The sequence below is a fragment of the Nonomuraea recticatena genome, from assembly GCF_039533245.1.
GTDB classification, from domain to species: Bacteria; Actinomycetota; Actinomycetes; order Streptosporangiales; family Streptosporangiaceae; genus Nonomuraea; species Nonomuraea roseola.
In genome coordinates this window covers 112267-226110 of the sequence record NZ_BAAATE010000004.1, presented here as the reverse complement: position 1 = coordinate 226110, position 113844 = coordinate 112267, and the positions used below count along the sequence as shown (strand labels likewise).

At 70.6% G+C, this 113844-nt stretch carries 99 protein-coding genes (2 of these 99 cut by a window edge); 53 read left to right on the top strand and 46 right to left on the bottom strand.

Annotation, left to right across the window (positions count from 1 at the left end; translation table 11 throughout):
• Positions 1-1564, top strand: the 3' portion of a protein-coding gene (locus tag ABFX50_RS09960) for a glycosyltransferase family 2 protein (protein WP_346145233.1). 425 nt of this gene lie to the left of the window's left edge; 1564 of the gene's 1989 nt are visible here — the last part of the coding sequence; its start codon lies off the left edge, out of view; the stop codon is at positions 1562-1564.
• Here the strand turns inward: ABFX50_RS09960 and ABFX50_RS09955 are convergent.
• The 8 genes from ABFX50_RS09955 to ABFX50_RS09920 form a co-directional block, all read right to left on the bottom strand.
• On the bottom strand, positions 1549-2547 hold the full coding sequence (locus ABFX50_RS09955) for an alpha/beta fold hydrolase (protein ID WP_346145231.1): 999 nt from the start codon (positions 2545-2547) through the stop codon (positions 1549-1551). The two genes, ABFX50_RS09960 and ABFX50_RS09955, sit on opposite strands and share 16 nt — an antisense overlap.
• Positions 2544-3815 carry an MFS transporter gene (locus ABFX50_RS09950; protein WP_346129027.1) on the bottom strand — a complete coding sequence of 424 codons (1272 nt, stop codon included), beginning with the start codon at positions 3813-3815 and terminating at the stop codon, positions 2544-2546. The genes ABFX50_RS09955 and ABFX50_RS09950 overlap by 4 nt, the downstream gene beginning before the upstream one ends.
• Positions 3816-3868: 53 nt before the next feature.
• Positions 3869-5710, bottom strand: a complete 1842-nt coding sequence (locus ABFX50_RS09945) for a helix-turn-helix domain-containing protein (RefSeq protein ID WP_346145228.1) — start codon at positions 5708-5710, stop codon at positions 3869-3871.
• Positions 5695-6447, bottom strand: coding sequence for a 3-hydroxybutyrate dehydrogenase (locus ABFX50_RS09940; protein WP_346145226.1), 753 nt, complete (start codon positions 6445-6447; stop codon positions 5695-5697). Before ABFX50_RS09940 ends, ABFX50_RS09945 begins: the two co-directional genes overlap by 16 nt.
• A 75-nt stretch (positions 6448-6522) precedes the next feature.
• Entirely contained in the window at positions 6523-6909 is a 387-nt protein-coding gene (locus tag ABFX50_RS09935) for a hypothetical protein (protein ID WP_183655349.1), read from the bottom strand.
• A gap of 482 nt (positions 6910-7391) precedes the next feature.
• Complete coding sequence (locus ABFX50_RS09930; protein WP_346145224.1) at positions 7392-8783, bottom strand: class II fumarate hydratase; 1392 nt, start codon at positions 8781-8783, stop codon at positions 7392-7394.
• 43 nt (positions 8784-8826) lie between these two features.
• The gene (locus ABFX50_RS09925; RefSeq protein ID WP_346145222.1) at positions 8827-10599 is read right to left on the bottom strand and encodes a serine/threonine-protein kinase; all 1773 of its coding nucleotides are present in this window, start codon (positions 10597-10599) and stop codon (positions 8827-8829) included.
• A 35-nt stretch (positions 10600-10634) separates the two neighbouring features.
• Positions 10635-11726 (bottom strand): serine/threonine-protein kinase, encoded by a 1092-nt coding sequence (locus ABFX50_RS09920; RefSeq protein ID WP_183655357.1) that lies wholly within the window; start codon positions 11724-11726, stop codon positions 10635-10637.
• Positions 11727-12338: 612 nt separating this feature from the next.
• Between ABFX50_RS09920 and ABFX50_RS09915 the strand changes: the two genes are divergently transcribed.
• Positions 12339-12527: a DUF5999 family protein gene (locus ABFX50_RS09915; RefSeq protein WP_183655360.1), complete on the top strand. Its 189-nt coding sequence runs from the start codon at positions 12339-12341 to the stop codon at positions 12525-12527.
• Positions 12528-13111: 584 nt separating this feature from the next.
• On the opposite strand, the gene ABFX50_RS09910 is transcribed toward ABFX50_RS09915, so the two are convergent.
• Positions 13112-14764 carry a fumarate hydratase gene (locus ABFX50_RS09910; RefSeq protein WP_346145220.1) on the bottom strand — a complete coding sequence of 551 codons (1653 nt, stop codon included), beginning with the start codon at positions 14762-14764 and terminating at the stop codon, positions 13112-13114.
• A 63-nt stretch (positions 14765-14827) separates the two neighbouring features.
• Positions 14828-15709 carry a DMT family transporter gene (locus tag ABFX50_RS09905; RefSeq protein WP_346145218.1) on the bottom strand — a complete coding sequence of 294 codons (882 nt, stop codon included), beginning with the start codon at positions 15707-15709 and terminating at the stop codon, positions 14828-14830.
• Between the two features lie 67 nt (positions 15710-15776).
• On the opposite strand from ABFX50_RS09905, the gene pdxR reads away from it, so the two are divergent.
• From pdxR to ABFX50_RS09865, 8 genes are all read left to right on the top strand, one after another.
• A complete protein-coding gene (gene pdxR / locus ABFX50_RS09900; protein ID WP_346145216.1) occupies positions 15777-17117 on the top strand; it encodes a MocR-like pyridoxine biosynthesis transcription factor PdxR in 1341 nt (446 codons plus the stop codon).
• A 38-nt stretch (positions 17118-17155) separates the two neighbouring features.
• Positions 17156-18094 carry a Gfo/Idh/MocA family protein gene (locus ABFX50_RS09895; RefSeq protein WP_346145214.1) on the top strand — a complete coding sequence of 313 codons (939 nt, stop codon included), beginning with the start codon at positions 17156-17158 and terminating at the stop codon, positions 18092-18094.
• Entirely contained in the window at positions 18091-18942 is an 852-nt protein-coding gene (locus ABFX50_RS09890) for a TIM barrel protein (protein ID WP_346145212.1), read from the top strand. The genes ABFX50_RS09895 and ABFX50_RS09890 overlap by 4 nt, the downstream gene beginning before the upstream one ends.
• Positions 18939-19865 carry a 5-dehydro-2-deoxygluconokinase gene (gene iolC / locus ABFX50_RS09885; protein WP_346145211.1) on the top strand — a complete coding sequence of 309 codons (927 nt, stop codon included), beginning with the start codon at positions 18939-18941 and terminating at the stop codon, positions 19863-19865. Before ABFX50_RS09890 ends, iolC begins: the two co-directional genes overlap by 4 nt.
• On the top strand, positions 19858-20721 hold the full coding sequence (locus tag ABFX50_RS09880; protein WP_346129043.1) for a Cgl0159 family (beta/alpha)8-fold protein: 864 nt from the start codon (positions 19858-19860) through the stop codon (positions 20719-20721). The genes iolC and ABFX50_RS09880 overlap by 8 nt, the downstream gene beginning before the upstream one ends.
• The gene (iolB, locus tag ABFX50_RS09875; RefSeq protein ID WP_183655384.1) at positions 20718-21533 is read left to right on the top strand and encodes a 5-deoxy-glucuronate isomerase; all 816 of its coding nucleotides are present in this window, start codon (positions 20718-20720) and stop codon (positions 21531-21533) included. The genes ABFX50_RS09880 and iolB overlap by 4 nt, the downstream gene beginning before the upstream one ends.
• Positions 21533-23350 carry a 3D-(3,5/4)-trihydroxycyclohexane-1,2-dione acylhydrolase (decyclizing) gene (gene iolD, locus ABFX50_RS09870; protein ID WP_346145208.1) on the top strand — a complete coding sequence of 606 codons (1818 nt, stop codon included), beginning with the start codon at positions 21533-21535 and terminating at the stop codon, positions 23348-23350. Before iolB ends, iolD begins: the two co-directional genes overlap by 1 nt.
• Positions 23351-23443: 93 nt before the next feature.
• Complete coding sequence (locus ABFX50_RS09865) at positions 23444-23683, top strand: hypothetical protein (protein WP_346145206.1); 240 nt, start codon at positions 23444-23446, stop codon at positions 23681-23683.
• Between the two features lie 9 nt (positions 23684-23692).
• Here the strand turns inward: ABFX50_RS09865 and ABFX50_RS09860 are convergent, their stop codons facing one another.
• Positions 23693-24853, bottom strand: coding sequence for an MFS transporter (locus tag ABFX50_RS09860; RefSeq protein WP_346145204.1), 1161 nt, complete (start codon positions 24851-24853; stop codon positions 23693-23695).
• A 92-nt stretch (positions 24854-24945) separates the two neighbouring features.
• On the opposite strand from ABFX50_RS09860, the gene ABFX50_RS09855 reads away from it, so the two are divergent.
• Entirely contained in the window at positions 24946-25539 is a 594-nt protein-coding gene (locus ABFX50_RS09855) for a TetR/AcrR family transcriptional regulator (protein WP_346145203.1), read from the top strand.
• Positions 25540-25543: 4 nt separating this feature from the next.
• Here the strand turns inward: ABFX50_RS09855 and ABFX50_RS09850 are convergent, their stop codons facing one another.
• Positions 25544-26218, bottom strand: coding sequence for a DUF998 domain-containing protein (locus ABFX50_RS09850; RefSeq protein WP_346145201.1), 675 nt, complete (start codon positions 26216-26218; stop codon positions 25544-25546).
• Positions 26219-26337: 119 nt separating this feature from the next.
• Between ABFX50_RS09850 and ABFX50_RS09845 the strand changes: the two genes are divergently transcribed.
• Positions 26338-27165: an aldo/keto reductase gene (locus tag ABFX50_RS09845; protein WP_346145199.1), complete on the top strand. Its 828-nt coding sequence runs from the start codon at positions 26338-26340 to the stop codon at positions 27163-27165.
• Between the two features lie 333 nt (positions 27166-27498).
• Here the strand turns inward: ABFX50_RS09845 and ABFX50_RS09840 are convergent, their stop codons facing one another.
• Together ABFX50_RS09840 and ABFX50_RS09835 are read right to left on the bottom strand one after the other, a co-directional pair.
• Positions 27499-28260, bottom strand: a complete 762-nt coding sequence (locus ABFX50_RS09840) for an ABC transporter permease (RefSeq protein WP_346145197.1) — start codon at positions 28258-28260, stop codon at positions 27499-27501.
• The gene (locus tag ABFX50_RS09835; RefSeq protein ID WP_346145195.1) at positions 28257-29162 is read right to left on the bottom strand and encodes an ABC transporter ATP-binding protein; all 906 of its coding nucleotides are present in this window, start codon (positions 29160-29162) and stop codon (positions 28257-28259) included. Before ABFX50_RS09835 ends, ABFX50_RS09840 begins: the two co-directional genes overlap by 4 nt.
• Before the next feature lie 55 nt (positions 29163-29217).
• Between ABFX50_RS09835 and ABFX50_RS09830 the strand changes: the two genes are divergently transcribed.
• Positions 29218-29853, top strand: a complete 636-nt coding sequence (locus tag ABFX50_RS09830) for a DUF1707 SHOCT-like domain-containing protein (RefSeq protein ID WP_346129060.1) — start codon at positions 29218-29220, stop codon at positions 29851-29853.
• 67 nt (positions 29854-29920) lie between these two features.
• Here ABFX50_RS09830 and glpX read toward each other — a convergent pair whose 3' ends face one another.
• A complete protein-coding gene (glpX, locus tag ABFX50_RS09825; RefSeq protein ID WP_183655405.1) occupies positions 29921-30952 on the bottom strand; it encodes a class II fructose-bisphosphatase in 1032 nt (343 codons plus the stop codon).
• Positions 30953-31034: 82 nt separating this feature from the next.
• Between glpX and ABFX50_RS09820 the strand changes: the two genes are divergently transcribed.
• The gene (locus tag ABFX50_RS09820; RefSeq protein ID WP_183655408.1) at positions 31035-31643 is read left to right on the top strand and encodes a TetR/AcrR family transcriptional regulator; all 609 of its coding nucleotides are present in this window, start codon (positions 31035-31037) and stop codon (positions 31641-31643) included.
• A gap of 11 nt (positions 31644-31654) precedes the next feature.
• Complete coding sequence (locus ABFX50_RS09815) at positions 31655-32209, top strand: DUF4245 domain-containing protein (protein WP_183655410.1); 555 nt, start codon at positions 31655-31657, stop codon at positions 32207-32209.
• 52 nt (positions 32210-32261) lie between these two features.
• On the opposite strand, the gene ABFX50_RS09810 is transcribed toward ABFX50_RS09815, so the two are convergent.
• Positions 32262-32711, bottom strand: a complete 450-nt coding sequence (locus tag ABFX50_RS09810; RefSeq protein WP_346145192.1) for a DUF6463 family protein — start codon at positions 32709-32711, stop codon at positions 32262-32264.
• A gap of 329 nt (positions 32712-33040) precedes the next feature.
• Between ABFX50_RS09810 and ABFX50_RS09805 the strand changes: the two genes are divergently transcribed.
• Positions 33041-33589, top strand: a complete 549-nt coding sequence (locus tag ABFX50_RS09805) for a TetR/AcrR family transcriptional regulator (protein WP_346145190.1) — start codon at positions 33041-33043, stop codon at positions 33587-33589.
• 141 nt (positions 33590-33730) lie between these two features.
• On the opposite strand, the gene ABFX50_RS09800 is transcribed toward ABFX50_RS09805, so the two are convergent.
• Entirely contained in the window at positions 33731-34318 is a 588-nt protein-coding gene (locus tag ABFX50_RS09800) for a TetR/AcrR family transcriptional regulator (RefSeq protein WP_346145188.1), read from the bottom strand.
• A gap of 84 nt (positions 34319-34402) precedes the next feature.
• Here ABFX50_RS09800 and ABFX50_RS09795 point away from each other — a divergent pair, with 84 nt between their 5' ends.
• On the top strand, positions 34403-34813 hold the full coding sequence (locus ABFX50_RS09795) for a nitroreductase family deazaflavin-dependent oxidoreductase (RefSeq protein ID WP_346145187.1): 411 nt from the start codon (positions 34403-34405) through the stop codon (positions 34811-34813).
• On the opposite strand, the gene ABFX50_RS09790 is transcribed toward ABFX50_RS09795, so the two are convergent.
• The 3 genes from ABFX50_RS09790 to ABFX50_RS09780 all read right to left on the bottom strand — a co-directional run bounded on the left by ABFX50_RS09790 (position 34810) and on the right by ABFX50_RS09780 (position 38158).
• Positions 34810-35043 carry an exodeoxyribonuclease VII small subunit gene (locus ABFX50_RS09790; RefSeq protein ID WP_183655422.1) on the bottom strand — a complete coding sequence of 78 codons (234 nt, stop codon included), beginning with the start codon at positions 35041-35043 and terminating at the stop codon, positions 34810-34812. The genes ABFX50_RS09795 and ABFX50_RS09790 overlap by 4 nt on opposite strands.
• 457 nt (positions 35044-35500) lie before the next feature.
• The gene (xseA, locus tag ABFX50_RS09785) at positions 35501-36721 is read right to left on the bottom strand and encodes an exodeoxyribonuclease VII large subunit (RefSeq protein ID WP_346145184.1); all 1221 of its coding nucleotides are present in this window, start codon (positions 36719-36721) and stop codon (positions 35501-35503) included.
• A gap of 27 nt (positions 36722-36748) precedes the next feature.
• A complete protein-coding gene (locus ABFX50_RS09780; RefSeq protein WP_346145182.1) occupies positions 36749-38158 on the bottom strand; it encodes a hypothetical protein in 1410 nt (469 codons plus the stop codon).
• Positions 38159-38259: 101 nt separating this feature from the next.
• Here ABFX50_RS09780 and ABFX50_RS09775 point away from each other — a divergent pair, with 101 nt between their 5' ends.
• Entirely contained in the window at positions 38260-39219 is a 960-nt protein-coding gene (locus tag ABFX50_RS09775; RefSeq protein ID WP_346145180.1) for a 4-hydroxy-3-methylbut-2-enyl diphosphate reductase, read from the top strand.
• Positions 39220-39294: 75 nt separating this feature from the next.
• Here ABFX50_RS09775 and ABFX50_RS09770 read toward each other — a convergent pair whose 3' ends face one another.
• Together ABFX50_RS09770 and ABFX50_RS09765 are read right to left on the bottom strand one after the other, a co-directional pair.
• A complete protein-coding gene (locus ABFX50_RS09770; RefSeq protein ID WP_183655430.1) occupies positions 39295-39819 on the bottom strand; it encodes a DUF6542 domain-containing protein in 525 nt (174 codons plus the stop codon).
• Between the two features lie 40 nt (positions 39820-39859).
• On the bottom strand, positions 39860-41116 hold the full coding sequence (locus tag ABFX50_RS09765) for a DNA recombination protein RmuC (RefSeq protein WP_183655432.1): 1257 nt from the start codon (positions 41114-41116) through the stop codon (positions 39860-39862).
• 96 nt (positions 41117-41212) lie between these two features.
• Between ABFX50_RS09765 and ABFX50_RS09760 the strand changes: the two genes are divergently transcribed.
• The 13 genes from ABFX50_RS09760 (at position 41213) to ABFX50_RS09700 (ending at position 60371) form a co-directional block, all read left to right on the top strand.
• Positions 41213-41944, top strand: a complete 732-nt coding sequence (locus ABFX50_RS09760; protein WP_346145178.1) for a hypothetical protein — start codon at positions 41213-41215, stop codon at positions 41942-41944.
• Between the two features lie 11 nt (positions 41945-41955).
• Positions 41956-43032 carry a redox-regulated ATPase YchF gene (ychF, locus tag ABFX50_RS09755; RefSeq protein WP_183655436.1) on the top strand — a complete coding sequence of 359 codons (1077 nt, stop codon included), beginning with the start codon at positions 41956-41958 and terminating at the stop codon, positions 43030-43032.
• A 153-nt stretch (positions 43033-43185) separates the two neighbouring features.
• A complete protein-coding gene (locus ABFX50_RS09750) occupies positions 43186-43488 on the top strand; it encodes a hypothetical protein (protein ID WP_346145175.1) in 303 nt (100 codons plus the stop codon).
• Between the two features lie 588 nt (positions 43489-44076).
• Positions 44077-44826 (top strand): conjugal transfer protein, encoded by a 750-nt coding sequence (locus tag ABFX50_RS09745; protein ID WP_346145173.1) that lies wholly within the window; start codon positions 44077-44079, stop codon positions 44824-44826.
• Between the two features lie 64 nt (positions 44827-44890).
• The gene (locus ABFX50_RS09740; RefSeq protein ID WP_183655442.1) at positions 44891-45148 is read left to right on the top strand and encodes a hypothetical protein; all 258 of its coding nucleotides are present in this window, start codon (positions 44891-44893) and stop codon (positions 45146-45148) included.
• Positions 45149-45249: 101 nt separating this feature from the next.
• The gene (locus ABFX50_RS09735; protein WP_346145171.1) at positions 45250-48378 is read left to right on the top strand and encodes a TcpE family conjugal transfer membrane protein; all 3129 of its coding nucleotides are present in this window, start codon (positions 45250-45252) and stop codon (positions 48376-48378) included.
• 132 nt (positions 48379-48510) lie between these two features.
• Entirely contained in the window at positions 48511-50985 is a 2475-nt protein-coding gene (locus ABFX50_RS09730; RefSeq protein WP_183655446.1) for an ATP-binding protein, read from the top strand.
• Entirely contained in the window at positions 50982-53255 is a 2274-nt protein-coding gene (locus tag ABFX50_RS09725) for a type IV secretion system protein (RefSeq protein WP_346145169.1), read from the top strand. Before ABFX50_RS09730 ends, ABFX50_RS09725 begins: the two co-directional genes overlap by 4 nt.
• Before the next feature lie 2 nt (positions 53256-53257).
• Positions 53258-53902, top strand: a complete 645-nt coding sequence (locus tag ABFX50_RS09720; protein ID WP_346145167.1) for a hypothetical protein — start codon at positions 53258-53260, stop codon at positions 53900-53902.
• Positions 53899-54990, top strand: coding sequence for a C40 family peptidase (locus ABFX50_RS09715; RefSeq protein WP_346129088.1), 1092 nt, complete (start codon positions 53899-53901; stop codon positions 54988-54990). The genes ABFX50_RS09720 and ABFX50_RS09715 overlap by 4 nt, the downstream gene beginning before the upstream one ends.
• Before the next feature lie 31 nt (positions 54991-55021).
• A complete protein-coding gene (locus tag ABFX50_RS09710; RefSeq protein WP_346145165.1) occupies positions 55022-55411 on the top strand; it encodes a (deoxy)nucleoside triphosphate pyrophosphohydrolase in 390 nt (129 codons plus the stop codon).
• A gap of 290 nt (positions 55412-55701) precedes the next feature.
• On the top strand, positions 55702-58524 hold the full coding sequence (locus ABFX50_RS09705) for a hypothetical protein (protein ID WP_346145163.1): 2823 nt from the start codon (positions 55702-55704) through the stop codon (positions 58522-58524).
• Between the two features lie 98 nt (positions 58525-58622).
• Positions 58623-60371, top strand: coding sequence for a hypothetical protein (locus ABFX50_RS09700; RefSeq protein ID WP_346145161.1), 1749 nt, complete (start codon positions 58623-58625; stop codon positions 60369-60371).
• A 324-nt stretch (positions 60372-60695) separates the two neighbouring features.
• On the opposite strand, the gene ABFX50_RS09695 is transcribed toward ABFX50_RS09700, so the two are convergent.
• From ABFX50_RS09695 to ABFX50_RS09665, 7 genes are all read right to left on the bottom strand, one after another.
• The gene (locus ABFX50_RS09695; protein WP_346145159.1) at positions 60696-61451 is read right to left on the bottom strand and encodes a succinate dehydrogenase/fumarate reductase iron-sulfur subunit; all 756 of its coding nucleotides are present in this window, start codon (positions 61449-61451) and stop codon (positions 60696-60698) included.
• On the bottom strand, positions 61448-63316 hold the full coding sequence (locus tag ABFX50_RS09690; RefSeq protein WP_346145157.1) for a fumarate reductase/succinate dehydrogenase flavoprotein subunit: 1869 nt from the start codon (positions 63314-63316) through the stop codon (positions 61448-61450). The genes ABFX50_RS09695 and ABFX50_RS09690 overlap by 4 nt, the downstream gene beginning before the upstream one ends.
• A gap of 12 nt (positions 63317-63328) precedes the next feature.
• Entirely contained in the window at positions 63329-64117 is a 789-nt protein-coding gene (locus ABFX50_RS09685; protein WP_183655466.1) for a hypothetical protein, read from the bottom strand.
• Between the two features lie 161 nt (positions 64118-64278).
• Complete coding sequence (locus ABFX50_RS09680) at positions 64279-64728, bottom strand: response regulator (protein ID WP_183655468.1); 450 nt, start codon at positions 64726-64728, stop codon at positions 64279-64281.
• Positions 64725-66239, bottom strand: coding sequence for a sensor histidine kinase (locus ABFX50_RS09675; RefSeq protein ID WP_346145154.1), 1515 nt, complete (start codon positions 66237-66239; stop codon positions 64725-64727). The genes ABFX50_RS09680 and ABFX50_RS09675 overlap by 4 nt, the downstream gene beginning before the upstream one ends.
• 3 nt (positions 66240-66242) lie before the next feature.
• The gene (locus ABFX50_RS09670) at positions 66243-67394 is read right to left on the bottom strand and encodes a SpoIIE family protein phosphatase (protein ID WP_346129099.1); all 1152 of its coding nucleotides are present in this window, start codon (positions 67392-67394) and stop codon (positions 66243-66245) included.
• The gene (locus tag ABFX50_RS09665) at positions 67342-68325 is read right to left on the bottom strand and encodes a LysR family transcriptional regulator (protein ID WP_346145152.1); all 984 of its coding nucleotides are present in this window, start codon (positions 68323-68325) and stop codon (positions 67342-67344) included. The genes ABFX50_RS09670 and ABFX50_RS09665 overlap by 53 nt, the downstream gene beginning before the upstream one ends.
• Positions 68326-68467: 142 nt before the next feature.
• Between ABFX50_RS09665 and ABFX50_RS09660 the strand changes: the two genes are divergently transcribed.
• From ABFX50_RS09660 to ABFX50_RS09650, 3 genes are read left to right on the top strand one after another with little or no spacing between them, the layout of a single operon-like run.
• The gene (locus ABFX50_RS09660) at positions 68468-69223 is read left to right on the top strand and encodes a succinate dehydrogenase cytochrome b subunit (RefSeq protein ID WP_346129101.1); all 756 of its coding nucleotides are present in this window, start codon (positions 68468-68470) and stop codon (positions 69221-69223) included.
• The gene (locus ABFX50_RS09655; RefSeq protein ID WP_346145150.1) at positions 69220-71142 is read left to right on the top strand and encodes a fumarate reductase/succinate dehydrogenase flavoprotein subunit; all 1923 of its coding nucleotides are present in this window, start codon (positions 69220-69222) and stop codon (positions 71140-71142) included. Before ABFX50_RS09660 ends, ABFX50_RS09655 begins: the two co-directional genes overlap by 4 nt.
• Positions 71139-71879, top strand: coding sequence for a succinate dehydrogenase/fumarate reductase iron-sulfur subunit (locus tag ABFX50_RS09650; RefSeq protein WP_192777938.1), 741 nt, complete (start codon positions 71139-71141; stop codon positions 71877-71879). Before ABFX50_RS09655 ends, ABFX50_RS09650 begins: the two co-directional genes overlap by 4 nt.
• Before the next feature lie 59 nt (positions 71880-71938).
• Here ABFX50_RS09650 and ABFX50_RS09645 read toward each other — a convergent pair whose 3' ends face one another.
• Positions 71939-73348 carry an MFS transporter gene (locus ABFX50_RS09645; RefSeq protein ID WP_346145147.1) on the bottom strand — a complete coding sequence of 470 codons (1410 nt, stop codon included), beginning with the start codon at positions 73346-73348 and terminating at the stop codon, positions 71939-71941.
• Between the two features lie 70 nt (positions 73349-73418).
• On the opposite strand from ABFX50_RS09645, the gene ABFX50_RS09640 reads away from it, so the two are divergent.
• Entirely contained in the window at positions 73419-74027 is a 609-nt protein-coding gene (locus tag ABFX50_RS09640) for a TetR/AcrR family transcriptional regulator (protein WP_346145145.1), read from the top strand.
• Positions 74028-74231: 204 nt separating this feature from the next.
• Here ABFX50_RS09640 and ABFX50_RS09635 read toward each other — a convergent pair whose 3' ends face one another.
• Positions 74232-74681: a hypothetical protein gene (locus tag ABFX50_RS09635; protein WP_346145143.1), complete on the bottom strand. Its 450-nt coding sequence runs from the start codon at positions 74679-74681 to the stop codon at positions 74232-74234.
• A 100-nt stretch (positions 74682-74781) separates the two neighbouring features.
• Here ABFX50_RS09635 and ABFX50_RS09630 point away from each other — a divergent pair, with 100 nt between their 5' ends.
• Together ABFX50_RS09630 and ABFX50_RS09625 are read left to right on the top strand one after the other, a co-directional pair.
• Positions 74782-76470 (top strand): ABC transporter ATP-binding protein, encoded by a 1689-nt coding sequence (locus tag ABFX50_RS09630; protein ID WP_346145141.1) that lies wholly within the window; start codon positions 74782-74784, stop codon positions 76468-76470.
• A gap of 1 nt (position 76471) precedes the next feature.
• Positions 76472-78229, top strand: coding sequence for an ABC transporter ATP-binding protein (locus ABFX50_RS09625; protein WP_346145139.1), 1758 nt, complete (start codon positions 76472-76474; stop codon positions 78227-78229).
• Here ABFX50_RS09625 and ABFX50_RS09620 read toward each other — a convergent pair whose 3' ends face one another.
• Entirely contained in the window at positions 78230-79291 is a 1062-nt protein-coding gene (locus tag ABFX50_RS09620) for an alpha/beta hydrolase family protein (protein WP_346145137.1), read from the bottom strand.
• Between the two features lie 110 nt (positions 79292-79401).
• Here ABFX50_RS09620 and ABFX50_RS09615 point away from each other — a divergent pair, with 110 nt between their 5' ends.
• The 3 genes from ABFX50_RS09615 to ABFX50_RS09605 are packed head-to-tail and all read left to right on the top strand — an operon-like array spanning position 79402 to position 82667.
• Entirely contained in the window at positions 79402-80505 is a 1104-nt protein-coding gene (locus ABFX50_RS09615) for a sensor histidine kinase (RefSeq protein WP_346145135.1), read from the top strand.
• The gene (locus ABFX50_RS09610) at positions 80502-81149 is read left to right on the top strand and encodes a response regulator (protein WP_346145133.1); all 648 of its coding nucleotides are present in this window, start codon (positions 80502-80504) and stop codon (positions 81147-81149) included. Before ABFX50_RS09615 ends, ABFX50_RS09610 begins: the two co-directional genes overlap by 4 nt.
• 48 nt (positions 81150-81197) lie before the next feature.
• A complete protein-coding gene (locus ABFX50_RS09605; RefSeq protein WP_346145131.1) occupies positions 81198-82667 on the top strand; it encodes an AAA family ATPase in 1470 nt (489 codons plus the stop codon).
• 238 nt (positions 82668-82905) lie between these two features.
• Here the strand turns inward: ABFX50_RS09605 and ABFX50_RS09600 are convergent, their stop codons facing one another.
• The gene (locus ABFX50_RS09600; RefSeq protein ID WP_346145129.1) at positions 82906-84972 is read right to left on the bottom strand and encodes a S9 family peptidase; all 2067 of its coding nucleotides are present in this window, start codon (positions 84970-84972) and stop codon (positions 82906-82908) included.
• A 104-nt stretch (positions 84973-85076) separates the two neighbouring features.
• Between ABFX50_RS09600 and mshB the strand changes: the two genes are divergently transcribed.
• Positions 85077-85982 (top strand): N-acetyl-1-D-myo-inositol-2-amino-2-deoxy-alpha-D-glucopyranoside deacetylase, encoded by a 906-nt coding sequence (mshB, locus tag ABFX50_RS09595; protein ID WP_346145127.1) that lies wholly within the window; start codon positions 85077-85079, stop codon positions 85980-85982.
• Between the two features lie 11 nt (positions 85983-85993).
• A complete protein-coding gene (locus ABFX50_RS09590) occupies positions 85994-86422 on the top strand; it encodes a DUF6113 family protein (protein WP_346145125.1) in 429 nt (142 codons plus the stop codon).
• Between the two features lie 68 nt (positions 86423-86490).
• Here the strand turns inward: ABFX50_RS09590 and ABFX50_RS09585 are convergent, their stop codons facing one another.
• Entirely contained in the window at positions 86491-87414 is a 924-nt protein-coding gene (locus ABFX50_RS09585; protein ID WP_346145124.1) for a hypothetical protein, read from the bottom strand.
• A 75-nt stretch (positions 87415-87489) separates the two neighbouring features.
• Here ABFX50_RS09585 and ABFX50_RS09580 point away from each other — a divergent pair, with 75 nt between their 5' ends.
• Entirely contained in the window at positions 87490-87939 is a 450-nt protein-coding gene (locus tag ABFX50_RS09580; RefSeq protein ID WP_346145122.1) for a hypothetical protein, read from the top strand.
• A gap of 24 nt (positions 87940-87963) precedes the next feature.
• Positions 87964-88899: an MBL fold metallo-hydrolase gene (locus ABFX50_RS09575; protein ID WP_346145120.1), complete on the top strand. Its 936-nt coding sequence runs from the start codon at positions 87964-87966 to the stop codon at positions 88897-88899.
• Between the two features lie 17 nt (positions 88900-88916).
• Here ABFX50_RS09575 and ABFX50_RS09570 read toward each other — a convergent pair whose 3' ends face one another.
• The 8 genes from ABFX50_RS09570 to ABFX50_RS51295 form a co-directional block, all read right to left on the bottom strand.
• Entirely contained in the window at positions 88917-91433 is a 2517-nt protein-coding gene (locus ABFX50_RS09570) for a penicillin acylase family protein (protein WP_346145118.1), read from the bottom strand.
• Between the two features lie 119 nt (positions 91434-91552).
• On the bottom strand, positions 91553-92920 hold the full coding sequence (gene cysS, locus ABFX50_RS09565) for a cysteine--tRNA ligase (RefSeq protein WP_346145117.1): 1368 nt from the start codon (positions 92918-92920) through the stop codon (positions 91553-91555).
• A 39-nt stretch (positions 92921-92959) separates the two neighbouring features.
• A complete protein-coding gene (locus ABFX50_RS09560; protein WP_346145115.1) occupies positions 92960-94774 on the bottom strand; it encodes a sigma factor-like helix-turn-helix DNA-binding protein in 1815 nt (604 codons plus the stop codon).
• A gap of 51 nt (positions 94775-94825) precedes the next feature.
• Positions 94826-96631: a UvrD-helicase domain-containing protein gene (locus ABFX50_RS09555; protein WP_346145113.1), complete on the bottom strand. Its 1806-nt coding sequence runs from the start codon at positions 96629-96631 to the stop codon at positions 94826-94828.
• A gap of 4 nt (positions 96632-96635) precedes the next feature.
• Positions 96636-99146 (bottom strand): hypothetical protein, encoded by a 2511-nt coding sequence (locus tag ABFX50_RS09550; protein ID WP_346145111.1) that lies wholly within the window; start codon positions 99144-99146, stop codon positions 96636-96638.
• A gap of 225 nt (positions 99147-99371) precedes the next feature.
• On the bottom strand, positions 99372-100127 hold the full coding sequence (locus tag ABFX50_RS09545) for a class I SAM-dependent methyltransferase (RefSeq protein WP_183655536.1): 756 nt from the start codon (positions 100125-100127) through the stop codon (positions 99372-99374).
• 107 nt (positions 100128-100234) lie between these two features.
• Positions 100235-101281: an ABC transporter substrate-binding protein gene (locus ABFX50_RS09540; RefSeq protein WP_346145109.1), complete on the bottom strand. Its 1047-nt coding sequence runs from the start codon at positions 101279-101281 to the stop codon at positions 100235-100237.
• Between the two features lie 17 nt (positions 101282-101298).
• On the bottom strand, positions 101299-101520 hold the full coding sequence (locus ABFX50_RS51295; protein ID WP_425567862.1) for a putative acetyltransferase: 222 nt from the start codon (positions 101518-101520) through the stop codon (positions 101299-101301).
• An 84-nt stretch (positions 101521-101604) separates the two neighbouring features.
• Here ABFX50_RS51295 and fdxA point away from each other — a divergent pair, with 84 nt between their 5' ends.
• Genes fdxA through ABFX50_RS09525 form a run of 3 tightly spaced genes read left to right on the top strand, consistent with a single transcriptional unit; the run spans position 101605 to position 103643 of the window.
• Entirely contained in the window at positions 101605-101931 is a 327-nt protein-coding gene (fdxA, locus tag ABFX50_RS09535) for a ferredoxin (protein ID WP_068901325.1), read from the top strand.
• Between the two features lie 3 nt (positions 101932-101934).
• A complete protein-coding gene (gene dapC / locus ABFX50_RS09530; RefSeq protein WP_346145106.1) occupies positions 101935-103005 on the top strand; it encodes a succinyldiaminopimelate transaminase in 1071 nt (356 codons plus the stop codon).
• Positions 103006-103016: 11 nt separating this feature from the next.
• Positions 103017-103643 (top strand): DUF4178 domain-containing protein, encoded by a 627-nt coding sequence (locus ABFX50_RS09525; RefSeq protein ID WP_346145104.1) that lies wholly within the window; start codon positions 103017-103019, stop codon positions 103641-103643.
• A 134-nt stretch (positions 103644-103777) separates the two neighbouring features.
• Here ABFX50_RS09525 and ABFX50_RS09520 read toward each other — a convergent pair whose 3' ends face one another.
• Entirely contained in the window at positions 103778-104575 is a 798-nt protein-coding gene (locus tag ABFX50_RS09520; protein ID WP_346145102.1) for a hypothetical protein, read from the bottom strand.
• A gap of 37 nt (positions 104576-104612) precedes the next feature.
• Here ABFX50_RS09520 and ABFX50_RS09515 point away from each other — a divergent pair, with 37 nt between their 5' ends.
• The 4 genes from ABFX50_RS09515 to ABFX50_RS09500 all read left to right on the top strand — a co-directional run bounded on the left by ABFX50_RS09515 (position 104613) and on the right by ABFX50_RS09500 (position 108498).
• Entirely contained in the window at positions 104613-105446 is an 834-nt protein-coding gene (locus tag ABFX50_RS09515; protein WP_183655549.1) for a 2,3,4,5-tetrahydropyridine-2,6-dicarboxylate N-succinyltransferase, read from the top strand.
• 173 nt (positions 105447-105619) lie between these two features.
• Positions 105620-106684, top strand: coding sequence for a succinyl-diaminopimelate desuccinylase (gene dapE, locus ABFX50_RS09510; RefSeq protein WP_346145100.1), 1065 nt, complete (start codon positions 105620-105622; stop codon positions 106682-106684).
• 423 nt (positions 106685-107107) lie between these two features.
• Positions 107108-107902, top strand: coding sequence for an LOG family protein (locus ABFX50_RS09505; protein WP_183655555.1), 795 nt, complete (start codon positions 107108-107110; stop codon positions 107900-107902).
• Between the two features lie 11 nt (positions 107903-107913).
• Positions 107914-108498: an LOG family protein gene (locus ABFX50_RS09500; RefSeq protein ID WP_346145098.1), complete on the top strand. Its 585-nt coding sequence runs from the start codon at positions 107914-107916 to the stop codon at positions 108496-108498.
• A 573-nt stretch (positions 108499-109071) separates the two neighbouring features.
• Here ABFX50_RS09500 and ABFX50_RS09495 read toward each other — a convergent pair.
• On the bottom strand, positions 109072-109353 hold the full coding sequence (locus ABFX50_RS09495; protein ID WP_346145096.1) for a hypothetical protein: 282 nt from the start codon (positions 109351-109353) through the stop codon (positions 109072-109074).
• 28 nt (positions 109354-109381) lie between these two features.
• Between ABFX50_RS09495 and ABFX50_RS09490 the strand changes: the two genes are divergently transcribed.
• A complete protein-coding gene (locus ABFX50_RS09490; RefSeq protein ID WP_346145095.1) occupies positions 109382-110638 on the top strand; it encodes a hypothetical protein in 1257 nt (418 codons plus the stop codon).
• The gene (locus ABFX50_RS09485; protein ID WP_346145093.1) at positions 110635-111195 is read left to right on the top strand and encodes a DNA-3-methyladenine glycosylase I; all 561 of its coding nucleotides are present in this window, start codon (positions 110635-110637) and stop codon (positions 111193-111195) included. Before ABFX50_RS09490 ends, ABFX50_RS09485 begins: the two co-directional genes overlap by 4 nt.
• Before the next feature lie 169 nt (positions 111196-111364).
• Here ABFX50_RS09485 and ABFX50_RS09480 read toward each other — a convergent pair whose 3' ends face one another.
• Both ABFX50_RS09480 and ABFX50_RS09475 read right to left on the bottom strand, forming a co-directional pair.
• Positions 111365-113509, bottom strand: a complete 2145-nt coding sequence (locus tag ABFX50_RS09480) for a DUF2264 domain-containing protein (protein WP_346145091.1) — start codon at positions 113507-113509, stop codon at positions 111365-111367.
• A 2-nt stretch (positions 113510-113511) separates the two neighbouring features.
• Positions 113512-113844 carry the final stretch of a polysaccharide lyase 8 family protein gene (locus ABFX50_RS09475; RefSeq protein WP_346145089.1) on the bottom strand. 1944 nt of this gene lie beyond the right edge of the window, so 333 of the gene's 2277 nt are visible here — the last part of the coding sequence; its start codon lies beyond the right edge, outside the window; its stop codon occupies positions 113512-113514.

Below are 113844 nucleotides of genomic sequence, written 5' to 3'. Positions count from 1 at the left end.
CGACAAGCTGCTCACGCTGCTCACCCCGCACAAGCTCTGCAGGAAGGCCTTCCTCGAGGAGCACATGATCGGCTTCGCCGTCCCCGGTGGGAAGGTGGCCGAGCAGACCTTCTCGGTACGCGCCTACCTGGCCGCCAAGGTGGTCACGGTGCTGGCCGACGAGGTCTGCTGCCACCTGGGCGAGCCGGAGGAGAGGCCTGACGACGAGCCCTTGGTGGTGGCCGCCGAACTGCGCGCGCTGCTCGACGTCATCGACGCGGGCACGGAGGCCGGCCGCCAGCGCGACAAGATGTACGCCCATTGGTTCCGCTCGACCGTGCTGCGCCTGTTCAGGAGCGCCAGGTTCACCAGGTCCTCGGTGGACAGAGGGCTGTTCTTCACCACCTTCAGGAAACTGACGCTGGAGCGCTTCCCCGAGAGGCTCGACCGCTACCTGCCCGTCCATCTGCGCGCGATGGCCGTCCTGCTCAGGGCGGGCCGGCTGGACCAGCTCATCAGCTTCGGCGCCGACTCGCGCCGCAGCGCCCTCAGGACCGACCTGAGCGAGGTGAGCTGGGTGGGCGGTGTGCTGGAGCTCGGCCTGGCGGTGGAGGTCCACACGCACGCGGGTGAGCCCGCCCGCTTCCGCGAGGACGGCGACAGGCTCCACTGGCGGCCTCCTGGCTCGGTCGACCACACCCTGCTGCCCGACGAGGTCACCGACGTCACGGACGCCGTCGCGCGCGCCCGCATCGACGTCTACCTCAGGCACCAGGACACGGGAGACGTCTACTTCGTCCCCGTGACCAGCGAGGCCGTGCGCATCCACGAGCGCGGCAGGGTGCGCGTCCAGGTTCACGGCAGGGCGCGCGTCGACGTCGCCACCGGGGCCGTCGGCGAGCCGCTGCCCTCGGGACAGTGGGAGATCCACGTCAGGATGTACGGCGGAGCGCACCGGGCCTCCTCCAGGATCAGCAGGCCCGACGGCCCGCTCACCTGTCTGGGCGTGCTGGCCGAGCACCCGAGAAGGCGTCTGGTCGTGCCGTGCTGGAGCGACTCGGGCGAGCTGGGGCTGTGCGTCGAGCCCAGGAGCTTCTCCGAGTCGATCGCCCTCGTCTCGGCCGCCGCGACCGTCACCAAGCGCGAAGGACACGTCTTCGTGGTGGTGCCGGTGCCGTACGTGCCGCCGAGCGGAGGTCCCGCCCTGGAGCTGGTGCTGCGCGACACCTCACGCAGGGCGCGCGAGGTCAGCGTGCCCGCCCTGGTCGAGCCGGGACTGCCGGGCAAGACGGCAGGTCAGCTGGTCGCCAAGGTGCCCGTCAAGCGGTTCATGCCGGGCCCGGAGCACGTGGGGCCGGGCGCATGGCTGACCTCGCTGCGCGCGGAGGACAGCGAGACCGGCCTGCGCTTCGCCCTGGAGATGCGCCGAGGCAGGGTCGAGGTCAGGCCGGCCACCGCGGTCGACCCCGAGTACAACCCGCTGGGCCACGACACGGCGCTGCGCAGGCTGGCCCGGCGCGTGCCAGGAGCCCGGTACGCCGTACGGCTGGTACGGGCGAGCACGCACCGCTACCTGCGCGACTGAAGGTGCTCGACCAGCAGCCTGCGGAACTCCTCGGGGCGCTCGAGATGCGGGCTGTGCCCGCACGCGGCGAGCACGACCTCCCGGTAGTCGCCGTAGCGCTCCAGCACCGCCCTGGTCTGGGTGACCATGGGCTGGGCGGGGGTGCCGGGTGAGCCAGGCACGACGCCGAGCAGTCCGAGCTGGGCCAGGTCGAACGGCGAGGCGTCGGAGACGATCACGTCGTCGGCGCCCCTGATCCACAGGATCGGCGGGCGGGGCTCGACGCTGTGCAGGTCGTCCAGGCGGAAGTGGGTCGGGGCGAGGGCGTTGAGCACGCCCCTGGCACCGGGCCTGACGCCGGGCCACGCCTCGGAGGTGACGGCGTCGCCGGGGTAGTTGTCCTCACCGACCCTGGTGGTCAGCATCGAGGCGACGTAGAAGTCCTCGTCGGCGACGGGCCCCGCGACGTACGAGGTGCGGAAGACGGTGCGCGGCGAGGTGGGCGCCTCGTCCGACGTGTCACCCTTCGCCAGCCTGGCCACGAAGTCGGGGTTGGCGGCGCCCGCGCCCGCTCCGGTGCCGTCGGCGTGGGTGAGCAGGCCGTCGGGGCCCTCTGTTCCGCTGTAGCCGTACGGGGAGACGGGGTTGACCAGCGTGAGGGAGCGGACCATGGCGGGACGGTCGCGCAGGAGCTGCATCACGACGCCGCCGCCCATGCTCCAGCCGACCAGGTGGACGGGGCCGAGCTCCATGGCCTCGACGAGCTCGGCCAGGTCGTCGGAGAAGTCGCGAAGGCCGCGGGTGGCGTCCACGGGAGCGGGATCGCTCTCGCCGAAGCCGCGCAGGTCGGCCGCGAGCGCGCGGTAGCCCTCCGGCATGGCGGCGAGCGTGTCGCGCCAGAACGCGGCGGAGGAGACGTTGCCGTGGACGAACAGCACGGGCTCGCCCTCGGCGCTCGGCCCCTCCAGCACGTTCTGCGTCAGTCGCGAGGTGGCGACCTTCATACCTTGATCTTCTCCGCGAGGTCGCGGCCCTGGGTCTCGCGGGCCGCGTAGACCGCCACCAGGGTCAGCACGGCGGCGACGGCCAGGTAGACCGCGATCGGGACCCAGCTGCCGAACTGCTGCAGGAGCCTGACGGCGATGACGGGCGCGAGCGCTCCGGCCACGATCGCCGACAGCTGGGCGCCGATCGACACGCCCGTGTAGCGCATCCGCGTGCCGAACAGCTCGGAGAAGAAGGCGGCCTGCGGGCCGTACATCATGCCGTGGAAGAGCAGGCCCACGGTGATGGCCAGGGTGATCGCCAGGAAGCCGCCGGTGTTGATCAGCGGGAAGAAGGCGAAGATCCACACCCCGATGCCCGCTGCGCCCGCCAGGTAGACGGGGCGACGGCCGACCCGGTCGGACAGCGCGCCCCACAGCGGGATCGTGATGAAGTGGATCGCCGAGGCGATGAGGACGGCGTTAAGGATGGTCGCCTTGTCCAGCTTCACGACGGTCGTGCCGTAGGTGATGACGAAGACGGTGATCAGGTAGAAGGAGATGTTCTCGGCCATGCGGGCGCCGATCGCGACCAGCACGTCGCGCCAGTGGTGCCTGATCACGCCCGCGATCGGCGTCTTGTCCTCCAGCGGGGGAGCCTGCTGGAAGACCGGCGACTCGCTGATGGAGAGCCTGATCCACAGGCCGACCATCACGAGCACGCCCGACAGCAGGAACGGCACGCGCCAGCCCCACGACAGGAACGCCTCGTCGGACTGGAAGGCGGCCAACAGCGCCAGCACGCCGGTGGCCAGCAGGTTGCCGCCGGGGGCGCCGGCCTGCGGCCACGAGGCCCAGAAGCCGCGCCTGCCCGCGTCGCCGTGCTCGGAGACGATGAGCACCGCGCCGCCCCACTCGCCGCCCAGCGCGAAGCCCTGCACCAGGCGGAGCGCGGTCAGCAGCAGCGGAGCCGCGCCGCCGATGGCCGCGTGCGTGGGCAGGCAGCCGATGAGGAAGGTCGCCACGCCCATCATGAGCAGGCTGATGACCAGCAGCGTCTTGCGGCCGAGGCGGTCGCCGAAGTGGCCGAAGACCAGGCCGCCGAGCGGGCGGGCCACGAAGCCGACGGCGTAGGTGAGGAACGCGAGGAGCGTGCCGGTCAGCGGGTCGGAGTCGGGGAAGAACAGGACGTTGAAGACGAGCGCCGCCGCCGAGCCGTACAGGAAGAAGTCGTACCACTCGATGGTGGTGCCGATCAGGCTCGCGGCCACGATCTTTTTGATACTCATAGCTTCGCCTTTTCTGGGGGGTTTCGCCCACGGTAAAGAGTGACCGGCGTCACTTATATGGGCGTCGGCCCCACAGTCCCTGCCGTGGATATGTGGCGAAGACGGAGGGCGAGCTGGATCTCCAGCGCGCGCTCGGGCTCCTGCCAGCCGTCGCCGAGCAACCTGCCGACCCTGTCGAGGCGCTGCGTGACGGTGTTGACGTGGATGTGCATGACCTCGGCTGTGCGCGAGGGCGAGCCGCCCTGGGCGAAGTAGGCGGCGAGCGTGCTCAGCAGGGCCGTGCCCCTGCGCTCGTCGTAGTCGATGACCGGGCCGAGCGCGGCCGAGACGAAGGCGCCGACGTCGCGGCCCTCGCCGATCAGCAGGCCGACGAAGCCCAGCTCGGCCGCGCTGGCGCCGTCGCCCGCCCTGCCGAGGGCCATGAGCGACTCGGCGCAGCGCAGCGCCTCCCTGTGGGCTCTCGGGACGTGCGTGGGCTCGGTGATGGGTCCTGAGGCTCCGGCGGTCGCGGCCGAGCCCAGGGAGGCGCTCAGCTCGCTCGCGACCCGCTGGGCGGCGGCGCCGGGGTCGCTGCCCGGCACCAGGAGCACCACCTCCTGGCCGCGCGCGGCCGCCAGGCCTCTGGAGATCGCCGCATGGGAGGAGGCCCAGAACGCGGCCCGCTCGCGCTGACCGTCGTGTCTGGCCACGACCAGCACGTGCGGCGCCGACAGGTCGACGCCGAGCCTGCGGGCGCGGTCGGTGAGACCGCGCGGGTCGTCCGCGGCGCGGGAGATGAGGTCGTCGAGCAGCTCGCCGCGCACCCTGCCCTCCGCCTCCGCGACGCTTCTGCGGAACAGCAGCAACAGCGCGCAGACCAGCGCCGCCCGCTCCAGGATGCGCTCGTCGGCGTCGTCGCTCCTCAGGACCAGCGTGCACAGCGGCGCGCTGGCGCTGATCATGAGGTTGCCCCTCCTGACCGTGCGGCCGGGCACCGCCTGCTCCAGGACGCCGTCCTCCACCTCGCCGACCAGCGGCCGTCCCGTCTCGTCGAGGACGGCGAGCGTGCCGCCGAGCACCTCGGTGACCACGGCCGCCACGTCCTCGATGCCGCCGCCGCGCAGCACCAGCCCCGTCATCCTGTCGTGGGCCAGCGCGGCCCGCTCCACGGCGTCGCTGTGCTCCCTGGCGATCCTGTGCGCGTGGGAGAGCTCGTCGAGGGCGTTGCGCGTCTCCTGCAGCAGCCTCGCGTTGTCGATCGCGACTGCCGCGTGGGCGGCGAGGCTGGCCAGCAGCGAGACCTCCTCCTGCGCGAACGGCCTGGCGCTGCGGTTGGCGGCCATGAGCACGCCGATCACCCTGCGGCCCAGGCGCAGCGGCACGCCGAGGATGGCGACCAGGCCCTCCTCCTTGACCGCGTGGTCGATCTCGGCGGTGTGCCTGAAGCGGGCGTCGGCGAAGTAGTCGGCGGTGGAGTACGGCGTCGCCGTCTGGGCCACCAGGCCGCCGAGGCCCGCGCCCATCGCCAGTCTGAGCACGCGGAAGGCGGCCGAGATCGAGCCGTCGGTGACCCGCATGTAGGTGTCGCCCCTGTCGGGGTCGTGCAGCGTCATGTAGGCCGTGTCGGTGCCCAGCAGCTGCCTCGCCCTGTGGACGATGGCCTCGAGCACGGCGTCGAGGTCGCGCAGCCCCGCCAGGTCGCCCGCGGTGTCGTAGAGCGCGCTCAGCTCGGCCTCGCGCCTGGCCCTGCGCCGCAGCAGCGCGCGGACCTTGAGCGCCCTCAGCTTGGCCTCTTCGAGCTCCTCGAGCACCTGCGGGCTGGCGCCCTCGGCCCTGGCCTTGAGTATCGGGCCCTCGAACTCGACCGCCGAGGCCTCTCTGGCCAGCAGGTCGAGGAAGGCTAGCGAGCCGTCCATCCACCGTCCACGGGAAGGGAGACGCCGGTGATGAAGGAGCCGTTGGGGCCGCACAGGTAGGCGACCAGCTCGGCCACCTCCTCTGGCTCGATCAGCCGCTTGAGCGCGGCGGGCTGGAGCATGACCTGCTCGACGACCTCGCTCTCGGGGATGCCGTGCGAGACGGCCTGGGCGGCGATCTGCCTCTCGACCAGCTCGGTGCGCACGTAGCCGGGGTTCACGCACGTGGAGGTCACGCCCTTGGCGGCGCCTTCGAGTGCGATGACCTTCGACAGTCCCTCCAGGCCGTGCTTGGCCGTGACGTAGGCCGACTTGTACGGCGAGGCCCTGAGCCCGTGGACGGAGGAGATGTTGACCACGCGGCCCCAGCCCCTGGCGTACATCCCCGGTAGCAGGTGCCTGGCCAGCAGGAACGGCGCCTCCAGCATGACCTTGAGCATCGTGGCGAAGACCTCGGGAGGGAACTCCTCGATCGGCGCCACGTGCTGGAAGCCCGCGTTGTTCACCAGGATGTCGACGGGCTCGTGGGGCAGCTCGCCGAGGAAGCCTTCACGCGAGAGGTCGGCGGTGACCGCGACCCCTCCCGTCTCCTTCGCCACGCGCTCGGCGGCCTCGGCCGACCTGTCGACGACCAGCACCCTGGCGCCCGCCGAGGCCAGCCTGACGGCGCACGCCCTGCCGATGCCGCTTCCCGCCCCCGTCACCAGGGCGGTCCGCCCGGCCAGCTCCTCCGTCATGTCTCGGACCCTAGCCGCTTCTCCTCGCACGGCACATGGAGCCCGGCCACATACCTCTCCGGGCTCATGTGTGTCTCAGGACATCTTGATGAGGCCGCCCGCGAAGGCCTTCTGGCTCAGCGCGCCCAGCTTGACCACCGAGCTGGGATACACGCTGCCGCAGCTGGTGTCCTGGGCGACCAGATCGGGCCTGATCACCGCGGAGTCGATGACGCCCTGGCCGTACCCCATGAGGAAGGAGCGCAGCTCGACGGGGGTGGGATCGACGCCCTCCTCCTCGATCGACCTGTCGATCTCCGCGACCTCCTTGGCGATCGCGTCGGACAGCGCGCGGTCCTGGGCCGCCTGGGCCAGGATGTCGCGGCCGAACCGGGCGTAGATGTGTTCAAGGGGCGTGGCTGCCAGGTGCCGGGTCAGGTCCTTGGTCCTGGCGTTGCGCATGGCCTGGAACAGGCGAAGCATCAGGATCCTCATCTGGTACGTGACGCCCTGCCCGCCTCGGGGTGGCGGGGCGGCGTCACACCTCCTCTCGAAACTCCATGGGGATGTCTTCGACTCGCGAAACCTCATGGAGCCGGAGGCGGGCCGCGCTGCGCCGTCCTGTGCCGTCCTGTGCCGTCCGGGATGTCCACACCGTCTCCTTCGGGACCCCGCCTGAGCGCGGCCTGCCACACCGGCGCGCCGGTCGATCCACGGCCGATGAATACCCCGCCTGCCGACGGTGCCGACGCCTTCCGCGCGAACGCAATGCTGTTGTTGCCGGCCGAGGGAACCATTCGCACGCTATCGGTCACCCCTTCGTCAGACGGGATCGGCGGTTGCCGACGCCTTCCTCTGACGACCACTTTGCGCGATCGGATGACTACGTTGGCGAATCGTTATCGAACTTGGGGTAACCGATCCCGGCGAGACGGCGGGCGGGGATCGGTCACCCCGGGGAACGGCTACTGGGAGGGGCGTGTCATGGACAGGACGTCGAGGGCCGCGTCCAGCTCGCTCTCGGTGAGGGTGCCGTTGGCGACGTGACCGCGCTCGATCACCACCTGGCGGATGGTCTTGCGCTCGGCCAGCGCCTGCTTGGCGATCTTGGCGGCCTCCTCGTAGCCGACATGACGGTTGAGCGGCGTGACGATCGAGGGGGAGGACTCGGCGTACTCCCTCAGCCGCTCGGTGTTGGCGGTGATCCCCGAGACGCAGCGGTCGGCGAGCAGGCGGGAGACGTTGGCCAGCAGGCGGATCGACTCCAGGATGTTCCTGGCGATGACGGGGAGCATGACGTTCAGCTCGAAGGTGCCGGAGGCGCCCGCGAAGGTGATCGCGGCGTCGTTGCCGATGACCTGGGCCGCGACCATGGCCGTGGCCTCGGGGATCACCGGGTTGACCTTGCCAGGCATGATGGACGAGCCGGGCTGCAGGTCGGGCAGGTTGATCTCGCCGAGCCCTGCCCTGGGGCCCGAGCCCATCCACCGCAGATCGTTGGCGATCTTGTTGAGGGAGACCGCGACGACCTTGAGCTGACCCGACAGCTCGACGATCGCGTCCTGCGCGCTCTGGGCCTCGAAGTGGTCCTCGGCCTCGACGAACCTGATGCCCGTCGCCTCGCTGAGCTTCTCGATGGCCTTCGCGGCGAAGCCGGGAGGGGTGTTGATGCCGGTGCCCACGGCGGTGCCGCCCAGCGGGAGCTCGACGACGTGGCGAAGGGCCGAGTTGACGCGGTTGACGCCGTGCTCGACCTGCGAGGCGTAGCCGCCGAACTCCTGGCCGAGCGTCACGGGGGTGGCGTCCATGAGGTGGGTCCTGCCGGACTTCACCGTCTGCGCGAACTCCGTCGCCTTGACCCTCAGCGCGATGGCCAGGTGCTGGAGCGAGGGCACCAGGTGGAAGACGACCTCGGTGGCGGCCGCGACGTGGATGGAGGTGGGGAAGACGTCGTTGGACGACTGCGAGGCGTTGACGTGGTCGTTCGGGTGCACGGGACGGCCGAGCCGCTCCTGCGCGAGCGTGGCGACGACCTCGTTGACGTTCATGTTCGAGGAGGTGCCCGAGCCGGTCTGGAACACGTCGATGGGGAAGTGCTCGTCGTACTCGTTCTCCGCCACGTCGGCCGCCGCCTGGGCGATGGCCTCCGCCACGTCCTTGTCGAGCACGCCGAGCTCGGCGTTCACCTCGGCCGCGACCGCCTTGATCAGGCCGAGCGCGGCGATGTGGGCGGGCTCCAGGCGCCGTCCCGAGATGGGGAAGTTCTCCACGGCCCGCTGGGTCTGCGCGCGCCATCTGGCGTCCGCGGGGACGCGCACCTCGCCCATGGAGTCGTGCTCGATCCGAAACTCACTCATGTCCCAAGTCTGTGCGATCCGGATCGAGCGCGAGGCGTCGGGGTCAGCCCGAGACGGCGGAGATGACCAGAATCGCGATCACGGCAAGGGCGACGATGGCGACGCCGATGAGGATGAGGACTCCCGCGCGGTTGCCCTCCTTCTCCTGGGCGGACTGTCCCGCGATCGCGAACAGGTCGGTGCCGAGGCCTGGCTGCCTGTCGGGGTGGTCGCTCCCGTAGCCGCGCGGCGGAGCGGCGGGCACGGGGGTGCCGGGCCCGCCGGGCGCGCGGTGCGCCACGGTGTCGCCCGGGGCTCCAGGACCGCCGTTGTACGGGAGCGCTCCCTGAGGGCCCGCGTACCCGGAACGCCCGGCTCCCGGCTGACCGCCCGGACCGCCGTGTCCTGGACCGCCGTGCCCTGGACCGCCGTGCCCCGGCCCGCCGTGTCCCGGCCCGCCGGGGCCCGGGTGGCCGGTGGGCCCGCCATGGCCTGCCTGGGGACCAGGCTGGGGGCCATGCGGGGGAGCCGGCGGCGTGGGCGGCCCGGCCTGCCCGTGGGGGCCGCCAGGTCCGCCGGGACCAGGACGCTGGTCGGGGCCGGCCGGCCGCTGGTTGGAGCCGCTCGGGCGGGTGTCGGCGTTGGCGGGCCCCGAGAAGGCGCCTGGCCCGCCGGGGCCCGCGGGCGCTCCGAACGCGCCCGCGCCGCCCTGGGCGGGAGGGCCTGAGAAGGCTCCGGCGCCCGAAGGGGGACCTGCGAAGGCGCCTGACCCCTGGGGGCGCCCCGGCCCGCCAGGCGTTCCAGGACCGTCAGGCCGGCCAGGGCCGGCCGTACCGGGGCCGCTCGCGGCGGCGGGCGGCGGGTAGACGGGCTTGCCGGGCAGGCCCGTGGAGGGGATCGACAGTCGCGAGGTGACGATGGCGCTCTGATCGTCCTGCTCGGAGGGCTTGGGGCGCTGCACAGTCATCGTCCTGTCGGGGTCGAAGTCCTCCATGACCTTGGGGATGTCGCTGGTGGGCGTGTCGGCCACCATCCGCAACATGGTCTCGGTCGTGGCCGCGGTGAGCCGCTGGCGGTGGTCCTTGTGGAGCATGCCCTCCAGCACCGGACGGAGCGGCCCGGCCTGCGTGGGAGCGTCGACGTTCTCGGTCATGAGGGCGGCCAGCGTCTCGGCCACCGTCGCGCGCTCGTAGGCCGGCCTGCCCTCCACCGCGAAGTACAGCGTCGCGCCGAGCGACCAGATGTCGGACTCGGGGCCGGTGTACTCGCCGCGGGCCCGCTCGGGCGCGGTGTAGCCGGGGGAGCCGATCACCATGCCGGTCTTGGTGAGCCTGGTGTCGCCCTCCGCCTTGGCGATGCCGAAGTCGGTCAGGACGACCCTGCCGTTCTCGGTGATCAGCACGTTGCCCGGTTTGACGTCGCGGTGCGTGACGCCCTGCCCGTGGGCGGCGCGCAGCGCGCCCAGCAGGTCGACGCCGATCTCGGCGACGAGACGGGGCGGCAGCGGGCCCTCCTCCTCGATCACCTGCTCCATGGAGCGGGCCTCGACGAGCTCCATGATGATCCATGGACTGTTGTCCTGGATGAGCACGTCGTGGATCGAGGCCACGGAGGGATGGCTGATCCGCGCGGCGGTGCGGCCCTCACGGACCATGCGCTCGCGCAGTTCGGCACGCTGCTCCTCGGTGAGCCCGGGATCCTGGCGGATCTCCTTGATCGCGACCTCGCGGCCGAGGGCGCGGTCGTGGGCCCGCCAAACGGTCCCCATGGTCCCCCGGCCGATCGGTGTGATCAGCTCATAGCGCTCCGCGAGCAGGCGCTTCTGCTGTTCCGGCATGAGAAGAAGATATCTATTCTCGCTTGGATAACGCTTTACCCACGCTTGCGAAGTTCGCGGGGCCAAAAGCGCCTAGGAAGGAACAACTTTATCACTTTGGCTACAAACCGGGCGTAACCGGACGGTGCAGGGCGCTGCTCCATGACCTTCCGATGCACTCCCTCACCCGGCTTGCGGTGGGTGCGCGGCATGGGAACGACGGGGGTCGGCGCGGTGGTCTCCGCCCTGTGCAGACCGCGATGCGTGGGCCGGCGCGCGGGACCCGGGCGCGCGATCCTGCCCCTGGTCGTCAGCGGCTCCTCGGCCGAACCTCCGGCCGCGACCCTGGCCAGCATCAGCGAGGCTCGCACCGAGTCGAGGCGGGTGGCGGGGTCGATCCGCAGCAGCGCGTCGAGCACGGGGGCCAGCGGCCCCGCCTTGACCATGGGGATCGGCTCGCCGCTGGTGAGCGCGGCCAGCGCGGCCGCCGCCGTTCGCCTGCCGTGCAGGCCCCTGCCCTCGACGGCGGTGTAGAGGGTCGCGCCGAGCGACCACAGGTCGCCCGCGGGGCTGGCCTTCGAGCCGAGCACCCGCTCGGGGGCGATGTAGCCGGCCGAGCCGAGCACGATGCCCGCCTGCGTGATGGAGGCGTCGCCCTCCATGGCGGCCAGGCCGAAGTCGGTGAGGACGGCGCGGTCCTCGGTGACGAGCACGTTGCTGGGCTTGACGTCGCGATGCAGGATGCCCTTGGCGTGGACGGCGCGCAGCGCCCCCAGCACCTGCCTGCCGATCTCGGCGACCCTGCGCGGCGGCAGCGGGCCCTCGTCCTGGATGAGCTGCTCCAGCGACCTGGCCTGGAGCAGCTCCATCACGATCCAGGGCCGCTCGTCCTCGGTGACGACGTCGAAGACGGTGATCACCGAGGGGTGGGCGACCATCGCCGTGGCCCTGCCCTCTCGCTCGGTGCGGGCGCACAACTCCGCCCTGAGCTCCTCGTCGAGGACGGTCGGCAGCCGCACTTCCTTCACCGCAACGTGACGGTCCAGCAACTCGTCGTGCGCTCGCCAAACCGTGCCCATGCCGCCGCGGCCGACCGGCTCCATGAGCCGATAGCGCGCGGCAAGGAGGTAACCGGACGGCGCACGCATGGCAGGCAGCTTACCTATTTGCTGAAACCGACCAGTAGAGGTCGGGCCGATAAAAAGTTGCGAACTTCGGTCAACCAGCCTGACTCGTCACGTCAGCACATCGCTTGGCGACATCGTCCCAGTTCACAAGTGTCCAAAGCCTTTTCCGCAGCGTCCGGGCGGACGTCGCGGTAGCGCAGGTGGTAAGGATGTTCCCGGGCGTCGAACACCAGAAGCGGCGTGGTGGTCGTGGACCCGCTCCACCATCGCGCCCGCCCGGCGCCTCGTGGGCCGGCGCGCCCCCGCAGAGGCACGACTACGGCTGATCTCCGCTACGCGCCGCGTCAGCCGTTTGCAAGCCGTTCGTCAGAACCTCAAGGCATGCTGAAAACGTGAACCCCAGTGCCACAAAATGCATCGAAACTGTCGGCGCCTGTCGTCATGATGAAGGTAGAAGGTTCACAGGAACCAAGAGCGTCGCCAGTCTCGTTGGGATGGGAAAGAGATCCGCCGGCACGATCGGGCGGGGCCCAGCAGGCCGGCGCAGAGCGCGAGCCGGACCTCCGGACACCGTCAGGGCGAACGTAGCCCTACCAACAGAACAAACCAGGAGCAGCATCTGAGAGGTGCAAGATGTGCAGTCATCGACCCGCTTGTCCCACCGCGAACGCCGCGGACCGTGAGGCCTCGCACGTGATCGCGTCCCACCCCGACCAGGGCTGGAGCCTGCTGTGCAACGGCGTGGTCCTGTTCGAGGACACCGGCCTGCTGCTGCCCGACGGCTCCGTCGTGGCCCCGCACAGAGGTCTGGTCGCGGCCTGAGGCGCCCGCGAACCCCGAGCCGCCGCTGGATCCACACTCTCCGGCTCGCCACCGGAGCGGCGAGGCCCCAGCGCAGCACAGACCCCACGCACCGACGCGACCCGCGTCGCCGGCAGTCCCGCAGGACCACGGCGGAGAGTCCGATCCACCCCCACGTACGGGCGCCTGACGCAGGAGTCGCCGACAGACCGGCAGGGTTCCACCCCCTCGAAGGCCAGAGGCAGGGCCCGGGTCGTCAGCAGACCGGCAAGGCCCAGAGTCACCGTAGAAGGTGCGGTCGCCCGAGACCGACCACACCTCGGTGATCGGCCCTTCCGACACCCCTTGAACACCATCCACCCGCGTAGACGGCTGCCTTCACGCGGCCCGCTGTCGCCCCCCAGCCCGGCGAGCCTGACCCTCGGCTCCCTCTGTGCGGCCGGGCGACCCATGCGGCCGCCACGCGGAGATCGCGGCTCAGAGCGCCCTTCAGGGCGCGGGGAGCCCCTGTTCCACGCCGCTCCCACGGGGTGGGAGACAGTCGCCCTTCTGGGCGCGCTCGCTCTCCCGGCCGTTCGCACGGCCGGGGCGAGACGGCGAGCACGTCAGCGGCGGCCGATGGACAGGACGGGGCCCGTGGTGTCGGTGAAGAAGTCTTCGCCCTTGTCGTCGACCACGATGAACGCGGGGAAGTCCTCCACCTCGATCTTCCACACCGCCTCCATCCCCAGCTCGGGATACTCCAGGACCTCCACCTTCTTGATGCAGTCCTGGGCCAGGCGCGCCGCGGGCCCGCCGATCGAGCCGAGGTAGAACCCGCCGTACTGCCGGCAGGCCTCCGTGACCTGCTTGGACCTGTTGCCCTTGGCGAGCATCACCATGGACCCGCCCTCGGCCTGGAAGCGCTCGACATAGGAGTCCATGCGCCCCGCCGTCGTCGGCCCGAACGAGCCGGACGCGTACCCCGTCGGCGTCTTCGCCGGTCCTGCGTAGTAGACCGCGTGGTCCTTCAGGTAGGCGGGCATCTCGCCGCCGTTGTCGAGCAGCTCGGCGATCTTCGCGTGGGCGATGTCGCGGGCGACGACGAGCGGGCCGGTGAGCGAGAGGCGCGTCTTGACCGGGTACTTCGTCAGCTCGGCGAGGATGTCGGCCATCGGGCGGTTGAGGTCGATCTGCACCACGTCGTCGGACAGGTGCTCGTCCGTGGTCTCCGGCAGGAAGCGCGCGGGGTCGGTCTCCAGCTTCTCCAGGAACACGCCCTCAGGCGTGATCTTGGCCAGCGCCTGCCTGTCGGCCGAGCAGGAGACCGCGATGGCCACGGGGCAGGAGGCGCCGTGCCTGGGCAGGCGGATGACGCGCACGTCGTGGCAGAAGTACTTGCCGCCGAACTGCGCCCCGATGCCGAGCTTCTGGGTCAGCTCGAAGACCTTCTGCTCAAGCTCCAGGTCGCGGAAGCCGTGCCCGGACGGCGAGCCCTCGGTCGGGATCGAGTCGAGGTAGCGGGCCGAGGCGTACTTGGCGGTCTTCAGCGCGTACTCGGCGCTGGTGCCGCCGATCACCACCGCCAGGTGGTACGGCGGGCACGCCGCGGTGCCCAGCGAGCGGATCTTCTCCTCGAGGAAGGCCAGCATGCGCTTCTCGTTGAGCACCGCCTTGGTCTCCTGGTAGAGGAACGACTTGTTGGCCGACCCTCCGCCCTTGGCCATGAACAGCAGCTTGTACTCGTCGGGGTGGCCGTGGGGGTCCTCGGCGTACAGCTCGATCTGGGCGGGCAGGTTGTTGCCGGTGTTCTTCTCCTCCCACATGGTGAGCGGAGCCATCTGCGAATAGCGCAGGTTGAGCCTGGTGTAGGCGTCGTAGACGCCGCGCGAGATGTGCTCGGCGTCGGCGCCGTCGGTCAGCACGTGGCGTCCGCGCTTGCCCATGACGATGGCCGTGCCGGTGTCCTGGCACATGGGCAGCACGCCGCCCGCCGAGATCGAGGCGTTCTTGAGCAGGTCGAGCGCCACGAACCTGTCGTTGCCGCTCGACTCGGGGTCGTCGACGATCTTCCTGAGCTGCGCCAGGTGGGAGGCGCGGAGGTAGTGCGAGATGTCGTGGACGGCGGTCTCGGTGAGCAGTCGCAACGCCTCCGGGTCGACCTCCAGGAAGCTGCGTCCCGCAGCTTCGACCTTCCGCACCCCCTCGCTGGTGATCAGCCGATACTCGGTGTCGTCGGCGCCAAGCGGAAGCAGGTCGGTGTAGTCGAACTCGGGCATGTCCCTCGATCCTTTCGGTCCCCTAGAGGGTACGACGTGCCGTGCCTGCGCAGGACCGCACCGTCAGGAGCGGCCGGCGGCCGGTTCGGGAACGGCGATCGCGGCGCCGCGGTCGGCAGTGAGGCCGACGACGATGCCGAGGATGACCAGTCCTGCTCCGAGCAGGTCGGGCGCGGACGGCACCGCGATGCCCAGCGCCAGCCCCGTGACGATGGCGCCGACCGGGATCAGCCCCGCGAACAGGCCCGCCGTGCCGGGGCCGAGCTTGGGCAGCGAGGTGTACCAGAGGAAGAAGGCGATGACCGTCACGACCACGGTCAGGTAGAGGAAGCCGAGGCCCTCGGCGACGGTGGGCACGCGCAGCATGGCCGTGCCCTCCATGAAGAATCCGACGACGGCCAGCACGGGCACGGCCAGCGCCGTGGAGTAGGCCGACACGCGCAGCGCGCCCAGCTTGGGCAGCAACGGGATCGCCAGCAGGGAGAAGCTGACCTCACCGACCAGCCCGCCCAGCGACCACAGCAGCCCTGGCAGGTTGCCGCTGCCGAGCCCCGTGGCCAGCACCGCGCCCGCGACCACGATGCCGGCGCTGATCACCAGCCGGGGCGCGGGCCGCCCGCTGACCATGGCCAGCACGAGGGGGACCGTCCCGAGGATGGTGCCGGGCAGCGCGGGCCCCGACTCGCGGGTCGCCTCGATCACGCACACGTTGAAGATGACCAGGCCCAGGAGCGCGAGCGCGAGAAGCAGCAGCGTCTCGCGGGCCGTCAACCTGACGAAGCGCAGGCCCATCACGCGCGTGGCCGCCAGCAGGATGGCCGCCGCCGCGAGGTAGCGGACGGCCTGCCCGCCGTACACCGGATAGTTCTGGATCACTCCCGAGACCCCCGCGAGGGTGCCGACGAGGAACATGGCGGAGGCAGCTCCGATGACACCGTTTCTCATGTACGGCATGCTAGGAATGGAATGGTTCGCCCATACAGTCCAATGACGCGGCAAAAGTGAGGACCAATTGGCCGATCTCCATATCCCCATCGACAGGGGCAAGGGGGCGATCGCGGGGCAGGTGGCGACCGAGCTCAGGGAGGCCATCAGGCAGGGCAGGCTGGAGGCGGGGACGCGCCTGCCTGCCAGCCGCGAGCTGGCCAGGGATCTCAGCGTGTCCAGGGGCGTGGTCGTCGAGGCCTACGAGCAGCTGGTCGCCGAGGGCTTCCTCCTGGCCAGGGTCGGGGCGGGCACCGTGGTCGCCGCGACCGCCCGCAGGGAGCCCGCGCGGGTGCGGGAGCGGGCGCCCTACTACGGTCACCGTCCCACCTCGCCCGACCTCGGCGGCTTCCCCCGCGAGCGCTGGATGGCCGCGGTCAGGCACGTGCTGACCACGGTGCCGAGCGACGCCTTCGACTACGGCGACCCCGGGGGCGTGCCCGAGCTGCGCGAGGAGCTGGCGAGCTATCTCAAGCGGGTCCGCGCCGCCGACGTCAGCGCCGACAACCTGGTGATCGTCGGCGGTGTGGCCCAGGGGCTCAGCCTGATCCTGCACGCCCTGAGGAGCCCGAAGCTCGCGGTCGAGGACCCCACCAGTCACCGCCAGGTCCCGCTGCTCAGGCGCACGGGCGCTGAGCTGGTGCCGATCCCGGTGGACGAGGAGGGGCTGAGGGTCGAGCGCCTGCGCGGGGTCGGCGCGGTGCTCCTCACCCCCGCCCACCAGTACCCGACGGGCGTCGTGCTGTCGCCCGCGCGCAGGGCCGCGCTGATGGAGTGGGGCGGCGTGGTGGTGGAGGACGACTACGACGCCGAGTTCAGGTTCGACCGCGACCCCGTCGGCTGCCTGCAGGGCCTCGCGCCCGACAGGGTGATCCTGTCCGGCAGCGTCAGCAAGTCGCTGGCCCCCGGCCTCAGGCTCGGCTGGATCGCCGCCCCTCCCGACCTGGCCGAGGCCGTACGGCGGGCGCGCGGCGAGCTCGACCTCGGCTCGCCCGTCATCGAGCAGTACGCCCTGGCCCACCTCCTGCGCACCGGCGGGTACGACCGCAACCTGCGCAGGATGCGCAGGGAGTACAAGAAGCGCCGCGACGCCCTGGTGAGGGCGCTGGCCGAGCACCTGCCCGAGCTGGTCGTGCGCGGGATCGAGGCGGGCCTGCACATCTACCTCGACCTGCCGCAGGACTGGGACGAGAACGAGGTGGCCGCCGCCGCTCGGGCGGCGGGGCTGTCGGCCGAAGAAGTGGACCAGATGCGCTTCACCGAGGGGCCGCCCGCGATCGTCATGGGATTCGCCCGGGTGCCCGCCCATCACGCCGACGACGTGATCGCACGCATGAAGGTCAGTATGTCTGGACAAAGAAAGGGATAGAAGGTTAGAAAGGGATCCCCGACCCCCTTGGAGGCGTCATGCGTGTCGGTCTGCTCGGTCTGGGAAGGATCGGAGCGTTTCACGCCGAAACCCTGGCCGCGCACCCGCTGGTGGACGATCTGATCGTGTGGGACCCCGTGCGCAGCTCACCGCATGGCAGGCAGGGCGATCCCTTCGAGGCCGACGCCCTGGTCATCGCCACCCCCACCAGCACGCACGCCGACCTGTTGATGAAGGCCTGCCGCCGCGGGATCCCGGTCTTCTGCGAGAAGCCGGTCGCGCCGACGGTCGAAGAGACGTTCAAGGTGCTGAAGGCGAGCGAGGGCAACCGCGTCCAGATCGGCTTCCAGCGCCGCTTCGACCCCGGCTACGGGGCCGCCGCGAAGGCCCTGCGCGCCGGCGAGCTCGGCGAGCTGCACCGCGTGCACCTGCTCAGCGCCGATCCGGCGCCGCCGCCCGCCGGATACATCCCCATGTCGGGCGGCATCTACCGTGACTGCCACATCCATGATTTCGACATTCTCCGCTGGGTAACCGGACGAGAGGTGGCGACCGTCTACGCCACGGGCGCCAACAGAGGCGCCGACTTCTTCAGGGAGGCGGGCGACGTGGACACCAGCGCGGCACTTCTGACCCTCGACGACGGCACGCTCGTGACCCTCCAGGGCTCCAGGTACAACGGCGCGGGCTACGACGTCAGGATGGAGCTGGCAGGCACCCTCCGCACCCAGGTCGTGGGCCTCGACCCGCGCACCCCGGTGACCAGCACGGAGGGCCTGCAGCCGCCAGGAGAACCGTGGCCGGACTTCGTCGCCAGATTCAGGGCCGCCTACGTGGCCGAGATCGACGGCTTCCTGCGCAGCGACACCAGCCCGTGCACGATCGAGGACGCGCTCGCCGCCCTCTACGTCGCCGAGGCCGCGGAGCGGTCGCGCCGCGAGGGCAGGCCCGTCGCCGTCGAGGAGGTCAGCCGATGAGGATCGCGGGCGCGCCGATCTCCTGGGGGGTGTGCGAGGTGCCCGGCTGGGGCCACCAGCTGGATCGCGAGCGGGTGCTGTCGGAGATGCGCTCGGTGGGCCTGACCGCCACCGAACTCGGCCCCGACGGCTTCCTGCCGCACTCGCCGACGCGCAGGAAGGCCCTGCTCGAGGAGTACGGCCTGCGGGCCGTCGGCGGCTTCGTCCCGGTCGTGCTGCACGAACCCCGGCACGACCCGCTGCCCGGGGTACGGGCCCGCATGCGCGACTTCGCGGAGGGCGACGTCGACGTGCTGGTGCTGGCCGCCGACAGCGGCGCCGACGGCTACGACAGGAGGCCGCAGCTCGACGCCACAGGCTGGAAGACGCTGCTGGACAACCTGAGGAGGATCCTCGCCGCCGCCAAGGGCCGCAGCCCGGCGATCACCCTGCACCCGCACGTCGGGACCATGGTCGAGACGCGGGAGGAGGTCGAGCGCGTGCTGGACGGCTCGGCCGTCCCTCTCTGCCTGGACACGGGGCACCTGCTGATCGGCGGCACCGACCCGCTCGAACTGGTGCGCAGGGATCCAGGCAGGGTCGCGCACGTGCACCTGAAGGACGTCGACCAAGGGCTGGCGGCGAAGGTCAGGGACGGCGGCCTCACCTACACCGAGGCGGTCCGCCAGGGCATCTACCGCCCGCTGGGCCAGGGAGACGTGGACGTGGCGGGGATCGTGACGACTCTCGGCCAGAGCGGCTACTCCGGCTGGTACGTCATGGAGCAGGACACGGTGCTCACCTCCGCCGAGGACGACGCCGTGGACGATGTCAGGCAGAGCGTCGCCTTCCTGGAAGGACTCGCATGATCGACGTCCTGACGATGGGGCGGGTCGGGGTGGACGTCTATCCCCTCCAGGTCGGGGTGTCGCTGCGCGAGGTCGAGACGTTCGGCAAGTACCTGGGCGGCAGCCCGACCAACGTCGCCGTGGCGGCGGCGAGGCTCGGCGAGCGCTCGGCGGTGATCACCAGGACGGGGGCCGACCCGTTCGGGGAGTTCGTCCACGACGCGCTGCGCTCCTACGGGGTGGACGACTCCTTCGTCACCTCTGTCGAGGGGCTGCCGACCCCTGTGACGTTCTGCGAGATCAGGCCGCCTGACGACTTCCCGCTGTACTTCTACCGCTTCCCCAAGGCGCCCGACCTGGTGATCCGCCCCGACGAGCTGCCGGTCTCCGAGATCAGGCGGGCCAGGCTGTTCTGGGCGACCGTCACGGGGCTGTCGGAGGAGCCGTCGCGCACCGCCCACTTCGCCGCGTGGCGGGCCAGGGAGCGAAGGCCGCACACGGTGCTCGACCTCGACTACCGGCCGATGTTCTGGGGCTCGGCGCAGGACGCCATGCACCAGGTCCGCAAGGCGCTCGGGCACGTCACCGTCGCCGTGGGCAACCTCGACGAGGTCGAGGTGGCCACCGGCACCCGCGAGCCGTACGAGGCGGGGAAGGCGTTGCTGGAGGCGGGGGTCGAGCTGGCGGTGGTGAAGCAGTGCGGCGAGGGGGTGCTGGGCATGACCGCGAAGGAGACGATCGCGGTGCCGCCCGTCGAGGTCGAGGTGGTCAACGGGCTCGGAGCGGGCGACGCCTTCGGCGGCGCGCTCTGTCACGGGCTGCTGGCCGGATGGCCGCTGGAGCGGACGCTGCGTTTCGCCAACACGGCGGGCGCGATCGTGGCGGGGCGGCTGGCCTGCGCGCCCGCGATGCCCACAGTCGAGGAGGTGCTCGCTCGTGGGTGACTACCGGCAGGTCCAGGAGATCAGAGCCAGGCACCCCGAGCGGATCGCCGAGGCGGCGGCCGCGCGCAGGCGCAGGCCGCTGCTGGCCGAGCGCGACCAGCTCATGATCATCGCGGCCGACCACCCGGCGCGCGGCGCGCTCGGCGTCGGCGGGCGCCCGCTGGCGATGGGCAGCAGGATCGAGCTGCTCGACCGGCTGACGACCGCGCTCGCCCGACCAGGCGTGGACGGCCTGCTCGCCACCCCCGACGTCGTCGAGGACCTGCTGCTTCTCGGCGCCCTCGACGACAAGGTGGTCATCGGGTCGATGAACCGCGGCGGCATCCAGGGCGCGGTCTTCGAGTTCGACGACAGATTCACCGCCTACGACACGGCCTCCATCGTGCGGATGCGGCTCGACGGGGGCAAGATGCTGTGCAGGATCGCCCTGGACGAGCCGGGCACCGCGGCCACGCTGTCCGCCTGCGCTCGGGCGGTCAGCGAGCTGGCAGGGGAGGGACTGGTCGCCATGGTCGAGCCGTTCTGGTCGCGGCGCTCTGGCCATGACCTGACGCCCGACGGCGTGATCAGGGCGATCAGCGTCGGTCAGGGGCTCGGCACCACCTCGGCCCACACCTGGCTGAAGATCCCCGTGGTCGAGGACATGGAGCGCGTCATGCAGGCGACCACGCTGCCCGCGCTGCTGCTCGGCGGAGACCCGGGCGACGCCCCCGACCTGGCCTACGCCGCGTGGCGCAAGGCGCTCAGGCTGCCGGGGGTGCGCGGGCTCGTGGTCGGCCGCGCGCTGCTCTACCCGCCCGACGACGACGTGGCCGCGGCCGTCGACACCGCAGTAGCGATGCTGGAGGTCTCATGACGCTCGTCCCGGCAGGCACCACCGCCCGTTCGCCGTGGGCACTGGAGATCACCCCGGAGAGCGCGGGGTGGACCTACTGCGGGCTGCGGACCCTGAACCTCTCGGGGGAGACCGTCACCTTCCACACCGGCTCGTCGGAGATGCTGGTGCTCCCGCTGTCCGGCTCGTGCCTCGTCGAGGCCGGCGGTGAACGGCTGTCGCTGCGCGGCCGTTCGTCGGTCTTCGCGGACGTCACCGACTTCTGCTACCTGCCGATCGACACCGAGGTGACGGTGACGGGTGAAGGCCGTTTCGCCCTGCCGTCCGCGCTGGCCACCCGCCGCTTCCCGGTCAGGTACGGCCCCGCGGAGAAGGTCCCGGTCGAGATCCGCGGGGCGGGCCAGGCCTCCAGGCAGGTCAACAACTTCTGCGCGCCCGACGCCTTCGACTGCGACAAGCTCGTCTCGGTCGAGGTGCTCACCCCCGGAGGGAACTGGTCCTCCTACCCTCCGCACAAGCACGACACCGCCTCCGCCCACGAGGCGGTGCTCGAGGAGATCTACTACTTCGAGGGCGGCCCCGGCTACCAGCGGGTCTACGGAGGGCACGAGGTGATGGCCGAGGTGTCGTCAGGTGACGTGGTGCTGGTGCCGCGCGGCTACCACGGACCCTCCATGGCGCCCCCCGGCTACGACCTCTACTACCTGAACGTGCTGGCGGGGCCCGCGCAGGAGCGGTCGATGGCCTTCTGCGACGATCCGAGGCACGCGTGGATCCGCGGGACCTGGGAACAGCAACAGGTCGACGACAGGTTGCCCTTCGGGAGGGTCTGATGAGGCTCACGGTCGCCCAGGCGCTGGTGCGCTTCCTGTCCCAGCAGTACTCCTCGCGCGACGGTGCCGAACACCGGCTCGTCGAGGGCTGCTTCGGGATCTTCGGGCACGGGAACGTCGCGGGGATCGGGCAGGCGCTGGCCGCGCAGGGCGCGGGCACCTCGTCGGCGCTGCCGTACTATCTGGCCCGCAACGAGCAGGCCATGGTGCACACGGCGGTGGGCTTCGCCAAGATGCGCAACCGCCTGTCGACCTTCGCGTGCACGAGCTCGATCGGGCCGGGGGCGACGAACATGGTCACCGGCGCCGCCCTCGCCACGATCAACCGCATCCCGGTGCTGCTGCTGCCCGGAGACATCTTCGCCACGCGCGTGGCCAACCCCGTGCTGCAGGAGCTGGAGGATCCCCGCTCGCTCGACGTCAGCGTGAACGACGCCTTCAGGCCCGTCTCGCGCTACTTCGACAGGATCAACAGGCCCGAGCAGCTGCCGTCGGCGCTCATGCAGGCGATGCGGGTGCTCACCGACCCGGCCGAGACCGGCGCGGTGACGCTGGCCCTGCCTCAGGACGTGCAGGCGGAGTCCTTCGACTGGCCCTCCGAGCTCTTCGACCGCAGGGTGTGGCACGTCGCCAGGCCCGTCCCCGAGCCGGCCGCGCTCCGACGCGCGCTCGACCTGATCCGCGCCTCGGAGCGTCCGCTCATCGTGGCGGGCGGCGGCGTGATCTACAGCGAGGCGTGGGAGGCGCTGCGCGCCTTCGCCACCGAGTACGGCGTCCCCGTGGCCGAGACCCAGGCGGGCAAGGGCGCGCTGCCGTGGGACTCCCCGCTGTCCGTGGGCGCCGTCGGCCACACCGGCACGGCGGCCGCCAACGAGCTGGCCCGCTCGGCCGACCTGGTGATCGGCATCGGCACCAGGTACAGCGACTTCACCACGGCCTCAAGGACGCTGTTCGGCCAGGCGCGCTTCCTGAACATCAACGTGACCGCCTTCGACGCGGCCAAGAACGGCGCCGTCATGCTCGTCGCCGACGCCCGCGCCGCGCTGGAGGCGCTGCGCCCCGAGGGCTGGCGGGCGCCGTCCTCGTGGACCTCCCGTGCCGCCTCGCTGGCGCGGTCGTGGTGGTCGTTCCGCGCGGGGCCCTCGCTCACCCAGGAGGCGGTGCTGGAGGACCTGCGGGAGGTCATGCATCCGGCCGACGTGGTGGTGAACGCGGCGGGCTCCATGCCGGGGGATCTCCACAGGCTGTGGAGAGTCACCGACGCGAAGGGCTACCACGTCGAGTACGGCTACTCCTGCATGGGCTACGAGATCGCCGGGGGCCTCGGCGTCAAGCTGGCGGCCCCGGCGCGCGAGGTCTTCGTCCTGGTCGGCGATGGCTCGTACCTGATGCTGGCCCAGGAGATCGCCACCTCCGTCCAGGAGGGGGTGAAGCTGGTGATCGTCCTGGTGGACAACCACGGCTTCGCCTCCATCGGCAACCTGTCGGAGTCGGTGGGCGCCCAGCGCCTCGGCACCGCCTACCGGTTGAGGGGGGCCTCAGGAGAGCTGGACGGGGTCTACGTGCCCGTCGACCTGGCGGCGAACGCGGCGTCGCTGGGGGCCGACGTGCTCACCGCCGACGACAGGGAGTCGCTTCGCGCGGCGCTGGCGAAGGCGCGCGAGGCGGTCAGGACGACGGTGGTCTACGTGGAGACGGTGCCCGGCGGTTCGGCGCCTTCGTCGGGAGCCTGGTGGGACGTGCCCGTCGCCCAGGAACCCGGCGAGATCCACGAGCGCTACCAGGAGGCCAAACGCGACCAGCGCCCCTACCTGTGACCTCCTCGGCCCGCGTCCCGCCGTACGGCCATGGGCTCGCGGCGAGGCGCTGGCTAGGCTGAAGATCCACGCGGCCGGCGAGAAGAGGGTGCGATGACGTTCGACACGATGGTGGCAGTGGGGTTCGCGGCCGTTTTCATGATCTTCGTCATCGGGGCCGTCCTGGCGCTGATCGGCGGAGCTTCGTCCTCGGGGAGCGGAACACGTCGCCGGGGCTCCTTGTTCTCCGGCGAGGCGTCGTCCTCGGACGACAGCCACGACAGGGGCTCCTCCGACAGTGGCTTCTCCGACAGCGGTGGTGGCGGTGGTGGCGGCAGCAGCAGCAGCGACTGACCGGCGGGCTCAGACCTTGGGCTGGGGTGCGCTCCGCGGTTCGAAGCCGCGGGCGAGCACGACGATCGCCGCCGAGAGCACCAGCGGCGCCGCGAACGCCACCCGCATGTCGGTCGCCTCGGCCAGCCCGCCCACCAGCGCCGCACCCACGATGAAGCCGACGTAGTTGAACAGGTTGACCCGCGCGATGGCCACCCCCGTCCCCGCGGGGTCCAGCCGCCCCGCCGCCGAGAACGACTGCGGAGCGACCACCGCGAGCCCCATCCCGGTCAGCCCGAACGCCACGATCGCCAGCGGCTGCGAAGGAGCCAGCACGACGCCCGCGAATCCGAGCGTCGCGATCGCCCCTCCCGCGCGCACGATCGAGGCGGCGCCGTAGCGCCTGACCGCGAGGTCGCCGCCGAGCCGTACGACGAGGGTGGCCGCCTGGTAGGCGCCGTAGGCCAGTGGCGCCACGCTCCCGCCTGCCAGGAGGATGTTCTCCATGAAGACGCCGTGGAAGTTGGACACCGCCGCGTCGCCGACGTACAGGAAGCCCATCGCCAGGCAGAGCGGGATGATCGGCCCCCACGGGAGGTGCCCCGAGGCCGCCGCGACCGTGGTCTCGGCCTTCTCCTCCTCGACCGTGCAGAGGTACGGCGCGGCAGCCAGCGAACCGGCGACCGCGAGCGCCATCGGGATCGCCATCATGACCGGCAGGGAGAGGCCGAGCCCGTAGGCCAGCGACACCCACAGCGCCCCTGCCAGGCTCGTCGCGCTCCATGCCGCGTGGAAGCCGTTGAGCACGGCCCTGCCGTACCTGCGCTCGACGGCGACGCCCTGCATGTTCATACCCGCGTCGACGGCGCCCACCGCCAGCCCGAAGACGACCAGCGCGGCCACCAGCTGCGGCACGTCGGCGGCGAGACCCGCGGCCACCACCGCGACGGCGACGGCTGGCTGGGCGATGCGCAGCAGCCACCTGCTGCCCCTGCGCGCGGCGAGCGCTCCCGCGCCCACGCTGCCGACTCCGGCCAGCACCGGCACCACGAGCAGCAGGAGGGTGAGGTCGCCTTCGGTGAGGCCGTGCTTGTTCTGCAGGGCTGCGACCTGGGTGAGGAGAGTCGCGAAACTCAGGCCCTGCACGGCGAAGACCGCGAAGGTGGCCGTTCTGGCCTGACGGTTACGCACGTCGACCTCCCTGCTCGGGGGGAAACATGAGGCTGCGTCAGGTTAGTACCAGGTCGTCGTTCTCCGCTAGAGGCGGTTGTTAGGGTGTCCAGGTGCGACGAAGGGGATATGCGTCGGGAGAAGCGAGACGCGAGCGGATCCTCGCCATCGCCCTTCAGGAGTTCGCCGAGAACGGCTACAGGGGCGCCTCCCTCGCCAGGATCGCCGAGCGGGCCGAGCTGACCCAGCCCGGGCTGCTCCACCACTTCACCAGCAAGGAGCGCCTGCTCGTCGCCGTCCTCGAGTATCGCGACGAGGTCGACGCGCGCAGGTTCGACTTCGAGTCGATGACCGGCGTGGCCGCGCTGCGCACGCTGGCCGACGTGGTCGACTACAACGCGCGCGTGCCCGGCCTGGTGCAGCTGTTCTCGGTGATCAGCGGGGAGGCGGTCACCGCCGATCATCCGGGTCACGCGTGGGCGCGCGCCCGCTACCGGCGGCTACGGCACGCGGTGGCGGGGGCGTTGCGGCGCGGCGCCGACGCGGGGGAGTTCCGCGCCGACCTCGACGCCGAGGCGCACGCCGACCGCCTGATCGCGATGATGGACGGTCTGCAGACGCAGTGGCTGATCGACCAGGACCACGTCGACATGGCCGCCGTCTTCAGGGCCTACGTCGAGGACCTGATCGCTTCCCTGCGCCCGTAGCCCCTCACCGCTCGGCGGAGGCCTTCAGCGTGGTCGGACGGCCGGCGGTCAGCGGCTCGGGGGCCTCGGTGGTGATCCGGGAGGCTCCCCAGAGGCCGAGCGCCACCAGCGCGCCCACCTCGGTGATCGCCAGTCCCCGCTCGACGAGCCCGAGCGGCATGACCTGCCACCACGCCAGCCCCGAGCTCTCGCCGATCCACACCATCGTGGCGATGCCCGCCACCCACAGCAGCGAGGCCACCCCCAGGAGGAACGCGGCCAGCGCCGAGCGCGGATGCCGTCGCCACGTCCTGGCGATCAGCAGCGCGGCCAGCGGCAGGGACAGGAACGCGACGAAGCTGCCGACCCTGTGGATGCTGCCGCTCAGGCTGGGCCCCACCGACCAGTCGTGCTTGGGGAACCACGCCACCACCAGCAGGCCGAGGCTCCAGCCCGCCAGCGCGATCGCGCCCACGATCCCGGCCAGCCGCCTGCGCAGCAGCGACACCCCGATCGACAGTGATCCCACCGCGAGGAGCGCGACGCCCAGCGCGAAGATCCAGCCCTGGTCGCCGAGCCCGTGCTCGCTGATCGTACGGCGCAGCGGGTTGATCTCGCCCAGGTAGGCGAGGTCCAGCGCGGCGATGACGCCTGCGCCCACCGCCACGGCGGCCAGTCCTGCTCGCGCGGGTCCGTGCATCGGGGCTCCCTTCCTTCTGCCGGTTCAACGGCCGATCAACGCCCGGGATTCCTTGTTCTTGAACTCTCATGAATCTCTGCTAGTTTCCATGAGAGTTCAAGGACTTCTGAGGAGACAGCATGAACATCGGCGGCGACCTTCCCGTACGGCGCATCGGCTTGGGAGCCATGCGACTGGCCGACTCCGACATCTGGCACGGCCCTGCCGACCGCGAGGGCGCCCTCGCGGTGCTTCGCCGCGCCGTCGAACTGGGCGTGAACTTCGTGGACACCTCCGACGCCTACTCCCTTGGCGCCAACGAGGAGCTGATCGCCGAGGCGTTGCACCCCTATGCCGACGATCTGGTGATCGCCACCAAGGCGGGCGTGGCCAGGCCGAGCCCTGCGGAGTGGGTGCCCCTCGGCCGTCCCGAGTACCTCAAGCAGCAGGCCGAGCTGAGCCTGCGCCGGTTGCGGCTGGACCGGATCGACCTGTTCTTCCTGCACAGGGTGGACCCCCAGGTGCCCCTCGCCGACCAGATCGGGGCGCTCGAGGAGCTGCGTAAGGAGGGCAAGATCCGGCACATCGGACTGTCGGAGGTGACCGTCGGCCAGCTGGAGGAGGCCTCCCGTCTCGCCCCCGTCGCCGCGGTGCAGAACCTGTACAACCTGGCCACTCGCGAGCACGAGGCCGTCGTGGACCACGCGGAGAAGGAGGGCATCGCCTTCGTGCCGTTCTTCCCGATCGCCACGGGCGACCACGCGAGGGCCGAAGGGCCGCTGGCCGAGGTGGCCTCGGAGGTGGGCGCCACGCCCGCGCAGGTGGCGCTGGCGTGGCTGTTGCGCAGGTCGCCGACCATGGTGCCGATTCCCGGGACGACCTCGGTGGCGCACCTGGAGGAGAACGTCGGCGCACTGGCGGTCACGTTGACCGACGCCCAGTACGACCGCCTGTCCACCCTCACCTGACCGGCACCCCCGACCCGTTCCGGGGGAGCGGGGATCTCGTGAACTTCCGGACCCCCGCGCCCCCTCGGGCCCCCCACCGCCGCCTCTCCCCAGGCGTCGGCCTCCGGCTGCCGCCGGGCCGCCGATCTCCGCTCCGCATCCCCGAGACCGTCGGTGACCGGAGCCGGCCGGTTCGTGTCTCTGGGGTCTTCGGTGTTCGGAGCCCGCCGGTTCGTGTCTCCGAGGTCTTCGGCGTTCGGGTTTCCGGTCGCGTGGGGCTGCCGGGTACGCGTCCCTGGGTCGTCGGTGTACGGGTTCCCGGTCCCCGGCTCCCTCGTCCTCCGACCCGGGATGTCAGTCGATCAGCCTGGCGCGCATCTTCCACACCGCCAGCGCCCACATGAGCACGGCACAGGCGGCCAGCACGCCCAGATGCCCGAGGTCGTCGAGGCCCAACCGGCCGAACACCGCCCCTCGCACCAGCTCGACGCAGTGGTAGAGCGGGTTGACCTGAGCGGCGGCCGCCACCCACGCGGGCAGCTGCGTCACGGGGAAGAACGTTCCCGCCACCATGAACATCGGGGTCAGCGCCCCCGTGATGACGTAGTCGAAGGTGTTGATGGACGGCACGATCGCCGACACCCACACCCCGAACAGCGCGAACACCAAGCCAGTCAGGAAGCCGATGAACGGCACGAGCAGCATGCCCCAGCTCGGTTCCAGCCCGAAGGCGACGCCGACCAGCATCGGCGCGCAGCCGTAGACCCCGGCCTTGACCGCCAGCCAGGAGGCCTCCGCGGTCACCAGCTCGCGGACGTCGACGGGCGCGGCCAGCATCGCGTCGTAGGTGTGCTGGAAGGTGCGGCGGATGAAGGTGTTGAACATGCCGCCGAACGCCCCGATGAACAGCACCGCCGTGGCGACGACACCGGTGGCGACGAAGTCCTTGTAGTCGTAGCCGTAGAGCGCGCCGACCACGGAGCCGAACCCGTAGCCGAAGGCCAGCAGGTAGATGGTCGGCTCGGTCATGGCGGCGAAGGAGGTGGAGGCCCAGTAGCGGCGGTAGAGGGCCAGCTCGCGCCGCCAGACGGCCCGCACGGGGGCGAACTCCATCATTCGACCGCCTCTCCGGTGAGCACGACGAAGACGTCCTCGAGAGTGGCGGGACGCCGTACGTTGGGTGGGCCCAGCGCCTCCTCCAGCGACCTGGGCAGCTGCTCGGACTTCAGCAGCGAGATCGACGGGCCGGTCCTGCGGGTGGGCACCCCCGCCTCGGCCGCCAGCGCGGCGATCTCGGCCTGCCGCTCCTGCGAGGCGTAGTGCTCGGCGACCTCGGCGCCCGCGTGCTCCTTGACCAGCTCTTCGGGCGAGCCCCTGGCCACGACGCGGCCGTGGGACATCAGCGCGCAGTCGTCGGCCAGCCGCTCGGCCTCCTCGATGTAGTGGGTGGACATCAGCGTCGTGACGCCCTCTTCGCGCAGCCGTACGATCAGCGACCACAGCTCCTGGCGCACCTGCGGATCGAGACCCACGGTCGGCTCGTCGAGCAGCACCAGGCGGGGCTGGTGGACCAGGCCCCTGGCGATGAGCAGCCGCCTGCGCATGCCGCCCGACAGGTTGACCGTGCGGGTGGCGGCCCTGTCGGTGAGCTGCGCCAGCGCCAGCGCCCTGTCGACGGCGGCCCTGCGCTCCTGACGGGGGACGCGGTAGAGGTGGGCGAACACCTCGAGGTTCTCCCTGGCGGTGAGCTCCTCGTCGAGGTTGTCGAGCTGGGGGACCACCCCCATCAGCGCCCTCGCCTGCTTGGACTGCTGGGGCAGGCGCAGCCCCATGACCCTGATCTCGCCCTCGTCGGCCAGCGACTGGGCGGTGAGCAGGCGCATCGTCGTGGACTTGCCTGCTCCGTTGGGACCGAGCAGGCCGAGGCAGATGCCCTCGGGCACCTCGAGGTCGAGCCCGTCGACCGCTGTGACGTCGGGATAACGCTTGGTCACGCCGTGCAACACGATCGCGTCCATAGAGGCCACGATAGGCATCGCCACCGACAGAATCTCAAGCGGTTATCGTCAAGGTGTGAACGAGCGTTGGCTTCCCCGCATCCAGGAGGTCGGTGAGCGGCTGGCCGAGGAGTTCGCCTTGGCGCGGCGGCCTGCGACCGACGGTCCCCAGCCACACGAACTGCGCGCCTCCGATGCCGACAGGGATCGGGTGGCCGAGGTGCTCAACGAGGCGGCCGCCGACGGGCGGCTGGCCATGGACGAGTTCGAGGAGCGGCTCACGGCGCTCTACAGCGCCCGCACGCTGGGGGAGCTGGCCCGGCTGACCGCCGACCTGCTGCCCGCCGACGAGCAGCCCTTCAGGCTGGACGGCAGGCCCGTGTCGGCGATCTTCAAGAAGGAGCAGCGCGAGGGGCGCTGGGTGGTGCCCGCCGAGCTGCCCGTGACGGCGATGTTCGGCACGACCAAGCTCGACCTGCGTGACGCGATCATGCAGAACCGGCGCGTGGTGATCAACGCGACGCTCATGTTCGGCGGGCTGGAGATCCACGTCCCCGAGGGGGTGGAGGTCATCCGGGTGTCGAAGGACAAGACCGTGCGGCTGACCAGGCCTCAGGATGATCCCGACTGCCCGGTGATCGAGGTGCGGACCTCCAACTTCCTTGGCGAGGTCAAGGTCAAGGAGCCCCCGAAGCGCAAGCGCCGCCGCTGAACCCCGGCGCCCCGCGAGGGGCGGGTGGCTGGGGTTCGGGAGACCCCAGCCAGGCGGTGGGGGCGGCTCAGCCCGCGGTGTCGAAGTTGATCGCGCTGTACGCGCGCAGCTTGCCCAGCTGGTGCTCGCTCTCCACCTTGCGGATCGTTCCCGAGCGGCCGCGCATCACCAGCGAGTGCGTCACCGCCACCCCGCCGCGGAAGCGCACGCCGCTCATCAGCTCGCCCTGCGTGATGCCCGTCGCGGCGAAGAACACGTCGTCGGAGGTCACCAGATCGTTGGTGGTCAGCACCCTGTCGAGGTCGTGGCCGGCGTCGAGCGCCCTGCGCCGCTCGGCGTCGTCCTGCGGCCAGAGCTTGCCCTGGATGATGCCGCCGAGGCACTTGATCGCGCAGGCCGCGATGACGCCCTCGGGGGTGCCGCCGATGCCGAGCATGAGGTCGACGCCGGTGCCCGCGCGGGCGGCCATGATCGCTCCGGCCACGTCGCCGTCGGGGATGAACTTGATCCGCGCCCCGGTCTCCCTGACCTCCTTGACGATCTGGTCGTGCCTGGGCCTGTCGAGGATGACCACGGTGACGTCGGAGGGAGAGGCGCCCTTCGCCCGCGCCACCGCCTGGATGTTCGTGGCGACGGGCGCGTTGATGTCCACGACGCCCGCGGCCTCGGGCCCCGTGACCAGCTTCTCCATGTAGAAGACCGCCGAGGGGTCGTACATCGACCCCCTGGAGCTCACCGCGATCACCGAGATGGCGTCGGGCATGCCGAGCGCGGTCAGCCTGGTGCCGTCGATCGGGTCGACGGCCACGTCGCAGTCGGCGCCGCTGCCGTCGCCGACGCGCTCGCCGTTGAAGAGCATCGGCGCGTGGTCCTTCTCGCCCTCGCCGATCACCACCACGCCGTTCATCGACACCGTGCTGATGAGCTGGCGCATGGCGTTGACGGCGGCTCCGTCTGCGCCGTTCTTGTCGCCACGGCCGACCCAGCGGGCCGCCGCCATCGCGGCCGCCTCTGTGACCCTGACCAGCTCCAACGCCAAGTTACGATCGGGTGCGTGCTCGCCGGTGGCGAGGGCAGGAGGAACGGACGTCTCGGACATGGTGATGGGCCTCCTCGTGGGACAACTGACTCGATCGTAGTTGCCCCTCCATGCCCGGTCAGCGGAGGATAATGTGCCTGCCATGAGCAGCGATGTGGAACGCCTGGCGACAGGGCGGGGCGCCGCCACCCGCGCGGCCCTGCTCGACGCGGCTCGCGAGGTGTTCGTGGAGAAGGGCTTCGCCGAGTCGGGCGTCACCGACGTCGTCGCGAAGGCGAGGGCCAGCGTCGGCAGCCTCTACCACCACTTCTCCGGCAAGGCCGACCTCTACCTGGCGCTGTTCGAGGAGTTCCAGGCCCGGCAGTCGCAGCGAACCAAGCAGGCGGCGCGCGAGCTGCGCGCCTCGGGCGAGAACGACCCGATGCGCGTGTTCGTCGCCGCGGCCCGTGCCTACCTCGAGGGATCGCTCGAGGAGCGCGAACTGGCCGCGCTGTTCCTGCGCGGCGACGGCCCTCCCGGGTTCGAGGTCATCATGCGCGACAGGCTGCGCACCTGGGCCAAGCTCAACGCGACCCTGTTCGAGGGCGACGAGGCCCTGGTCGTGGTCATCACGGGCGCGCTGGCCGCCGCCGTCTCCCAGGTCGTGCTGTCGGAGGACGGCAGCGCCGCGCGCCGTCTCGCCGACGACGTGCTGGCCATCATCAGCCGGATTCAGCCGGTCACTTCGGCGGGCGGCGCCTCCACCGGGTAACCTCGGCGTTCGTGCGACGGTTCACTCAAGGTTTCTACGGCTACGCGTTCGCCCTGCTGGTCTGCATGGGCCTCGCCGTGATCATTGTGGTGTCCGCGCCCACGGGCAGGGAGGGGCAGCACGTCCCGCGCCTCGACTACACGATCACCGTGGCCAACTACAACAGGTCGGTGCCGCACGAGGTGCGGGCGCCCGCCAAGGATCCGGCCGACTGGATCCCCAACAGCAACAGGATCGCCAAGGGCGCCGACGGCTCGTCGGTCCTGTCGGTCGGCTACGCCACGGCTCCCGACGCCGAGGGCGAGCGCCACCACGCGATGATCGTCCAAGGGTCGGAGAAGCCCGCACCCGCCTTCGCCAGCCGCATCGCCAACACCGACAAGGCCATCGGGACCGTGCAGATCGCGGGAGAGAGCTGGGAGAAGCGCTTCCGCGAGGACAAGAACCAGCGCACGCTGGTCCGCTTCCTTCCCGACGCCACGCTGATGGTCACGGGCACGGCCGACTGGCCCGAACTGACCGCGCTGGCCACCACCCTGAAGCCGCAGCCCAAGCCCACGAGCTGAGCTCCGGCGGCCGGCGCGTCCTCCTGCTGATCGAGAAGGTCGGCGGCGCGCGTCACGCCAGGTCCATCTCCCGCTCTCGGGCTGCTCCTGACCGATCGTCCTTCCGCGCCGCCACGATGACGAGCGCCCCGGCGATGACCCCGGCGAAGTACGGACTCGGCACCAGAAGGACGCCGCCCAGGGCGCACCACGCCGCGAGGCCCCAGCCGATCCCGGCGGGCACGGCCACCCCTCGTCCGGCGAGGTGCCACGTCAGGCAACCCAGGAGAATCAGGGGCACGGCGAAACTCCCGGGACCGGCCCAGAAGGTGACGCTGTTCCGGAAGGACTCCACCGTCTCGGCACCGTCCGCGAGCATGAGCGGGACGGCTGCCCACACCCCCCGATCCACCCAGCCGGTGATGCTCTCCCAGGCGGTGAGCGCCAGCAAGGACAGGTGCCCCACTCCCAGCACGAGCATGATCCCGCTCGCCCAGCGGAGCAGCCGCTTTCTGGACTTCATCGTGACTTCCCTTCTTCGTACGCCGCCTCCGCCTGGTTGCGGGGGCGCCAGGCTCGTTCCCAGCGCCGGGTCAGGGCTGGGTGGACGAGATGAGCTATCAAAAAGGCCACTTCACGGGTCAGCCGGTGATCGGGCGTCGGGAGGTTGCGGGCCCGGCTCCCAGCGAAGTCACCGGTGAGTTCCTGGACGCGCCACAGCTGCTCGGCGTGGGTGGCCTCTGCCAGTCGCGGCACGGCTCGGCCTCTCCGATCTATACGGTGTCGTACATTTCATTTGTACGGTAACGTACAAATGAACCGCCCAGCAATGGAGGTGGCCCGATTCCCGCTGTGGCCCGCACGACACGAGCTCGCTGGATCGAGGAGGGCCTCGAAGCCCTCGCCCAGGGAGGACCCGACGCCGTCCGCGTCGAGACGCTCGCCGCCAGACTCGGCGTGACGAAGGGCGGGTTCTACGGATACTTCGACGGCCGTCCCGCGTTGCTCGCCGAGATGCTCGACGAGTGGGAACGCCGCTGCACCAGGGAGATCATCGCCCAGGTCGACGCTGAGGGCGGCGACGCCGTCGAGAGGATCAGGCGCGCCGGCCAGCTGAGCTTCTCAGAAGGCTTCCACCGGATCGATCTCGCGGTACGGGCCTGGGCCCGCCACGACCAGTCCGTCGCGGAGCGCCTGCGGCGTATCGACAACGAGCGCATGGAGTTCCTGCGCAGGATGTTCGGCACCTTCATCACCGACCCCGACGAGATCGAGGCACGTAGCACCCTGGCGTTCGCGCTCGCGATCGGCCGCCACTTCATCGTCGTGGACCATCCCGGGTACACCAGGCGCGAAGCCGTCCACCTTGCCGGAGAGCACCTCTTGCGCCCGCCGCGCTGAACGCCCGATTCGCGCCTCATCGCCGTCGGCCGGCCGGGCCCCTCGTGGTCGCCCGCCATGACCGGCTCGGCGGCTCCGTCGTGCGCCCCCGGCGAGCGTCGTTCTCGGGCTCGAAGCCGCGCGCGGCCGGCCACGTGAGGATCACAGCAGGCGCAGCAGGTCGTCCAGGCCCGACTTGATCTGCTCGGCGCTCATGCCGCGCTCGGCCTGCTGGTACCCGATCAGGCAGGCGCTCAGCGGCGCGAGCAGGGCGTCGGCGAGGAAGCGGGCGTCGGCCCCCGGCCTCGCCTCGGCCAGCAGCGTGGCCAGGTGTGTGTGGTGGACCATGTAGGGGCCGCTGAACCTCGCCTTGGACGAGCCCATCTCCAGCAGCACGAACAGTTCCTGCTGGGCCACCTTCCTGTCGACCAGCGCGTGGAGGAAGGCGCGGATCCGCTCGGCGGGCGGAGCGCCGGGGCCGATCGGCGGCGGCCCCGTCATGAACGCCTCCTGGAGCGCCCGCTCGCCCGCGTCGATGAGCGCGTAGATCAGCCCCGATCTGTCGCCGAAACGCCGGTAGACGGTGCCGACGCCGACGTTCGCCTCGCGGGCCACCTCGTCGAGGGAGAGGTTCGCGGCGCCGTTGGCCTCGACCATCCTGGTCGCGACCTCGATGATCTTCTGGCGGTTGCGCGCGGCGTCCGCCCGTTCGGCAGGAGGCTGGCCCGCGATCGGCAGTTCACGCGTCATCGCTGCATCATAGTGCTTGTAACCGGAGACATCTCCGGTTATCCTCCGATCCGGAGACATTTCCACTTAGAGGAGAGGCTGGCCATGCCGTCCGAGTTCAACGAGAAGGTCATCGAGGAGTTCCGCGCCAACGGCGGCAAGGTGGGCGGATACTTCGAGGGCTCCAACCTGCTTCTGCTGACGACGACCGGCGCCAAGAGCGGCAACCGCGTCACGACGCCGGTGATGTACCTGCCCGACGGCGACCGCCTGGTGATCATCGCGTCGAACGCGGGCGCGGACAACCACCCCGCCTGGTATCACAACCTGCTGGCCAACCCCGATGCGACGGTGGAGGTCGGCACCGAGTCCTTCGAGGCCAAGCCCGAGCACATCGAGGGCGAGGAGCGCGACCGCCTCTACGCGGCCATGGTCGCCGTCGCCCCCGGCTTCGCCGAGTACGAGGCCAAGACCAGCCGCCGCATCCCCGTGGTGGCGCTCACCAGGGTGGCCTAGAAGGGCGCGTCGTCGTCCTGCTGGCCGGGCTCGGCCCTGCGGGCCATGGCGGCGGCCAGCTTCACCCTGGCACCCTGCAGCCACTCCTCGCAGATCGCCGCGAGCTTCTCGCCCCGCTCCCACAGCTCGATGGACTGCTCCAGGGTGAGCCCGCCGGTCTCCAGCCTGCGCACCACCTCGGTCAGCTCCTCGCGGGCCTGCTCGTACGACGGCGTCTCATTCTTAGCCACCGCACCACCCTAGGGCGCGCACCCGACAGATTCGTCCGCACACCGCCGCTGACCGCCCCCGAGCGCTCCACCCGCCATCTCGTACCGTCCCCGTCTCGTGCGGCGACGCCCACCATCTCGTACGGCAAGCCGCCCACGCGCCTCCGCGGTCACGGGGTGCCGTCCGCCGAAGGCGCGCCGCCCAGCAGGACTCCGGTGACCCGCCGTCACGGCGCCCACCACCCCCCGAACACCTCGACGGGCTCTCGACGGGCTTCAGCCGCCTGCTCGAACCCCGTCCCCTTCGGACCCCGGCCCATGGACCCTGGCCACCTCGGCTCCGGCCTCGCGCGCCTTGGCGACCTCGGCATCCCGTGCTCTGGCACCTCGGAGGCTGGCACCCCGGATCGGCGCGTCAGCCTTCGACGGCTCGGGTTCGCAGGCTCGGTATGGGTGTCGACGGCCGAGGATGGGTGGGTCAGGGCTCGGCAGGTTGGTCCGGGTTGACCGTCACGGGGAGTCTGCCGTCGGGGAGTCTGATCGTGAGCTGGTCGCCTGGCGAGACGTCCCGCGCCAGCCGTACGACATCGCCCGACGGATGCTGCACGATCGCGTAGCCGCGCTCCAGCGTCGCCGCGGGAGACAGGGCGACCAGCCGGGCCCGCAGGTGGACGAGATCGTCCTCCGCGCGGTCGAGGGAGCCGCCCATGACCCTTCTGGTGCGCTCCCTCAAGGCGTCGACCTGCTCGGCCCGCCGTTCGAGCTCCCTGACGGGATCGGCCAGCGACGGACGGGAGCGGACCGAGGTGAGCCAGGCCAGCTCCCTGTCGAGCCACCCGCCCATCACCCGCCGCCCCCTGTCGCGCAGCTGCTTGACGAGCGTGAGCTGCTCGCCGACGTCGGGGACGACCTTCTTGGCCGCGTCGGTCGGCGTGGAGGCCCGGACGTCGGCCACCAGGTCGAGCAGCGGGCTGTCCTGCTCGTGCCCGATGGCACTGACGACCGGGGTGCGACAGGCCGAGACCGCGCGGACCAGCGACTCGTCGGAGAAGGGCAGCAGGTCCTCGAGCGAGCCGCCGCCGCGCGCGATGACGATGACGTCGACCTCGGTGTCGGCGTCGAGCTTGCGCAGCGACTCGGTGACCTCGCCGACCGCGTAGGGGCCCTGGACGGCCACCTGCTCCACCTTGAACCTGACGGCCGGCCACCGCCGACGGGAGTTCTCCAGGACGTCGCGCTCGGCGGCGGAGTCGCGCCCGCAGATCAGGCCGATCGTGCCGGGCAGGAAGGGCAGGCGGCGCTTGCGGTCGGCGCTGAACACGCCCTCCGCCGCGAGCACCTGCCGCAGCCGTTCGAGACGGGCCAGCAGCTCGCCCACCCCGACGGGGCGGATCTCCAACGCGGTGAAGGCGAACGAGCCCCTGTTGACCCAGAAGTCGGGCTTGACGTTGACCACGACACGCGCCCCGTCGGCGGGACGGGGCACGGCGGCCTCGTAGACCCCGCGCGGGCAGGTGACTCTGGCCGAGACGTTGGCGACAGGGTCGCGCAGGGTCATGAAGACCGTACCGCCACGCGCCGTCAGCTCGGTGATCTGGCCTTCCACCCACACCGTGCCGAGCTTGCCGATCCAGCCCGCGACCATCTGCAGGACGGTGCGGACCGGTAGGGGCTGTTCCGGTGTGGTCTTCGCGCTCATGGAAGGAAGGCTAGAGGGCGCGACCGACTATTCGGCGGCGTCGAGCTTGGTGAGGCGGTTCTCGTACATCCGCACGACCTCCGCGCGGGCGCTGGTGGCCCTCTCGAAAGCGAGCATGTCCTGGATCTGCGCCGCGGACTTGCCGCGCATCCTGGCCCGCAGCGAGGCCACGGTGAGGTCGGCGTATCCGGGCAGCGGCTCGATCAGCTCGCGCTCCTTGGCCGCCGCGGCGGACTCGGCCTCCTCGGCGACCGCCGCAGTGGCCTTGGCCGCCTTGGCCAGCCCCGCCTCGGCCTCGACCTTGGGCTCGCTCGCGGGCTCGGCCTCGAGCTTCGCCCTGGAACCGGCCTTGGACTCGGGCTCGGCGGTGGTGGAGGTCTGCTTGGCGGCCTTCGTGCTCTTCGCGGGCTTGGCGGCCTTGGCCGCCGGCGCGGCCTCGGACTCCGCCTCGACCTCGGCCTTGGGCTCGGTCGTGGCCTCGGGCTGGGCGGTCGCGGGGGCCTGCTTGGCGGCCTTCGCGCTCTTCGCGGGCTTGGCGGCCTTGGTGGTCGCGGTGGCCTTGGCAGGCTTGGGGGTCTTGGCAGGCGCCTCGGCGACGGCTTCGGCCACCGCGTCGGCCACGGTGTCGGCCACGGCCTCGGCGGGCGGCGCGGCCACGGTCTCCACGGCGACGGCGGGCTTGGCCTCACTCTCGGCGGGGGCGGCGGACGCGGGCTCGGCCGTGACGGCGGACGCGAGCTTGGCCTTGGAGTCGGTGGAAGCGGCAGTGGCCGGCTTCGTCTTGGGCTCGGCCGAAGCGGCGGAGGTCTTGGCCTTGGGCTCGGCCGGAGCGGCGGGCGCGGGGTTGGTCGTGGACTCCGTCGAAGTCGAAGCCGAAGTCGAGGCCGAAGCCGCGGGCTTGGCCTTGCTCTGGGTCTGAACGACGGGCGAGGGCTCCGTCTCGGCCGAGGTCGAGGGAGAAGCCGACGACGAGGGTGAGGCGGGGGCCGCGGGGGTGGGCGCGGACGTTTCGGGCGTGGTGGTGCTGTCAGCCGGGGTGGCGGGCTCGGGCTTGGCGGCCGAGCCGTTCGCGCTGCCGTCCCTGGAGGGCGTGAAGATGACAGGCTCGGGCTTCGCGGGCTGCTCGGCGGCCGGCTTGTCCTGGCGGGGCGCGAAGATGACAGGCTCCCTGCGAGCCGGCTTCTTCTCCTCCTCCACCTCGGCCGTGGCCGCCGTCTTCTCGGTGGCGGAGGAGCGCTCGCTCTCCTCTTCCTCCTCGTTCCTGCCCGCCAGCCCCTTGACGGCGTTCTTCACCCGGTCGGCGAACAGAAGGGCCTGACCTGCGGCGCTGAGCGTCGTCTGGATGACGAAGAGCGGCACCTCCTTCGCCTTCTCCTTGAGCTCTTCACGATTGGTGACGGTTTTAGCGATGTTGCGGACAACGTCACTGAGAGACATGCCGGGCTCCCTGGGAGGTCAGTATTGGACGGCCAGTCTGGCAAACGCCCGTATCGGCGGGCACGGGCGGGCCGGGTGGCCTCTCCACGTAGCATAGGAACATGGAGCCAAAGACCCCCGCCCGACGTGTACTCGTAGCCAAACCGCGAGGCTACTGTGCTGGAGTGGATCGTGCAGTCGAGGCGGTCGAGAAGGCCCTCGAGCAGTACGGCGCGCCGATCTACGTGCGCAAGCAGATCGTGCACAACACCCACGTCGTCAGGACGCTGGAGGAGCGTGGCGCCATCTTCGTCGAGGAGACCGCCGAGGTTCCCGAGGGCGAGATCGTGGTGTTCTCCGCTCACGGCGTCTCCCCGATGGTCCACGCGGAGGCCGGTCAGCGGCAGCTGCGCACGATCGACGCCACCTGCCCGCTCGTCACCAAGGTGCACAACGAGGCCAAGCGCTTCGCCAACCAGGACTACGACATCCTGCTCATCGGTCACGAAGGGCACGAGGAGGTCGAGGGCACCGCGGGTGAGGCTCCCGACCACATCCAGCTCGTCGACGGCCTCGACTCGGTCGACAGGATCCAGGTGAAGGACCCGAGCAAGCTGGTGTGGCTCTCCCAGACGACGCTCTCGGTCGACGAGACCATCGAGACCGTCACCAAGCTCAAGGAGCGCTTCCCCACGCTGCTCGACCCGCCGAGCGACGACATCTGCTACGCGACCCAGAACCGCCAGGTCGCGGTGAAGGAGATCGCGGCGCAGTCGCAGCTGGTCATCGTGGTCGGCTCGGAGAACTCCTCCAACTCCAAGCGTCTGGTCGAGGTCGCCAAGGGCTTCGGCGCCGCCTCCTACCTCGTCGACAACGCCTCCTTCGTCAAGGACGAGTGGCTCGAAGGCGTCACCACGGTCGGCGTCACCAGCGGCGCCTCGGTGCCCGAGGAGCTGGTCGACGGCGTGCTGGCCTACCTGGCCGGCCACGGCTTCGCCGACGTCGAGGAGGTCGAGTCGGTCAAGGAGAGCATGCGCTTCGCCCTGCCGCACGAGCTGCGCAAGGACCTTCGCGCGAACTAGCCTCCTCACCTCGAAAGCCCTCGTGCCCGAACCGGCCGGGGGCTTTCCCGCTCCTCGGGGCGGTCGGAGGAGCGGCTATTCGTCCGTGACGCGCGGCGTGCCGTACACCTTGGGCTCGAAGTAGCCCTCGGGCTCGGGGGCGAAGGCCTTCTCCTTGCTGGCGCGGGGGCGCGGCACGTCCGCGCCTGCCCGCAGCTCCTCGCGCAGCTCGCGGACGTTGGCGGGCAGCCCGCGCTTCCACGCGACGGCCAGCACCAGCGCCGAGCCGGCGAACAGCCAGGGCGCGCCGGCCGACAGCGAGGTGAACAGGCCGAGCGCGAGCGCCTGCGCGAGCGAGGCGTTGCCGAGCGCGCGGCCCAGCTCGACGATCAGCGTGGCCACGAAGAAGATCATCGGTGGCGTGACCACCAGCGACAGCAGTTCGCGCGGGTTGACCAGCGTGACGCCGACCAGGCACGAGCCGATGAAGGCGAGCCCCACGAGGATCGGCATGTCGAGCAGCGCGGCCAGCACGTAGCCGGCCAAGGTGCCGATGAGGACGAGCGCGATGGCTCCGCGGGCTGTCAGCCTGACGGCCGAACGCCTGCCTTTGTCACTCATGAGCCCGCCCCCCTTACCAGCGACCTGCCGCCATCGTGCGTCAGGACAGGTCGCCAGCCAACTTACCGTTCGCGTGAGATATCAGAGACGAGGTTTCCAGCAGTTCGGGGGAGGCGAGGGGCCGCGGCAGGTGCTCGAGCATGTCGGGGGGGTCGAGCTCACCGTCCACGACGCCCAGATCGTGCAGTTTGCGCGCCGTGACCAGCACCCTGCTCTCCAGGGAGCCGACCGTCTTGTTGTAGGACTCGACGGCCCTGGTGAGCGCCTTGCCGAGCGACTCGACGTTGCGCCCGAGCGACGACAGCCGCTCGTAGAGCTCCTTGCCCAGCTCGAAGACGGCGCGGGCGTTCTCGCTGAGCGCCGCCTGCTGCCAGGCGTAGTGCGCCGTGCGCAGCATGGTGATCAGCGTGGTGGGGGTGGCGATGTGCACGCGCTTGTGCAGCGCGTACTCCAGGAGTGAGGGGTCGCGCTCCAGCGCCGGCGCGAGGAAGGCCTCGCCGGGGATGAACAGCACCACGAACTCGGGCGAGGGGTTGAAGGACTGCCAGTAGGCCTTCGCGGCCAGGCGGTCGACGTGCTCGCGGACGTGCCTGGCGTGGGCGTCGAGCCTTACCGAGGCCAGCGACTCGTCGCCGGTCTCCGCGGCCTCCAGGTAGGCGGCGAGGGAGACCTTGGAGTCGACGACGATGTTCTTCCCGCCGGTCAGCCGTACGACCATGTCGGGACGGTGGGGGCCCTCGACGACCTGCTCGTCGAAGTCGCAGAAGCGCTGCATCCCGGCGATCTCGGCGACCCTGCGCAGCTGGAGCTCGCCCCACCGGCCTCTGGCCTCCGGCCGCTGCAGCGCCCGCACCAGCGCCGTGGTCTGGGAGCGCAGCTGGTCGTTGCTCTGCCTGACGTACTCCATCTGCTGCGTCAGCTCGGCGCGGGCGGCCCTGTGCCCCGACTCGGTGTCGCGCAGCTGGCTCTCGACCCGTGCCAGCAGGTCCTTCAACGGCTCGACCAGGTGCTCGACGGCCTGCCTGCGCTGGTCGAGGTCGCCGGTCGCCTCCGCCCTGCTGGCGGACATGCGGGTCTCGGCCAGCTCGAGGAAGCGGATGTTGTTGACGTCGAGGGCGCGCGTCGACAGCGACTGGAAGCGCTCGGCCAGCTGCTCCTCGACGTAGACGAGCTTGTCGGCGGCGGCCTTGGCACGGGCGTCGGCCTCGGCCACGCGTACGGCGGCGCGGGTCCTGGCCAGGAGGAAGCCGACCGCGATTCCGAGTGCGAGGCCGATGAGGAGCGAGACGACATCCATTGTCCGCATCATTCCAGGGGGTCGTGGTCAAGGTCGTCCCGACACGCCTGCCGCATTCCGCTTGTGCGCGACGTCAACGTCACTCAGAGTACCCGTATGGTCACCGGTCGGAAGATGATGGTCGCGCTAGCCGCCACGGTCGTCGTCGCGGCGCTCGTCGTCGCCGCCGCGGGAGCGGTCATCGCCGCCCGCGGGCGCGACACGGGACAGAGCGCCACCGCCGGCTCGCCCACGCAGCGCACGCTGGTCTGGGCGCCGGGCGCGTGCGTGAGCAGGAACGGGTCGAGGTTCGACCTGACCGCGTGCAACGGCGGTCACGCCGAGGTGCTGGCCCTGGCCGCCGACCCGCCAGGCCTCGACGGCTGCCCCGCCGACACCGACGAGATCGTCCGCGTGGGCAAGGGCAGGACCGCCTGCCTGCAGTACTTCCTCGACCCGCACCCCGGCCGCCCCGGCGGTGGCGGCGGCGTCCCGCGCGCGGGCGACTGTCTCGGCCGCGACGGCCGCGAGGTGCCCTGCTCCACCAAGGGCTGGTACGGCAGAGCGGTGGCGATCGTCTCCCGCATGGACGCCTGCCCCTCGGGAACGCTCGACGCGCTGGCGATGGACGACAGCGTCGCCTGCCTGGGATCGGAGGGCCAGGTGCCGGTCGAGGGCGCGTGCGTGAGCTCGAAGGTGGCGCGGGTGTCGTGCGACTCCAGGCTGGCCTGGGCGAGGGTGACGGCCTTCGGGAAGTCGGGCGCCGACTGCCCCGAGGGCTCCGACCGTTACGTCACGGCACGAGGCGCATATCGGCCCGTGACCTGCCTGCACCTTCTGAGCAAGTAAACTCGGGCCACGTGAGCCTCAGTATCGGCATCGTCGGCCTGCCCAACGTCGGCAAGTCCACCCTCTTCAACGCGCTTACCAAGAGCGCCAACGCTCTCGCGGCCAACTACCCGTTCGCCACGATCGAGCCGAACGTGGGCATCGTGGGCGTGCCCGACGACCGTCTGGCGGTGCTGGCCAAGATCTTCGGCTCGGCCAAGATCCTTCCCGCGAAGGTCGAGTTCGTCGACATCGCGGGCCTGGTGAAGGGCGCCTCCGAAGGTCAGGGCAGGGGCAACCAGTTCCTGGCCAACATCCGCGACACCGACGCGATCTGCCAGGTGATCAGGGTCTTCAGCGACCCCGACGTCACGCACGTCGACGGTGAGATCTCGCCCAGGCGCGACATCGAGACGATCAACACCGAGCTGATCATGGCCGACCTGCAGACGGTCGAGAAGGCCATCCCTCGCCTGCAGAAGGAGGCGCGGACCAACAAGGACAAGAAGGCCGCGCTCGACGCCGCCGAGGCGGCGCTGAGGGTGCTGGAGACCGGCAAGACCATCTTCGAGAGCGGCCTCGACCGGGGCGAGCTGCGCGAGCTGCACCTGCTGACGGCCAAGCCGTTCCTCTATGTCTTCAACCTCGACGCGGACGAGCTCGTCGACACCGCGCTCAGGCAGCAGCTGTCGGAGCTGGTGGCGCCGGCCGAGGCGGTCTTCCTCGACGCCAAGATCGAGTCCGAGCTGGTGGAGCTGTCCGACGAGGAGGCGCTGGAGCTGCTGCAGTCCGTCGGGCAGGAGGAGTCGGGTCTCTCGCAGCTGGCGCGGGTCGGGTTCGAGACGCTCGGGTTGCAGACCTACCTGACGGCGGGTCCCAAGGAGACGCGCGCCTGGACGATCAGCAAGGGCGCGACGGCGCCCGAGGCGGCGGGCGTCATCCACACCGACTTCCAGCGCGGCTTCATCAAGGCGGAGGTCGTCTCCTTCGACGACCTGGTGGAGGTGGGCTCCATCGCCGGCGCCCGCTCGGCGGGCAAGGCCCGCATCGAGGGCAAGGACTACGTCATGCGCGACGGCGACGTCGTGGAGTTCCGCTTCAACGTGTGACCGGGTGGGCCCCGCTGAAAACCCCAGCCCGGCATGACCGGAACGGGTCCGGTACAACCGGGACAGTATGGGGCGTCAACCCCTTCCGGCTCTGGCGCGTCGAATCGTCACGGCGATTGCGCTGACTCGGGAGGACAGGTCATGATCCGTCGCATGCTCAGGAATCGGCGTCCCACCACGCCCTCGCTGGCGAGCATCAGTCTGGAAGAGGAGCTGACCCTGCTCAGGGTGGAGCTGATGTACGGCCTCCGCGTCAACAGGGAGGCCTATCTCCGCAGGAAGATGGAGGAGCGCGAGGAGGTGGTGCGCAGGATGCACCACCGCGACGCCCAGGCCATGCTCGCCGACCTGCGCCGCCGGCTCGACAAGGTGAAGCCGCAGGGCGACGCGCCGAGGGTGATCGATCTGCGAACTCGGCGGCACCTGCGCTCGGTCGACGGGCCTGGCCCGGCCTGAACACCCCCGCTGACCAGGCCAGCTGTCTCCGGGAGGCGCGGCTTATACCAAATGCGTGGGTCGCGACAGTACCTATGCTCTTTGGACAGCAATCTCTGGCCGTCGGGTAATGCGGCCATGCCGTCTGGCCTGGTCAAATGCCAATTCCACAGGAATGGGGCAGGAGTCAGCACTTCGCCCTGTCATGCACACTCGGTTTGCCCCTGCGCGGCGATGCCTGCAGCATGGGCGTGGCTTTCCTGGAACAATTGGCGGGACTCGATAGGGTGACTGCTTCACCACGGATGATGCGACACCGCGCCAGCCGGGGGGATCGGCGCGAGCGGAGGCGTGATGGCTCGTAGGTCAACCGTCCAGCACGATCCTCGGATCGCTGGCGACCCCGAGCTTTCGGCATACCCAGAGTTCGACCAGGCGCCCCCCGGCGCCAGACGCGGCGCCAAGCGCGGCGGGTGGTCGGGCGGCGGCGGACGCTGGCTCGTCTGGACCGGCCGCGCCATTCTCTGGGCGCTTATCGTAGTTATCGTGGTCAATGGGGTTCGTGCACCATTTGAGCGATTTACCGAGTCGGGCGCACCCGCGGCGAATGTGCCCACGGCGACAGGGCAGGCATTTCCCTCCGAGCGCGCCTCCGCGTTCGCGACCCAGTTCGCCAGCATCTACCTCAACATGAAGTCCGAGGAGCTCGACACGCGCAGCAGGCAGCTGGCGCCGTACCTGCAGTCGGACGAGGACCCGCAGTTCGGCTGGGACGGCTACGGGCGCATGTTCGCCGCCAACCTCCAGCCGTTCGGCGTGGAGGTCGTCGACTCCAACAACGGGGTCGTCACGCTGGCCTTCCAGTCGGGCGCCCGCAGGTTCCTGCTGTCGGTGCCGGTCTACTACTCAGGTGGCAGGTTCGTGGTCTCGGGGCGTCCTGCGCTCCTGCCCGCGCCCGCCCCCGCCGACCTGCCGCAGGTGGCCCAGCCCGAGGGCGACGAGGCCGCCGAGGCCGAGCTCCGCCCGCAGCTGCAGGGTTTCTTCAAGGCCTACGCCGACGGCAGCTCCGACCTGTCGCGTTACCTCGTGGCGGGCAAGAGCCTGCCCAGCTTCGGCGGAGCCTTCGCCTTCGTCGAACTCAAGAGCGTCGTGGTGCCTGTGGGGGGTGCCACCAGAGAGATCCAGGCAGTCGTGGTGTGGGGCGTGCCGACCGGCGCGACCCCCTCGGCCACGCCCGGCGCCACCGACCCGAGCGCGGTCGGCGGCCGCCTCGAGCAGGCCTATCGCCTCACTGTCGAGAAGCAGGGCGACAAATGGTACGTCGAAGACATCCGCGGCGCCGGTCGGGCCGTTGGATAGACGCACGACCGCGCTGCTGATCGGTACCCCCGGGAGGACCAGAGTGAAAACAATCATCCTGAACATGATCGAACTTGCGACGCCGTCGCCCGCCCCGACCGGCGTCAACACCGAGGGGCTCGCCGACTTCCTGCGCGCCTTCTTCGCCCCTCTCTTCCTCGTCGTCGTCTCCGTGGTCGCGCTGTTCTTCCTCTTCACGCGTGAGATCACGAGATTCGTACAGTTCCTGATTCTGGCCGTGGCGATCGGCGTGATCTTCTACGTTCCCAACATCATCGAGGTGACGGCCAAGGCGATCGCGGGGGCGCTCGGCATCAAATGAGCACCTCTCCCTGTCGGTAACGGGAGGGTTGAGACCGCTCTGGGGCGGTCATTGAACGAGAGGCAGCGGCGGCTGCGAGCGAGGGCGGAGAGGAGGACCGCGTGGACCTGCCTACCTATACGAACATCTGGCGCATCGAGAAGCGGCTGTACAAGCTGTACGACCTGCGGCTGCCCATGCCGCTCCCGATCGTCTGGATCGGCGTCTTCGTCGGCGTGCTCGCTCCTTGGTCGCTGTTGCTCTGGCTGGTGGGCATCTCCTTCGAGGCGCCGTGGCACGTGCTCTACCTGGTCCCGCCCGGCATCGTGACGTGGCTGTCGACCCGCCCCGTCATCGAGAGCAAGCGGCTCACCGAACTCCTGCAGTCGCAGCTGCGCTACATGGGCGAGCCGCGCTCCTGGTGCCGCCTCACGCCCTCGGGCGAGCCCGAGACCGTCGTCTTCTCCGGCAGGGTGTGGCGCGCCGCGCCCGCTCCGGTCCGGGTCAAGGCGCGCGCGGGGGCCCGCAGGCGCCAGGCCGTCCCCGTCGCCGACAAGGCCCGTGAGGTACGGCCCGCCGTCGCCGCCGCTGCCGCCGCCGCGGGGCGCGCTCCGGTCGCCGAGCCCGCCACCCTGCGCAAGGGCCTCGGTGGCGCGACGGGCCGCCGTCGCCGCGCTCTCGCGCCCGCTCTGACCCCCGAGACGGCTCAAGGGGCCGCGCTGCCGCAGAGCGCCGCCTCCGAGCCCCTGACGCGACAGGACACGCCCTCCGAGCCCGCGGTGCAGCGCGGCGCGCCGGTGGTACGGCAGGACACGGCTTCCGGGCCCGTGGTACGGCAGGGCGCGCTCTCAGGGACCGCCGCGCGGCGGGTGGAGCAGGATGTCGAGGCGCGTGAGGAGGCCCGTGAATCCTCCCGCGTGGCCGAGGCTCCTCTCGGGTCCGCCTCGGAGGTCGCTCTTCCCGGAGCCGTTTCCAGGGCCGAAGGGGCTTCTCGCGGGGCCGACGGGCCCCGTCCCGCGACCGCCTCCCGGTGGGGGTCGCGATCCGAGCCTTCGGAGGCTCCCACGCCTTCGCCCGCCAAGCCCATCGGCACGGAGGCGCTCCGGCGGCTGCGCAGGCTGGCCGCGACCGCGGACGCCCCCACCCCCTCCGACCCCACCCCCGCCCTCCCCGCCGACCGCAGACCTGTCACGCCAAGACACACCCCCGAGACCACCCCCGGCTCCGTCACTCCCGATCCGGTCGGCCCTGAGCTCGTCACGCCTGAGCTCGCCACCCCGAGCGCCCTCGGCCCCGAGGCGGTACCCGCCGAACCCGGCGGCTCCCGGCCCGTGCGCGCCGAGGCTGTCGATCCCGACCTCGTGCGCGCCGAGGCCGCAGAACCTCGGCCCGTTGACGGGGAGATCGCCGCGCCCGAAGACACCCGTTCCAGGCACATCCGTTCCGGGGCGGCCGGTCTCGAGGGGGCCGGTTCCGAGAACCTCCATTCGGAGGCGTCCGCTTCCGAGGCGGTTCGTTCCGAGGGCGCCCGTTCGGAGGCTGCCGCTCCCGAGGCGACGGGTTCAGGGGCGGCTGATGTCGAGGCGGCGGGTTCCGAGGGCGCCCGTTCTCAGGCGACCGGTTCCGAGGTCGGGGAGTCCAAGGCGGTCGAGCCGGTGGCGGGCAAGGCAGGGGACATCGTGGACGTCGTCCAGGCCGAGGACCAGGCGCGCGATCAACACCGCAAGGGACAGCCGCCGAGGACCGGCGCCGTCGTCCTGCCCGCCTCGCCGCGGGTGTGGCCGCCCACGCCTTCCGGCAAGCCGCCCACGCCTTCCGCCAAGCCGGCCTCGTCCCCCACCAAGCCCGTCTCGTCTCCCGCCAAGCCCGTCACGCCCGTCTCCAAGCCCGTCACGCCCGTCTCGAAGCCGCGCGTCCTGCCCTCGATCGCCCAGGGCCCGCCGACGCCCGCCGACAGTCAGGACGGCCCCGCCCGGCCGGCGTCCCCGGCCACGCCGAGGCCCATCGCCTCGACGCCCAAGCCGCCCCCCATGACACCCCCTCGGGGTGCCCCGCTCAGGAGCGCGCCGCCGACGGACACGCCCCCCAGGGCCACCCCGTCCAGGGCCACGCCGTCCACGAGCACGCCGTCCACGAGCACGCCGTCCAAGGCCACCCCGCCCGCGAGCGCGCCGCCCGCCGGCACGCCGTCCAGGACCGCGGCGGAGCTGCCCAAGGGGCAGCCGCCTCCGCTCTCCATCAGGGCCGTCCCCACCGCGGGCGCCCCGACCACTCCTGCCAACCCCGGCGCGGCCGTTCCCGGACCCCGCAACGAGGCCAGGGTGCGCAGGGTCGAGTCCGTGGTCGGACGCGACTCCTCAGGCGGCTGGCGCAGGCTCGCCCAGGTGGTCGTCGGCGGTGGCGGCAGCCGTACGGACGGGTCGGAGATCGACGAGGCGCGCACGCGCGCGGTCTTCGGCGGCAGCAGACGGGTCGTGGTGCTCGGGTGCACGGGCGGCGCGGGACAGAGCACCACCGCGCTGATGCTCGGCCACACCTTCGCCCACTACCGTGACGACCGGGTGCTCGCGGTCGACGCGAGCACCGGCGGCACCACACTGACCAGCCGCATCAAGGTCGACTCGCCCGAGACGCTGACGAGCCTGCTGTCGGGGCTCGACCAGATCAGCGGCTATCTGAGCATGCGGGCCTTCACCACCCGCACGGGCAGCGGGCTCGAGGTCGTCGCGGCCGACACCGACATCGGCGCCGAGCAGCGTCTGGCCGACCGCACGCTCTACTCCGACCACCGGCTCGGACAGGCGATGCGGCTGCTCGACCATCACTACAAGCTGGCCGTCATCGATCCCGCTCCTGCTCTGGCCGCGCGGGTCCTGCCGTACGCCGACCAGTTGGTGCTGGTGGTGCCGGCGAGTGAGGACGCGGCAGAGGCGGTGGCGATGACCTACGAGTGGCTCGACGGGCACGGCTGCGCGGACCTGCGCAGGCGGGCGGTCATGGTGGTCAACGGGGTGAGCAGGCGCAGCATGAACGACGTCGAGCAGGCCGAGGCGGTGGCCAGGGGCAGGTGCAGGGCCATCGTCAGAGTGCCGTGGGAGGACGACCTGGCGCAGGGCGGCACCGAGCCCGTGGAGCCAGGACGGCTGCGACCGGCGGGACGGCGGGCCTACCTCGCCATGGCCGGAGTCGTGGTCGCGGGATTCGCATCAGCACAGAGCACCCGTCCCAGCGAGGAGGAAGTGGCCCAGTGACCCCCCGGGCACCCAGTGAGAAGCGCGCAAGGCGGACCGCCATCGCAGCGGGCAACGGGCATGACGGAGGTATGGCGGTCTGATGAGCACGCTTCTCGCCGGCCGGCGAAGCTCATGCGCAGAGGGGGCGGCATGAGCAGGTCGACTCGGGCGCACCAGCGCCTGGCGGTCCGCTATTTCGACGATCGCATCCTGCTGACCGAGAGCTCCGCGTGGGCGTACTTCAGGCTGCCGACGGTCAGCTACGAGTTCGTCACTCCTGAGGAGCGCGAGGCGCTCGCCACCAACATCACGATCGCTCTGGCGGCGATCCGCATGCCGGATGCCGAGGTGCACCTGCGGGTCGCGCACCGCACCTATCCCGCGGCCGAATGGGCGATGGCGCTCAACTCGACCTCGGACGAGGGTCCCGGCTGGCGCGACTACCTGGAGGAGATGTACCGGCACGTCTGGGCCAAGGACTTCTGGTCGAAGGAGGTCTACCTCGGCGTACGGCTGGGCCCCCGTGGCAGGCAGCTCGGCGCGGGCGTGCTGTCGCAGCTGTTCGGGTTCTACCAGCGCAGCGAGAAGGCGCTCGGCCTCGACGACGACCACGTGCCCGACAGCGAGATCTCCAAGTGGACCGATCAGGCCGAACGTCTGGGCAGGGCGCTGGCCTCCAGCGCCCTCTACGCCCGCCACGCCACGTCGGGTGAGGTCGCCTGGCTGTTCAGGCACGCGGCGACGGCCTCGCTCGGCGATCCGCCCGCCAGCGCGAGCCCGAAGCGCCGCTGGGGACAGGGCGAGATCGAGTCGCTGGTCGAGGGACAGATCCACAACGGCAGGTCCTTCCTGCGCATCGTGCAGCCGCAGGGCGACTCGTACGTGGCGCACCTGTCCTTCGCCCGCTTCCCCGATCTGATGCCCTTCCCCGACGGCGAGCCGTGGATGCACTTCGCCGACCAGCTCCCCTTCCCCGTGGAGGTCTCGAGCAGGATGCGGCTGATCCCGCCGGTGAAGGCGTCGAAGGACGTCGCGCGCAAGCTCGCGCACGCCCGCGACATGGACATCCACATCCGCGAGGCGGGCGCCGAGGCGCCGATCGCGCTGGCCGAGCAGATCGACGCGGCCCGCATGCTGGAGCACGGCATCACGAAGGAGCGGCTTCCCTTCGTGTACGGCTGGCACCGCCTCATCGTCAGCGCCCCGACCGAGGAGATCTGCCTCCAGCGCGTCGAGGCGGTCGTCGAGCACTACCGCGACATGGGCATCGACATCGTCAACTCCACGGGCGACCAGTTCTCGCTGTTCTGCGAGGCGCTGCCGGGTGAGAAGGTGACCGTCAACGCCTACGCCCAGCGCCAGCCGCTGCGCACGATCGCGGGTGGCATGGCGACCGCGACCGTCGACCTCGGCGACAGGATCGAGACGGAGGCGGGCTGGCACGGGCCGTACATCGGAGAGACCGTCGGCCGCGCCCGCAGCATCGTGCACTTCGACCCGCTGGTGGCCGCCTCGCGCAACAGGCCGACGGCCATCGCGATCACAGGGGAGCCCGGCGGCGGCAAGACCACGCTGGCGCTGCTGATGATCTACCAGATGGCTCTGCGGGGGGTGACGGTCGCGGTGATCGACCCCAAGGGCGACGCCGAGTCGCTGGTGCAGTTGCTGCAGAAGCGTGAGCGCAAGGCCAGGATCATCCCGCTGGGCTCGGCCTCGCCGGGCCTGCTCGACCCGTTCTCCTTCGGCGACGACATCGCGGCAAAGAAGACGATGGCGACCGAGACGCTGCGGCTGCTGCTGCCGCGCATGTCGGAGGAGCGCGAGTCGGCGATGATCCAGGCCGTCGCCGCGGTCTCCAACGCGCCCGATCCCTCTCTCGGCAAGGTCGTCGACTTCCTCGAGCACGCCGACGACGCCGCCTCCAAGAACCTCGGGGCCGTGCTGCGCTCGATGTCGGAGATGCATCTGGCCAGGCTCTGCTTCGACCCGTCCGGCGGCGAGCAGATCGACTCCGAGGGATGGACGACCGTCTTCACCCTCGGCGGCCTCACCCTGCCCGACGCGGCGACGGGTCGCGACGACTACTCCTACGAGCAGCGGCTGTCGGTGGCGCTGCTCTACCTCGTCTCACAGTTCGCCCGCAGGCTGATGAACGGCCTCGACCGGCGGGCGCCCAAGGCGATCTTCCTCGACGAGGCGTGGGCGATCACCTCCACGCCCGAGGGCGCCAAGCTGGTGCCCGAGGTCAGCCGCATGGGCCGCTCGCGCAACACCGCGCTCGTCCTGGTCTCGCAGAACGCAGGAGACCTCCTCAACGAGCAGGTGACCAACTGTCTCTCCTCGGTCTTCGCCTTCCGCTCCACCGAACGGGTGGAGGTCGACCACGTCATGGCTTTGCTGGGCGTGGAGGCCTCGGAGGAGCACAAGGCGGTTCTGCGATCTCTGGGCAACGGCGAATGCATTTTCCGCGATCTCGATGGCAGAGCGGGCCGCATAGGCGTAGACCTGATCTCCGACGAGCTGCTGCGGTGGCTCGACACGAACCCGACGCACGACAAACCCGGGGAGAACGTGCATGATCATATTCGCGGGGGAGTGACAGGAGCGCAGGAGGTACGTTCATGAAGGGCCGACTACGCCGGCGGCTGACGCTGGCGCTGGTGCTGCTCATCGGCGCACTGGCGCTCCCGCTCGCCCTGCCCTCGGGCACGGCGGCCGCCGCCGCTCCGTTCTGTGACCTTTCACCTGACCTCGCCCCGCAGCTCGTCGGCAGCGGTGTCGACGGCCTGCTGCAACCGCCGCCCCCCGAAGGGGCGGCGGCACCGCAGGCGACCACCAACTACGCCAGGTACGGCATGAGCGGCCAGTTCTGGCACACTGACGGGCTCGGGTGCAGCGACGTAGCCGCCGTGCTCGGCAACTCCTGGGCCAACATGATCTTCGACTGGGCGAAGGCCGTCGACCGGTTGACGATCACGACGTACCAGGCGGCGGCGACAGAGGGGCCGCTGCAGTCCATCAAGGACGTCGTCGACGACATCGTCGAGAACCTCGCCGACGCCATGTACTGGCCGTTCCTGCAGCCGATCATCATCCTGGCCGCCATCTGGCTGGCCTGGTACGGCCTGTTCAGGCGCAGGGCGTCGGTCACCACCGAGGCCGTCGTGTGGATGGTCCTCGCGGTCACCGTCGCGGTCTGGTTCTTCAGCCGTCCCGGAGACTTCACCGGGCTCGGCAAGATCGTCACGGACAAGACCACCGAGGTCGTCAACCAGGCCTTCTCCGGTCTGCCCGGCGCGGGCGGCACCTCCTGCCTGCCCACCAAGGGCTCGGCGGACGAGAAGGTCATGGAGGGCGGTTACGGCAGGACGGGCGTCCCCGGCGTCGACCAGAACGCCGACGCGCTGTGGTCCACCCTGGTCTGCAAGCCGTGGCTGGTCGGGCAGTTCGGCACCTCCGACCCCAACGCGCCGGTGATCCGCGACTTCGGCGCCAAGCTCCTCGACATCCAGGCGATCGACAAACAGGAACAGACGGGCCAGACACCCAACAGCAACGCGCACCAGGCCGCCTACGAGGAGATCGCGACCCCGCTGCGCACCACCTCCATCTACTTCCTGTTCCAGGGCAAGGACTGGAGCGGCAGGCTCGGCATCGCCATCGGCGCGCTGCTGGCCGCGCTCATCGCGGGGCTGCTCATCTTCCTGGTGGCGGTCTCGCTGCTGGTGCTGAAGGTGGGTTTCCTGCTGTTGCTCATCATGGGGCCGGTGTTCCTGCTCATCGGCGTCCATCCGGGCAGCGGGCGGATCATCGCGATGCGCTGGGTGGAGATGCTGGTGGGCACCCTGCTCAGGCAGGCCGTCTTGGCGCTGGTGCTGGGCGTGCTCGTGTACGGCTACGCCCTGATCATCTCCACCGCGCTGCCATGGGGCATGCAGATCCTGTTCATGGCGCTGCTGACGATCGCGGTCTTCTTCTACCGGCGACCGTTCCAGCACCTGTTCGCCTCGATGAGCGGCCACACGCTCACCACCAGGATGCTCGGCGAGGCGGCGTCCTCGCCGATCCTGGAGCGGGCGGCCAACACGCTGCCGCCCGTCGCCGTGACCAAGGCGGGCCGCTGGGGCCTGCGCAAGGCCGAGCCGGTTCTGCAGGCGGCCGCCGCGGGCAGCACCGCGGGCGCCTCCGCCGCCGTGGGCGCCGCGGTCGCTCAGGGCAGAGTGAGGGGCGAGGAGGGGGCCGCCGCCGGCGGCGCCGCAGGCACCCGTGTGCCCGCGCCGCTGGCCACCGACCCCGACGGCAAGGGCGGCGCCAGGCCGGCGCCCGCCCAACGCGCGGGCGCGGCCCCGCCGCTCAACCTCAGCACCGGCCGTACGGCGAGGCCGCCGCGCGCCGGTGCGGGCGCTGGCGGGTCGGGAGGGGGCGGTCCCGTCCGCTCCGGCGGCTCGGGAGGCTCGGCGGTGTCCGGCGGTTCGGGCAGTTCCGGAGGCTCCGGCGGTTCGGGGGGCACCGGCGGCTCACGCGGCTCCGGCTGGTTCGGCGGCAGGTCCGGTGGAGGCTGGGCCTCGAGAAGCGGCTCGGGCGGCTCCTCCGGCGGTTCCACCCGCTCGGGCGGCTCGTCCGGCGGCTCGACGCGCTCGGGTCGTGGGTCCAGGTCGTCGGGCGGGCTGTTCGGCGGCGGGTCGGGCTCCTCTTCAGGCTCGTCCTCTCGCGGCTCGTCCCCATCACGTGGTTCCTCGGGCGGATCCTCCGGCGGGGGACGCCCTGCTGACGTGCCCCAGGCTCGCTCCTCGGAGCCGCCGCCGCTGTGGCTGCCCAGCCGCAAGAGCGAGGGCAGGAGTGAGGAGCCTCCCGTGCCGTTCTGGCTCAGGCCCAACGGCCCTGACAAGGACTGACGATGGCACAGCCCGCTGACAAGAGAGGTCTCGCCTTCGCCGCGCTCGTCCTGGTGCTGGCGGCGGTGGGCATCTTCGTGACGATGTGGCCCGACGGGGAGACCTCCCCGCCCGCCGTCGAGCAGGAGACGTCGGCGGGCCGTACGGGATCGGGGTCCTCCGCGGCGCCGGCGGTGGCCACGCCGCTGGCCACCGCCAGCAACGCGCCCTTCGACATCTACTCCTTCCTGCCGATGACCAAGCAGGAGCTGGCGGCGGCGGCCGACCTGGCCGTGCGCTTCACCGCCGCCTACGGCACCTTCCGCTACGACGAGGACCCCGCCGCCTACGCCGACAGGCTGAAGGTGTTCACCACGGCAGGCCTGGCCACCGTGCTGACCCGTACGATCAGCTCGCCCGTCACGGTCGAGGCGAACAGGGCCGACGAGGTGGTCTCGCAGGCGACCGCGAAGGTCAAGGAGATCAGGCAGGTCGACAAGACCTCGATCGTCTTCGTCGTCATCGGCACCAGGGAGGTCTCCGCCAAGAGCGGGCCGACCAGGCGGGACGAGGAGTACGCGGTCACGATGCAGCAGATGGGTTCCGACTGGCGGGTCTTCGACCTGCAGCCCGCCGACGAGGGCCAGGATGGAGACAGCTCCGGGTGAACCTCTCCCCCCGCACGAAGATCGTCGGGGTGATCGGCCTCGCAGGGCTGGTGCTGGTGACGCTGATCATGTCCCCGATGTTGATGACGTCCTTCCCCTCCTTCATCAGCGGCGGAGGACTGCCTGACTGCGAGGAGGTCACGCAGGAGAACGAGGCCGCCTCCGACGGCGCGACCTCCGACATCCCTCCCGACTACCTGGAGCTCTACCGGAAGTTCGGCAAGCAGATCGGTGTCCAGTGGACCATCCTGGCCGCCGTGGGCAAGCGCGAGACCGACCACGGACGCTCCACGCTGCCCGGCGTCCAGAGCGGCACCAACTACGCGGGTGCCGCAGGACCCATGCAGTTCCTGGTCAGCACCTGGGGCGGGGCCAAGCGGATCAAGATCCCGTCGGAGTTCAACGGGTACGCCTCCGACGGCGACGGCGACGGATGGGGCGACATCTACAACCCCGCCGACGCGATCCTCGGCGCGGCCCGCATGCTCAAGCGCAACGGCGCGCCCGAGAACGTCAGGCGGTCGCTGTTCGTGTACAACCGGGCCTGGTGGTACGTCGACCAGGTCGAGGAGATCGCCCGCAAGTACGCCAAGGACGGGACCGTCAAGGTGCCGCCCCAGGCCGACGCCACCTGTGACGAGCCGCTCGTGGAGGCGGCGCCCAGCGACGTGGTGGCGAGGATCCTCGCCTACGCCCTGGACCAGCGCGGCAAGCCGTACCTGTGGGGCGGCACGGGACCCGACGCCTTCGACTGCTCCGGGATCATCTACATGGCCTACAGGAGCGTGGGGCTGTCGATCCCGCGCACCACGTTCGGGCAGTGGCCGTTCGGGGTGAAGGTCCCCGACGGCGAGGAGCAGCCGGGCGACCTGGTGTTCTTCAACGCCGGGCCCGGCACGAGGCCCGACAGCCCCGGACACGTCGGGATGGTCGTCTCCAAGGGCAAGATGATCGAGGCCAGGTGCCGGCTGTGCGGGCCGATCAAGGTGACCAGCTACCGCGGGCGTGACGCCATCGTCGGGTTCACCAGGCCGCTGCAGAACCCCGACGTCATGAACCAGCTCAAGAAACTCGACTCCGCACTCTAGGGTTGAGGGCTTCGAGGGGCGAGGAGACGCGATGACGATTGTGGTGGTGGGGGCGGCGATCGTCGCCGACGGAAGGCTGCTGGCCGCCCAGCGGGCGGAGCCGCCGGAGCTGGCGGGCGGGTGGGAGTTCCCCGGCGGCAAGGTCGACGAGGGCGAGAGCGACGAGGCGGCACTGGTCAGGGAGTGCCAGGAGGAGCTCGGCGTGCTCGTCGAGATCGGCGAGCGGGTGGGCGGGGAGTGGCCGCTCGGCGACGACTACGTCATGCGGGTGTGGCTCGCCTCGCTGGTCTCGGGCGTACCTGAGGCCAAGGAGCACCTGGAGCTGCGCTGGCTCGCGCCCGACGAGCTCTACGACGTGCCCTGGCTGGCGGCGGACCTGCCGGTGGTGCGGGCCGTGGAGTTTATGCTTCGCGAGGGTTAAGACGTTGCGGAGAGTGACATAACCCTTACTGGGCGTGTTGTAGGTTCGCGCCTGTATAGGGGAATCGGGGAAGCGCAGTGAGTTGGTGGCATCGCGCCCGAATCATGTCGGCGGTGGGGTCGGGGGCGCTGATCCTGGCGACCGCGTCGACCTCGGCGGCCGCGGGTTTCGACGCCCCTTCCGCCGGGCGTCTCGGGGACAACGCCGGGAATGTCGGGGAGATCGTCGGAGGGGCGAGCGGGTTCTCGCTGCCTGAGGGTCCGAGGAAGGCGCCGAAGGTGGGGCTCCGCGTGGAGCGCCTCGGCGACCCTGACCTGGGCCACTGGCTGCGCACGGGCGACGTGCTGCGCTTCAGGATCGCTGTCGAGGGGCAGGCTCGCGACGCGATGCTCGCGGTGGCGGCCAGGCCGTCCAAGGCGCTGGCCACGGTGGAGTGCGCCCCCCAGCCCGCCGCCGCGCCGTCCCCACAGCCTTCACAGGCTCCGCACGGCTCGTTCGTCTCCCCACCCCCGCAGCCTCCGCCTACTTCCCCTGGCCCGCAGGGTCTGGACGCTCCGCAGGCTTCGCATGTTCCGCAGAGTCTCCAGGGTCCACAACGCCCGGATGTTCCGCAGGCTTCGCATGCTCCGCAGGGTCTTCAGGGCCTGGAGCGCCCGGATGTTCCGCAGGGTCCGGGTGTTCCGCAGGCTTCGCACGTTCCGCAAGCCCCGCAGCTCGTGCAGGCTCCGCAGGGCAGGGGGGCGGCGGTCTGTGCCCTCGGGGACGTCGCAGGGGAGCGCACGGTCGACGTCAGGCTCGTCGTGCCGAGCGGGGCGCAGGAGGTCGTGCTGGCCGCCGTCGCCCAGGTGAGCGAGGAGGCGGGCGCGGGCACCGAGACGCTCAGCAAGACCACCAGGGCGCGGGTCGCCATTCAGGCGCGGCCGCGGACATCCGACCCGATGACCAGCATCGGAGGGTACGGCGGAGCGGGCATCGCCCCGCCCGTCCCACCGGCCCCGACCGGCGCCCGTATGGCGAGCTCGCTCGACGACCTCGCGGCGGCCGACGACACGGCCACGGACGAAGAGATCATGACGAAGGGCCCCGACGGGGAGCTCGCGGTGGCCGCGCCGAGCGCGAAGGTGGTCGGCGCGGCGCAGAACTTCCAGCCTTCGTACGGCGAGGTGGGCGAGGCCTGGCTCGAGACGGTCGAGGCACCCGTTGCCGGCGGCCCCTCGACCGAGGGCGTTCGCGTGGATGAGCCGCCCGTCTCTTACTTCGAGATGCACGTGATCTCGATGCTGACGCCGCAGGGTGGTTCGGTCACGGGCTCGCTGCCGGTGTCGCCTCCTGGACTGCTGCCAAGCGCGCCCGGAGAGGGACCGCCAGCCGTGGAAGGGGCTTGGAGCGCTGTGGGCAGCGACTCGTACGTGACTCATCCCGGCTCACCCGCCACCGTCGCCGACTCGCTCGCCACTGGCCACAACCCACTTCCGGGCGTGCCCGCAACGACCGGGCACGGTCCTGGTTCGCCCACCACGAGCGGGCTTGTGGGTCCGGGTTCGCCTGTCACGAGCGGGCTTGTGGGTCCGGGTTCGCCTGTCACGAGCGGGCTTGTGGGTCCGGGTTCGCCTGTCACGACCGGGCTTGTGGGTCCGGGTTCGCCTGTCACGACCGGGCATACGGGTCCGGGTTCGCCTGTCATGACCGGGCATACCGGACCAAGCTCGCCTGTCACGACCGGGCATATGGGACCAGGTTCGCCTGCCGCGACCGGGCTTGTGGTGCCGGGCGCGCCCGCCACGACTGTGCACGGCCCGGGTTCACCTGCCGCGAGCGGGCATGTGGTGCCGGGTTGGCCTGCCGCGAGCGGGCTTGTGCATTCCGGCGGCCCTGCCACGAGCGGGCACGTGGGTCCAGGTGCGCCCGCAACCGGTGGGGAGCCTCGTCCGGATCTGCTCGCCACCGGCGCGCATGCGCAGTCGCACGCGCTCGTCCAGGGCGGGAACCCACGTCCCGGTGTGCTGACGGGAGGCGGGAATTCGCTTCTGCACTCCCTCATCCCCGGCGTGGCCCCGAACGTCGTCGACGGTTTGGTCACCCAGGGCGCGGGCGTGCGGGACGCCGAGGGCGGGCCACGTTCCGCCGCCGCCCCTGGACCTGGGGCCGTCACCACAAGGCATGACGGCACCGCCACCCGACCGGGGGCCGTCGCCACGGGCCTTCAGGGCGCCGCCGCTGGACCTGCGGCCACTGCCGCCGGACCACGATCCACTGCCGCCGGGCCCGAAGCCGCCGCCATGGGCCTGGAAGGCGCCACCACCGCCACAGGACCCGCGGCGACCACCACCGGTCCCCAGACCACTGCCACCGGCCCCAAGGGCACCGTCACGGGCCTGGAGAGCGCTGCCACCGGACCCCGTGCCACCGCAACCGACTCCAAAGCCGCCGCCACCGGGTCCAAGGCCACCTCCATCGGACCCAAGGCGACCGCGACCGGACCCAAAGCCGCCACCGGATCCAAAGCATCCACCGGATCCAGAGGCGCCACCGGGTCCAAGGCCACCGCGACAGGGTCCAAGGGAGCCGCGACCGGGACCAAGGGCACCGCGACGGGGTCCAAAGCCGCCGCGACGGGGTCCAAGGCCGCCGCGACCGGATCCGCGACAGGGTCCAAGAGCACCGCGACAGGGTCCAAGACCACAGGCCAGGGCTTGTCTGGTGATGCAGCGAAGGCGCGGTTGGGGGAGGTGGGCGCCAGTCAGGCCAGTGCCTCGTCGCAGCTCGCTGATTCCGGTGCGCCCCAGCTCGGCGCCGCGCCGGCCGCACCCAAGAGCACCACCGCTGATTCTGGTGCGAACGGAGGATTGTGGAACGATCCTCAATTGCGATTGCCGCAGGTGGCGCCACCTCAGCAGCCCAGCCCCAGTTCGTCGGCCATCGCCGCACCATTGCCTCGTGTGATCTCGAGTCCCCCGGTGAAAGCCCAGGCCGAAGACCGGTGGGACCTCACGTCCGGCGCCAATGGGCTGCCCGTCGTGGGAGGTGGCCTCGTGCTGCTGCTCGGCGGACTGTGGGTGGTGGCGAAAGCAGAGAGAACCCGTAGCCGGCGGAAAACTCAGCCGATGTTGTAAATCGGACTTTGCTGTTACATTTACCGCCCTAGTATTCTCATTGACCAAGGTTCGGGAATGCGCGGAGGGCAGCGGTGGCACCGAGGCGACTGACAGCCGTGTCCGCCCTTCTGCTCTCCTTGGGCATCAGCGGCGGCGTGGTTCTCGCGGCAGTTCCGCTCATCGGTCAGGTCGCCAGCGCGTCGGTGGTGGCCAGGGATCCGGACCCCGGCGACGTGGTCCCTCCGTGTGACGCGGGCGAGACCTGTGAACCCACCGAGGTCGTCACCACGGTCACGATCACCACCACGCTCCCCACTCCGACGCCGACCCCGACCGACCCGGTGACCACCGTGACGACCACGGTGACCCCGACGCAGGCGAAGAAGACGAGCAAGGCGCCCGAACCGGAGAAGACCACGCCGGCGCCGACGACCCCGCCGGTGACGCAGGAACAGCCGGTGCAGCCGCCGCCCGTGGCTCCGACCGCCTCCTCTGTCCCGCCGCCCACCACCGCCGAGCTCGAGCCGACGTTCTCCTTCCCCGCGGCGCAGGACCCCAGCACCGCGCAGGACCCGGGAACGGGCACGCCCAGCACGGAGCCCACCGACTCCGAGCAACTGGTGGTGCGCAACGCGGCGCCCGAGTACAACCAGGTCGACCTCAGCCGCAAGCTCGGCATCCCGGCGCTGGTGCTGGTGCTGCTGGCGCTGTTCGCGGTGCTCATCTTCGAGGGCAGGCTGCGCAGACTGGCCCACGCCGCCGCCGTCCGCAGGGCGGGACCCCAGGCGCCCGGCAGGCACCGTGGCGACGGCGCCCCCGAGCCGTACGGTTACCCGGCGGGTCCGGGCTTCGCGGGCGCGGTTCCGGCCTACGCGCCGATCATCAGCTTCGTGCCTGTGCAGACCTACCCCGGAGGGCCCGCGCAGTACGCGCCGGTCTACCAGCAGCCCTTCCCGCAGGACCCGGCGATGTACGGCCAGCAGGGCCAGACGGCCGAGTACCCCGGCTACCCGCAGCACCCCGGACAGCCGCAGACCGCATACACGCAGCCCGCATTCACCGAACCCGCCTACACGCAGCCTGACTACTCGCAGCCGGGATACGAGCAGCCCGACTACACGCACGCTGGACACCAGCAGGCGGGCCCGCAGGACGACTACGCGCAGCGGGAGCACCTCCAGCACGAGGAGCCCCTGGCCGAGCGGTTCGACGCCTTCCAGCCGCGCGAGTTCCATGTGGCGGGCGACGACCCTCTTCCCTCGGACCTGATGACGGGGCACGTGGGACGCGAAGACGACGTTCAGGCCTACCGTGACGGGTCGGCGGAGGCCGACACGGCGGGCTACCGCGGCGGGCTGGCGGAGGGCGGCGCGGCGGGCTTCCTGGCCGGGCCGGTTGACGGCGGCGCTGCGGATGACCAGGACGGACTGGTCGGCGGCGCTCCGGGCTACCGCGACGAAGTGGCTGACAGCGGCGCGGGTTCCTCGGGGCATCTGGCGGAGGGCCGGGAGTACCGGGACCTGTTCGAGCCGCTGGTCGCCCCGGACCAGCCGCCGCTGGGCGACATCCCGCCCGGAGGCGACGCTCCTTTCGACGAGCCGCACCCGGGGCATCCGGTGGCATCCGCCCCGTTGGGCGTGGAGCCGAGCGACGCCGAGCCATGGCAGTACGGCGCCCCCCAGTACGGCGACGCCCCTACGTACGGCGACGCCCCGCGCTACGACGACGCCTCTACGTACGGCGACGCCACGGCATACGGTGATCCCTCGCGCTACGGCGATGCGCGGAGGGACGACGAGGTCTCGCAGGATGACCAGACGTCGATCGTGCCGATGAGGGAGGATCGCGACCACCGCGAGTTCTGATCGCGGTGACGTGTGACGGCTCGTCGCGGTGGGCGGTCTGACGGCTCGCCGTTGCGGCGGGCAGCGAAGTCCTGCTGGGGAAGCGCACGGAGAGGGCCGCGAGCCGGCGACGGCGGGCGGCGCCTGGGATGCGACAGCCGTACGAACCGGGGCTCGGACACGGGCAGCGGCGCGAAGGCGGCGGTTCGGACCTGAGTGCAGGTGCGGTGGCGGCGGTTCGGATCTGAGTGCAGGTGCGGTGGCGGGGGTTCGGATCTGAGTGCAGGTGCGCGGCGGCTGGACGAGCTTCCCCGGGGCCGTGGGGCGCGGCCCCGGGGGAGGGCGTCAGCTGCTCGGGCGGCGGAAGATCTTGCTGCCGAGCCAGACCAGCGGGTCGAACTTGCGGTCCACCACGCGCTCCTTCATCGGGATCAGCGCGTTGTCGGTGATCTTGATGTGCTCAGGGCAGACCTCGGTGCAGCACTTGGTGATGTTGCAGTACCCGAGCCCGTGGTCCTTCTGTGCCGACTCCTTGCGGTCGGCCACGTCGTACGGGTGCATGTCCAGCTCCGCGATCCGCATGAGGAACCTGGGCCCGGAGAAGGCCGGCTTGTTCTCCTCGTGGTCGCGGATGACGTGGCAGACGTTGTTGCACATGAAGCACTCGATGCACTTGCGGAACTCCTGCGAGCGCTCCACGTCGATCTGCTTCATCCGGTACTCGCCCGGCCTGACGTCCGCGGGCGGCGTGAAGGAGGGGACCTCACGGGCCTTCTGGTAGTTGAAGGACACGTCGCACACCAGGTCCTTGATGACGGGGAAGGTGCGCATCGGGGTGACCGTGATGGTCTCGTCCTCGGTGAAGGTGGACATCCGGGTCATGCAGCCCAGGCGCGGCTTGCCGTTGATCTCCATGGAGCACGAGCCGCACTTGCCCGCCTTGCAGTTCCACCGTACGGCCAGGTCGGGCGCCTGGGTGGCCTGCAGGCGGTGGATGATGTCGAGGACGACCTCGCCCTCGTTGACCTCGACGGTGAAGTCCTCGAGCTTGCCCTCGCCGCCCTCACCGCGCCAGACCTTGAACTTCGCCTTGTAACTCATGAGAGCTCCTCGTCGGTGAGGTACTTCTTCAGCTCGCTCACCTCGAACAGGGCGAGCAGGTCTTCGCGCATCCCCGGCTGGATCTTCTCCTCGACCGTGACGGCGGAGCCGTCCTCGGTCGCGGAGCAGACGAGCAGCTTGCGGCGCCACTCGGGGTTCATGCCGGGGAAGTCGTCGCGGGTGTGCCCGCCTCGGCTCTCCTCGCGCAGCAGCGCGGCCTTGGCCACGCACTCGGAGACGAGCAGCATGTTGCGCAGGTCGAGCGCCAGGTGCCAGCCGGGGTTGTAGATGCGTCCTCCGGCCGCGCCGACGAGGTGCACGCGCTCCTTCAGCTTCTCCACGACCTCGAGCGCCTCGGAGATCTCCGAGGCCTTGCGGATGATGCCGACCAGGTCGTTCATGGTCCGCTGGAGCTCGGCGTGGACCTCGTAGGGGTTCTCGCCCGAGCGCTCGAGCGGGGCGAGCGTCTCGGCCCTCGCGCTGTCGACGCTCTCCTGGGAGACGGCGGGCCTCGAAGGCAGGGAGTCGACGTAGGCGGAGGCGCCCGCGCCCGCTCGCCGTCCGAACACCAGCAGGTCGGAGAGCGAGTTGCCGCCGAGCCTGTTGGAGCCGTGCATGCCGCCCGAGACCTCGCCCGCCGCGAACAGGCCGGGGACGGCCGCCGCGCCGGTGTCGGCGTCGACCTCGACGCCGCCCATGATGTAGTGGCAGGTCGGGCCCACCTGCATGGGCTCGGTGGTGATGTCGACGTCGGCCAGCTCCTTGAACTGGTGGTGCATCGACGGCAGCCGCTTGATGATCTCTGCGGCGGGGAGCCTGGTGGACACGTCGAGGAAGACGCCGCCCTGGGGCGAGCCGCGTCCTGCCTTCACCTCGGAGTTGATCGCCCTGGCGACCTCGTCACGCGGCAGCAGCTCCGGAGGGCGGCGGTTGTTGGCCTGGTCGGTGTACCAGCGGTCGCCCTCCTCCTCGGTGGTGGCGTACTTGTCCTTGAACACCTCGGGGATGTAGTTGAACATGAAGCGCTCGCCGAGCGAGTTGCGCAGCACGCCGCCGTCGCCGCGGACCGACTCGGTGACCAGGATGCCGCGCACGGACGGCGGCCACACCATGCCGGTCGGGTGGAACTGGATGAACTCCATGTTGATGAGCTTCGCCCCCGCCAGCAGGGCCAGGGCGTGCCCGTCTCCCGTGTACTCCCAGGAGTTGGAGGTCACCACGTACGACTTGCCGATGCCGCCGGTGGCCAGCACGACCGCGGGCGCGTCGAAGAGCACGAGGTTGCCGGTCTCGCGCCAGTACCCGAAGGCGCCGGAGATGGCGTCGCCGTCCTTGAGCAGGCGGGTGACCGTGCACTCGGCGAAGACCTTGATGTAGGCCTCGTAGTCGCCGTGGGTCTCGTAGTCCTCCTGCTGGAGGGCGACCACCCGCTGCTGGAGGGTGCGGATCAGCTCCAGTCCCGTACGGTCGCCGACGTGCGCCAGGCGGGGGTACTCATGCCCGCCGAAGTTGCGCTGGCTGATCTTGCCGTCCTTGGTGCGGTCGAACAGCGCGCCCCACGCCTCGAGCTCCCACACCCGGTCGGGAGCCTCCTTGGCGTGCAACTCGGCCATGCGCCAGTTGTTGAGGAACTTGCCGCCGCGCATGGTGTCGCGGAAGTGCACCATCCAGTTGTCGTCGGAGTTGACGTTGCCCATGGCCGCGGCCGCGCCGCCCTCGGCCATGACCGTGTGGGCCTTGCCGAACAGCGACTTGCACACGATGGCGGTGCGCTTGCCTTGCTGACGAGCCTCGATGGCGGCCCGAAGACCCGCGCCGCCTGCGCCGATGACGACGACGTCGTATTCGTGACGCTCGATTTCCACTTGTTGGGATCCTTACGCGTACGGGAAGTTGATGATGCCCTTGGCCACGAGACGGACGTAGAAGTCCGCGCCCATCACCGAGAACATCGACGCCCAGGCGAGCGGCTGGTGCTTGGCGTTGAGCTTGGAGATGAACGTCCAGGCCCTGTAGCGCACCGGATGCCGGGAGAAGTGGTTGAGCCGCCCGGCGGTGATGTGCCTGCAGGAGTGGCACGAGAGCGTGTAGGCCACGATCAGGGCCGCGTTGATCAGCAGGATCCAGGTGCCGACTCCGAGTGGCTTGTGGATCAGCGCGAGGATCGCGTCGTAGGTGAGGACGGCGCCGATGACGATCGCGCCGTAGAAGAAGTACCGGTGGATGTTCTGGATGATCAGCGGGAAGCGGGTCTCGCCCGTGTACTTGCCGTGCGGTTCCTGGACGGCGCAGGCGGGCGGGGACAGCCAGAACGAGCGGTAGTACGACTTGCGGTAGTAGTAGCACGTCAACCGGAAGCCACCGGGCAGGCCGAGGATCAGCAGGCCGGCGGGCAAGGTGTACCAGTCCCCGATCGGGGCCCACCCGAACAGGCGCGCACCTTCGGGACACGTCGCCTCGGCCAGGCACGGCGAGGAGAACGGAGCGATGTAAGGCTCGATGTAGATGCTCGGGTCGAATACGGCCCACACGCCGTAGACGAGGAACGAGGCCAGCCCCAGAAAGGTCAGTAGCGGGGCGAGCCACCATCGGTCCGTGCGGAACGTGCGCACCTTCACCTGTGCGCGTTGTCTTCTGACCTGGGGTTCAGGGGTCGTCTGGGTCATCGCGGATCTCTCCACCTCCCGCGGAATGGCTGCTGCGAGGGTGGTGGAATCACTCGCCTCTCGCGCATTGGTGGGGGATACGTTACGACGGCGGCATCGGGTTTTGTGAGAAGGGTCACTCACTTTTTCGATGGCCGCATGTGATTCCTGTCACCCCACTGTCAGAAACGCTGCCCCAAGGACGGGAGCTTAACCACGCCGACAAAGAAATCATCGATTTGGCGGACAACTCGGATGAACTGATGAAAATCCACCGGTTTCGCCACATATGCATTGGCGTGCAGGCTGTAGCTGCGGACGATGTCCTCCTCGGCCTCCGAGGTGGTCAGCACCACGATCGGGATGCTGCGCAGATCGGGGTCACCCTTGACATCGGCCAGAACCTCCCTGCCGTCCTTGCGCGGCAGGTTGAGGTCGAGCAGCATCATGTCCGGCCTGGGAGCCGAGGCGTAGCCGCCCTGCCTGCGCAGGAAGGCCATGGCCTCCTCGCCGTCGTTGACCACGTGCAGGCGGGTGCGGACGTGGTTGAGCTCGAAGGCCTCTCGGGTCAGGAGCACGTCGCCCGGGTCGTCCTCGACGAGCAGCACGTCGAGGGGGCTCGCGTGGTTCATCCATGGCTCCTGCCTGGCAGAGTCCACCGCACGGTGGTGCCGTGACCCTCCCGCTCCTGACTGTCCAACCAGATCCTGCCCCCGTGATACTCCACGATCTTCCTGCACAGGGCCAACCCGATGCCCGTGCCGGGATAGCGGTCACGGGTGTGGAGGCGCTGGAAGATGAGGAAGACCTTGTCAGCGTACTTCTCCTCGATGCCGATGCCGTTGTCCGCGCAGGAGAACTCCCACATGTCGTCCCCGCTCTCGCGCGCCTCGATGCGGACGGTCGGCGGCTCGTCGGCCCTGAACTTGATCGCGTTGCTGATCAGGTTCTGGAAGAGCTGGGAGAGCTGGGTCCTGTTGCCGACGACCTCGGGCAGCGGGCCGTGGGAGACGTCCGCGCCCGACTCCTCCACCCGCACGGCGAGGTTGTGCAGCGCGTCGGCCAGCGGGAGCGCGCTGTCGAGCGGCACCTTCTCCGCGCCGACCCTGCCGACCCTGGAGAAGTCGAGCAGGTCGTTGATGAGCAGCTGCATCCGTTTGGCGCCGTCGACCGCGAAGGCGATGTACTGCTTGGCCTTGTCGTCGAGCTGGTCGCCGTAGCGCTGCTCCAGCATCTGGGTGAAGCTGGCGACCTTGCGCAGCGGCTCCTGCAGGTCGTGGCTGGCCACGTAGGCGAACTGCTCCAGCTCGCCGTTCGAGCGCCGGAGCTCCTGCGCCTGCTCCTCCGAGGCGCGCCACTGGGCCAGGATCCTGCGGCGCATCGCGTCGATGTGGCCCGACAGCTCCGACAGCTCGGCGGGACGGTCGACCTTGAGCGAGCGGTCGAAGTCGCCTTGGGCGACCGCGCGGACCTGCGAGGTCAGCTCGGCCACGGGGCGCAGCACCACGTGCCTGACGATGACGCCGAGCAGGATGAGCACCCCCACCAGGACGGCCGCCAGCAGGCCGAGGGCGAAGGTGAAGCTGCCGGCACGCTGCTCAAGCTGCTGGGATCTGGAGGCGTGCAGCGACTCGAGATGGGTGCGCTGGGCGTTGAGCGCCGTCCTGACCTCGCCGAACCTGACGTTGTTGACCTTCGCGTTCTCCCTCGTCAGGCCCGCGCCCCCGAGGACGGGCTCGGCGTACTGCGCGCGCCACGCGGCGCTCGCCCGCCTGATGGCCTCGAGCCTGTGGCCGGGCACGAGCCCGGCGACGCGGTCGACGGCGCGGTCCTCGTCGGCGCGCGCCTGCCGGTAGGCGGAGAGGTACTGGCGGTCCGAGGTCAGGCCGAAACTCCTGACCGCGCCCTCCTGCGCCGCCAGGGCCACCGACAGGTCGAGCGTGGCCAGCGCGGCGGGGTCCACGACGTCGATCACCTCGTGCCGCGCCTCGGAGAGCCGCGCGAGCGTGCCGGTGGTGAGCGTCGCCCCCGCCACCAGGACGAGCAGGCCGACGATCCCGGCGAACATGAACCAGCGGCCGATGGGCAGCCTGCCGTACCCGGTGGGCGGGTTGGGCGGAGGCAGCGGTCGAGGGCGGGCCATCGCTCACCCCTTCCTGGAGATCAGCACGGCGGCGAGGTCGTCGGAGAGGGCTTCCCTGTTGATCTCGGTCACCCTGTCGATGATCCGGTCGAGGTCGATGCCGCCGTGTTCGTCGATGATCCGCAGCAGCCCGTCGGTGCCCAGCAGGTCGGGCCCGCCGCCGACGGTCGCCTCGGTCAGCCCGTCGGTGTAGAGGAGCATCGACCACTCCTCGCCGAGCGGCACGTCGATGGCGCGCCAGGCGACTTCGGGGAAGATGCCGAGAGGCGGACCCGAAGGCCCGCCTCGCACCACGTCGAGCCGGCCCTCTCTGATCAGGACGGGTGGCGGGTGGCCGACCAGGTGCATGGTCGCGTGCCGCAGCGAGGGGTCGATGGTGGCGGTGCAGAGCGTGGTGAAGATCTCCGGTGACCTGCGCTCGTGCTTGAGCACGGTGTCGAGCGTCTGGAGCGCCTCGTTGCCGTGGATGCCCGCCAGCGTCAGCGTCCGCCAGGCGATGCGCAGCGCCACGCCGAGCGCCGCCTCGTCGGGGCCGTGTCCGCACACGTCGCCGATGACGGTGTGGATCGCGCCGTCGGAGCCCTGCACGGTGTCGTAGAAGTCGCCTGCCAGCAGGGAGCGCTGCCGTCCTGGGAGGTAGCGGCACTGATGGGCGACGGGGCCCTGCGGCAGCAGCGGCACGGGCAGCAGGCCGTACTCCAGGCGGGTGTTCTCCCTGCTGGTCAGCTCCGACTGGATGAGCCGCTGGTGGGCCAGGTCGGCGCGCTTGCGCTCGATGGCGTAGCGGATGGCCCTGGCCAGCAGGCGGGCGTCGACGTCCTGCTTGACGAGGAAGTCCTCGGCGCCCTCGGCCACCGCCGCGATGCCCACGTGCGCGTCGTTGAGCCCGGTCAGCACGAGCACGGCGACGTCGGGCGCCATGGCCAGCACCTCGCGCAGCGCCTCCATGCCGTCGGCGTCGGGCAGCGACAGGTCGACGAGCACGCACTGGATGTCGCGGTTGAAGCGCTGTCTGGCCTCGGCGATGCTGCGCGCCCAGGTGATCGTGGGTGGCTTCTCCACTTCCTGGAGCAGCTCCTCGACCAGGAAGGCGTCGCCCGCGTCATCCTCGATCAGCAGCAGGGGCGGCATCTCTGGCAGGCCGTGTGCTGTCACGTACACCTCTGATGAGCTCGACACCTTGGGGTAGTTCGCCCCCATGTTCCGCTTCCGCGAGGAAGAAGAGCAAGGTAGCGCGAAAGGCCTGCGCGGCCCTGGTCGGTTCGACGTCCTTCCTGTGGGCCAGGGCGATCGTCCGGCGCAGCCCGGGCGGCGCCAGCGGGATGCCAGTCAGCCCTGGACGCCCGTCCAGCACCATCGAGGGCACCACCGCCACGCCGAGGCCGGCCTCGACGAAGCGAAGCACGGCGTCCATCTCACCGCCCTCGACCGCGAACCTGGGCTCGAACCCCGCCTGCCTGCAGGCGGCCAGCGTGGCCTCCCGCAGGTCGTAGCCCCGCCTGAACATCACCATCGGCCGCCCGCGCAGGTCTTCGATCCGAAGGTACGGCCTGCGGACCCGCGCGTGCGAAGGCGAGGCGACCACGAGGTTCTCCCGCAGGATCTCCTCGGTCACCAGCGCGGGGTCGTCGCTCTGCAGCGGCATGATGATGACCGAGAGGTCGAGCTGCCCCCTGGCGAGCGCTCTGACCAGGTCACGGGAGCCGCCCTCCTCGACGAGCAGCTCGATCCCCGGGTACTCACGATGAAAGCGGGCCAGCGCGTCGGCCAGCAGGCCCGCGCAGAGCGAGGGGGTGGCGCCGAGCCGTACCCTGCCTCTCCGGAGCCCGGCCAGCTCGGCGACCTCCTGCCGGGCGGTGTCGGCGTCGGCCAGCATCCTGCGCGCCAGCGGCAGCAGGGACTCGCCGGCGGGCGTCAGCGTGACGTTCCCCCTCGCGCGGGAGAACAGTGGCGCGCCCAGCTCCGTCTCCAGCGCCTTGATCTGCTTGCTCAGCGACGGCTGCGCGACACGCATCCGCTCGGCGGCCTGGGTGAAGTGCCTCGTCTCCGCCACCGCGACGAAGTAGGCGAGCTGCTGGAGCTGCACTTTCCACAGCGTACGGGGTGTGAGATTGATCGCACCGACGCGGGGCCAAGCCGTGTCCTGCCGGATAAATAGCCGTTGGCTATCGAAACCAGAACCATGATGACTTGGACGGATAACTGCAGCGTAATTAGCGTCAGAAGACGTGACAGCCACCATTGAGCGCGGGTCCGCCACCGCGCCGGTTACCTCCCCAGCGAAGGCTTCCCAGCCTTCAACGCCCAAGAAGACCGGCGGGTTCCTGGGCTCCTCCAACGGCAAGAAGGTCGTGATGGCCGTCACGGGCGCCATCATGGTCGGCTTCCTCGCGTTGCACATGCTGGGCAATCTCAAGATCTTCCTCGGCAACGACTCCTTCAATGAGTACGCGCACGCGCTCCGCACGCTGGGGGAGCCGCTGGTGCCGTACCGGACGGTGCTGACCGTCCTTGAGGCGATCCTGCTGATCAGCGTCGTGCTGCACATGTGGGCCGCGATCTCCCTGGCCCGCCGCGCGGGCAGGGCGCGGCCGGTGAAGTACGTCGCCAAGAAGTCGCAGGCGCAGGGCTACACCACGCACATCATGCGCTGGGGCGGCGTGACGATCGCGCTCTACCTCGTCTGGCACCTGCTCGACCTGACCTTCGGTGTGGTCAACCCCAAGGGCTTCGACTCCTCGCCGGCCGACCGGATGATCGCCGGGTTCCAGCCTGAGCGCTGGTGGGTCACCCTCATCTACGTCATCGCGCTGGTCATGGTCGGCCTGCACCTTCGTCACGGTCTGTGGAGCGGCTTCCAGACCCTCGGCTGGGCCAAGGACCGCCAGCGGACGCTCAAGCTCGCCGCCGGCGCCGTCTCCGCCGTGATCGTCCTGGGCTTCCTGGCCCCGCCCATCGCCATCATGATCGGATTCGGCAAGTGAAGTACACAGAGGGCGCGGAGATCCGCGACACCAAGGCTCCCGACGGTCCCATCGAGGAGCGCTGGGAGAAGCGGAAGTTCAGCGCCAAGCTGGTCAACCCGGCCAACAAGCGCAAGCTCCAGGTGATCGTGGTGGGCACCGGTCTGGCGGGCGGCTCGGCCGCCGCGACCCTGGGCGAGCTGGGCTACAAGGTGAAGTCCTTCTGTTACCAGGACTCCCCGCGCCGCGCGCACTCCATCGCCGCGCAGGGCGGGATCAACGCCGCGAAGAACTACAGGGGCGACGGCGACTCGATCTACCGGCTGTTCTACGACACGGTGAAGGGCGGCGACTTCCGCGCCCGCGAGTCGAACGTCTACCGCCTGGCCCAGGTGTCGGTGAACATCATCGACCAGGCCGTCGCGCAGGGCGTCCCCTTCGCCCGTGAGTACGGCGGGCTGCTCGACACCCGCTCCTTCGGCGGCGCGCAGGTCTCCCGCACCTTCTACGCCAGGGGCCAGACGGGCCAGCAGCTGCTTCTGGGCGCCTACCAGGCGCTGGAGCGGCAGGTCGCGGCGGGCACCGTGGAGATGTTCACCAGGCACGAGATGCTCGAGCTGATCGTCTCCGACGGCAGGGCGCGCGGCATCATCGTGCGCGACATGGTCACCGGCGAGATCGAGCGGCACATGGCCGACGCGGTCGTGCTGGCCACCGGCGGCTACGGCAACGTCTTCTACCTGTCCACGAACGCCAAGGGCTGCAACACCACGGCGATCTGGCGGGCGCACGAGCAGGGCGCCTACTTCGCCAACCCCTGCTACACGCAGATCCACCCGACCTGCATCCCGGTGTCCGGCGAGTACCAGTCGAAGCTGACGCTGATGTCGGAGTCGCTGCGCAACGACGGCAGGGTCTGGGTCCCGGTGGCGGCGGGCGACACGCGCGCCCCCGGCGACATCCCCGAGGCCGAGCGCGACTACTACCTGGAGCGGATCTACCCCGCCTTCGGCAACCTGGTCCCTCGTGACATCGCCTCCCGCGCCGCCAAGAACGTCTGCGACGAGGGACGCGGCGTCGGCCCCGGCGGGCTGGGCGTCTACCTCGACTTCCGCGACGCGATCAACCGGCTCGGCCGCGACGCGGTGGAGAAGAAGTACGGCAACCTCTTCGAGATGTACGAGCGCATCACCGGCGAGGACCCCTACACCCAGCCGATGCGCATCTACCCCGCCGTGCACTACACGATGGGCGGCCTGTGGGTGGACTACGACCTGCAGTCCACGATCCCGGGGCTGTTCGTGATCGGCGAGGCGAACTTCTCCGACCACGGCGCCAACCGCCTGGGCGCCTCCGCGCTGATGCAGGGCCTGGCCGACGGCTACTTCGTCCTGCCGACCACCATCGGCGACTACCTGGCCAACGGCCCGTACGGCGAGGTCGACGAGGAGGTCGTCGCCGAGGCCGAGATCAAGGTCCGCACGAAGATCGACAAGCTGCTGTCGGTCAACGGCACCCGCACCCCCGACTCCTTCCACAGGGAGCTCGGCAGGATCATGTGGGAGTACTGCGGCATGGAGCGCACAGAGGAGTCGCTGCGCAAGGCGCTGGAGCTGATCCCCTCGCTGCGCGAGGAGTTCTGGCGCGACGTCAAGGTCTCCGGCACCGCGGAGGAGCTGAACCAGGTGCTGGAGAAGGCGGGGCGCGTCGCCGACTTCTTCGACCTGGCCGAGCTCATGTGCCTGGACGCGCTGGTGCGCACCGAGTCGTGCGGCGGCCACTTCCGCGCCGAGTCGCAGGACGCCGACGGCGAGGCGCTGCGCGACGACGAGCACTTCGCCCACGTGTCGGCGTGGGAGCACACCCCCGAGGGGCCCGTGCTGCACAAGGAACCGCTCGAGTACGAGTACGTCAAGATGAGCCAGCGGAGCTACAAGTGAACCTCACCCTTAAGGTCTGGCGTCAGAGCGGTCCCAAGGACTCCGGCCGGATGGTGACCTACCAGGCCAAGGACGTCTCTCCCGACATGTCCTTCCTGGAGATGCTCGACGTCGTCAACGAGCAGCTGATCCTGGCGGGCGACGACCCGATCGCCTTCGACCACGACTGCCGCGAGGGCATCTGCGGCATGTGCGGCATGGTCATCAACGGTGTCGCGCACGGCGAGCAGCGCGCCACCACGACGTGCCAGCTGCACATGCGTCACTTCGAGGACGGCGCCACCGTCACCATCGAGCCGTGGAGGGCCGCGCCCTTCCCGGTGGTGAAGGACCTGGTCGTGGACAGGTCGGCCTTCGACCGCATCATCCAGGCGGGCGGGTTCGTCTCGGTCCCCGCCGGTTCGGCGCCCGACGCCCACAGCCTGCCCGTGCGCAAGGAGGACGCCGACGACGCCTTCGACGCGGCCACCTGCATCGGCTGCGGCGCCTGCGTCGCGGCCTGCCCGAACGGCTCGGCCTCGCTGTTCACCGCGGCGAAGATCACCCACCTCTCCCTGCTGCCGCAGGGCCAGCCCGAGCGGATCGCCAGGGCCAAGTCGATGGTGGACCAGATGGACGCCGAGGGCTTCGGCGGATGCACCAACACCGGCGAGTGCACGGCCGTCTGCCCGAAGGGCATCCCGCTGGACACGATCGCCAGGATGAACAGCGACTACCTCAAGGCCAACGCCAAGTAGGTCCTCGCGCGACTGCGGGCCGTGCCTCCCTTCCGGAGGCACGGCCCGCTTCGCTGTCGTCACCTGCGCTTCAGGAAGGCGGCGGCGAGGACGGCGCCCACCAGCACCAGGGCGGAGTTGACGAGGATCGCGACCGAGACCCCCGAGAGCACTCCCTCGGCGCCGGTGTCGCCGAGCGCGGTCATCCTGGCGGTGGCGACGGCGCTCATGATCGGGATGCCCATCGTGATGCCGACCTGCTGGGTCATGGTCGCCAGGCCGGTGGCCAGGCCCTGCTCCTCGTCGGGCAGCCCCGAGGTGGCGGTGACCATGAAGCCGACGATCACCAGCATGTTGCCGACGCCGCCGACGAAGGTCGCGGCCAGCAGCAGCCAGATCGAGGAGCCCGAGGTCCCGAGGCCGATCAGGGCGAGGGTGGCGACCGCCTGGACGAGGCCGCCGGCGATGATGGTGGCCCTGGTGCCGAGGCGGCCGACCGCGCGTCCGCCGAGGGTGCCGCCGAGGACGGTGCCGAGGCCCAGGACCCCGAAGGCGAGCCCGGTGGCCAGCGGCGAGTAGCCGAGGACCTCCTGCAGGTAGAGGGTGAGCAGGAAGACCAGCGAGGTCTCGGTCACGAAGGCGATGAGCCCTGCCGTGTTGCCCCAGATGACGCTGCGCCGCTTCATGATGCGCACAGGGACGAGGGGAGCGTCGGCCCGCTGCTCGACGAACCAGAAGCCGACGAGGAGCACCAGGCCGGCGATGAGGGCCGCGAGCGTGGTGGGCGTGGTCCAGCCCGTCTCGCCGGCCTGGGTGAGGCCGTAGACGAGCGCGAGGAGCCCGCCGGTGACGGTGATCGCGCCGGGAACGTCCAGCTTCGGCCGTACGGCAGGCCGCGAGTCGGTGATCGCAGAGGGGGCCAGCGCCAGGACGAGCGCGGCGACGGGCACGTTGACGAAGAAGGCCCAGCGCCAGGAGAGCAGGTCGGTGAGCAGCCCGCCGAGGATGGCGCCCGCGGTGAATCCGGCCGACATCAGCGCGCCGTTGAGGCCGAGCGCCCGCTCCCTGAGCGGCCCCTCCTTGAAGGCGGTGGTGAGCAACGCCAGGCCGGCAGGGGTGACGGCGGCGGTCGCCAGCCCCTGCAGCACCCTGGCGATCAGCAGGATCTCGGGCGAGGTGGCGAGGCCGCCCATGAGGGAGGAGAGTCCGAGTACGGCCATGCCGCCGAGGAAGAGCCGCTTGCGTCCGACCAGGTCGGCGACGCGGCCGAACAGCAGGGTGAACCCGGCGGCCGCCAGCGCGAAGGAGGTGGCGATCCACTGCAGGTGCGTGAGGGAGAAACCGAGCCCCTCCCCGACGACGGGCAGCGCGACGTTCAGGATCGAGAAGTCAACGGCGATCATGAACTGGGCGCCGAGGAGGAGGGTGAGCACGAGCTTCTGCCGCCCGGTCATGGCGGTCTGCGGCTCGGCGTGGGTGAGCGTGGACATGGGGAGCCCTTCTTCTAACGGGTCTCTAGTACCGTTAAGCTGAGAGCAACTTAGCACGAGAGGATCGGTAATGGAACTGGAGTCCCGTTATGGCACCGTCAGGCCGGGTGGACGCACCGCCCGCGTGCGCGCCGCCGTCCTCCAGGCGGCCGGCGACGCGCTGGTCGAGCACGGCCTCGACGGCCTCGACCTCGCCGACGTCGCCCGCAGGGCGGAGGTCGGCAAGACGACCGTCTACCGGCGCTGGTCCACGACCACAGGATTGATCGCCGACCTCCTCGTCGACATGGCCGAGCAGTCCACGCCCCGCACGGACTCGGGCTCCCTGGACGAGGACCTCAGGGCGAACGCCAGGCTCGTGGTCAGGACCCTGACCGATCCCCGGCAGGGCGCGCTGTTCAAGGCGATGATCGCCGCCGCGACCTGTGACGAGCGCACCGCCGCCGCCCTGCACCGCTTCTACGCGACCAGGATCGAGGAGTGGGCGGGATGCGTGGCGGCCGCCGTGGAGCGGGGTGAGGTGCCTGAGGGCACCGACCCTCATGAGGTCATCCGCGCGGTCTCGGCCCCGCTGTACTACCGCCTGCTGGCCAGCGGCGACCCTCTCGACGAGAGCGTGGCCGACCGCGCCGCCACGGCCGCCGCGACGGCGGCCAGGGCGGGGGTCTACAGGGCCTGATCGGCCCTCAGGCGAGGGACGGCACCGCGGGCAGCCCCCACGCCCGCCTGATCTGCTCCAGGCTCGACCTGGCCGGCACGTCCGCGACGCCGGTCTCGCGCTGCGCGCGGGCCAGGCGGCGAAGGAGCCGGGGAAGCCCGGTCTTCCCTTCGGGGGCAGGCCCGCGCGGGGCCTCTGGGGTTTATCAGCGCCAGAGGCCGGGTGCTACGGGAGGTTCAGCTCGTAGACCTTGACGGCCATCGGGCCCGCGGGGTCGTAGACGACCCTGACGGCCAGGCGGCCCTTGCCCAGCAGCGACCACAGGTCGCCGGGGGTGCACCTGACCGCGCCGAAGCCCTTCTTGGTGTACTTGTCGTGCGGGTAGCCGGCCGCCCGCCTGCCGCACTTCTTGTTGATCTGGCGGAAGTCGAGGCCCTCGGTGTAGTCGATCCTGACAGGCTTGCCGGTCCGCTTGCCCAGGTGCCAGCCGGGCAGACCGCTCTCGCCGATCTCGCCCAGCGTCGCCTTGGAGGGGGTGAGGATCATGGCGGAGTCGCCCGACTTCTTGGCCCAGCCGTACACGGTTTTGAGGCCGGTGTCGGCGTGGGCGGCGGGGGCGACGGCGGCGGTCACCAGGACGCCGGCGGCCGCGACTCCGATGAGTTTCGTGGTCATAGATCGGGATCGTCCCACGGGATGACCCGTGGCGGCGGCGGCTCCGGGCGGGGAAAATGGTTTGCCTGGTCAGCACGGACTTTGTCAATCTTGACGAGCTATGCGCTCCCTACCCCAGGCCGATCCTGGCACCCCTGACATCCGCACGCCCACGCGCTACCTCCTCTGGACCGCGCGCCGCCAGGCGGGCGCCCTTGCCGTGGGCATCAGCTTCGCCATCCTGTGGTGGTTCGCGCAGGCGCTCATGCCGTTCGTGCTGGGCAAGGGCATCGACGCGGTCACCGGCAAGCACACCGACGATCTGATGACCTGGTCGGCGGTGCTGTTCGGGCTGGGTCTCGTGCAGGCCTACGCCGGCATCATGCGGCACAGGATGGCGGTCTACAACTGGCTGGCCGCCGCCTACAGGACGGTCCAGGTGACCACCAGGCAGGCCACCAGGCTGGGCGCGACGCTGCCGAAGCGGCTGTCCACCGGTGAGGTGGTGAGCGTCGGCAACTCCGACATCGCCCACATCGGCAACTCGATGGACATCCTGCTGCGCGGCGTCGGCTCCGTCGTGGCGATCGTCACGGTGACCGTGATCCTGATCTCCACCTCGCTGGAGCTGGGGCTGATGGTGCTGGTCGGCGTGCCGCTGATGGCGATCGCCGTCGGCCCGCTGCTCAAGCCGCTGCACAAGCGTCAGCAGGCCCACCGCGAGCTGCAGGGCGAGCTGTCCACCAGGGCGGCCGACATCGTCGCGGGGCTGCGGGTGCTGCGCGGCATCGGCGGCGAGGAGGTCTTCGCCGACCGCTACCGCGAGGAGTCCCAGCGGGTACGGCACGCGGGCGTGCGCGTCGCGGGCGTCGAGTCGATGCTGGAGGGCGCGCAGATCCTGCTGCCCGGCGTGCTCATCGCGATCGTCACGGGCATCGGCGCCTCCTTCGCCGTCGACGGTCAGATCACCACAGGTCAGCTCGTCGCCTTCTACGGCTACGCCGTCTTCCTGATCGGCCCGATGCGCACGCTCACCGAGGCCGCCGACAAGCTGACCAAGGGCCACGTCGCCGCCAGGCGCGTGGTCAGGATCCTTTCGATCGAGCCCGAGGTCTCGGGCGGCGAGGAGAGCTCGCACGGCGGCCTCCTGCACGACGCCGAGAGCGGGGTGACGGTCAGGCCCGGCACGCTGACCGCGCTCGCGGGCGGCACCCCGGAGGACGCGATCGCGATCGCCGACCGTCTGGGCCGCTACAGCGAGGGCGAGGTCTCCTTCGGCGGCACCGACCTGGGCACGCTGCCGCTGGCCGAGGTCCGCTCCAGGGTCCTGGTCGCCGACAACAACGCCAGGCTGTTCGCAGGAAGGCTGCGCGACGAGCTCGACGTCAGGGGCGAGGCCTCGGCCGAGGCCGTACGGCAGGCGCTGCACGCCGCCTGCGCCGAGGACATCGTCGAGGCGCTGCCCGACGGCCTCGACGCCCACGTGGCCGAGGCGGGCAGGGAGTTCTCCGGCGGGCAGCAGCAGCGGCTGCGCCTGGCCAGGGCGCTGGTCGCCGACCCCGAGGTGCTCATCCTGGTCGAGCCGACCAGCGCGGTCGACGCGCACAGCGAGGCGCGCATCGCCGAGCGGCTCGCCAAGGCGCGCGCTGGCAGGACGACGCTGGTCTGCACGACCAGCCCGCTGGTGCTCGACCGCACCGACCATGTGATCTACGTGGAGGACGGCAGGGTGCGCGCTGAAGGCGCCCACCGCGACCTGCTGGCCACCGAACCCGCCTACGCGGCGACCGTGACGAGAGGGGAGGACTGAGATGGCTCGGGAGATTCTCCCCGTCGCCGACCAGACGCAGGTTCGCGCCTACGCCAGGCGGCTGACGTTGAAGTACCCGCGTGAGCTGACTGTCGCCCTCGCTCTGCACGGCCTCGCCGCCGTGGCGGGGCTCGCGGTGCCGTGGCAGCTCGGCGGCCTGGTCCAGCGCGTGCAGGACGGCACCGACATCAACGTCACGCTGGTGGCCGTCGGCATCGGAACGTTCCTGGTGCTGCAGTCGGTGCTCATCCGCTTCGCGGTGCTGGCCTCCTCCAGGCTGGGTGAGAAGGTCCTCGCCGAGCTGCGCGAGGAGTTCGTCGACAGGGTGCTCGCGCTGCCGCTGTCCACGGTGGAGCGGGCGGGCTCGGGCGACCTGATCACGCGGACCTCGCGCGACGTCGACTCGCTGTCGAGGACCGTGCGGCACGCGGTGCCGGAGACGCTGATCGCGCTGGTCACAGGGGTGATCACGGTGGGCGCGCTGCTGCTGGTCAGCCCGCTGCTGATGCTGCCCATGCTGCTGGCCGTCCCGATCATCTGGTTCTCCACCCGGTGGTACCTCGCCCGGGCGCGCGACGGCTACCTGCGGGAGAACGCCGCCTACGCGGACATGACCGAGGGGCTGGCCGAGACGGTCGAGGGCGCCCGCACGATCGAGGCGCTCGGTCTGCAGGAGCGCAGGCACGCCCGCACCGACGGCGACATCTCCAGGTCGTGGGCGGCCGAGCGGTACACCCTCGGCCTGCGCACGGTGTGGTTCCCCATGGTCGAGCTCGGCTACGTGATCCCCGTGGTCTCCGCGCTGCTGGTCGGCGGGCTGTTCTACGCCAACGGCTGGGTGTCGATCTGGCAGGTCACCGCCGCCTTGATCTACGCCCAGCAGCTCATCGACCCGCTCGACAGGTTCCTCATGTGGATCGACGAGCTCCAGGTCGGCGGGGCGGCGATGGCGCGCCTGCTGGGCGTGGCCAACGTCCCCGACGACGGTACGGCGGGCACGTCGGTGCCGGCGGGCGAGAACCTGGCCGCCTCCGACGTGCGCTACGCCTACCGCGAGGGCCACGACGTCCTGCACGGGGTGTCGCTGTCGCTGCGCCCCGGAGAGCGGCTGGCGATGGTCGGGCCGTCGGGCGCGGGCAAGTCGACGCTCGGCAGGCTGCTGGCCGGCATCCACGGTCCACGCACCGGCGCCGTCACGGTCGGCGGGGTGTCGCTGGTCGACCTGCCCCTGGACGACCTGCGCGGCCACGTCGCGCTGGTCACCCAGGAACATCACGTCTTCCGCGGCACGCTGCGCGACAACCTGCTGATCGCGCGGCCCTCCGCCACTTCCGAGCAGGTCCTCGACGCGCTCAGGGCGGTGGACGCGCTGGACTGGGTGGAGTCGCTGCCCGACGGGCTCGACACCACGGTCGGCTCGGGCGGCACGGCGATCTCGCCGGCGCACGCCCAGCAGGTCGCGCTGGCCAGGCTCGTCCTGGCCGACCCGCACACGCTGGTGCTCGACGAGGCCACCTCGCTGATCGACCCCAGGGCCGCGCGCAACCTCGAACGGTCGCTCGCGGCCGTCCTCGACGGGCGCACGGTGATCGCGATCGCGCACCGCCTCTACACGGCGCACGACGCCGACAGGGTGGCGGTCGTGGAGGACGGGCGGATCAGCGAGCTGGGCTCGCACGACGAGCTGGTGGCCGAGGGCGGCTCCTACGCCGCCCTGTGGGCCAGCTGGCACGGCAGCCCCGCGCCGACCGCCCGCTGATCACTTCCAGAACCGCACCTCGGGGTAGGCCTTGGACGGGCCGTCCAGCAGCGGCTCGTCCCTGCCCCGCAGGTGCGTGTCGAGGAAGGCGGCCAGATACGCGCGGGTGATCCGCAGCGCCCGCGCTCCGTCGAGTTCGGGCGCGGGCAGGCCCAGCTGCGGCCTCAGCACGGCGTAGTCGACGAACGAGGAGTGGTCGGCGCCGGCCACGGTGATCCAGCGCTTCCACCCCGTCATGTTCGCCCACGACCTCGGCCACGTGGTGTCGCCCCCGTCGGGGACGTGCCTGGGGCTGCCGACCATGAGGAACGGCTTGTCCAGCTTCGGCACGACAGGCTGGAACGTGCCGTCCAGGTTCGCGCCCGCCTTGACACGCGGGTCGGCCAGCATGGCGTGCGCGGCGCTGTTGCCGCCCATCGAGTGGCCGACCACCGCGATCCTGGAGCGGTCGACCAGCCCCCGCCTCAGCAGCTGGTCGAGGACGAACCGCAGGTCGGCGACCCTTCCCTGGGCGACCTTCTCGCCGTCCTGGCCTCGGACGCAGGCCAGGCAGGTGGTGGTCCTGCCGTCGGGGAAGGTGGTGGCGACCGACTCGTAGGTGTGCTCCACCGCCGCCACCAGGTAGCCCCTGCTGGCCAGGTCCTCGGCCAGCGAGGTCAGCGTGGCCCTGGGGAAGCTGAACCCCGGCGACATCAGCACCAGGGGCAGGCGCGCCCGTGAGGGCGGTGCGGTCACCCTGGCGTGCACCCGGGTCGCGGTGAGCGACTCGGGCGGCACGTCGAAGTCCTTGAGGACGGCGGCCGACTCCTCCTTCGTCAGGTAGGTCACGCGCTTTCCTCCTGAACTGGCGGCCGGGTACCAGAGGGAGACCATGAGCTCCCTGGCGGCCGCCTCCTGGTTCCAGGGGTCGCGCCGCTCGGTGTCGACCAGGTGGAGGGAGGTCGTGCCGACCTTCTTCGTCCCCGTGGGTTCGGGAAGGGAGGGCTTGGCGCTCTCGGCGTGGGAGGGGGAGGCGAGCAGGCTGAGCGACAGGGCCGCCGCGACGACATAGGGGGTCTTCATGCGGATCACTCTGGTTCGGCCGAGGCAGGTCGGCCCAGCGCCGAACGTCGGTCGGAAACTACAACTTTCGTCGTAATTCGTCCGGTTCGCCGGGCCCTACGCTCGGGGACATGGTGCTTGGTGTCCTGGTGTTCGGGTTCTCCCTGGCCACGCTCAGCGGCCAGATGGGGGTGGCGACGGACCTGCCGTTCCCGCTGCTCGTGCTGATCGCGGCGGTGGCGGGGGCGGCCGCGTGGTTCGCGCCGCGCGCCTGGTGGCCGCTGGCCGCCGTGGGCGCGCTCGCCCACGTCGGATTCGCGATGTGGCCGCCGCTGCTCGTCGCCTCCTACTACGCGGGCACCAGGCTGCGCGAGCGGCGCGACATCGCGGCGTACGCGGGCATGGGCGCGGTGACCGTCGCCCTCTCGGCCGGGGTCGGAGCGCTGATCGGCGGTCAGAGAGAGCATCTGACCGGCACGCTCGGCAACGCCACGCTCATGGGGGCGGCGGGGATCGGGCTGCCGCTGGTGTTCGGGCTGTGGGTGCGGGCCAGACGCGACGTGCTGGCCGCCGCGCAGGAGCGCGCCGAGCGCCTCGAACGCGAGCAGGTCATGCGCGCCGACCAGGCGCGCGCCCAGGAGCGCGCCCGCATCGCCCGCGAGATGCACGACGTGGTGGCCCACCGGGTGTCGCTCATGGTCATGCACGCGGGCGCGCTGGAGGTCGGTACCTCCGACTCCCGTACGGCGCAGGCCGCGGCGCTGATCGGCGACATCGGCAGGGAGGCCCTCACCAACCTGCGCGACGTGCTGGGCGTCCTGCGTGCGCCCTCGCTGCCCGCCCCCCGCGCTCCTCAGCCCACGCTGGCCGACCTCGACGGGCTCCTGGACCAGTCACGCGCCCTGGGCATCGCGCTCACCAGGCACGACGAGGGCGAGGCCCGCTCCCTGGGCCCGACCGTCGAGCGCACCGCCTACCGGGTGGTGCAGGAGGCGCTCACCAACGTCCACAAGCACGCGGGCGAGACCAGCGCCGACGTCTCCATCCGTTTCCTGCCCTCCTCGCTGGAGGTGGTGGTCGCCAACCAGCCTCCGGTACGGCAGGCCGCGCCCCTGCCCGAGTCGGGCTGGGGACTCGTGGGTCTGCGCGAACGCGTCGAACTGGTAGGGGGCACCCTCCACACCGGCCACCGTGAGGACGGCGGCTTCGAACTGCGTGCCAGGATTCCCGCGTGATCCGCGTACTGATCGTCGACGACGAGGCGCTCGTCCGTTCCGGCCTGCGGCTGATCCTCGAGGCGGCGGGGGACATCGTGGTCGTCGGCGAGGCCCGCGACGGCGCCGAGGCGATCTCGGCGGCGGGCAGGCTCCGCCCCCAGGTCGTGCTCATGGACGTCCGGATGCCGGGCGTCGACGGGCTGGCCGCGGCCGCCCGGATCCTCAGCGCCCCCGACGCACCGAAGCTGATCATGCTGACCACCTTCGACCTGGACGAGTACGTGCACGAGGCGCTGCGCCTCGGGGCCGTCGGTTTCCTGCTGAAGGACACGCCGCCGCGCGAGCTGGCCGCGGCCGTCAGGACGGTCGCGGGCGGGCAGGCCATGCTGTCGCCCACGGTCACCAAGCGGCTGATCTCGGCCTTCGTGGACAGGGCGCCTTCGCGGGCGGAGGCGGCCCGCAGGCAGCTGGCCTCGCTCACTGGCCGGGAGGAGGAGGTGATCAGGGCGCTGGCCAGGGGACTGTCGAACGCGGAGGTCGGCAGGGAGCTCCGTCTGACGGAGGCGACGGTGAAGGCGCACGTCAGCAGGGTGCTGGCCAAACTCGGCCTGACCAACAGGGTGCAGGCCGCCATCGTCGTCCACGACGCCGATCTCTGCTAATCTATGAATAATAAGTAGACCTATAATAGGTTCAGTTATCATAGGACCGTGGAAAAGCCTTCCGGCATCTTCGATCGGGACTACGAGTGGTCGCAACTGACCCGATTCGTGCAGTATCACGGCGGTGAAGCGACGCTTGGCGTGGTGTCCGGGCGACGCCGTCAAGGTAAGACCTTCCTGCTGGACGCGGTATGCCGCGCGGCGGATGGCTTCTACTTCGCGGCGACCGAAGCGACAGAAGCCGAAGCGCTCCGCCAGTTCGGCACGGCGATGGCGCACCACCTCGGAGAGCCGGTGCCGCGTCGTTTCGAGCGATGGGACGAGGCGATCCAGGCGCTCATGCTTATCGCCTCAGATCGGCCCGTTCCTGTGGTGATCGATGAATTCCCCTACCTCGTGAAGGCATCACCAGAGCTCCCCTCCCTCATCCAGCGGGCGCTCGGGCCGCAAGGGCAACGAGCTGGCTCCCCGATCCGTCTGCTGCTGTGTGGATCCGCGCTGTCGTTCATGGGCTCGCTACTGGCGGGCACCGCGCCCCTTCGTGGAAGGGCCAGTCTGGAGTTGGTGGTTCCCACCCTCGATTTCCGGTTGGCCAGGGAGTTTTGGGAACTCGACGATCCTTCTCTGGCTCTGCTCGTCCATGCGGTGGTGGGCGGAACTCCCGCCTACCGGCGCGAGTTCACTCTCGGCGACGTCCCGCGGGATCGGGCGGATTTCGGCCCGTGGGTGATTCGCAACGTGCTCAATTCCGGAAGCCCCCTCTTCAGGGAGGGGCGCTCCCTTCTCTCGGAGGAGCCTGAACTTCGCGATGTGGCGCTCTACCACGGGGTGCTGTCGGCGGTCGCTGGAGGCAACCACACGCGGGGAGGGATCGCGAACTATCTCGGAAAGAAGTCGACGGATCTGGGCCATGCCCTGACCATGCTCGAGGACGTGGGCTTGATCTGCAGGGAAGCCGACGCCTTCCACGGTAAGCGTTCCGCCTATCGCATCACCGAGCCGATCGTCAGCTTCTACCATGCGATCATGAGGCCTGAGTGGACCGACCTGGAACGGCCCGGATCGGCAGCGCAGGTTTGGGAGCGATCTCAGGCAACCTTCTGCAGCCAGGTGCTCGGCCCGCACTTCGAGCACCTGGCTCGGCTATGGACCCGGTGGTACGCCGACGTTTCGACCCTCGGAGGCCGACGGACCAGAGTAGCCTCCGGCGTGCTGCCCGACCCTGCCAACAGGACCGGTCATGAGATCGACGTCGTGGCCTTCTCCCGCATGGACGACGGTAGGGAGAAGATCCTCGCGATTGGCGAGGCGAAGAGCGGGGACGTGGTCGGGCGCGCGCACCTGGATCGGTTGGAGCGGACTCGCGCGTTGCTCATGGACAGAGACGAGCGTGCCACGCCTGAGACGCGGCTGTTGCTGTTCAGCGTGGCGGGGTTCATGCCACAACTGGAAGAGATCGCGCGAGCGCGCGAAGACGTCCAGTTGGTGGACCTGGAGCGCCTCTACGGCGGGTCCTGAAGGCTTGGCGCCCGAAGCATCCAGTCAGAGGGCGGGGTGCGTGCGCAGAGCTGGTCCAAGCGGTGCAGGGCTGGGTGGGGTCTTGGTGTCTCGCCCGGGTGGGTCTGAGAAGGGCGTCCGAGCGAAGCGAGGGCCTCAGGGAGTCGGGTCGGCGGCCCGACTGGGGGAACGGCTGAATCCCACGCGCGAAGCGCCCCTTGGTGAGGGCCTTGCTTTTCGCGCGTGGGGTTCGAGTGTCCTACAGGCCGAGGGACTTCTTGAGGAAGTCGACCTGGAGGAGCAGCAGGTTCTCGGCGACGACCTCCTGCGGCGTCATGTGGGTCACCCCCGACAGCGGCAGGACGGTGTGCGGGCGCCCTGCCGACAGCAGGGCCGACGACAGGCGGAGCGTGTGCGCGGCGACCACGTTGTCGTCGGCGAGACCGTGGATCAGCAGGAGCGGGCGCTCCAGCTTGGCCGCGTCGGCGAACAGCGAGGACTGGTCGTAGACCTCTGGCTGGGCGTGCGGGTCGCCGAGGTAGCGCTCGGTGTAGCACGTGTCGTACAGGCGCCAGTCGGTCACCGGCGCGCCCGCGATCGCCGCGTGGAAGACGTCGGGCCTGCGCAGGACGGCGAGCGCGGCCAGGTAGCCGCCGAACGACCAGCCGCGGATGGCGACCTTGGACAGGTCGAGGTCGTCGGGGTACTGCTGGGCGACCCCCTGAAGGGCGTCCACCTGGTCGTCGAGCACAGGGGTGGCCAGGTCGTTCAGCACCGCCCGCTCGAAGGCGGGACCGCGTCCAGGGGTGCCGCGGCCGTCGGCGACGACGACGGCGAAGCCCTGCTCGGCGAACCACTGGCTGGTGAGGTACATGCCCTGGCTGGCCAGCACGCGCTGGGCGTGCGGCCCGCCGTACGGGTCGAGAAGGACGGGCAGCCTGCGCGAGCCGGGCTCGTGCCACGAGGGGAAGACGACGGCGGTCGACAGGTCGCGGGTGCCCGAGCGGCCGAGGTGGACGCGCAGGTCGAGGCCCGGCCGCTCGGCCAGCGAGGGGATCGGGATCGTCATGCCGCTGGGCAGGACCACGGTGGCGGAGACGCCTTCGCGCTCGAGTGACTGCTCGGTCAGCACCCCGACGCCCCCTGCCAGGCGCCCCGAGTAGACGCCCGACGCGGTGGAGACGGGCATGAGGGAGTGGCCGTCCCACGTCCAGAGCTGGATCTCGGTGGGGTCGCCGCTGGCTCTGAACAGCACGGTGTCGCGGTCGATGTCGAGCACGTCGCGCACCTGGAGGGTGGGCGGGGTGACGACGCGGTCGCCGACGAACAGGCGGCGTCCGCCCTCGTCGTCGGCGACCCAGACCAGTGAGCCGTCGTCGAGGTGGCCTGGCACGCCGGTCACGACCTCGACCCAGGCCTCGTCGGTGTCCTCGCGGACGAGCGTGGAGCGGCCGGTCGCGGGGTCGGCGGTGAACAGGCGGCGCGTCCGCTGGTCGCGCGACATGGTCACGATCGACAGCGCGTGGGAGTCCCACGAGGCGGTGGTGAGGTACTCGTGCTCGAACGGCACCGCGACGCGCGAGCCGTCCAGCCCCAGGACGAACAGCTCGGTGCGGGCGTTGGGCGTGCCCGCGGCCGGATACCTCTGAGGGACGGCAGGGCGGTCGGGGTTGGCGGGGTCGGCGATGTACCAGGTCTGGACGGGCGCCTCGTCGGCCCGCTCGACCAGGAGGGCGTCGCCGGCGGGCGACCACCAGTAGCCGCGGTGGCGGTCCATCTCCTCGGCGGCGATGAACTCGGCCAGGCCGTAGGTGACGGTGTCGCTCTCGGGGGTGGCCAGGGCCCGGTCGTCGCCGGTGGCGAGGTCCTGGACCCGGAGCGAGCCGTTCGTGACATAGGCGACATGCCGCCCGTCAGGCGACAGGCGCGGGTCGATGACCGCGCCAGGCGTCTCCAGCCTGCGGGTCGTGCCCTTGGCCGCCTCGGTGACGTAGAGGCCGCCGGACAGGGCGAAGGCCGCCAGGGTGGCCGCGGAGTCGGTGGTGTAGGCGACGACGCCGCCCGCCTGCTCGCGGCTGCGCTCACGGCGGGCGCGCTCCTCCGGCGGCAGGTTCTCCTCGTCGGCGTCGAGGGCGCGGGGGTCGACGACCAGGCGTTCGACATGGGTGGCGGTGTCGAGCTCCCACAGGCAGGTGACCGGGTCGGTGCCTGACCGGGTGCGCAGGAACAGGACGCGGGCTCCGTCGGGGGAGATCGTGAAGCCCCTGGGCACACCCAGGGTGAACCGGCGGGTCCTTGCGTGCAGGCGCGGGAAGCTCTCACTCATAACCCCCCATCTTGCCAGGTGAGACACCTCCGTCGTGCGCCCCGGAACTCCTCGGAGGACGGCAGGGTCGGGGTCGTGACGGGGTGTGGCATACGCTCGGGGGCATGAGTGATCGACGCCTTCTGCTCGTGCACGCCCACCCCGACGACGAGACGATCGGGACCGGCGCGACGATGGCCAAGTACGCCGCGGAGGGGGCCCACGTCACGCTCGTGACCTGCACGCTCGGCGAGGAGGGCGAGGTCATCCCGCCCGAGCTGGCGCACCTGGCCGCCGACAGGGACGACAGCCTCGGCGAGCATCGCGTCGGGGAGCTGGACGCGGCCTGCAAGGCGATGGGGGTCGAGGACCACCGCTTCCTCGGCGGCCCGGGCAGGTGGCGCGACAGCGGGATGATGGGCGTCGCCTCCAACCACCGGCCGAACGCCTTCTGGCAGGCCGACGTGGACGAGGCCGCCGCCCTCCTGGTGAAGGTCGTCAGGGAGGTGCGCCCCCAGGTCATGGTCACCTACGACGACAACGGCTTCTACGGCCATCCCGACCACATCCAGGCGCACAGGGTGGCGTGGAGGGCCTTCGAGCTGGCCGCCGATCCCGAGCACGGCGAGGGCGAGCCGTGGCGGGTGGCGAAGTTCTACTACACCGCCGTGCCCAAGTCCGTCATGCGCAGGACGGCGGAGGAGCTCGCCGAGGCGGAGGTCGCCTTCGTCCCCGAGAACGTCGAGGATGTGCCGTTCGGCGCCGCGGACGACGAGGTCACGACCGAGGTGGACGCCAGGCCGTACCTGGGCAACAAGCTCGACGCGATGCGCGCGCACGCCACGCAGATCATGGTCGACGCGCCGTGGTTCGCGCTGTCCAACAACATCGGGCAGGAGGCGTTCGGGGTGGAGCACTTCATCCTGCGCAGCGGGTCGCGCGGCGAGACAGGGCCGAGCGTCCCGCGTGAGGCCGGGGGTCTCGGCGAGCCTTACACCCTTGAGAAGGACCTGTTCGCGGGCATCCACTAACCTCCTCCGTTATGGAGCAAAGGAGCCACGCCGAGTCCGCTCTGGCCGGGGCCGCGTACGGCATGCTGGTCGTGCTGGGGGTCGTCCTCGGCGTGGTGGGCGGGTTCACCCACGCCTGGTACATCGGCGCCTCCTTCCCCGCGGCGGCCATCGGCTGGGTCCCGGTGCTGTTCGGCCTCTGTCTCCTCGCGGGCAGGATGATGCGCTCCAAGCTCGGCGCCTCGGCGGTGGCGATCGGCTGGCTGCTGGTCTCGATGGTGTTCTCGCTGAAGCGGGCGGCGGGCGATCTGGTGATCGCCGGCGACATCGCCGGATTCGTCTACCTGTACGGCGGGCTGGTGGCGGTGGTGATCGCCGTCCTGATGTCGCCCTCCTCGGGCGGCTCGTGGCTGATGAGAGGCTCGTACGGCCCGCCGCCCCCGACGCCTGACGGCTCGTAGAGTCCGCCCCCCAACGCCTGACGGCGCCGCCCGAGGGCGGCGCCGTCGTCGTTCACGTCATCCGCTGTTCACGGGGTCGGCGGGGGCGGTGAGGTGGGGCTGGGCACCTGGCCGGCGTCCATGCCGTTCGGATCCTGATCGGGATCCGGGTCGGGGTCGGGGTCGGGCGCCGTCGTGCACGGCAGGGAGGTGGGAGCCAGCTCGGCGGGCGGGGTGGTGACCGGGGCGGTCGTGCCGGGCGTCGTCGAGACGGCTGCGGGGGTGGTGACCGACGGCGTCGGAGACGTCGGGGTGTCCGCGGGCGGTGTGGGAGTGCCGGGGTCGCTCGGCGCGAGATCGGCCGGCGGTGACGGAGTGCCGGCAGGGGCCGGGGTGCACGTGACCGTGATCGTGACGGGAGGCGGCGCGGGGGCCGTGATCGTCGAGACCGACACCGAAGGCGCGGGGGTCTGGGTGATCGTGACCGTCGCGTTGACCGTGGTGGTGGTCGCGACCGTGACCGTCGCCGAGGGAGCGGCCGACGCCGTGACCGTCGTGGTGGCCGAGGGGGTGGCCGTGGCGGTGATCGTGCGGGTGGGCCAGGGGAGGACCTTCAGCGAGACGCTCGGCTTGCCGCTCGTCCTGTACGACCCCTTGCCGAGCTTCTTCGACGTCTTGCCCGCTCCCGTCGTGACAGGCAGCGAGGCGGAGGCCGTCCTGCAGGACTTGCCCTTGCACACCTTCTGCTTCACAGTGAAGCGAGCCGCCCCGCCGTACGTGACTGCGACGTCCAGGTACGAGACGCCCTTCTTCTTCACCACCTTGGCCGTCGCCTTGTACTTGGCGGTGCTCGAGGTGGGTGTGGGCGTGGGGGAGGGGCTGGTGGAGACGGGTAACTCGAGCCTGTCGGCCGTGGGGGTGTCGGTCGCGGACGAGGTCTGCGTGACGGCGAAGCCGCCTACGGTGGCGAGCGCCATGGTGCAGAGGAGCGCGGCCAGAATGATGAATCTCATGATCCTGCTCTTGTGGGAGATTTCAGGACGGGGATCATTATTCCGATTTGTCAAGTTCGGTCAAGGGTGAGACGCATGGAGAGGCGCCATCGGATCCGTAGGATCGCGAACTTCGTCAACCTGTCCACTCCGCTCGGCCTGCTGATCTCCGTCATGGGCGGGGCGCGCAGAACGAACGGCCCTGACGGCCTCATTCTGGCCTACGGTTACCGCTACGCCTTCCCCGTGGCGGGCGCCTTCACCGTCGGGAACGTCGTCGTGACCAAGCATCCCGACGGCTACCTCACCGGCAGGCTCCTCGACCACGAGAGCCGCCACGCGACTCAGTGGGCCTGGTGCGTCGGCCTGCCGATGCTGCCGCTCTATCTGGTCTCGCTCGCCGTGTCGATGCTCATCTGCGGCAACCAGGCGGCCTACAACCCCTTCGAACGGCTCGCCGGGCTCGAAGACGGCGGGTATCCACGCAAATCGCCATGGTGGCGGAGGAATAGAACGCTCCCTGAGGGGATCATCAAGGGTGAGTGATCCGTTACGTAGGGGAGCGTGCCTATGTCTCAGACCATCCAGCGGAGCGCCCCCGCCAGGCCGGCGTCCTTCAGGGACCGGCTGACTGCGCCGCTTCCCGCCTTCCGTGAGCTGGTGAGCGTCGCCTGGCATGGCGGGCTGCGCACCAACATCGGCGACATCGACCAGATTCCGGTGCTCAGGGGCGGTCTGCCCCAGCTCACGGGCACGGTGGTCACCTGGGTGGGGCACGCGACCTACGTGCTCCAGGTCGAGGGGCTGACCATCCTCACCGACCCCGTGTGGTCCCGCAAGATCCCCGGTGTACGGCAGCGCCTCACCCCGCCTGGCGTGGCCTGGAGCGACCTGCCGAGGATCGACGCGGTGGTGATCAGCCACAACCACTACGACCACCTCGACGCCCCCACGATCAGGCGGCTGCCCAGGACCACGCCCATCTTCGCGCCGGCCAACCTCGGCCGCTGGTTCACCAGGCGGGGCTTTCGCCATGTCACCGAGCTGGACTGGTGGGAGGGCGCGACGCTGGGCGGGGTGAGTTTCGACTTCGTGCCGGCGCACCACTGGAGCCGCCGCACGATCTGGGACACGTGCAGGTCCCTGTGGGGCGGGTGGGTGATCAACAAGTCGATCTACTTCGCCGGCGACACCGCCTACGGGCCGCGCCTGGCCGAGATCGGCGATCGCTTCCCCGGCCTCGACCTGGCCCTGATGCCGGTCGGCGCCTACGAGCCCCGCTGGTTCACCAAGGGCAACCACGTCAACCCCGCGGAAGCCGTACAGGCGTGCCTGGACGTGGGCGCGCGGCGCATGGCGACCATGCACTGGGGCACGTTCGTGCTGTCGGGCGAGCCGCTGCTCGAGCCGGTGCTGCTGGCGCGCGCGGAGTGGGAGGCGCGCGGCCTGCCGCGCGCCGACCTGTGGGACCTCGCGGTGGGCGAGTCGCGCCCGCTCACAGTGTGAGGGTCACGGCATGAGGGTCAGGGTGTGAGGGTCAGGGTGTTCACCGCCGCCTTCCTGATGGAGTCGGGCTTGGAGTTCATCGGCGTCGTCTCCCCGTTCGCCCAGAGGGGCGCCTGGTCCCAGTAGTTGTCGTGGAAGGCGTGGCCCGAGGCGCCGGTGAGGTTGATCCAGCGGGATCTGTCGAGGTCGGCGAGGTCGATGACCATGCGCATGGAGGGGACGGCGGTGATGGCGTAGTCGTCCTGGATGTTCCAGCCCGTGGCGTTGACGGCGTCCTTGTTGCCCGGCGAGCCGAAGGGCCCGCGGTTGAACAGCGCCTCGATCGGGCCGATGCCCGAGGTGCCGAACGTCTGGTTGGTCAGCGTGAGCTGGTGCAGGTCGCCCCATCGCCAGGCCTTGACGTCCTCTCCCAGCAGCCCCGCCAGCTCGTGGTGGGCGTCGGCCATGGCGCTGCGCAGGATGTCGTCGCGGGTCTCGGTGAAGCCCTTGGTGGTGACGTCGTCCCAGAAGGGGTCGACGGGAGCCGCGAGCAGGCTTCGCACGACCTCGTACCAGCGGTCGCCGCCCGTGGGCCTGGCGCCCTCGGGCAGGTCGTCGTTGAAGGCGGCGATGAGCAGGTGCCGCCAGACCGCGTTGAAGTAGGCGGCGGGGGCCGAGTCGAGGCCCTGGGAGCCGTCCCAGCCGCGCAGCAGCCCCTGCGCCCGGGCGCTGGGCCCGGCGAGCTCGACCTGGAGCAGGGCGGGGACCAGTAACTCGGCCAGGCCGTTGTGGGAGTCCTGCTGGATGCGGCTCATGGTCTCGGCGTCGATCTTGCCGGACTTGATGGCCTGCTGGACGCGTTCGACGATGCGCTTGGCGCGGTAGCCGTACGACCAGTCCTTGGTGAGCAGGGGCCGGTAGCGGCCCGGGTCGATGACCGCGTTGTTGGCCGTCACCACGAAGCCGTCGGCGGGGTCGGCGACGCTGGGCAGCTGGTCGTAGGGGATGGGCGCGGTCTTCCACTCGTACTCGCCAGTCCAGCCGGGCACCGGCCAGGTGCCGTCGCCCTTGGCGCGCACCGGGATGCGCCCTGGCGCCTGGTAGCCGATGTGGCCCTGGGTGTCGGCGAACACCAGGTTCTGGGCGGGCACGTCGAACAGCGAGGCGGCGGCGCGGAACTCGTGCCAGTCGCCCGCCGCGTTGAGCTCGAAGATGGCCTCGGCCGCGGTGCCGGGGGAGAGCGCGGTCCACTGCAGGGCGACGGCGTTCGCCCCTCCCGAGGGCTTGACGCTCCCCATCACCTCGTTGATCAGCGGCCCGTGCCTGGTCTTGCGCACCGTGAGGGTGACCGGCGCGCCGCCGGCGACCTTGATCTGGACGTTCCTGGTCTCCAGCCTGGCCCACTGCCCCCTGTAGAGGTAGGTGTCGCCCTTGACCTGCTCGAGGAAGAGGTCCGCGACGTCGGGGCCGAGGTTGGTGAATCCCCACGCGATCTTGTCGTTGTGCCCGATGATCACGCCGGGGACGCCGGAGAAGGTAAACCCTGTCACGTCATAGCCGCACTTGTCGGACTTGGTGCGGCAGTGCAGTCCCGCCTGGTACCAGACCGACGGCATCTGCGCCGACAGGTGCGGGTCGTTGGCGAGCAGGGGTTTGCCCGTCGTGGTGTGCTCTCCCGAGACCACCCACGAGTTCGACCCGATGCCGTCGTGCTCCTCGGTGCCCATGAGGTCGGGGACCCTGCTCAGCGCCTCAGCAGCCTTGGTGAGGGTGGCGGCGGCGTCCTCGCCCAGCCTCGGCTCCGCCTGCTGGTCGAAGCGCTGGTCGGTGACCGTCCCCTGGGTCACGATCGAGGGGTTCCTGTCGAACGGGTAGCCGGGATAGAGCTGGTCCACGCGCTCCCTCGGCAGCCTGGTGGCCGCCAGCGCCCTGGAGATCTCGTCGGAGAGGTTGGAGCGCAGGTCCCACGCCATGGCCTTGAGCCAGGTCACCGAGTCGAGCGCAGTCCAAGGCTCGGGCACGTAGCCGGAGTTCTGCAGCTTGAGCACCGAGTACTCCAGGCTCCTGGCCGAGGCGTTCGGGTGCTCGGCGAGCCAGGCGTTGACACCCTTGGCGTAGGCGTCGAGATAGCGCCTGGTGCGGTCGGTGAGCGTCGCCAGCTCCTGCTGGGCCACCTCGCGCCAGCCCATCGTGCGGATGACCTTGTCCTCGGTCAGCGTCGCCTTGCCGAACAGCTCCGACAGGCGGCCCGAGGTGACGTGCCGGCGGAAGTCCATCTCCCAGAAGCGGTCCTGGGCGTGGACGTAGCCCTGCGCCATGAACAGGTCTTCCGAGGTGTCGGCGTAGATCTGCGGAATGCCCCACGTGTCGCGGTAGACCTCCACCTTCGAGGACAGCCCCGCGAGCTTGATCACTCCGTCCAGCTGGGGGAAGGACTGCCGCGCGATCCACACGCCGACGGCCGCGAGGACCAGTGCCAGGGCCAGGAGCACGGTCACTACCCGTGCCAGCCAACGCAGCGGCCACGGCAACCACGCATAGGGCCTGATCCTCACGAAAACCTCCCTCTGACCTGCTTCGCACCAAGTGTCGCAGCCCTGCATCGCTGTCTGGACAGCCATTACTCGTGGTAACCGTCAGAACACGATCATGGAAGGCCGAGGGAGGTCGCGCGTCAGGTCCAGGTCTGGCCGTCGGGGGTGTCGGCGACCTTCACACCGAGCGCGGCCAGGTCGTCGCGAAGCCGGTCGGCCGCGGCCCAGTCGCATTCCTGCCTGGCGCGGGCGCGCTGCTCCAGGAGCTCGGCGGCGCCCGCCGGCAGGACGCGCACCCTGCCGATCTCCGAGGAGAGGTCGAGACCCAGCACGTGGTCGAGGTGGAGGAAGGACTCGAACTTCGACCCCGGCGCCACCGACTCGTCGCGTTCGAGCTCCCTCAGCACCCTGAGGGCCGCCGGGGTGTCGATGTCGTCGTCGAAGGCGGCCTCGGCCTGGCGTACGGCCGTCTGGTCGAGCGGCGCGGACGGCGACTCCGCCCACTCGGCGACCCTGGCCCGCCACCGGCGCAGCGTGCGGTCGGCCGCCCGCAGGGTGTCCCAGGTCAGGTTCATCTGATGGCGGTAACGGTGCTCCATGAAGGCCAGCCGTACGGCCAGCGGATCGAGCCCCTCGTCGGCCACGTCGGCGAGGAGCACGACGTTGCCCGTCGACTTGGCCATCTTGCGCCCGTCGAACAGCAGGTGCTCCCCGTGCACCCAGCGCCGCACGACCTCGTGTCCCGCGGCGCTGTCGGACTGGGCGCGCTCGTCCTCGTGGTGGGGGAAGCGCAGGTCGATGCCGCCGGTGTGGATATCGATGTGCTCGCCGAGGTAGCGCAGCGACATGGCCGAGCACTCGACGTGCCAGCCGGGGAAGCCGCGCCCTCCCCACGGGGTGTCCCATGCCAGCTCGCGGTGCGAGTGCTTCCACAGCGCCCAGTCGGCGTGGAAGCGCTTGCGCGGGTCGACGCCCTCCACCCTGTGCCCGGGCTTGAGCGCGTCGAGCCTGTTGCCTGAGATCTCCCCGTAGGAGGGGAAGGACTCGGCGGCGAAGAAGACCGAGCCGTCGGGGACGGTGTAGGCGTGGCCCTTCTCGATCAGCTTGGCGATCAGCTCGATCATGAGGTCGATCGCCTCGGTGGCGCGAGGGGTGTGCTCGGGCGGGCGCAGGTTCAGCGCGGCGGTGTCGCGGCGGAAGGCGTCCTCGTAGAACCTGGCGATGTCGAGGGTGGACCTGCCCTCCTCGCGCGCCTGAGCGGCGATCTTGTCCTCGCCGAACTCCGCGTCGTCGACCAGGTGGCCGACGTCGGTGATGTTCTGGCAGACGACCATGCGGACACGCTGACGTTCGAGGATCCTCCTGATGAGGTCGGACAGCAGGTACGAGCGCAGGTTCCCGACGTGCGCGTACCGGTAGACGGTCGGACCGCAGGTGTACATCCGCAGGGCTCGCGCCTGGGGGATGTCCTCGACCTGCCTGGTGCGCGTGTCGTAGATCCTCAACATGAACCGAGCCTAATCCGGCGCCCTGCCGCCGGAAAGCGACTACTCGCCCAGGAAGGCCAGGATGTCGCGGTCACCGCGCTCCCGCAGGCGGGTCAGCACCTCCTCGCGCGTGGCGGTCTCGGGCAGCCCCACCCTGGCCCCGATCAGGCGCAGGCCCTCGGCCTCGGAGTCGACGGGAGCCGTGTACCCGATCAGGTGCAGCGCCCTGTTGAGGGGCCGCAGCGCGGGCTGGGCCGCGGGCAGGAAGCGCGTCAGCAGCTCGCCCCCGTCGGACACCGTGAGGAACACGTGGTCGCCCTCGGAGGCGTTGAACTCCGCCAGCACGTTCCTGATCGAGCCCATGGTCGGCTGGTTGTGCCAGGAGATCACCACGTCGCCCGAAGGCGCGGAGGCGGTCAGCGAGCCGCCGGGCGCCATCCCGAGATGCGCGGCGAAGCCCGTCGGGAGCGGGGAGCCCGAGCCGCGCAGGTGCTCGGCGTTGACGTCCACCCTGTGCCACCAGCGCCCGTCACGTGACTTGAAGGAGCGCCGCGTCTCCGAGACGTCCTTGCGCGGCTGGTAGCCGGGCTGGTCGGGGGCCGCCACCCTGATCCAGCCACGCTGCGACCGCTCGAAGCCAGGGCCGCCCGAGTAGGCCCGCACCGAGCTCTCACTCACGTCGTAGCGGGAGGTCAGGTTGGTGACGATGGTGTTGACCGAGGCCTCGCCGCCGGCTCGCTCGATCTCCCTGGCGATCATCTCCCTGATGCCCAGGTACTCCTCGCCGCCCCAGCGCGCCAGGCCGTACTTGTTCCTGTCGACCCTGCGGAAGCGCGCGTCGGCCGTGAGCTGGTTGCGGATGCCGACCAGGCTGTAGTCCTCGCCGATCCGCTCCTGGATCTCCTCGGGGGTGAGCGGCGCTCCCGCGACGGACAGCACCGCCTCTGCCTTCTCGTTGACGCTGCGCGGCCAGAGCATGACATGCCCGTCGAAGACCCGCAGCTGCGGCACCGCGGTCAGCCACCGCTCGGCCACGTCCTCGCGGACGCCGAGCTGTGCGGTCATGGCGACGGCCTCGGCGACGAGCCTCGGCCCCTCGGTGAACAGCTGCCTGGTCTTCTCCCTCAGCTCGTCGGCGCCGCCGGCGATCAGCCACCCGTCCGCCTGCTCGTAGCCGGTCAGCAGGGACCGCACGAACCGCCACACGGGGATGCCGAGCGACACCAGCTCCGTACGGTGCCACGGCACCGCCTCCGCCAGCTCCTCGGCGGGTACGGCGGAGCCGAGCCGCCCGCGCAGCCACGTCACGTGCGCCAGCAGCGGCCCAGCGGACACCGAGGCGAGCCAGGCCTCCACGTGGTCGCGCAGGTCGCGCTCGATCTGCCTGATCCGCTCCCTCGTCACGGAGAAGCGCTGCGCCAGCTCGTCGAGCGTGGCCCGCTGCTCGGCGTAGACGCGGTCACGCGCGATCGTCCGCTGGCGCTCGTCGAGCGCGACGAACACCTCGTCGACCAGCTGGGGCAGCGGGACGGCCCTGACCTCGGCGACAGGCTCGAGCAGCCGCTCGAAGACGCCGCTGAACAGCTTGTGGACCACGTCGCGGCCGAGTCCCTCAGGCGTCCGCTCGCTCTCCGCGGGGTCGGAGAACCTCAGCAAGGGCAGGATGTCGCCGAGCTGCAGATGTCCCCAGGAGGCGACGGCGAGGTCGGCGAGGCGTCCTGCGACGGCCTGGGCACCGATGACGGCGCACGCGCGGTCCAGCGGGATCGACTGCCACCAGGCTTCGGGCAGCTGAGGATCGTCCGCGAGCGGTGCGATCTGGACGGGAGACGTCCAGCGCAGGGGTGGCGCGAGGTCGCTCAGGCTGAGATTCATTGGGGTCCAACCGGCAAAGGGAAAGATATCCGCAGTTCAGAGACTATGTGATTAGGACGACAGAAAAGGGCTACCTCTTCCGGAATGGGAAACGTAGAGCACGGACCTGGCCCGCGTACAGGCAACGTAGAGCAGCCCGCGCTCACGTTGTAGCACCCGCGCCCTGTCACCGGGGTCAGAGGGTAGCGGCTCGGGCACCACACCCTCGGCGATCCCGACGAGCGCGACGTTGTCGAACTCCAGGCCCTTCAGGCCGTGCAGGGTGGTCACCCGCACCTCCTGCCTGGCGCGGCGCAACGCCTCCTTGGCCGCCTTGACCAGGCGTGTCGTACGCGCGGCCACGGCGATCTCCGTGGTGGGCACGCCCTCCTCCCGCCACGACTCGATGGTGTTCACCAGCCCGGCCAGCTCGGCCTCGGGCGTGTCGTAGGCCCTGACCGTCGGCCGCTCGCCGTGGCGCGTGCTGCGGAAGCCGCGCAGCTCCTGCACCCCCTTGACCAGGCCGAGCGTCGGGCCGCCGCCGCGCAGCCGCACCCCGAAGGAGAGCAGCTCGTGCGGCAGCCTGTAGGAGATGCTCAGGCCGTGCTGGACGGCATGGATGCCGACCGCGCCCAGGGAGATGCGGTGGTCGGTGATGCGCTGGTGCGGGTCGCCGACCACGAACAGGTCGTCGGGCGCGCGCGGCACCGCCGCGCGCAGCAGCCGCCACTGCGCGGGGCTGACGTCCTGCGCCTCGTCCACCACGATGTGCCTGTACGGCTTGCGCCCGGGCTCGCCGAAGCTCAGCACGTCGTCGAGCAGGTCACCCGTGGCCCTGGTGAGCAGCCGCAGCGCCTCGTCGGTCAGCTCGGTCAGCGAGCGGGCCCCCGCGCCGACGAGAGTGGGCTGCCGCCCCTCCACGTCGGCCACGATCCTGATCGCCAGCCTGTCGACGTTGCAGACGTCGATGCGCTTGCGGACGGCCTGGTCCTCGATGAGGAGGTCGAGCTTCGCCGACAGCTCGGTGGCCAGGCTCTGCGAGAAGGTCACCAGCAGGACGGGCCCGTTGCCGTGCCCGGCCAGGTGGGCGGCCCTGTGCAGCGCGATGAGGGTCTTGCCGGTGCCGGCGCCGCCCGTGACGAGCACCGGGTGCTCGTAGTGGTCGGCGCGCGCCAGCCGGTGCTGCGGAGGGTGCAGGAAGACGCACCAGTCCGGCGCGGTGACGATGCGGTCCAGCTCGTCGTCCGTGGCGGCGAACACCGCCCTGTCGGGGCTTCGGAGCAGCGCCGCGTACAGGTCGGAGGTGTCGATCGGCTCGGGAGGGTCCCACGAGGTGCGGCGGGAGTCGAGCTCCCTCCACGCCTCGGGCAGCGAGCCGCCCCTGGCCATCACCGAGAGCGGGAGGTACTGCGTGGGCGGCAGCAGCGCCTCGAGCGCCTCGACGTCAGCCTCGTTGCCGATCAGCCTGATCAGCGGCAGCAGCGCGAGGTCGATGCCGAGGCTCAGCAGGTCGGTGTCGCTGACCGGCTCGAACAGCCTCGCCTGGCCCGCCGAACGGCGCAGGGCGTGCTCGACCCTGCCCAGCGCCTCGGCGTCCCACTGCTCGACCACCCCGATGACCGGGTTGACGCTGAAGGCGTGCCGCCTGGCGTAGGCCTCGGCCTCGGCGTCGGGCAACAGGGTCAGCAGCCACGAGACCTCGCCCTGCCGTACGACGACGGCCAGGTGGCCCTCGGCCATCCGCAGCGTCCCCACCCCCTCGGGGGCGGGGACGTGCGACAGAAGGGCGGGCAGCGCGGCCATGACCTCCCCGCGCGCAGGCGGGGCCAGAGCGCTGAGTTCCCTGGGGAAGTCAGGGGCGATCGCGAGCCGCGGCACGGGCTCAGTCCAACAGTTCGAACAGGTCGCGGTCTCCGCGTTCACGGAGCCTGGTCTTCAAGTCCTCGAGACTGACGTTGCCCGACATGCCAATCCTTATGGCGATGATTCTGGCGGCGTGTTCGATGGCGCTGCTCAGGCCGGTGTAGTCGGCCAGGCGCAGCGCCTTGGAGATCTTACTGGCGCCGGGCGTGGCGACCGGCAGGTGTTTGGCCCGCAGCACGCCTTCCTTGGACAGCGTGATGAACAGGTGGCCGCCCTCCCTCGCGCCGACGTCGGCGAGCAGCCTGCCCATCTGGCTGATGGAGGGCCTGCCGTGCCAGCTCATCATCAGCTCTCCTGCCGCGCTCCTGACCGTCCAGCTCGAGCCGGGGGTCAGGCCGAGGTAGGCGGCGAACCCGCTGGGCAGCGCGCACTCCCCGGTGGCCAGTTGCTCGGCGGTCATGTCGATCCGCAGCCACCAGCGGCCGTCGGGCTGGCGGAAGCAGCGCTTGGTGAGCGAGACGTCCTTGAATCCCTGGTACGGCTTGCCGTTGCCGTTGGCGTCGCCGGGCTCCGGCGCGGGCGGCTGCAGCGGAGCGTGGAAGGACGGCTGGTTCGCGGGCGCCTGGAAGGGCGGCTCCTGACCCGGAGGGGGCGCCTGAAAAGGCGGCTCGTGGCCAAGAGGAGGCGCCGCGAAGGGCGGCTCGTGACCCGCAGGGGGCGCCGCGAAGGGCGGCTCGTGGCTCAGAGGGGACGCCGCGAAGGGCGGCTCGTGGCCCGGAGGGGGTGCCTGGAAGAGCGGCTGCGGCGGGGGCGGTGGGGCCGAAGGGGGTGGCCCCGGCGGGGTCGGCGCCGACGGCGGTGGCGCGAGGTCGGGGACGCGGACCAGCGCCGCCATCGTGGCGTGCACGAACTGCCAGGCGGGCACGTCGAGGGCGCGGATCTCCTTGCCGTGCCAGGCGGCGGCGCCGATCAGCAGCTCCTTCGGCGGGTCCCCTCCCAGCCGCGCGCGCAGCTCCTCCAGGTGGGCCCGGTAGGGCGCCGTCTCCTCCGCCGCCAGCCAGCGCTGCAACCGCTGGCGCAGCGCGGCCTCGACGGAGACGATCTCCTCCTTGGACACGGCGAACAGCTTGGCCAGCTGCTCGACGGCCGAGGGGGTGTCGGTGAAGACACGGTTCTGCGCCACGGCCCAGGTCTTGTCGTCGAGCCCCGCGAAGGAGGCCTCGATGAGCGCGTGCAGGTCAGGCTCGTCCGACGCGGCCTGCGCCGCCACCGGTTCCTGGGCGACGTCCGCCGCGAAGGACGGCGCGGGGGCCTCGAGTTCGCTCTCGCGCTCGTCCTCGTAGGCTGCCGCCTCCGCGTGGCCTGTCGCCTCCGCGTGCTGCTCCTGGTGGTGCTCGTCCGCGTGCTGGTGCTCGTCCACCGGCTCGTGGCGGTGTTCGTCCGCCCGCTCGGGCTCGGCCCCGTGCTCCTGGTGGTGCTCGTCCGCCTGCGCGGGCTCGGCCCCGTGCTCGGGCTCGGCCGTGGGCGCGGGTTCGGCCGCGTGCGCTGCCGCTTCCTCGCGCTCCTCCGCGTCGGGTCCTGTGTGGAGGTCGCCCTGCGCTTCGTAGGTGCCGGACTCCTCGCGCTCCTCGGCCTCCCTGTGCGCGGGCGGGAGGGACTGGAAGGCGTCCCACCCCTGCGACACCGGGGCCCGCTCCTCGACGACCGGCTCCCGCTCGACAACGGGCTCGTACTCGTCGACCGGCTCCCGCTCGACAACGGGCTCGTACTCGTCGACCGGCTCCCGCTCGACAACGGGTCCGTACTCGACGGGCGCGCTCTCGGCGGGCGTCTCGAACAGGCCGCGATAGGGGGCCTCGTGCTCGACGGGGTGTGCCGCCGCCACCGACTCGTGGCTTGCGACCGGCCCGGGCTCGGCGACCGGCTCGGGCGTCGCGACCGGCTCGGGCTCTCCCAGCGGCTCGGGCTCGGCGACCGGTTCCGGCTCCTCGATCGGCTCGGGCTCCGCGGCGGGTACCGGTGCCGCGATCGGTGCGGGCTCCGCCACAGGCTCAGGCTCCGCGACAGGGTCGGGCTCCGCCACAGGTTCGGGATCCGCGACAGGTTCCGGCTCCTCGATCGGTGCGGGCTCAGGGGCGTCGGCGTGCGGCTCGACGGGCTCCGACACGAGGACGTCCGCCTGCTCGGCCACCGCGTCGGCCGTGGGCGGCGTCTCGGCGCGACGCTCCTCGACGGGAGCGCCGGGCGCCAGCCGTACGAAAACGGCCGCGAAGAGGGTGTTGAGCACCGGACGGGCCCTCACGAACGGCTGGTCCATCAGCTCGCGGCTGCTCAGCGCCAGCAGCCCTGGCCACGACCCCGCCCTGTCGAGGGCGATCGCGACGTGCGGCTCGTCCGCCTCGTCGGGGTCCAGCACGTGCAACGCGGGCAGCACGTCGCCCACGGCAGCCGCCGGCCAGTGCTCCAGCGCGATCTCCGTCAGCAGCTCGCCCAGGGACTCAGGCCCGATGGCGGCCAGCACCCGTGGCACGGGCAGGCTCCGCCACCAGGCCTCCGGCAAATGCGGCTGACCATGGAGCAGTGTGATCGCGGCCGCGTCGCTCCACCTCAAGGGTGGTACGAGGTCGCTCAGGCAGAAGTTCATCCTGTTCCGTTCACCAGCCCCTCACGCCGCTGTCGCGGCGCAGCCATACTCTTGCCGCCACGGAACAGACCATAGCCGCGCAAAACAGCCCTGTGCATCATGGAGTACGCATCAGCGCCGGACGGCGGCGAAGCGTAGCCGCACGTAGTCAGCCATCCACCCGGTCTCCCTGCGGAGCGCGGGGGCGGCGAGCTCGTTGACCCGTCGCAGAAGGGCGTCCGCCAGATCGGCGGGCAGCCCTTCGAGCAGGGATCCCGCGTACATGCGCACCCAGTCGGCCGCCCCTCCTGGGCACTCGTCGAGAGGCGTGGGCCTGTCGAAGTTCTCCAGCAGCCTGACGACGAAGCCCTCCTCCTCCAGCAGCCTGGAGTGCTCGGCGGGCGTCGGGAAGTACCAGGGCAGCTCGGGCTCGCGCAGGCCGTACTCGCGCCATGCGGTGGAGAGCGCGGCGGTCAGTTCCGCGCAGTTGCCCGCCCCGCCCATCTCGGCCACGAAGCGGCCGCCGGGCCGCAGGGCCTCGCGGACGTTGGCGATCACGGTGCGGGGGTCGCGGCTCATCCAGTGGAGCGCGGCGTTGGAGAAGACGGCGTCATAGGCCTGGACGACGCTGAAGTCGTGGCCGTCGCCGATGATGAAGTCGATGCCGGGGTACTGGGCGAGCGCCTTCTCGATCATCGCGGTCGAGCCGTCGATGCCGAGGACGCGCGCCCCCCTGGCGGCGATCTCGGCGGTCAGCACGCCGGTGCCGCAGCCGAGGTCGAGCACGTGCTCGCCCGGCTGCGGATCCAGCAGGTCGACAAGGGGAGCGCCCTGCGGCGAGACATAGCCGAAGCTGCTGTCATAGGCGCGAGCGTTCCACCGCGTCATGCTCGGTGTGTCGTATCGCAAGACCGATCAGCTCCCCCCGTAGTGGGACAACAACTCTAGGGGCTGAATGTCTCTACGACATATCAGTCACACCGGGCACACTTGTCTCACCCGGCCCAATGCTTGTTGACGTACGTCTTCGCCGTGTCGGTCTGCGGGATCGTGAGCAGCACCGGAGGCCCGGGAGGCGCAGGCAGGCGAGCCGCGGTCTCGGTGTCGAGCGTGCCCTTCATGAGCATCGCCTCGCCGCGCGCGGGCCTGGCGTAACCCTTGAGGTAGAGGTTCTGGCCCTCGTCGGAGAAGATGAACTCCTGCCACAGCCTGGCCGCCGCCGGGTGCGGGGCGTCCTTGTTGATCGCCTGCACGTAGTACGCGCCCAGCGGCGAGCCCTTGGGGATCGTCACCTTCCACGACGTGCCGGGCTCGGCGGCGCGCTCGGCGTTGAGGTGGTCCCAGTCGACGACGACGTTGGCCGCGGGGGGCTCGGCGAGCTTGCCCTCCTTCTTGAGCTTGGTGAACAGCTCGACGCCGCGCTGCACCTGGGGCACGCCGTTCTGCAGGGAGGCGGCCATGATGCCGCTGAACGCGGCGGCGGTCTGGCGCGGGTCTCCTGGCAGGGCCACGGTGTAGCCGGGCTTCAGCAGGTCGGCGAAGGAGGCCGGGGCCTTGACCTTGGCCGAGTCGTAGCCGAGCGACATGTAGCCGCCGTAACCCGCGTACCAGGCGCCGTTCCTGTCCTTCACGTGGTCGGGCAGGTCGTGCCAGCCCTGGACCTTGTAGGGGGCGAAGCGCGGCGCGTTGGCCACGGCCACCTCGAGGCTGAGGTCGAAGACGTCAGGCTTGAGCTGGGCGGCGGCCTCCATCTGACGCCGGCTGCTGGCACCGGGTTCCAGCTGGTTGACCTTGATGTCGTACTTGTCGGCGAAGGTGTCGATGATCTCGCCGTAGTTGACCCAGTCGCGGGGCAGGGCGATGACGTTGAGCTCGCCCTCCTTCTTCGCGGCCTCCGCGAGCCTGTCCATGCTCGTGAAACCGGCTTGCATGGAGGCGGCCTTCGCGTTGACGGGAGCGGGCGGCTTTTCCTCCGTGGTCGAAGCGGCGCATCCCGCGCTGACGAGAACGGCGGCGATGGCGGCACAGGTGCGTACGGTCACGCTACAGATACTCGCGGTTACGTTCGCCCAGGTCGAGGAGGCACGACTTTCGCGGCCACCAAATGCTCCTCGGAGATCTCCACGAGGCTGCCGTCGCGTTTGCGCACCGTGAGGGTGCCGCCGTCCCACGATTCGAGCACGCCTACCGCGTCGCTGAAGCCGCCTGGCACTCTTCTACGAGTGGTGACGCGTGCCCCTATGTCCGAGGTTGTGATGGCGATCTCAAGGCGAGCGGCCACAAGTTTGCCACCCTCCGTTTCCGACACTTGGCTGACCCGGCAATACTAGGGCGTAGAAAACCGCGGTCTATGAAGGAGCTCGACGTGACGTACGTCATCGCGCAGCCTTGCGTGGACGTCCTTGACAAGGCGTGCATCGAGGAGTGCCCCGTCGATTGCATCTACGAGGGCGAGCGCATGCTTTACATCCACCCCGACGAGTGCGTGGACTGCGGTGCGTGTGAGCCCGTATGCCCTGTAGAGGCGATCTTCTACGAGGACGACCTTCCCGAGCAGTGGAAGGACTTCTACAAGGCCAACGTGGACTTCTTCGAGGACCTGGGCTCGCCCGGTGGCGCCTCGAAGGTCGGCAAGATCGAGAAGGACCACCCGGTCGTCGCCGCTCTGCCGCCGCAGGCCGAGGAGCACTGACAGGTGCACAATCTGCCGGACTTTCCATGGGACCGGCTGGTGCCGTACAAGGAGCGCGCCCAGGCGCATCCTGACGGCATCGTCGACCTGTCGGTCGGCACCCCCGTCGATCCCGTGCCGCGGATCGTGCAGGAGGCGCTGGCCGGGGCTGCCGACAGCCCCGGCTATCCGCTGACGTACGGAACCGCCGAACTGCGCGCCTCGGCGGCTGGATGGCTGCGCCGCAGGCACGGCGTCACCGTCGACGAGCGGGCGGTGCTGCCGCTGATCGGGTCGAAGGAGTTCGTGGCCTGGCTGCCGACGCTGCTCGGCGCCAAGCAGGTGGTCTTCCCCGAGCTGGCCTATCCCACCTACGACGTCGGCGCCCGCATGGCCGGAGCCGAGACGGTGGCCGCTGACGGGCTGCTCACGCTCGGCCCCGCGCGGGTCGACCTCGTCTGGGTCAACTCGCCCTCCAACCCCACGGGCAAGGTGCTCCCCGCCGAGCACCTGCGCAAGGTCGTCTCCTGGGCGCGCGAGCGCGGCGCGATCGTGGCCTCCGACGAGTGCTACATCGAGCTCGGCTGGGAGGAAGAGCCGATCTCGATCCTGCACCCCGATGTCTGCGGCGGCTCCCACGAGGGGCTGCTCGCGGTGCACTCGCTGTCCAAGCGCTCGAACCTGGCCGGATACAGGGCGGGGTTCGTCGCGGGTGACCCCGCGCTGGTCGCGAGGCTGCTCGAGATCCGCAAGCACGCCGGAATGATCATGCCTCAGCCGGTGCAGACGGCGATGACCGTCGCCCTCGGCGACGACACCCACGCCGACGCACAGCGCGAGCTCTACGCGGCCCGGCGCGAGGTGCTGCGTCCCGCGCTGGAGAAGGCGGGCTGGCGCATCGACCACTCGACGGCGGGCCTGTACCTGTGGGCCTCCGACGGCGGCGACTGCTGGGATCAGGTACGACGCCTTTCCGAAATCGGGATTTTGGTCGCACCCGGCGAGTTCTACGGATCCGCAGGTCGTAGCCATATTCGGATCGCTGTGACGGCCACCGACGAACGCATCGGTGCGGCGGTGCGCCGCCTCCAGTAGGATCCCGCGGCATGACCTCCATGGTCGTCATCGGACTCAGCATCGCCACGGTCGTGCTCCTGCTGGGCGGCATCTACGCGACCATGCGCAAGAGCCGTCCGCCCACGGCCTCGGTCTCCACGCTTCCCTCGCACGGCGGCGCGATCGGCTCCGACTACGACGACCCCCGCACCATCCAGGTGGGGGACAACATCGAGACCCACGGCAGGCGCGCCGGTGTCACCGGCGCGCTGCACATGTCGTGGCAGGGTCGCCAGTGGATCGAGTACATGCTCGACGACGGCTCGCGCCGTCCCGTGTGGCTCTCGGTGGAGGTACGGCAGGGCCTGGTCTCCACCGACCCTCCGCACCTCGAGGTCCTGCTCTGGACCATCGTGCCGACGCAGGGCATGATCCCGGCCAAGAGCATGCTGATCATGGAGGGCGTGGAGTTCTTCCCGATCGAGCGCGGCACGGCCGCGTTCAAGTCGGAGGGCGAGACGGGACGGCCCGAACGCGGGCTGCTCGACTTCGCCGACTACCGGGCCGCCGACGGCAGGCTGCTCTCCTTCGAGCGGGTGCAGGGCGAGCGCTGGACGGCCAGCTACGCCCAGCCGCTGCCGCCGGGCTCGATCACGATCGTCAGCCGCGCCGCCTGACTCCCGCCCGCGCCGCCTGACTCCCGCCCGCGCCGCCCCCCTGTGACAGCTCGACGCGCCCCTGGCCCTATCCGTCGCCCTGTGGCAACTCGCTGCAGGGCGTCGCGCCATGACAGTTCGACGCGGGCGTCGCGCTATGACAGCTCGACGCGGGTGGAGCCGGCCTTGCCGCCGTTCTTCCAGCCCTCCGCCGACCAGGTGATGCCGTCGAACGCCACGCGGCGCAGGCCGTACTGCTGGGCGTGCGCGACCGACCACGTCGCGATCAGCCACCCCCGCCTGGTGCTCGGCACGCTGACAGCGCCGAGCGCGCGCGTCAGGTCGCGCTGCGCCTCCTCCGCGCGCGCCGCGGCGGGCGTCTCCTTCAGCGGAAAGGTGCAGTGGACGGCGCGCGGCACCCTGCCCGTGAACGCCGCCGCGAGGATGCGCGCGTTGTTCTCGTGCGGGCCGTACGCGTATCCCGCGGCCGACCGCTGGACGGCCTGCGCCGCCTCGGCGACCGGCAGCTTCTGGTAGTTCTTCACCTTCACCAGCGCGGCGAAGAACCGGTTGGCCGAGTAGACCGGGTCCATGATCTGCTTCTTCTTGCCCCAGCCCTGCGAAGGCCGCTGCTGGAACACCCCGAGCGAGTCGCGGTCGCCGTAGGAGACGTTGTACATCTTCGACTCCTGGATGGCGGTGGCGTAGGCGATCACGATGGCCTGCTCGGGCAGCCTTCTGCGCTCTCCCACCGCGGCGATCGTGGCGGCGATCCTCGCCTGCTCGATGTCGAGATCGAGCTCGCCCTTCGGGGTCTTCACCACGCAGCCCTCGGCGTCCACGAGTGGGTCGGCTTTGCTGAGCAACACATAGACGCCCACGGCGATGGCGACCGCGAGCGTGAGAACGATGATCCCGATAGTCAGGACCGCTCGGGAGAAGCTTCGCCGCACCCTGAAAAACCTACCCGGACAGATAGGCTCCGTGGCCATGAGCCAGAGCTATTTGAGCCCGCTGCCTGCGGCGGTCGACGAGTTGTGGTCCAACCGTGCGCAATTGTCCCCCTCCGACTCGGAGGCCAGGGGAATCGTGGTGGCGGCGATCGACCAGCTCGACACCGGCAAGGCGCGGGTGGCCGCCGTCGCGGAGAGCGGCGAGGTCGTGGTCGACGAGCGGGCCAAACGGGCCATCCTGCTCAGCTTCAAAGTGCTCGGCATGGCCAGGTCGCAGGTGGGCGACTTCCAGCACCACGACAGGTTGCCGCTGAAGACGACGTTCGACGGGGTCAGGGTGGTGCCGGGAGCCATCGCCAGGTGGGGTTCCTACCTGGCGCCGGGGGTGGTGCTCATGCCGTCCTTCACCAACATCGGCGCCTTCGTCGACGGCGGGACGATGGTGGACACCTGGGCGACCGTCGGCTCGTGCGCGCAGATCGGCAGGAACGTCCACCTGTCGGGCGGGGTGGGCATCGGCGGCGTCCTCGAGCCACCCAACGCGGTGCCCGTCGTGGTGGAGGACGACGCGCTGATCGGCAGCAGGGCGATGCTGGTCGAGGGCGCGAGGGTCGGACGCGGCGCGGTGGTGGGCGCGGGGACGATCCTGTCGGCTTCCATGCCGGTGATCGACGTGCAGACGGGCGAGGAGCTCGGCCGCGGCCGCATCCCCGACTGGTGCGTCGCGGTCGGCGGCACCCGCCCCAAGGAGTTTCCCGGCGGGACGTTCGGGCTGCCGTGCGTGCTGGTGCTGAAGCGACTGGAACCTGGCCAACGGCATGACAAGGCGGCACTGAACGAGGTCCTGCGCGAACACGGCCTCCACGCCTGACCCTCCTCCGGGGGTGTCGAGCGCCGCGGTCACGGTTGTTCCGCTCGTCCTCTTCCGGCGGAGCCGGGGACCCGGCATCGCCTGCCCACCTCCGTCACAGGCCACGGCTCGTCCGGATGTCTTCGACTCCCGCCCTGAAGGCCGGCCGTACCGGCCGGTTAGGGTTGGCTCTCATGCTGGACTTGACGCAGGACGTGGGCGCGCTGACCGCCGCCATCGTGGACATCGAATCGGTCAGCGGTGACGAGAAGTTCCTGGCCGACACGGTGGAGCAGGCGCTCAGGGCGCTTCCGCACCTCACCGTCGACCGTTCGGGCGAGACCGTCGTCGCGCGGACCTTCCTCGGCCGGCCCGAGCGGGTGGTGATCGCCGGTCACCTCGACACCGTCCCCGTGGCGGGCAACCTGCCCAGCAGAATCGAGGGCGACCTCCTCTACGGCTGCGGCACCTCCGACATGAAGGCCGGCGTCGCCGTCGCGCTCAAGCTGGCGGCGCTCGTCCCCGAACCCAACCGCGACGTCACCTACGTCTTCTACGACTGCGAGGAGATCGAGGCCGAGCGCAACGGTCTGACCAGGGTGAGCCGCGACCATCCGGACTGGCTGGCCGCCGACTTCGCCGTACTCATGGAGCCCACGGACGGCGTGATCGAGGGCGGCTGCCAGGGCACGCTGCGCGCGGACATCATCACAAGGGGCAAGCGCGCCCACAGCGCCAGGTCATGGCTCGGCGTCAACGCCATCCACGCCGTCGGGGAGGTGCTGGCCAGGCTCAACGCATACGAGGCCAGGCGGCCCGTGGTCGACGGCCTGGAGTATCACGAGGGGCTCAACGCGGTGGCGGTGCGCGGCGGGGTCGCGGGGAACGTGATCCCGGACGAGGCCGGGGTCATGGTCAACTACCGCTTCGCTCCAGACCTGTCGCTCGAACAGGCCGAGCAGCACGTCCGAGAGGTCTTCGACGGGTTCGAGGTCGTCATCACCGACGGCGCGCCCGCCGCGCGTCCGGGCCTGACACATCCGGTGGCCGCGGCCTTCGTCGCCGCGGTGGGCGGCATCCCCCGCGCCAAGCTCGGCTGGACCGACGTGGCACGCTTCTCGGCGCTGGGGATTCCCGCGGTGAACTACGGCCCAGGCGACCCGAACCTGGCGCACCAGCAGGGCGAGTACGCGTCGCTGACGAAGATCGCGGAGAGCGAGCTCGGCATGCTGAACTGGCTCACCACACCCACGATCTGACCAGGCCAACCAACCGGCAGGCCCTGCCTCGTCCCACTCTCCGGCCCCCGCCCCGGCCTCCAGTCGCATGATCGGCCCGGGGCAACAGGACGCATGGATTGCCGAGCTGTCTTCACCACGGAATCGGCGGCGCTTCGCCTCTCGGTGCGTCAGAAGAGAGGGCTCGGCTCGATGTCGGGTCTGTGGTTCTCTAGTGGGGTGGTCGCGAGGCCCCGCGCTCATCGGCGATGTGAGCTCGCCGGGCGTCTGGTGACCGCGCACGAAGGGCCTCCAACACGAAAGTGGCTTTCCTCGCCGGCCATTTGGCGGGGAAAGCCACTTTCAGTCCCGAGCAGCACCCTCGGCAGTTAGACGCAGGACCTTCGAAATCTGGTTCCCTCCTTTTTTCAAGATTTTTTAGCGATGCGCGCTAGCGTGCTCCGTATGAAACGGACACGTCCTGAACGTCGTCAGGGCCAAGCGGTCGTCCGCGGCCGCCTGGTTCCTGAATCCACCCACGACCAGCGCCTTCTCGACCGGCAGGGCCCCGCCGACTGGGTCCACATGGACCCGTGGCGGGTGCTCCGCATCCAGGCCGAGTTCGTCGAGGGATTCGGCCAGCTGGCCGAGCTGCCTCCGGCAGTCACCGTGTTCGGCTCCGCCCGTACCACCGACGACTCACCGGACTACCAGATGGGCGTCGCGTTGGGACGCCGCCTGGCCGAGGCCGGGTACGCCGTGATCACCGGCGGCGGGCCCGGCGCGATGGAGGCAGGCAACAAGGGTGCGGCCGAGGCAGGCGGCATCTCCGTCGGGCTCGGCATCGAGCTGCCCTTCGAGCAGCGCATGAACGACTACGTGGATCTCGGCATCGAGTTCCGCTACTTCTTCGTCCGCAAGACGATGTTCGTGAAGTACTCCTGCGGGTTCATCACCCTGCCCGGCGGTTTCGGCACGCTGGACGAGCTGTTCGAGGCGCTGACCCTGGTTCAGACGCAGAAGGTCACCTCCTTCCCCGTGGTCCTGATGGGCACCGAGTACTGGGGCGGCCTCATCGACTGGATCAAGAACACGTTGCTGGCCTCGGGGAAGATCTCGGCGCAGGACCTGGATCTGATCCACCTCACCGACGACGTCGAGGAGGCGGTCAACATCATCATCGAGTCCGAGCGGCTGCGCTCCGGCATCAGCAAGGAGGAGAAGGAGGTGGTGGAGAGCCACCGGGTAGAGCCTCAATAGACTCCTGCTTCGTGAACATCTGCGTTTTCTGTGCATCCAGTCAGAAGATCGACCCCAAGTACGTGCACCTCGCCACCGAGGTCGGTACCGAGATCGCGCGCAGGGGTCACACCCTGGTGAGCGGAGGGGCGACGGTCTCCTGCATGGGCGCGGTGACCAGAGCGGCCAGAGCCGCCGGCGGCCGCACTGTCGGCGTCATCCCCCAGGTGCTCGTCGACATCGAGGTCGCCGACACCGAGTCGGACGAGCTGGTCGTCACCGCCGACATGCGCGAACGCAAGGGCGTCATGGACGCCCGCTCCGACGCGTTCCTGGTGCTCCCCGGGGGCATCGGGACGCTCGAGGAGCTCTTCGAGATCTGGACCGCCAGAGTCCTCGCCATCCACACCAAGCCGCTGGTGATCCTCGACCCGTGGGGTCTGTACGCGCCACTGCGGTCGCTGGTCGAGCACATGTACGACGAGGGATTCACGCGGGCGAACGTCTTCGACGCCATCACCTGGACCAGTTCGGTGGAGGAGGCGCTCGAGGTGCTGGAGTCCCCGGCACAGCCCATGGAGCCGAGTGTGGAGGAACTGGGCGAGTCGACCCCCTGAGCCGCTCCGCGAGCGCCGTCCGCCGCGGCGGGGACCTGTGCCGCTGAAGCCGCGCACGGAGACAGACCTCACCTGGGGACGGCGAGCGGCGCTACGGGACCAGGAGGAGGGCGTGCGCGGCCGGGGTTCTGGTGCCAGGGGTGCCCGCCTGGAGTCCTGGGCTCAGGAGGGTGCGCGGCAGGGGTCCTGGAGTCTGGAGTACGGCGTGCGCGGCCGGGGTCTTGGGTCAGGAGGAGAGGGTGCGGGCTTGGAGTCCTGGGCTCAGGAGGGTGCGCGGCAGGGGTCCTGGAGTCTGGAGTACGGCGTGCGCGGTCGGGGATCCTGGGGTCAGGGGGAGGGCGTGTGCGCCTGAAGTCCTGGGTTCAGGAGGTACGCGGCCGGGGTCTTGGGGGTCCGGAGGGGAGGGCGCGGCTGGAGTCCTGGGGTGGGGATGAGGGTGTGCGCGCCTGGAGTCCTGGATTCACAACGAGGGTGCGCAGCCAGGGTGTAGAGGGACAGGGGAGGGTGTGGAGGCGGCGGCTGAGTTCGAACGGGCGTCCGGGAGAGCTTCGCCGGCGGCCGGGCGATGGGAAGTCAGGCCAGGCCGCGGCGGGTGAGGGCTGGGGGACGGGTACCGGACAGGCAATCTGTCATCTCCAGGGCGAGTCTGACTTGATCGGTATGTTCCGTCACGAACACGCCCGCCCCCGCACGCCGGTACACGGCGGCCGCGGCGAGTGCGGCGTCGAGCGGCGCGGGCAGCCTGACCAGCACCGTGGCCCCGTCCGCGGCTCGCTCCCGCACCTCGCGGAGGGTGTCGGCGGAGATCCACGCGGGTTGTTCACGCTCGCCTGGCGTGAGCACTACAGGCCTCATGTCTCGATCGTACGAGTACGATTCCAGTGTGCTGGTCGTACTCGCCATCGCCGCGCTGGCGATACTCGCCTGCGTGGTCGTGGTCTCCCTTGGCAGGGGCGGTGAGCTGACCGAGTTCCCGCCTGACGTTCCGCCCCTCGACCTGCCCGAGGCCGGGCAACTGACGGCGGTTGACTTCATGGCGCTGCAGCTGCCGGTGAACCTCGTGGGCTACCACACGCAGAGCGTCGACGAGACGTTGCGCCGTGCCGCCAATGCGATCAGCGCCCGCGACACCCGTATCGCGGTGCTGGAACAGCGGGTGTCGGAGCTTCTGGCCAGCAGGTTGCAGGCGCGGCAGGAGGCGTACGCGGGTTCGAGCGTCACTCCCCGCACCGAGCACCATCCCGACGCGCCGTCCCTGGCCCTTCCCGAGGACGACTCGCCTGCGGGCGGTTCGCAACCGTATGCGCGCGTGGGTCACCAGCCCGCAGGAGACGACACCGAGGCCGGCCAGCAGCAGAGCGCCCCCGAGGATTTCGACAGCCCCGCCGACGAGACTTCCGATCCCGGCCAGAACGGTCAAGCTCGAACCGACACCTCCTCTGCCCTGACATCTGACGAGTCATCGGCGTCTTTCGAGTCGTCGATGGACGCTGATCGCGCGGCTTCGGCCGAGGCCGAGGCCGTCCGATCGCGAGAGGGAACGACTGACAACGGGACGGTTGCTCCGACTTGGGGGAGAACCGCCCCTTCTGAGGAGGACGATCACACCGACTCCTACGGCGTCGTCGATCCGCATGTCGCAGCCGAGCGCCCGGCGGCTCATGCCCACGGTGCCGGAGCGCATGCCCACGACGCGGACGTGGACAGCGAGGCCCACACCGACGGTTGGGCTCCCGCCCACGACGCCGGTGACGGCAGTGACGAGGCTCGGGACCGCGACGCGGCTCGTGCCCACGACACGGGTGTCGAGGGTGAGCTTCGGGCCGATCACGTTGGTGTCGAAGGCGAGGATCGCAGCGTCGGCGCGGTGGGAGAGAGCCGGGCCCACGACGCTGGTGATGAGGTCGGCGGTGCTCGGGTTGGCGACGCGGTTCATGCCCACGGTGCGGGTGTCGAGGGTGAGGACCGGGTCCGCGACGCGGTTCATGCCCACGGTGCGGGTGTCGAGGGTGAGGACCGGGTTCACGAAGTTGGTGACGAGGACGGCGCGGCCAGGGTGCGTGAGGTCGGTGCCGAGGGTTCCAACGGTGCGGGTGAGCTGCCCGCCTCCATCGGCCGCAGCAGGGACGGCCGCGCGTGAACGAGGTGATCCGTTGCGAGTGGACGGGTATGAGCGCTCCGCTCTACATCGCCTACCACGACGAGGAGTGGGGCCGTCCTGTTCACGGGGATGACAAGGTGTTCGAGCGCGTGAGCCTGGAGGCGTTCCAGTCGGGGCTGTCCTGGCTGACGATCCTGCGCAAGCGCGAGAACTTCCGCAAGGCGTTCGATGGCTTCTCCATCGCGAAGGTCGCGGCCTACACCGAACAGGACGTCGACAGACTCCTCGCTGATGAGGGCATCGTCCGTAACCGAGCCAAGATCGACGCCACGATCGCCAATGCCCGCGCCGCCCTGGAGGTGCCAGGCGGGCTCTCCGAGCTGGTCTGGCGGCATGCGGATCCCGACTCTCCCGTACCGAAGTCGATGGCGGACGTTCCGGCGATCACACCTGGTTCCAAGGCGCTCGCCAAGGAGCTGAAGGGGTACGGTTTCCGCTTCGTCGGGCCGACGACGGCCTATGCGCTCATGCAGGCCATCGGCCTGGTGAACGACCACATCGCGGACTGCGTCACCCGCAACCTCACCGTCCACTGACTACACGCCCTCGGCTACAGCCACGTTCCTCCGGGCTCTGCCTACCTGCCTTGGCGTGCGCCTCCACCTCTCCTTTGGCCCGCGGACCGCCCCTCCTGGCCCGTGGGCGTTTGCAGGAGCCCGGCTGCCTCTGCTCCGGCCCATTCCAGCTGGGCCGGCCGATCGCGGGCTACGTGGGGAGTGGTTGGGTGTGGTGGTCGCCGTCGGGGAAGGTGATCGTGACGGACTCCCTGGAGACCTCGACGGTGATGGCGTCGCGAAGGGCTGACGGGTGGACGGCGTCGCCCGACAGGACGACGAGCGTGACGTGGACACCAGGGGTGTCGGCGTGGAGGCAGGGCACCGCCGAGTGGGGTCCGAAGGCGTTCGACTCCACGTCTCGGGAGACGCTCGCGCGTTGCCAGCCGTACAGGCCGATGAGGGCCGAGGACAGGCCGTCCGTGCGACGGGCCAGCGCCCAGCTGGGTCCGGTGACCGCGGAAGGCGGGGTGACGTCGGAGACGGCGTAGCCGCCCTCTCGCACCGTCACCCCGAACACCTCGTTGACCGTCTCGCCTGATGGCGGCGTCGTCAGGGGGAGGGCGGAGGACGGGACGCCGTGGGAGCCAGGCGTGCGTGGTGAGTGGGGGCCCGCCGAAGGGGAGGAGACGGCAGCTTCGTCAGAGGGCGGGCTCGTTCGGGTCGACGGTGAGGAGCCGTGGGACTCCGGCGATGGCGACGAAGCGTGCGGTTCGGCGTCCGACCGCCGCGAGGGCTGGGGTTCGGCGTCCGACAGCTGCGCTGAGGGGTGTGGCTCGGTAGCCGGTGGCTGGGGCGGGTCCGACTGTGGGGCGGGGGCGGGGGTGATCTGGTGGATGCGGAGTTCCCACTGGCCGCGGACGAGTGAGGTCGTCGTGATGCGGGTGCCTTCGGGAGTCTCCGTGTATGAGGAGGCGGTTCTGCCCGCGCACTCCAGCGGGTGGATCGTGCCTCGGGAGGAAGGGACGCCGTCGGGGGAGACGAGGGCCAGGTGGTTGTCGACGTTCCTGATCCAGGCGTGTTCGGCGGACTCGGGGGCCGTACGGGTGGAGTAGGCGAGCTTGGCGTAGTGCGGATCGTCGGGCGGAGCGCCGTGGTCGCTGCCGTGGTTGACCAGCCGGACGATGCCGTCGTGGCGAGTGCCGTGGAGGAGCAGCCCTGTGGTGGGGAGGGCGACGGTGAGATCGTTCTCGTCGATGAGGAGCATCTGCTCGCCAGCCGTCCACACCGGGTGCTCGGGTGAGAGCAGCAGGCCGAGCAGGCCCTTCGACGCCCAGTACGGCGAGGCGGGCCCCGAATACGCCTGCGTGGTCGGCAGGAAGGTGTCGTACCAGCCGAGGGAGAGCAGCCCCCGCCGGTCGGGGACGCCGCGCTCGGCGAAGTGGCGGGCGACGGACGAGGCGAGCTTCCTGGTCTGCCCGGGGGCGAGCGGGGTGGCGTCGGCGAGCGCGCCCATCCAGACCGGAGCGAGCGAGGCGAAGCGGTAGCAGAGCGAGCGGCCCTGGTGGACGGGAGCGCCGTCGGAGCCGAAGAAGTGCTGGTAGGTCGTGAGGAACTCGGTCAGGCGGCCGCGGTAGAGCGTGGCGCGCTCCTCATCGCCCGACATGCGGGTCCACAGCAGGGGATACAGGTGGAGGGCCCAGCCGCCGTAGTAGTCGAAGTTGCGGGTGCCGCCGTCGGTGTACCAGCCGTCGCCGACGTACCACTGCTCGATCCGCTCCAGACCCCTGTCGATCTCGTGCTGTGCGTACGGCCCGCCGACCGACTTCACGAACTCCTCGCTCACGGTCTGGAACAGCATCCAGTTGTTGTCCCACGTGCGCTTGCCGATGAAGCCGCTCAGCCACGTGACCACCCGCTCCCGCACCTCGGAGGGAAGCTGATCCCACAGCCACGGCCTCGACTCGTGCAGGCCGACCGCGATCGAGGCCGCCTCGACCATCTGCTGTGAGCAGTCGGTCAGCTGGGGCCAGGCCTCGCCGCTGGACGGATCGGTGCCGTTGGCCAGGCCGGTGGCGTAACGCTCGATCAGCTCGGGGCGGACCTGGCCGCGCGCGCCCGCGATGCGGAACGCGGCGGCGAGGAACGTGCGGGCGAACCCCTCCAGACCGTCGAGTGCCACCCCTGACCAGCTCGCTCGCCCCGGCAGCCGGTACTGGGCGAACCCGGGCGACGCGTACGGCACGACGGAGTCGAGCAGATGGTCGGTCAGCGTCTCCCAGTGGGCGCGAGTCCAGCCGGTGCGCGGCGAGAGCAGCCGATCGGTGGGCGGCAGGGACAGGTAAGGAGGGGTCATGCCTAGCCTTCTCGGTGGCGGCCGACGGTGAGCTCGGCCGTGTGGGTGTGGCCGCGCGATCTGGCCAGTCTGACGGTGATCGTGGGGTTCTTGCCAGGTCGCACGGTGACGGTGTCGTCGGTGCTCACCACGCCGTGAGCGGGATGGTCGAGGGTGAGGACGACGCTGTCGACCGTGCGGCTCGGGTCGGAGACGGCCACGGAGACGCGGTCGCCCGCCCGCCGGACGAGCACGGCGCAGGGAGCGCTCGCGCTGACCCCGCCGACGCTGCCCGCCGCCCAGAAGGTGGCGGCGAACAGCCGGTGTCCCTGGCCGCCCCGCCCCGCGTGGACGGC

What these genes read in the sequence shown, in the direction of transcription:
- ABFX50_RS09955 (WP_346145231.1), bottom strand. Translation starts at nt 2,547, where the DNA reads ATGAAGGTCGCCACCTCGCGACTGACGCAGAACGTGCTGGAGGGGCCG.
- ABFX50_RS09950 (WP_346129027.1), bottom strand. Translation starts at nt 3,815, where the DNA reads ATGAGTATCAAAAAGATCGTGGCCGCGAGCCTGATCGGCACCACCATC.
- ABFX50_RS09945 (WP_346145228.1), bottom strand. Translation starts at nt 5,710, where the DNA reads ATGGACGGCTCGCTAGCCTTCCTCGACCTGCTGGCCAGAGAGGCCTCG.
- ABFX50_RS09940 (WP_346145226.1), bottom strand. Translation starts at nt 6,447, where the DNA reads ATGACGGAGGAGCTGGCCGGGCGGACCGCCCTGGTGACGGGGGCGGGA.
- ABFX50_RS09935 (WP_183655349.1), bottom strand. Translation starts at nt 6,909, where the DNA reads ATGCTTCGCCTGTTCCAGGCCATGCGCAACGCCAGGACCAAGGACCTG.
- ABFX50_RS09930 (WP_346145224.1), bottom strand. Translation starts at nt 8,783, where the DNA reads ATGAGTGAGTTTCGGATCGAGCACGACTCCATGGGCGAGGTGCGCGTC.
- ABFX50_RS09925 (WP_346145222.1), bottom strand. Translation starts at nt 10,599, where the DNA reads ATGCCGGAACAGCAGAAGCGCCTGCTCGCGGAGCGCTATGAGCTGATC.
- ABFX50_RS09920 (WP_183655357.1), bottom strand. Translation starts at nt 11,726, where the DNA reads ATGCGTGCGCCGTCCGGTTACCTCCTTGCCGCGCGCTATCGGCTCATG.
- ABFX50_RS09915 (WP_183655360.1), top strand. Translation starts at nt 12,339, where the DNA reads ATGTGCAGTCATCGACCCGCTTGTCCCACCGCGAACGCCGCGGACCGT.
- ABFX50_RS09910 (WP_346145220.1), bottom strand. Translation starts at nt 14,764, where the DNA reads ATGCCCGAGTTCGACTACACCGACCTGCTTCCGCTTGGCGCCGACGAC.
- ABFX50_RS09905 (WP_346145218.1), bottom strand. Translation starts at nt 15,709, where the DNA reads ATGAGAAACGGTGTCATCGGAGCTGCCTCCGCCATGTTCCTCGTCGGC.
- ABFX50_RS09895 (WP_346145214.1), top strand. Translation starts at nt 17,156, where the DNA reads ATGCGTGTCGGTCTGCTCGGTCTGGGAAGGATCGGAGCGTTTCACGCC.
- ABFX50_RS09890 (WP_346145212.1), top strand. Translation starts at nt 18,091, where the DNA reads ATGAGGATCGCGGGCGCGCCGATCTCCTGGGGGGTGTGCGAGGTGCCC.
- iolC (WP_346145211.1), top strand. Translation starts at nt 18,939, where the DNA reads ATGATCGACGTCCTGACGATGGGGCGGGTCGGGGTGGACGTCTATCCC.
- iolB (WP_183655384.1), top strand. Translation starts at nt 20,718, where the DNA reads ATGACGCTCGTCCCGGCAGGCACCACCGCCCGTTCGCCGTGGGCACTG.
- iolD (WP_346145208.1), top strand. Translation starts at nt 21,533, where the DNA reads ATGAGGCTCACGGTCGCCCAGGCGCTGGTGCGCTTCCTGTCCCAGCAG.
- ABFX50_RS09865 (WP_346145206.1), top strand. Translation starts at nt 23,444, where the DNA reads ATGACGTTCGACACGATGGTGGCAGTGGGGTTCGCGGCCGTTTTCATG.
- ABFX50_RS09850 (WP_346145201.1), bottom strand. Translation starts at nt 26,218, where the DNA reads ATGCACGGACCCGCGCGAGCAGGACTGGCCGCCGTGGCGGTGGGCGCA.
- ABFX50_RS09845 (WP_346145199.1), top strand. Translation starts at nt 26,338, where the DNA reads ATGAACATCGGCGGCGACCTTCCCGTACGGCGCATCGGCTTGGGAGCC.
- ABFX50_RS09840 (WP_346145197.1), bottom strand. Translation starts at nt 28,260, where the DNA reads ATGATGGAGTTCGCCCCCGTGCGGGCCGTCTGGCGGCGCGAGCTGGCC.
- ABFX50_RS09835 (WP_346145195.1), bottom strand. Translation starts at nt 29,162, where the DNA reads ATGGACGCGATCGTGTTGCACGGCGTGACCAAGCGTTATCCCGACGTC.
- glpX (WP_183655405.1), bottom strand. Translation starts at nt 30,952, where the DNA reads ATGTCCGAGACGTCCGTTCCTCCTGCCCTCGCCACCGGCGAGCACGCA.
- ABFX50_RS09820 (WP_183655408.1), top strand. Translation starts at nt 31,035, where the DNA reads ATGAGCAGCGATGTGGAACGCCTGGCGACAGGGCGGGGCGCCGCCACC.
- ABFX50_RS09810 (WP_346145192.1), bottom strand. Translation starts at nt 32,711, where the DNA reads ATGAAGTCCAGAAAGCGGCTGCTCCGCTGGGCGAGCGGGATCATGCTC.
- ABFX50_RS09800 (WP_346145188.1), bottom strand. Translation starts at nt 34,318, where the DNA reads ATGACGCGTGAACTGCCGATCGCGGGCCAGCCTCCTGCCGAACGGGCG.
- ABFX50_RS09795 (WP_346145187.1), top strand. Translation starts at nt 34,403, where the DNA reads ATGCCGTCCGAGTTCAACGAGAAGGTCATCGAGGAGTTCCGCGCCAAC.
- xseA (WP_346145184.1), bottom strand. Translation starts at nt 36,721, where the DNA reads ATGAGCGCGAAGACCACACCGGAACAGCCCCTACCGGTCCGCACCGTC.
- ABFX50_RS09780 (WP_346145182.1), bottom strand. Translation starts at nt 38,158, where the DNA reads ATGTCTCTCAGTGACGTTGTCCGCAACATCGCTAAAACCGTCACCAAT.
- ABFX50_RS09775 (WP_346145180.1), top strand. Translation starts at nt 38,260, where the DNA reads ATGGAGCCAAAGACCCCCGCCCGACGTGTACTCGTAGCCAAACCGCGA.
- ABFX50_RS09770 (WP_183655430.1), bottom strand. Translation starts at nt 39,819, where the DNA reads ATGAGTGACAAAGGCAGGCGTTCGGCCGTCAGGCTGACAGCCCGCGGA.
- ABFX50_RS09765 (WP_183655432.1), bottom strand. Translation starts at nt 41,116, where the DNA reads ATGGATGTCGTCTCGCTCCTCATCGGCCTCGCACTCGGAATCGCGGTC.
- ABFX50_RS09760 (WP_346145178.1), top strand. Translation starts at nt 41,213, where the DNA reads ATGGTCACCGGTCGGAAGATGATGGTCGCGCTAGCCGCCACGGTCGTC.
- ABFX50_RS09750 (WP_346145175.1), top strand. Translation starts at nt 43,186, where the DNA reads ATGCTCAGGAATCGGCGTCCCACCACGCCCTCGCTGGCGAGCATCAGT.
- ABFX50_RS09740 (WP_183655442.1), top strand. Translation starts at nt 44,891, where the DNA reads ATGATCGAACTTGCGACGCCGTCGCCCGCCCCGACCGGCGTCAACACC.
- ABFX50_RS09730 (WP_183655446.1), top strand. Translation starts at nt 48,511, where the DNA reads ATGAGCAGGTCGACTCGGGCGCACCAGCGCCTGGCGGTCCGCTATTTC.
- ABFX50_RS09725 (WP_346145169.1), top strand. Translation starts at nt 50,982, where the DNA reads ATGAAGGGCCGACTACGCCGGCGGCTGACGCTGGCGCTGGTGCTGCTC.
- ABFX50_RS09720 (WP_346145167.1), top strand. Translation starts at nt 53,258, where the DNA reads ATGGCACAGCCCGCTGACAAGAGAGGTCTCGCCTTCGCCGCGCTCGTC.
- ABFX50_RS09710 (WP_346145165.1), top strand. Translation starts at nt 55,022, where the DNA reads ATGACGATTGTGGTGGTGGGGGCGGCGATCGTCGCCGACGGAAGGCTG.
- ABFX50_RS09695 (WP_346145159.1), bottom strand. Translation starts at nt 61,451, where the DNA reads ATGAGTTACAAGGCGAAGTTCAAGGTCTGGCGCGGTGAGGGCGGCGAG.
- ABFX50_RS09685 (WP_183655466.1), bottom strand. Translation starts at nt 64,117, where the DNA reads ATGACCCAGACGACCCCTGAACCCCAGGTCAGAAGACAACGCGCACAG.
- ABFX50_RS09680 (WP_183655468.1), bottom strand. Translation starts at nt 64,728, where the DNA reads ATGAACCACGCGAGCCCCCTCGACGTGCTGCTCGTCGAGGACGACCCG.
- ABFX50_RS09675 (WP_346145154.1), bottom strand. Translation starts at nt 66,239, where the DNA reads ATGGCCCGCCCTCGACCGCTGCCTCCGCCCAACCCGCCCACCGGGTAC.
- ABFX50_RS09645 (WP_346145147.1), bottom strand. Translation starts at nt 73,348, where the DNA reads ATGTCCACGCTCACCCACGCCGAGCCGCAGACCGCCATGACCGGGCGG.
- ABFX50_RS09640 (WP_346145145.1), top strand. Translation starts at nt 73,419, where the DNA reads ATGGAACTGGAGTCCCGTTATGGCACCGTCAGGCCGGGTGGACGCACC.
- ABFX50_RS09635 (WP_346145143.1), bottom strand. Translation starts at nt 74,681, where the DNA reads ATGACCACGAAACTCATCGGAGTCGCGGCCGCCGGCGTCCTGGTGACC.
- ABFX50_RS09630 (WP_346145141.1), top strand. Translation starts at nt 74,782, where the DNA reads ATGCGCTCCCTACCCCAGGCCGATCCTGGCACCCCTGACATCCGCACG.
- ABFX50_RS09625 (WP_346145139.1), top strand. Translation starts at nt 76,472, where the DNA reads ATGGCTCGGGAGATTCTCCCCGTCGCCGACCAGACGCAGGTTCGCGCC.
- ABFX50_RS09620 (WP_346145137.1), bottom strand. Translation starts at nt 79,291, where the DNA reads ATGAAGACCCCCTATGTCGTCGCGGCGGCCCTGTCGCTCAGCCTGCTC.
- ABFX50_RS09615 (WP_346145135.1), top strand. Translation starts at nt 79,402, where the DNA reads ATGGTGCTTGGTGTCCTGGTGTTCGGGTTCTCCCTGGCCACGCTCAGC.
- ABFX50_RS09600 (WP_346145129.1), bottom strand. Translation starts at nt 84,972, where the DNA reads ATGAGTGAGAGCTTCCCGCGCCTGCACGCAAGGACCCGCCGGTTCACC.
- mshB (WP_346145127.1), top strand. Translation starts at nt 85,077, where the DNA reads ATGAGTGATCGACGCCTTCTGCTCGTGCACGCCCACCCCGACGACGAG.
- ABFX50_RS09590 (WP_346145125.1), top strand. Translation starts at nt 85,994, where the DNA reads ATGGAGCAAAGGAGCCACGCCGAGTCCGCTCTGGCCGGGGCCGCGTAC.
- ABFX50_RS09585 (WP_346145124.1), bottom strand. Translation starts at nt 87,414, where the DNA reads ATGAGATTCATCATTCTGGCCGCGCTCCTCTGCACCATGGCGCTCGCC.
- ABFX50_RS09580 (WP_346145122.1), top strand. Translation starts at nt 87,490, where the DNA reads ATGGAGAGGCGCCATCGGATCCGTAGGATCGCGAACTTCGTCAACCTG.
- ABFX50_RS09575 (WP_346145120.1), top strand. Translation starts at nt 87,964, where the DNA reads ATGTCTCAGACCATCCAGCGGAGCGCCCCCGCCAGGCCGGCGTCCTTC.
- cysS (WP_346145117.1), bottom strand. Translation starts at nt 92,920, where the DNA reads ATGTTGAGGATCTACGACACGCGCACCAGGCAGGTCGAGGACATCCCC.
- ABFX50_RS09560 (WP_346145115.1), bottom strand. Translation starts at nt 94,774, where the DNA reads ATGAATCTCAGCCTGAGCGACCTCGCGCCACCCCTGCGCTGGACGTCT.
- ABFX50_RS09545 (WP_183655536.1), bottom strand. Translation starts at nt 100,127, where the DNA reads ATGACGCGGTGGAACGCTCGCGCCTATGACAGCAGCTTCGGCTATGTC.
- ABFX50_RS09525 (WP_346145104.1), top strand. Translation starts at nt 103,017, where the DNA reads ATGACCTCCATGGTCGTCATCGGACTCAGCATCGCCACGGTCGTGCTC.
- ABFX50_RS09515 (WP_183655549.1), top strand. Translation starts at nt 104,613, where the DNA reads ATGAGCCAGAGCTATTTGAGCCCGCTGCCTGCGGCGGTCGACGAGTTG.
- dapE (WP_346145100.1), top strand. Translation starts at nt 105,620, where the DNA reads ATGCTGGACTTGACGCAGGACGTGGGCGCGCTGACCGCCGCCATCGTG.
- ABFX50_RS09505 (WP_183655555.1), top strand. Translation starts at nt 107,108, where the DNA reads ATGAAACGGACACGTCCTGAACGTCGTCAGGGCCAAGCGGTCGTCCGC.
- ABFX50_RS09495 (WP_346145096.1), bottom strand. Translation starts at nt 109,353, where the DNA reads ATGAGGCCTGTAGTGCTCACGCCAGGCGAGCGTGAACAACCCGCGTGG.
- ABFX50_RS09480 (WP_346145091.1), bottom strand. Translation starts at nt 113,509, where the DNA reads ATGACCCCTCCTTACCTGTCCCTGCCGCCCACCGATCGGCTGCTCTCG.